Source organism: Serratia sp. FGI94 (assembly GCF_000330865.1).
GTDB lineage: Bacteria > Pseudomonadota > Gammaproteobacteria > Enterobacterales > Enterobacteriaceae > Serratia_B > Serratia_B rubidaea.
Genome location: NC_020064.1, coordinates 1 through 115343, shown reverse-complemented (window position 1 = coordinate 115343; position 115343 = coordinate 1). Strand labels below are relative to the sequence as shown.

General features: G+C 59.3%; 99 protein-coding genes, 2 tRNA genes and 5 pseudogenes (1 of these 106 running past the window's edge). 30 read left to right on the top strand and 76 right to left on the bottom strand.

What is annotated here, in order from left to right; all coding sequences use genetic code 11:
- The 16 genes from dppC to D781_RS00450 all read right to left on the bottom strand — a co-directional run.
- A protein-coding gene (gene dppC / locus D781_RS00505) for a dipeptide ABC transporter permease DppC (protein ID WP_015344100.1) crosses the window boundary here: on the bottom strand, nucleotides 1-409 show its 5' end (the start). Its footprint begins 494 nt before the window's first position; 409 of the gene's 903 nt are visible here — the first part of the coding sequence; the start codon lies at nucleotides 407-409; its stop codon lies off the left edge, out of view.
- Between the two features lie 11 nt (nucleotides 410-420).
- Nucleotides 421-1440 (bottom strand): dipeptide ABC transporter permease DppB, encoded by a 1020-nt coding sequence (gene dppB, locus D781_RS00500; protein ID WP_015344099.1) that lies wholly within the window; start codon nucleotides 1438-1440, stop codon nucleotides 421-423.
- A 173-nt stretch (nucleotides 1441-1613) separates the two neighbouring features.
- Nucleotides 1614-3221, bottom strand: a complete 1608-nt coding sequence (gene dppA, locus D781_RS00495; protein ID WP_015344098.1) for a dipeptide ABC transporter periplasmic-binding protein DppA — start codon at nucleotides 3219-3221, stop codon at nucleotides 1614-1616.
- A 722-nt stretch (nucleotides 3222-3943) separates the two neighbouring features.
- Nucleotides 3944-4420 carry a hypothetical protein gene (locus tag D781_RS00490; RefSeq protein WP_015344097.1) on the bottom strand — a complete coding sequence of 159 codons (477 nt, stop codon included), beginning with the start codon at nucleotides 4418-4420 and terminating at the stop codon, nucleotides 3944-3946.
- Nucleotide 4421: 1 nt separating this feature from the next.
- Nucleotides 4422-5120, bottom strand: a complete 699-nt coding sequence (locus D781_RS00485) for a hypothetical protein (protein ID WP_015344096.1) — start codon at nucleotides 5118-5120, stop codon at nucleotides 4422-4424.
- A 79-nt stretch (nucleotides 5121-5199) separates the two neighbouring features.
- The gene (locus tag D781_RS24260; RefSeq protein WP_255346671.1) at nucleotides 5200-5325 is read right to left on the bottom strand and encodes a hypothetical protein; all 126 of its coding nucleotides are present in this window, start codon (nucleotides 5323-5325) and stop codon (nucleotides 5200-5202) included.
- Nucleotides 5326-5832: a hypothetical protein gene (locus D781_RS22380; RefSeq protein WP_102024994.1), complete on the bottom strand. Its 507-nt coding sequence runs from the start codon at nucleotides 5830-5832 to the stop codon at nucleotides 5326-5328.
- A gap of 24 nt (nucleotides 5833-5856) precedes the next feature.
- The gene (locus D781_RS22375; protein ID WP_015344094.1) at nucleotides 5857-6810 is read right to left on the bottom strand and encodes a caspase family protein; all 954 of its coding nucleotides are present in this window, start codon (nucleotides 6808-6810) and stop codon (nucleotides 5857-5859) included.
- The gene (locus D781_RS22370) at nucleotides 6810-7211 is read right to left on the bottom strand and encodes a TIR domain-containing protein (protein WP_015344093.1); all 402 of its coding nucleotides are present in this window, start codon (nucleotides 7209-7211) and stop codon (nucleotides 6810-6812) included. The genes D781_RS22375 and D781_RS22370 overlap by 1 nt, the downstream gene beginning before the upstream one ends.
- 415 nt (nucleotides 7212-7626) lie before the next feature.
- Nucleotides 7627-7703, bottom strand: a tRNA-Pro gene (locus D781_RS00480).
- Between the two features lie 116 nt (nucleotides 7704-7819).
- Nucleotides 7820-9151, bottom strand: coding sequence for an MFS transporter (locus D781_RS00475; RefSeq protein WP_015344092.1), 1332 nt, complete (start codon nucleotides 9149-9151; stop codon nucleotides 7820-7822).
- A 154-nt stretch (nucleotides 9152-9305) separates the two neighbouring features.
- The gene (gene uhpB / locus D781_RS00470) at nucleotides 9306-10838 is read right to left on the bottom strand and encodes a signal transduction histidine-protein kinase/phosphatase UhpB (protein WP_015344091.1); all 1533 of its coding nucleotides are present in this window, start codon (nucleotides 10836-10838) and stop codon (nucleotides 9306-9308) included.
- Complete coding sequence (gene uhpA, locus D781_RS00465) at nucleotides 10835-11425, bottom strand: transcriptional regulator UhpA (protein ID WP_015344090.1); 591 nt, start codon at nucleotides 11423-11425, stop codon at nucleotides 10835-10837. Before uhpA ends, uhpB begins: the two co-directional genes overlap by 4 nt.
- Before the next feature lie 120 nt (nucleotides 11426-11545).
- Nucleotides 11546-13285 carry a kdo(2)-lipid A phosphoethanolamine 7''-transferase gene (gene eptB / locus D781_RS00460; protein ID WP_015344089.1) on the bottom strand — a complete coding sequence of 580 codons (1740 nt, stop codon included), beginning with the start codon at nucleotides 13283-13285 and terminating at the stop codon, nucleotides 11546-11548.
- Nucleotides 13286-13506: 221 nt separating this feature from the next.
- The gene (locus D781_RS00455; protein ID WP_015344087.1) at nucleotides 13507-13932 is read right to left on the bottom strand and encodes an organic hydroperoxide resistance protein; all 426 of its coding nucleotides are present in this window, start codon (nucleotides 13930-13932) and stop codon (nucleotides 13507-13509) included.
- Between the two features lie 159 nt (nucleotides 13933-14091).
- Entirely contained in the window at nucleotides 14092-14550 is a 459-nt protein-coding gene (locus tag D781_RS00450) for a MarR family transcriptional regulator (protein ID WP_015344086.1), read from the bottom strand.
- A 98-nt stretch (nucleotides 14551-14648) separates the two neighbouring features.
- On the opposite strand from D781_RS00450, the gene D781_RS00445 reads away from it, so the two are divergent.
- Together D781_RS00445 and D781_RS00440 are read left to right on the top strand one after the other, a co-directional pair.
- Nucleotides 14649-15254 (top strand): HD domain-containing protein, encoded by a 606-nt coding sequence (locus tag D781_RS00445; RefSeq protein WP_015344085.1) that lies wholly within the window; start codon nucleotides 14649-14651, stop codon nucleotides 15252-15254.
- Nucleotides 15255-15545: 291 nt separating this feature from the next.
- Nucleotides 15546-16295 (top strand): NAD(P)-dependent oxidoreductase, encoded by a 750-nt coding sequence (locus D781_RS00440; protein WP_015344084.1) that lies wholly within the window; start codon nucleotides 15546-15548, stop codon nucleotides 16293-16295.
- Nucleotides 16296-16302: 7 nt separating this feature from the next.
- Here D781_RS00440 and D781_RS00435 read toward each other — a convergent pair whose 3' ends face one another.
- Both D781_RS00435 and D781_RS00430 read right to left on the bottom strand, forming a co-directional pair.
- Complete coding sequence (locus D781_RS00435; protein WP_015344083.1) at nucleotides 16303-16926, bottom strand: histidine phosphatase family protein; 624 nt, start codon at nucleotides 16924-16926, stop codon at nucleotides 16303-16305.
- 134 nt (nucleotides 16927-17060) lie between these two features.
- Complete coding sequence (locus D781_RS00430) at nucleotides 17061-17669, bottom strand: XRE family transcriptional regulator (protein WP_015344082.1); 609 nt, start codon at nucleotides 17667-17669, stop codon at nucleotides 17061-17063.
- 43 nt (nucleotides 17670-17712) lie between these two features.
- Here D781_RS00430 and D781_RS00425 point away from each other — a divergent pair, with 43 nt between their 5' ends.
- The gene (locus D781_RS00425) at nucleotides 17713-18408 is read left to right on the top strand and encodes a B3/4 domain-containing protein (RefSeq protein ID WP_015344081.1); all 696 of its coding nucleotides are present in this window, start codon (nucleotides 17713-17715) and stop codon (nucleotides 18406-18408) included.
- 11 nt (nucleotides 18409-18419) lie between these two features.
- On the opposite strand, the gene D781_RS22365 is transcribed toward D781_RS00425, so the two are convergent.
- The 3 genes and pseudogenes from D781_RS22365 to D781_RS00405 all read right to left on the bottom strand — a co-directional run bounded on the left by D781_RS22365 (nucleotide 18420) and on the right by D781_RS00405 (nucleotide 21511).
- Nucleotides 18420-19531 (bottom strand): IS3 family transposase gene (locus D781_RS22365; RefSeq protein WP_102024942.1). Its coding sequence is split into 2 segments (ribosomal slippage): nucleotides 18420-19270 and nucleotides 19270-19531, totalling 1113 coding nucleotides; the frame shifts between segments, so codons are not numbered across the junction.
- Nucleotides 19532-19634: 103 nt separating this feature from the next.
- Nucleotides 19635-20120, bottom strand: a pseudogene (locus D781_RS00410) (glycosyltransferase family 9 protein); the annotation flags it as partial.
- A 485-nt stretch (nucleotides 20121-20605) separates the two neighbouring features.
- The gene (locus D781_RS00405) at nucleotides 20606-21511 is read right to left on the bottom strand and encodes a LysR family transcriptional regulator (protein ID WP_015344078.1); all 906 of its coding nucleotides are present in this window, start codon (nucleotides 21509-21511) and stop codon (nucleotides 20606-20608) included.
- Nucleotides 21512-21662: 151 nt separating this feature from the next.
- Between D781_RS00405 and D781_RS00400 the strand changes: the two genes are divergently transcribed.
- Nucleotides 21663-22664, top strand: coding sequence for a zinc-binding alcohol dehydrogenase family protein (locus tag D781_RS00400; protein ID WP_015344077.1), 1002 nt, complete (start codon nucleotides 21663-21665; stop codon nucleotides 22662-22664).
- Nucleotides 22665-22913: 249 nt separating this feature from the next.
- On the opposite strand, the gene D781_RS00395 is transcribed toward D781_RS00400, so the two are convergent.
- From D781_RS00395 to D781_RS00385, 3 genes are read right to left on the bottom strand one after another with little or no spacing between them, the layout of a single operon-like run.
- Nucleotides 22914-24233 carry an MFS transporter gene (locus D781_RS00395; protein WP_015344076.1) on the bottom strand — a complete coding sequence of 440 codons (1320 nt, stop codon included), beginning with the start codon at nucleotides 24231-24233 and terminating at the stop codon, nucleotides 22914-22916.
- 40 nt (nucleotides 24234-24273) lie between these two features.
- Nucleotides 24274-25152 (bottom strand): sugar phosphate isomerase/epimerase family protein, encoded by an 879-nt coding sequence (locus tag D781_RS00390; RefSeq protein ID WP_015344075.1) that lies wholly within the window; start codon nucleotides 25150-25152, stop codon nucleotides 24274-24276.
- A gap of 9 nt (nucleotides 25153-25161) precedes the next feature.
- Complete coding sequence (locus D781_RS00385; RefSeq protein WP_233494107.1) at nucleotides 25162-26244, bottom strand: Gfo/Idh/MocA family oxidoreductase; 1083 nt, start codon at nucleotides 26242-26244, stop codon at nucleotides 25162-25164.
- Nucleotides 26245-26815: 571 nt separating this feature from the next.
- Here D781_RS00385 and D781_RS24065 point away from each other — a divergent pair.
- Nucleotides 26816-26960: pseudogene (locus D781_RS24065) on the top strand (IS3 family transposase); the annotation flags it as partial.
- 104 nt (nucleotides 26961-27064) lie between these two features.
- Here D781_RS24065 and D781_RS24060 read toward each other — a convergent pair.
- The 12 genes and pseudogenes from D781_RS24060 to D781_RS00335 form a co-directional block, all read right to left on the bottom strand.
- Nucleotides 27065-27236, bottom strand: a pseudogene (locus D781_RS24060) (MFS transporter); the annotation flags it as partial.
- 172 nt (nucleotides 27237-27408) lie between these two features.
- Nucleotides 27409-27543, bottom strand: a pseudogene (locus tag D781_RS24055) (DUF6500 family protein); the annotation flags it as partial.
- A gap of 175 nt (nucleotides 27544-27718) precedes the next feature.
- A complete protein-coding gene (locus D781_RS00380; protein WP_015344073.1) occupies nucleotides 27719-29209 on the bottom strand; it encodes an alanine/glycine:cation symporter family protein in 1491 nt (496 codons plus the stop codon).
- Between the two features lie 636 nt (nucleotides 29210-29845).
- Nucleotides 29846-30139, bottom strand: a complete 294-nt coding sequence (locus D781_RS00375; RefSeq protein ID WP_015344072.1) for a contact-dependent growth inhibition system immunity protein — start codon at nucleotides 30137-30139, stop codon at nucleotides 29846-29848.
- Nucleotides 30140-30318: 179 nt separating this feature from the next.
- Nucleotides 30319-30413: transfer RNA gene (locus D781_RS00370), tRNA-Sec, on the bottom strand.
- A gap of 76 nt (nucleotides 30414-30489) precedes the next feature.
- Nucleotides 30490-31116: a helix-turn-helix transcriptional regulator gene (locus tag D781_RS00365; RefSeq protein WP_015344071.1), complete on the bottom strand. Its 627-nt coding sequence runs from the start codon at nucleotides 31114-31116 to the stop codon at nucleotides 30490-30492.
- A gap of 166 nt (nucleotides 31117-31282) precedes the next feature.
- On the bottom strand, nucleotides 31283-31834 hold the full coding sequence (locus D781_RS00360; RefSeq protein WP_015344070.1) for a fimbrial protein: 552 nt from the start codon (nucleotides 31832-31834) through the stop codon (nucleotides 31283-31285).
- A 52-nt stretch (nucleotides 31835-31886) separates the two neighbouring features.
- Nucleotides 31887-32537 (bottom strand): fimbrial protein, encoded by a 651-nt coding sequence (locus D781_RS00355; protein WP_015344069.1) that lies wholly within the window; start codon nucleotides 32535-32537, stop codon nucleotides 31887-31889.
- A gap of 23 nt (nucleotides 32538-32560) precedes the next feature.
- A complete protein-coding gene (locus tag D781_RS00350; protein ID WP_041411952.1) occupies nucleotides 32561-33322 on the bottom strand; it encodes a fimbria/pilus periplasmic chaperone in 762 nt (253 codons plus the stop codon).
- 56 nt (nucleotides 33323-33378) lie between these two features.
- A complete protein-coding gene (locus tag D781_RS00345; RefSeq protein ID WP_015344067.1) occupies nucleotides 33379-35922 on the bottom strand; it encodes an outer membrane usher protein in 2544 nt (847 codons plus the stop codon).
- Between the two features lie 42 nt (nucleotides 35923-35964).
- The gene (locus D781_RS00340) at nucleotides 35965-36510 is read right to left on the bottom strand and encodes a fimbrial protein (RefSeq protein ID WP_015344066.1); all 546 of its coding nucleotides are present in this window, start codon (nucleotides 36508-36510) and stop codon (nucleotides 35965-35967) included.
- A 70-nt stretch (nucleotides 36511-36580) separates the two neighbouring features.
- Complete coding sequence (locus D781_RS00335; RefSeq protein WP_015344065.1) at nucleotides 36581-37102, bottom strand: fimbrial protein; 522 nt, start codon at nucleotides 37100-37102, stop codon at nucleotides 36581-36583.
- Nucleotides 37103-37761: 659 nt separating this feature from the next.
- Between D781_RS00335 and D781_RS00330 the strand changes: the two genes are divergently transcribed.
- From D781_RS00330 to D781_RS00320, 3 genes are all read left to right on the top strand, one after another.
- Complete coding sequence (locus D781_RS00330; protein ID WP_015344064.1) at nucleotides 37762-38082, top strand: hypothetical protein; 321 nt, start codon at nucleotides 37762-37764, stop codon at nucleotides 38080-38082.
- Between the two features lie 178 nt (nucleotides 38083-38260).
- Nucleotides 38261-39067 (top strand): fimbrial protein, encoded by an 807-nt coding sequence (locus D781_RS00325; RefSeq protein ID WP_041411948.1) that lies wholly within the window; start codon nucleotides 38261-38263, stop codon nucleotides 39065-39067.
- A 13-nt stretch (nucleotides 39068-39080) separates the two neighbouring features.
- Nucleotides 39081-39575, top strand: a complete 495-nt coding sequence (locus D781_RS00320) for a fimbrial protein (protein ID WP_015344062.1) — start codon at nucleotides 39081-39083, stop codon at nucleotides 39573-39575.
- A 47-nt stretch (nucleotides 39576-39622) separates the two neighbouring features.
- Here the strand turns inward: D781_RS00320 and D781_RS00315 are convergent, their stop codons facing one another.
- Together D781_RS00315 and D781_RS00310 are read right to left on the bottom strand one after the other, a co-directional pair.
- Nucleotides 39623-40924: an esterase-like activity of phytase family protein gene (locus D781_RS00315; RefSeq protein WP_102024941.1), complete on the bottom strand. Its 1302-nt coding sequence runs from the start codon at nucleotides 40922-40924 to the stop codon at nucleotides 39623-39625.
- A gap of 130 nt (nucleotides 40925-41054) precedes the next feature.
- Complete coding sequence (locus tag D781_RS00310) at nucleotides 41055-42260, bottom strand: cyanate transporter (RefSeq protein WP_015344060.1); 1206 nt, start codon at nucleotides 42258-42260, stop codon at nucleotides 41055-41057.
- A 122-nt stretch (nucleotides 42261-42382) separates the two neighbouring features.
- Here D781_RS00310 and D781_RS00305 point away from each other — a divergent pair, with 122 nt between their 5' ends.
- Nucleotides 42383-43237 carry a LysR family transcriptional regulator gene (locus tag D781_RS00305; protein WP_041411682.1) on the top strand — a complete coding sequence of 285 codons (855 nt, stop codon included), beginning with the start codon at nucleotides 42383-42385 and terminating at the stop codon, nucleotides 43235-43237.
- A 6-nt stretch (nucleotides 43238-43243) separates the two neighbouring features.
- On the opposite strand, the gene xylR is transcribed toward D781_RS00305, so the two are convergent.
- The gene (gene xylR / locus D781_RS00300) at nucleotides 43244-44422 is read right to left on the bottom strand and encodes a D-xylose utilization transcriptional activator XylR (RefSeq protein ID WP_015344058.1); all 1179 of its coding nucleotides are present in this window, start codon (nucleotides 44420-44422) and stop codon (nucleotides 43244-43246) included.
- Nucleotides 44423-44628: 206 nt separating this feature from the next.
- On the opposite strand from xylR, the gene D781_RS00295 reads away from it, so the two are divergent.
- Together D781_RS00295 and nhaC are read left to right on the top strand one after the other, a co-directional pair.
- Nucleotides 44629-45795: a MalY/PatB family protein gene (locus D781_RS00295; protein ID WP_015344057.1), complete on the top strand. Its 1167-nt coding sequence runs from the start codon at nucleotides 44629-44631 to the stop codon at nucleotides 45793-45795.
- 18 nt (nucleotides 45796-45813) lie between these two features.
- Complete coding sequence (gene nhaC / locus D781_RS00290) at nucleotides 45814-47286, top strand: Na+/H+ antiporter NhaC (protein ID WP_015344056.1); 1473 nt, start codon at nucleotides 45814-45816, stop codon at nucleotides 47284-47286.
- Nucleotides 47287-47340: 54 nt separating this feature from the next.
- Here nhaC and xylH read toward each other — a convergent pair whose 3' ends face one another.
- Genes xylH through xylF form a run of 3 tightly spaced genes read right to left on the bottom strand, consistent with a single transcriptional unit; the run spans nucleotide 47341 to nucleotide 51065 of the window.
- On the bottom strand, nucleotides 47341-48525 hold the full coding sequence (gene xylH / locus D781_RS00285; protein ID WP_015344055.1) for a xylose ABC transporter permease XylH: 1185 nt from the start codon (nucleotides 48523-48525) through the stop codon (nucleotides 47341-47343).
- Nucleotides 48503-50044: a xylose ABC transporter ATP-binding protein gene (locus tag D781_RS00280; protein WP_015344054.1), complete on the bottom strand. Its 1542-nt coding sequence runs from the start codon at nucleotides 50042-50044 to the stop codon at nucleotides 48503-48505. Before D781_RS00280 ends, xylH begins: the two co-directional genes overlap by 23 nt.
- Before the next feature lie 22 nt (nucleotides 50045-50066).
- On the bottom strand, nucleotides 50067-51065 hold the full coding sequence (xylF, locus tag D781_RS00275) for a D-xylose ABC transporter substrate-binding protein (RefSeq protein ID WP_015344053.1): 999 nt from the start codon (nucleotides 51063-51065) through the stop codon (nucleotides 50067-50069).
- Between the two features lie 353 nt (nucleotides 51066-51418).
- Here xylF and xylA point away from each other — a divergent pair, with 353 nt between their 5' ends.
- Together xylA and xylB are read left to right on the top strand one after the other, a co-directional pair.
- Nucleotides 51419-52738 (top strand): xylose isomerase, encoded by a 1320-nt coding sequence (gene xylA, locus D781_RS00270; protein ID WP_015344052.1) that lies wholly within the window; start codon nucleotides 51419-51421, stop codon nucleotides 52736-52738.
- Nucleotides 52739-52812: 74 nt separating this feature from the next.
- The gene (gene xylB / locus D781_RS00265) at nucleotides 52813-54264 is read left to right on the top strand and encodes a xylulokinase (RefSeq protein ID WP_015344051.1); all 1452 of its coding nucleotides are present in this window, start codon (nucleotides 52813-52815) and stop codon (nucleotides 54262-54264) included.
- Between the two features lie 64 nt (nucleotides 54265-54328).
- On the opposite strand, the gene D781_RS00260 is transcribed toward xylB, so the two are convergent.
- From D781_RS00260 to D781_RS00240, 5 genes and pseudogenes are all read right to left on the bottom strand, one after another.
- Nucleotides 54329-54634 carry a hypothetical protein gene (locus D781_RS00260; RefSeq protein ID WP_015344050.1) on the bottom strand — a complete coding sequence of 102 codons (306 nt, stop codon included), beginning with the start codon at nucleotides 54632-54634 and terminating at the stop codon, nucleotides 54329-54331.
- A gap of 39 nt (nucleotides 54635-54673) precedes the next feature.
- Nucleotides 54674-54988: a hypothetical protein gene (locus D781_RS00255; protein ID WP_015344049.1), complete on the bottom strand. Its 315-nt coding sequence runs from the start codon at nucleotides 54986-54988 to the stop codon at nucleotides 54674-54676.
- 51 nt (nucleotides 54989-55039) lie between these two features.
- A pseudogene (locus D781_RS23930) lies at nucleotides 55040-55348 on the bottom strand (RHS repeat-associated core domain-containing protein); the annotation flags it as partial.
- 89 nt (nucleotides 55349-55437) lie between these two features.
- Nucleotides 55438-55716, bottom strand: a complete 279-nt coding sequence (locus D781_RS00245) for a hypothetical protein (RefSeq protein WP_041411680.1) — start codon at nucleotides 55714-55716, stop codon at nucleotides 55438-55440.
- A gap of 2 nt (nucleotides 55717-55718) precedes the next feature.
- Nucleotides 55719-59927 carry an RHS repeat-associated core domain-containing protein gene (locus D781_RS00240; protein WP_015344048.1) on the bottom strand — a complete coding sequence of 1403 codons (4209 nt, stop codon included), beginning with the start codon at nucleotides 59925-59927 and terminating at the stop codon, nucleotides 55719-55721.
- Nucleotides 59928-60268: 341 nt separating this feature from the next.
- On the opposite strand from D781_RS00240, the gene D781_RS00235 reads away from it, so the two are divergent.
- On the top strand, nucleotides 60269-61663 hold the full coding sequence (locus tag D781_RS00235; RefSeq protein WP_015344047.1) for an amidohydrolase family protein: 1395 nt from the start codon (nucleotides 60269-60271) through the stop codon (nucleotides 61661-61663).
- Nucleotides 61664-61692: 29 nt separating this feature from the next.
- Here the strand turns inward: D781_RS00235 and D781_RS00230 are convergent, their stop codons facing one another.
- From D781_RS00230 to fdnG, 13 genes are all read right to left on the bottom strand, one after another.
- The gene (locus tag D781_RS00230) at nucleotides 61693-62685 is read right to left on the bottom strand and encodes an acyltransferase (RefSeq protein ID WP_015344046.1); all 993 of its coding nucleotides are present in this window, start codon (nucleotides 62683-62685) and stop codon (nucleotides 61693-61695) included.
- Between the two features lie 99 nt (nucleotides 62686-62784).
- Nucleotides 62785-63114: a hypothetical protein gene (locus D781_RS00225; protein ID WP_015344045.1), complete on the bottom strand. Its 330-nt coding sequence runs from the start codon at nucleotides 63112-63114 to the stop codon at nucleotides 62785-62787.
- An 11-nt stretch (nucleotides 63115-63125) separates the two neighbouring features.
- A complete protein-coding gene (gene tssI, locus D781_RS00220) occupies nucleotides 63126-65435 on the bottom strand; it encodes a type VI secretion system tip protein TssI/VgrG (RefSeq protein ID WP_015344044.1) in 2310 nt (769 codons plus the stop codon).
- Between the two features lie 44 nt (nucleotides 65436-65479).
- Nucleotides 65480-65872 carry a DUF4150 domain-containing protein gene (locus D781_RS00215; protein ID WP_015344043.1) on the bottom strand — a complete coding sequence of 131 codons (393 nt, stop codon included), beginning with the start codon at nucleotides 65870-65872 and terminating at the stop codon, nucleotides 65480-65482.
- 10 nt (nucleotides 65873-65882) lie between these two features.
- Nucleotides 65883-66488, bottom strand: coding sequence for a DUF3540 domain-containing protein (locus D781_RS00210; RefSeq protein ID WP_015344042.1), 606 nt, complete (start codon nucleotides 66486-66488; stop codon nucleotides 65883-65885).
- Nucleotides 66489-66831: 343 nt separating this feature from the next.
- Nucleotides 66832-68673 (bottom strand): selenocysteine-specific translation elongation factor, encoded by a 1842-nt coding sequence (gene selB / locus D781_RS00205; protein ID WP_015344041.1) that lies wholly within the window; start codon nucleotides 68671-68673, stop codon nucleotides 66832-66834.
- Nucleotides 68670-70061 carry an L-seryl-tRNA(Sec) selenium transferase gene (selA, locus tag D781_RS00200; RefSeq protein ID WP_015344040.1) on the bottom strand — a complete coding sequence of 464 codons (1392 nt, stop codon included), beginning with the start codon at nucleotides 70059-70061 and terminating at the stop codon, nucleotides 68670-68672. The genes selB and selA overlap by 4 nt, the downstream gene beginning before the upstream one ends.
- 74 nt (nucleotides 70062-70135) lie before the next feature.
- Nucleotides 70136-70741, bottom strand: coding sequence for a glutathione S-transferase (locus D781_RS00195; protein WP_015344039.1), 606 nt, complete (start codon nucleotides 70739-70741; stop codon nucleotides 70136-70138).
- A gap of 35 nt (nucleotides 70742-70776) precedes the next feature.
- Nucleotides 70777-71409 (bottom strand): DcrB-related protein, encoded by a 633-nt coding sequence (locus D781_RS00190; RefSeq protein WP_041411944.1) that lies wholly within the window; start codon nucleotides 71407-71409, stop codon nucleotides 70777-70779.
- Nucleotides 71410-71535: 126 nt separating this feature from the next.
- The gene (gene fdhE, locus D781_RS00185; protein ID WP_015344037.1) at nucleotides 71536-72465 is read right to left on the bottom strand and encodes a formate dehydrogenase accessory protein FdhE; all 930 of its coding nucleotides are present in this window, start codon (nucleotides 72463-72465) and stop codon (nucleotides 71536-71538) included.
- Entirely contained in the window at nucleotides 72465-73100 is a 636-nt protein-coding gene (gene fdoI, locus D781_RS00180; protein WP_015344036.1) for a formate dehydrogenase cytochrome b556 subunit, read from the bottom strand. The genes fdhE and fdoI overlap by 1 nt, the downstream gene beginning before the upstream one ends.
- The gene (fdxH, locus tag D781_RS00175; RefSeq protein WP_015344035.1) at nucleotides 73097-74002 is read right to left on the bottom strand and encodes a formate dehydrogenase subunit beta; all 906 of its coding nucleotides are present in this window, start codon (nucleotides 74000-74002) and stop codon (nucleotides 73097-73099) included. The genes fdoI and fdxH overlap by 4 nt, the downstream gene beginning before the upstream one ends.
- Before the next feature lie 12 nt (nucleotides 74003-74014).
- Nucleotides 74015-77062 (bottom strand): formate dehydrogenase-N subunit alpha, encoded by a 3048-nt coding sequence (fdnG, locus tag D781_RS00170; RefSeq protein ID WP_148285450.1) that lies wholly within the window; start codon nucleotides 77060-77062, stop codon nucleotides 74015-74017.
- Between the two features lie 345 nt (nucleotides 77063-77407).
- Here fdnG and sodA point away from each other — a divergent pair, with 345 nt between their 5' ends.
- The 3 genes from sodA to yiiM all read left to right on the top strand — a co-directional run bounded on the left by sodA (nucleotide 77408) and on the right by yiiM (nucleotide 80846).
- Nucleotides 77408-78031 carry a superoxide dismutase [Mn] gene (sodA, locus tag D781_RS00160; RefSeq protein ID WP_015344032.1) on the top strand — a complete coding sequence of 208 codons (624 nt, stop codon included), beginning with the start codon at nucleotides 77408-77410 and terminating at the stop codon, nucleotides 78029-78031.
- Between the two features lie 122 nt (nucleotides 78032-78153).
- Entirely contained in the window at nucleotides 78154-80082 is a 1929-nt protein-coding gene (locus D781_RS00155; protein ID WP_015344031.1) for a methyl-accepting chemotaxis protein, read from the top strand.
- Between the two features lie 92 nt (nucleotides 80083-80174).
- Complete coding sequence (gene yiiM, locus D781_RS00150) at nucleotides 80175-80846, top strand: 6-hydroxyaminopurine reductase (RefSeq protein ID WP_015344030.1); 672 nt, start codon at nucleotides 80175-80177, stop codon at nucleotides 80844-80846.
- 67 nt (nucleotides 80847-80913) lie between these two features.
- Here yiiM and D781_RS00145 read toward each other — a convergent pair whose 3' ends face one another.
- The 7 genes from D781_RS00145 to glyQ all read right to left on the bottom strand — a co-directional run bounded on the left by D781_RS00145 (nucleotide 80914) and on the right by glyQ (nucleotide 89679).
- Complete coding sequence (locus D781_RS00145) at nucleotides 80914-81276, bottom strand: YibL family ribosome-associated protein (protein WP_015344029.1); 363 nt, start codon at nucleotides 81274-81276, stop codon at nucleotides 80914-80916.
- A gap of 98 nt (nucleotides 81277-81374) precedes the next feature.
- Nucleotides 81375-81926, bottom strand: a complete 552-nt coding sequence (locus tag D781_RS00140; RefSeq protein WP_041411679.1) for an MltR family transcriptional regulator — start codon at nucleotides 81924-81926, stop codon at nucleotides 81375-81377.
- A 93-nt stretch (nucleotides 81927-82019) separates the two neighbouring features.
- Nucleotides 82020-83171 (bottom strand): mannitol-1-phosphate 5-dehydrogenase, encoded by a 1152-nt coding sequence (locus D781_RS00135; protein WP_015344027.1) that lies wholly within the window; start codon nucleotides 83169-83171, stop codon nucleotides 82020-82022.
- Nucleotides 83172-83229: 58 nt separating this feature from the next.
- Nucleotides 83230-85149: a PTS mannitol transporter subunit IICBA gene (locus tag D781_RS00130; RefSeq protein WP_015344026.1), complete on the bottom strand. Its 1920-nt coding sequence runs from the start codon at nucleotides 85147-85149 to the stop codon at nucleotides 83230-83232.
- Between the two features lie 512 nt (nucleotides 85150-85661).
- Nucleotides 85662-86381 (bottom strand): DUF3053 domain-containing protein, encoded by a 720-nt coding sequence (locus D781_RS00125; RefSeq protein ID WP_015344025.1) that lies wholly within the window; start codon nucleotides 86379-86381, stop codon nucleotides 85662-85664.
- A gap of 304 nt (nucleotides 86382-86685) precedes the next feature.
- Complete coding sequence (gene glyS, locus D781_RS00120) at nucleotides 86686-88755, bottom strand: glycine--tRNA ligase subunit beta (protein ID WP_015344024.1); 2070 nt, start codon at nucleotides 88753-88755, stop codon at nucleotides 86686-86688.
- Between the two features lie 9 nt (nucleotides 88756-88764).
- Nucleotides 88765-89679 carry a glycine--tRNA ligase subunit alpha gene (glyQ, locus tag D781_RS00115; RefSeq protein WP_015344023.1) on the bottom strand — a complete coding sequence of 305 codons (915 nt, stop codon included), beginning with the start codon at nucleotides 89677-89679 and terminating at the stop codon, nucleotides 88765-88767.
- A 277-nt stretch (nucleotides 89680-89956) separates the two neighbouring features.
- Between glyQ and D781_RS00110 the strand changes: the two genes are divergently transcribed.
- Nucleotides 89957-91294 carry an MFS transporter gene (locus tag D781_RS00110; protein ID WP_015344022.1) on the top strand — a complete coding sequence of 446 codons (1338 nt, stop codon included), beginning with the start codon at nucleotides 89957-89959 and terminating at the stop codon, nucleotides 91292-91294.
- Here the strand turns inward: D781_RS00110 and D781_RS00105 are convergent.
- Complete coding sequence (locus tag D781_RS00105; protein ID WP_015344021.1) at nucleotides 91291-93279, bottom strand: autotransporter domain-containing protein; 1989 nt, start codon at nucleotides 93277-93279, stop codon at nucleotides 91291-91293. The two genes, D781_RS00110 and D781_RS00105, sit on opposite strands and share 4 nt — an antisense overlap.
- Nucleotides 93280-93602: 323 nt before the next feature.
- Here D781_RS00105 and D781_RS00100 point away from each other — a divergent pair, with 323 nt between their 5' ends.
- The 8 genes from D781_RS00100 (at nucleotide 93603) to D781_RS00065 (ending at nucleotide 102056) form a co-directional block, all read left to right on the top strand.
- Nucleotides 93603-94169, top strand: a complete 567-nt coding sequence (locus D781_RS00100) for a DNA-3-methyladenine glycosylase I (RefSeq protein ID WP_015344020.1) — start codon at nucleotides 93603-93605, stop codon at nucleotides 94167-94169.
- A 247-nt stretch (nucleotides 94170-94416) separates the two neighbouring features.
- The gene (locus D781_RS00095; RefSeq protein ID WP_015344019.1) at nucleotides 94417-95079 is read left to right on the top strand and encodes an OmpA family lipoprotein; all 663 of its coding nucleotides are present in this window, start codon (nucleotides 94417-94419) and stop codon (nucleotides 95077-95079) included.
- Between the two features lie 129 nt (nucleotides 95080-95208).
- Nucleotides 95209-96246: a LacI family DNA-binding transcriptional regulator gene (locus tag D781_RS00090; RefSeq protein ID WP_015344018.1), complete on the top strand. Its 1038-nt coding sequence runs from the start codon at nucleotides 95209-95211 to the stop codon at nucleotides 96244-96246.
- A 153-nt stretch (nucleotides 96247-96399) separates the two neighbouring features.
- A complete protein-coding gene (locus D781_RS00085; protein WP_015344017.1) occupies nucleotides 96400-97152 on the top strand; it encodes a hypothetical protein in 753 nt (250 codons plus the stop codon).
- Between the two features lie 5 nt (nucleotides 97153-97157).
- Nucleotides 97158-98117, top strand: a complete 960-nt coding sequence (locus D781_RS00080; RefSeq protein ID WP_015344016.1) for a sugar kinase — start codon at nucleotides 97158-97160, stop codon at nucleotides 98115-98117.
- 187 nt (nucleotides 98118-98304) lie between these two features.
- Nucleotides 98305-99573 (top strand): MFS transporter, encoded by a 1269-nt coding sequence (locus D781_RS00075; RefSeq protein WP_015344015.1) that lies wholly within the window; start codon nucleotides 98305-98307, stop codon nucleotides 99571-99573.
- Nucleotides 99574-99657: 84 nt separating this feature from the next.
- The gene (gene ghrB / locus D781_RS00070) at nucleotides 99658-100632 is read left to right on the top strand and encodes a glyoxylate/hydroxypyruvate reductase GhrB (protein WP_015344014.1); all 975 of its coding nucleotides are present in this window, start codon (nucleotides 99658-99660) and stop codon (nucleotides 100630-100632) included.
- Between the two features lie 170 nt (nucleotides 100633-100802).
- Entirely contained in the window at nucleotides 100803-102056 is a 1254-nt protein-coding gene (locus D781_RS00065) for a valine--pyruvate transaminase (protein WP_015344013.1), read from the top strand.
- Between the two features lie 72 nt (nucleotides 102057-102128).
- Here D781_RS00065 and ibpB read toward each other — a convergent pair whose 3' ends face one another.
- Both ibpB and ibpA read right to left on the bottom strand, forming a co-directional pair.
- Nucleotides 102129-102557, bottom strand: coding sequence for a small heat shock chaperone IbpB (gene ibpB / locus D781_RS00060; protein WP_015344012.1), 429 nt, complete (start codon nucleotides 102555-102557; stop codon nucleotides 102129-102131).
- A 103-nt stretch (nucleotides 102558-102660) separates the two neighbouring features.
- Nucleotides 102661-103071, bottom strand: a complete 411-nt coding sequence (gene ibpA, locus D781_RS00055) for a small heat shock chaperone IbpA (RefSeq protein WP_015344011.1) — start codon at nucleotides 103069-103071, stop codon at nucleotides 102661-102663.
- 309 nt (nucleotides 103072-103380) lie between these two features.
- Here ibpA and D781_RS00050 point away from each other — a divergent pair, with 309 nt between their 5' ends.
- On the top strand, nucleotides 103381-103713 hold the full coding sequence (locus D781_RS00050; protein ID WP_283093045.1) for a YceK/YidQ family lipoprotein: 333 nt from the start codon (nucleotides 103381-103383) through the stop codon (nucleotides 103711-103713).
- Between the two features lie 35 nt (nucleotides 103714-103748).
- Here D781_RS00050 and D781_RS00045 read toward each other — a convergent pair whose 3' ends face one another.
- Nucleotides 103749-105029 (bottom strand): DUF3748 domain-containing protein, encoded by a 1281-nt coding sequence (locus D781_RS00045; RefSeq protein ID WP_015344009.1) that lies wholly within the window; start codon nucleotides 105027-105029, stop codon nucleotides 103749-103751.
- Between the two features lie 157 nt (nucleotides 105030-105186).
- Here D781_RS00045 and D781_RS00040 point away from each other — a divergent pair, with 157 nt between their 5' ends.
- Genes D781_RS00040 through D781_RS00030 form a run of 3 tightly spaced genes read left to right on the top strand, consistent with a single transcriptional unit; the run spans nucleotide 105187 to nucleotide 107685 of the window.
- Nucleotides 105187-105792, top strand: a complete 606-nt coding sequence (locus D781_RS00040) for a PAS domain-containing protein (RefSeq protein ID WP_015344008.1) — start codon at nucleotides 105187-105189, stop codon at nucleotides 105790-105792.
- Nucleotides 105789-106757, top strand: coding sequence for a threonine/serine dehydratase (locus D781_RS00035; RefSeq protein WP_015344007.1), 969 nt, complete (start codon nucleotides 105789-105791; stop codon nucleotides 106755-106757). The genes D781_RS00040 and D781_RS00035 overlap by 4 nt, the downstream gene beginning before the upstream one ends.
- Nucleotides 106744-107685, top strand: a complete 942-nt coding sequence (locus D781_RS00030; RefSeq protein WP_015344006.1) for an ornithine cyclodeaminase family protein — start codon at nucleotides 106744-106746, stop codon at nucleotides 107683-107685. Before D781_RS00035 ends, D781_RS00030 begins: the two co-directional genes overlap by 14 nt.
- 25 nt (nucleotides 107686-107710) lie before the next feature.
- On the opposite strand, the gene yidA is transcribed toward D781_RS00030, so the two are convergent.
- From yidA to dnaA, 5 genes are all read right to left on the bottom strand, one after another.
- On the bottom strand, nucleotides 107711-108526 hold the full coding sequence (yidA, locus tag D781_RS00025; protein ID WP_015344005.1) for a sugar-phosphatase: 816 nt from the start codon (nucleotides 108524-108526) through the stop codon (nucleotides 107711-107713).
- Nucleotides 108527-108648: 122 nt separating this feature from the next.
- Nucleotides 108649-111063, bottom strand: a complete 2415-nt coding sequence (gene gyrB / locus D781_RS00020) for a DNA topoisomerase (ATP-hydrolyzing) subunit B (RefSeq protein ID WP_015344004.1) — start codon at nucleotides 111061-111063, stop codon at nucleotides 108649-108651.
- Between the two features lie 18 nt (nucleotides 111064-111081).
- The gene (gene recF, locus D781_RS00015; RefSeq protein WP_015344003.1) at nucleotides 111082-112170 is read right to left on the bottom strand and encodes a DNA replication/repair protein RecF; all 1089 of its coding nucleotides are present in this window, start codon (nucleotides 112168-112170) and stop codon (nucleotides 111082-111084) included.
- Nucleotides 112171-112331: 161 nt separating this feature from the next.
- Nucleotides 112332-113432 carry a DNA polymerase III subunit beta gene (dnaN, locus tag D781_RS00010; RefSeq protein ID WP_015344002.1) on the bottom strand — a complete coding sequence of 367 codons (1101 nt, stop codon included), beginning with the start codon at nucleotides 113430-113432 and terminating at the stop codon, nucleotides 112332-112334.
- A 4-nt stretch (nucleotides 113433-113436) separates the two neighbouring features.
- On the bottom strand, nucleotides 113437-114828 hold the full coding sequence (gene dnaA / locus D781_RS00005) for a chromosomal replication initiator protein DnaA (RefSeq protein ID WP_015344001.1): 1392 nt from the start codon (nucleotides 114826-114828) through the stop codon (nucleotides 113437-113439).
- Between the last annotated feature and the right edge of the window lie 515 nt (nucleotides 114829-115343).

Here is a 115343-nt window from a genome sequence, read left to right as displayed (position 1 = left end):
TGCGCATGATGACGGCATCCACCACGCCGCCGAAGTAGCCGGCCAGCAGGCCGAACACCACGCCCATGATTAACGACATCACCACCACCAGACAGCCGACCAGCAGCGACAGGCGCGCGCCGTACATCAGGCGCGACAGCACGTCGCGGCCCACGTCGTCGGTGCCGAGAATAAACTGCCAGCTGCCGCCGTCCTGCCAGACCGGCGGCCGGAGCAGCGCGTCGCGGAACTGTTCCGCCGGCGTATGCGGCGCCAGGAAACCGGCGCCCAACGCCACCACCAGCATAATGATGATATAGACCAGGCCGACTACGGCCCCTTTATTGCGCTTGAAGTAGTGCCAAAACTCCTGGAAAGGCGTCATGGGCTTCGGCGCGCCGGTTGCTACCGGCTCAGTCACTTGAGTCATTACGGCGCCCCTTATTTCTTGTGTCGGATACGTGGGTTAACCACGCCGTAGAGCACGTCTACCAGCAGGTTAACCAGGATGATCATACAGGCGACCAGCAGCACCCCGCCCTGCACCACCGGGTAGTCGCGCCGCTGCAGCGCTTCAATCAGCCAGCGGCCGAGTCCCGGCCAGGAGAAGATGGTTTCGGTCAGAATGGCGCCCGCCAGCATCGTGCCGACCTGCAGGCCGATCACCGTCACCACCGGCAGCAGCGCGTTGCGCAGCGCGTGCACCACAATCACCCGCATGCGGCTGACGCCCTTGGCGCGCGCGGTGCGGATATAGTCTTCCCCCAGCACTTCCAGCATCGACGAACGGGTCATACGCACGATCACCGCCAGCGGGATGGTGCCCAGCACCACCGCCGGCAGGATCATATGCATCACCGCATCGACAAAGTCGCCGGGCTCGCCCCAGAACAGGGTGTCGATCAGCATAAAGCCGGTCAGCGGCAGAGTATCGTCAAGGAACACCGTATCGCTGATCCTGCCGGAGACCGGCGTCAGGTTCAGCTGCACCGATACCAGCATGATCAGCATCATGCCCCACCAGAAAATCGGCATCGAATAGCCAGTCAGCGAGATGCCCACCGCGGTATGGTCAAAGATCGATCCCCGTCTCACCGCCGCCAGCACGCCGACCGGAATGCCCACCAGCACGGCGAAAATCATCGCGCAGATGCCCAGCTCCAGCGTCGCCTTAAAGCGCGGCACGAACTCGTCCCAGACGGAAATACGGCTCTTGAGGGAAGTACCCAAATCGCCCTGCAGCACATTGGATACGTAAGTGAAATATTGCTGATAAAGCGGCTTGTCCAGCCCCATTTCCGCCATGATCTGCGCATGGCGCTCTGCGGAGATCCCGCGCTCCCCGGCCATGATCGTCACCGGATCGCCGGGGATCATGTGCACAAAAACAAACGTCAGCAAGGTAATGCCGATAAACGTTGGGATAACTAACCCCAAACGTCGGAGTATGAACTGCAACATATCCCGAACTCTCTGTATAGGCGCCCGACGGCTCATGGTCCGCCGGGCTTATTAAGCTCACAGCTTCTGAAAAGATCCTGGCGGGGACGGGCAGCCGGAACGCAACGCACTGCGCCCCGGCTGATACGCCATCCCCGGCTTAACGGGCCGGATACATCCGGCCCGCTGCGGCATTAATCCAGGGATACGTTCTCGAAGTGATGTTTACCCAGCGGATCCACCACGTAGCCTTTAACTTCTTTACGCACAGGCTCAAACACGGTGGAGTGGGCGATAATCAGCGCCGGCGCCTGGTCGTGCATCACCACCTGCGCCTGCTTGTAGAGTTCGATACGCTTGTTATGGTCAGAGGCGGCGCGCGCCGGCTGAATCAGCGCTTCAAACGACTTATCGCACCAGCGCGAGTAGTTGGAGCCGTCTTTCGCCGCGGCGCAGCTGAACAGGGTGGCGAAGAAGTTATCCGGATCCCCGTTGTCGCCGGTCCAGCCCATCATCACCGTCTGGTGCTCGCCGTCTTTGGCGCGCTTGAGGTATTCACCCCACTCGTAGGAAACGATTTTCGCCTTCACGCCGATCTTCGCCCAGTCGGACTGAATCATCTCCGCCATGCGGCGGGCGTTCGGGTTGTACGGACGCTGTACCGGCATCGCCCACAGGTCGATGGTGAAGCCGTCGGCCATACCGGCCTCTTTCAGCAGCGCCTTGGCCTTTTCCGGGTCGTAGGCGTAATCCTTCACCGCGTCGTTATAGCCCCACATGGTCGGCGGGATCAGGTTCTTCGCCGCCTGACCGGCGCCCTGATAGACCGCATCGATAATCGCCTGCTTGTTGACCGCCATGGTCAACGCCTGACGCACCTTCACGTTATCCAGCGGCTTTTTCTCAACGTTGAACGACACGTAACCGACGTTCAGCCCCGGCTGTTCCATCAGGTTGATCGATTTGTCCTGCTTCATGCGCGCCAGGTCAGCCGGGTTCGGGTACGGCATCACCTGACATTCGTTTTTCTGCAGCTTGGCGTAACGCACCGAGGCGTCCGGAGTGATGGAGAACACCAGGCGGTCGATCTTCGGCTTGGTGCCCCAGTAGCCGTCGAACGCCTTATACAGGATGCGCGAGTCTTTCTGGTACTGCATCATCTGGAACGGGCCGGTGCCGACCGGGTTGAGGTCGACCTTTTCCGGCGTGCCGGCTTTCATCATGTTGTCCGCATATTCCGCCGACAGAATGGAGGCGAAGTCCATCCCCAGGTCGGCCAGGAACGGCGCTTCCGGACGGGTCAGCACAAAGCGCACGGTGTGATCGTCCACTTTTTCCACCTTGGCGATCAGATCCTGCATGCCCATGCCCTGGAAGTACTCATAGCTGCCGCCGGAAACTTTATGGTACGGATGTTTTGCATCCAGCTGGCGTTCGAAGGAGTAAACCACGTCGTCGGCGTTAAACTCGCGCGTCGGCTTGAAGAGCTTGCTGCTTTGCCACTTCACGCCTTTGCGCAGATGGAAGGTGTAGGTTTTACCGTCTTCGCTGACGTCCCATTTTTCGGCCAGGCCCGGCTCGATTTCGGTGGTGCCGAGCTTGAACTCCACCAGGCGGTTATAGATCGGCACCGAGCTGGCGTCATAGGTGGTGCCGGAGGTGAACAGCTGCGGGTTAAAGCCTTCCGGCGAACCTTCAGAACAGTAAACCAGCGTTTTTGCCTGTACGCTGGCGGCGACGGTCAGCGCCACCAGTCCTATACCGAATTTCAGCATCCCCGATTTGGTCAAGGAACTCGTCATCGTTAGTGCTCCATTTGTGATGTGATGTGTGTATACCCGTCACGTTTTCGCTGGCCGGTACGGCGGCGGCTCTTACCCGGCCCACTGCCTGGGCAGTGCGCCGTTCTGAGGTGCCGCGATCCTGCAGCATGAAAGCGTGGGGGGTTAATGTCCGCCAGACCTGTATTTTTTTATTGCGCGGTCTGTGCGGCGGTCAGGGTCAGAGATGAGCCGGATGGAACGCATCCGGACATAGGCGTCTAAGCGGGTGGTCGCCACTCAAACAGCTCTCGCTCTAACCCCTAAGGCTATCAAATTGCCAACTGTTGAGGGTGGCGTCAATATAACCAGTGGGGTTTTACGCAGACTGTGAGAAACAGCAAACAAACATAAAAAAAACCATTTCTTAACAAATACAGCATGAAACCTGTGCTACCCGTCAATTTACAGTGTGATTCCCTAGGTAACAAAATTTAACCAGCGTTAAACTCCGGGAAAAAACTAGAAAAGTTTGTGGCTAAATGCTGAAAATATGAACGGTTATTTTTACGATTGTCTGCAAAAGCAGAATGAAATGCTGGAAATTACCTCAAAAGGGTGAGTCCGATACGCGCTTTTTTCGCGCCGCGCGGCAACCTCCAGGGTGGGGAAAGGCGGGCAGCTCAGCGATTAGGTGTATCCAGCAGCGCGAAGTTCATACGGGGAACCACATAGTGACGAATCCCGTTATGGCGTCAGCCGTGTTACCGACCGCCATCCGCTCTCGCGGGGGCCGGATCGGCAAAAATACGCAGGTAATGTGATAATGCTATCGGGCGTGAAACGCCACGCGGGTCACCGATCAAGGGAAATTTGAAAAAGGGCTTCTCAGCAACGCCAACTTTCCACGTCGTATCGCCAATAAAACGGAACGACACGGCATCGGATAAAATCCGCAGTTCACTGAACGTCCCGTTAAGATAAGCACCGCCAAGCGACAACGTTTCCAGGATGCCATGACGCCGGTCCAACAACGAGATATTGAGTATTTCTTCGTAAGGCACATCATCCGTGAGAAACAGTAATAAGCGCCATTCATCAATGCTGACGGCGGCTTCCAACATCTGGAAGGGAACAAAAATACCGCTTCCCTGCCCTGACAGCAGAACCTCATAACCGCCATCGATACCGGCGACGTGATTCCTCTTTCCAAGAGAAACAAATGTTGCTTCGCTGAACATACTACCTCCAGATGCCGCTCATTTCCCATGCGGCTAATGCACCGCCAGCAAAAGCACCAACAACAGCACAGACCGGCGCTCCTGGTCCACATATCAAACCAGCAATTGCGCCACCGGCCCAGCCACCGGCAATACCTGCACCACCAATCGCCACCTGGCGTTTCGTTTCTTTTACTTTGTCATCAGCATCATAAATCTCGTACACCGCAATCGCCAACGTCAGAAAAGCCAATCCTTTACCCGCAGCAGAAAGACGCTGCATTCTGCTATTAACCTGATGGTTGGACTTACCAGCCGACTCAACTACCGCCGCATAAACCCGATTTTTCTGCGTTTCTGAGAGGTTTCGAAAATTAGCCTGGCGGCCATACAACGCCCTGGTTTTATACGCAATGAGTTCATTAAATGTTTTTCCCTGTACCTTAAGCCTTTGGGCTAAAGATTGACCTATCGGCGTGCTTCGACCACGGATTAACTCCATAATGGTATTTCGCGTCAGGTTTGCTTCTGCCGCAGCCTGCTCCCAGGTAATCACTCCGCGTGATGCCTTGCCATACAAATCATCCGACATCATTTTGATTCTACGGGAGTACTCGAGGCGAAGTTTAGGGTCAACGTACATCACTGTCGCCGCCACGCTGATGTCGCCCTGCAATGCAGCAATTGCTTTCTTGAATTTGTCCTGACCGTCCTTATCCAACGCTGAAATAAATATAGTATAATTATACGTAAATCATAAAAATTCACGTCAAGTAAAATCTTAAAAATTCACTTTGTAATTAGTCTTCTTTAGGTGGTTTTACCTTAGGCATTGGAGGAGGATTTTTAGCTGGTTGTAACCCTCTCTCTTCTTTAGTATATCTAGAATCATCATTTTCTGTTTTTTTATTCTCATATTTATTCATTTAACTCCTCTCCTCTTGCTGAAAGTAAAAGTTATAAAAATATTCCCCAGCAAACTTTTCTGCTTTATCTTGCAATTTAGATGCCGATGGAATAGTAGTCTGAATATATTTATCTATAGATTTTTGCTTTGCTTTCCTTATATCAAATCTCGCTTTATTTATTTCATAAAAACTTATTCTTCCTTCTGAAATTGAATACCACTTAATTTCTGATTGAGTCATTAGTTCCTCTAACTCTCTCAGTAATGAAGAATATGATTTTATGCGAGAACTATATGGCAAGAATGGGTTAATAGCTGAAATTATTTGTGAAAGTGCAATAATTGCCCCCCACATATAAGAAAATTCACTCCATATGGCCCAAGAACCAATACTAACACTTGAAGATACCGCTAGAGTAATTTTCATCATCCTGTCTATATATTCAGCTCGTTCAAGTAACAACTCTATAAACCCAATATGTACTTTTAATTGATACAACTCTTTCCAATATTGCTCTTGAATCATCCAGTTAATGCCCAAGCAAGTTAATTAAATACGCTCTCTTTTTACTAAATTCCAGTAGTGAACACCTAAAGCCGTTAACTTACAAGACTTACTATTCATTGCAGCATAATACATATGCTCTTCTCCCACAGGAATAACAAGATTAACTCTATTGTATTTTTGTAAGATAGAAAACTTATTCATATTATCTTCATTTGGTGATTCAGAGTCTGGTTCAAAACTAGGATCAAGGCAAAACTCTTGTCCTGGCTCATCAAACAGTTCTATGATTTTCCTTAAATCATCTAATCCAATGGTTGGCTGAACTTTCCGGAGGCTTGTAAAGCTTTTAACATTAGTTTTAAATATAGGTCTTTGTTCCCATGGGCCTAGTGATTGATCTATATGGGCATAAACGCTTCCAGGAGTAATATCTCCAAGTAGGTTTGCAGCACCTCCATTTAAAGCATCAACAAAAAGGCTAGTAAATACTCCATTATCATTGCTAGATAAAGCATACTGTGTAGAGCTAGATGCAGTTAAAATTGACACGCCATCAGATAGCAATGATATATTTCCCTCTAAAGGTAACACACCCATTATTCCCGCATGGCAACAATCTAAAACTATAATTTTATTCTTAGCTGGCGAGCTATTGACTATAGACAATAATTCATTTAAAGAAAAACCTTCATCCCCATGTTCGCATTCAGAAGTAACTAAATACCCACCAGTACTTTCAATATACCCATGACCGGCGAAATAGAATAAAGCTACAGAATTATCATCTCTAAATAAATCTTCTATTTGTTGTTTTAAATCCCTTTTATATATCCTTGTTTCGACACTGGCCCCTACCATAATATTTACACCAAAATTTATGGTTCCATCGCTATTCCTTTCTAATACATTCCTGACTGAATAAGCATCATTTATACAACCATTCAGTTTTGCAACATTTTCATAATAATCGATTCCAACAATAAGAGCTTTCCTCATTAGCCTAGCTCCCTGATAGCTCTAGCTATAGATGCACCATTCCATTTTACGATTTTATGGGCAGCATCTTTTACAACAGCAGATGTTCGTTCCGCTCCCCAAGGCTCAATTGCGATAATTGATTTATTATAGGATTGAGCAATTTCAATTTCCTTATTAATCCATTTACTATATGTTGCATAAACACCAGCTAATATAATAATGCAACTAGTACCTCTCATCTTGGCTTCTATTGCATCGAATAATTGCTTATCGGTTCCATTTGTATGGATAGGGTCATCTTTAGGAACGGAATGATCATGAAAATCTATACCTTGCTTACGAATTAAATCAACAATTTTTTCATAATTTTCACTATAGTTCCAAGAGTGACTGATAAATAATTTATATACCTTAGTCATAATTATAAATATCCTTATTTAAATAATAGAAATGGTTTACTTATAAGGTATCAAATAAAAATCACATAAAAAGATCATATAAATAATTCTATGCGAGAGATCACATATAAACATTGATCTGATTTGTTTTTAACCAAAAAAGAACGATATAGTATATCAACTAATGTGCGGATACATTCAATTATATAATTTAAACGCAAAATACATATAATTTACTTTATGGGTATAGGTAACATCTAATTCTTAATAACCGGTTTTAATTTCTATAAATCTCATTAGCCATAAATATGATTTGTTGATACACAACAAACAATCGCTGACGCGTTGTTCAAAACTGTTCCCGACAGTTTTGTCTCATCCTCTTCAAGCGACAGACGAAAAAAAACCTGCTTTAAAAAGCAGGTTTTTCGAATGGTGGTCGGCGAGAGAGGATTCGAACCTCCGACCCACTGGTCCCAAACCAGTTGCGCTACCAAGCTGCGCTACTCGCCGATGCGGGGCGCATCTTACTGCTGGCACACAGGGGCGTCAATCACTTTTTTACCCCGCCGGTGCGAACGGCGATAAAAGCGCCGAATCAGCCAAAAAAGCGCCGAAAGCCGCCGCCGTCAGGCCTGTGCGTCCTGCAGCCGCGGCGACTGCGCGCGCAGGAACGGCAGCAGGAACAGCGCCGACAGGCAGGCCGCCACCGAAATCACCACGAAGAAGCCGTTCCAGTGCCACACTTCCATCACCCGGGCGATCGGGTAGCCGGACAGCGCCGCGCCCAGATAGGCGAACAGGCCGACAAAACCGGTGGCGGCGCCGGCGGCGTCCTTGTGCGAGCACTCCGCCGCCGCCATGCCGATCAGCATCTGCGGGCCGAAGATAAAGAAGCCGATAGCGAAGAAACAGGCGGCCTGCAGCAGGTAGGTCACCCCCGGCATCAGCCACAGCGCGGCGACGGACAGGAAAATGCCGATGGCGAAAATCAGGTTCATCGGGCCGCGGTTGCCGCGGAACAGCTTATCCGAGCCCCAGCCGGCCACCAGCGAACCGATAAAGCCCCCCACCTCAAACAGTGCGATCGCCGAGTTGGCGGTCATCAGCGAGTAGCCCTTTTCCTGGGTCAGATACAGGTTGCCCCAGTCATTGATCGCCGTACGCACGATATACACCAGCACATAGGAAGCCGCCAGCAGCCAGATATATTTATTGGTCAGCACATAGCGCTTGATGATTTCCCGGCCGCTCAACCCCTGCCCTTCGGATTCCTGCACCAGCTCCATCGCGTCGTTGCGCCATTTACCGACGCTCGGCAGCCCCATGCTGCTCGGCTTATCGCGCAGCCGCCAGCACATCAGCAGGCCCAGCGCCACGCCGATAATGCCGGGAATGATCATGCCGTAACGCCAGCTGAAGTGCAGCGAGATAAAACCCACCAGCAGCGGGATCAGCGCGCCGCCGAAGTTATGCGAGGTGTTCCACACCGCCCACCAGCCGCCGCGTTCGGAGCGGGAGTACCAGCTGGTAAGAATTTTCGAGCACGGCGGCCAGCCCCAGCCCTGGAAGAAGGCGTTGAGGATCCACAGCGTCCCCAGCATCAGCAGGGAAGAGCTGAGGCCGAAGAAGATATTCAGCACGCCGGTCATAATCAGCCCCAGTCCCATAAAATAGCGCGGGTTGGAGCGGTCGCTGAGCATGCCGGAGATAAATTTGGAGCAGCCGTAGGTGATATAGAACAGCGTGCCCAGAATGCCGACGTCCGACATGGTCAGGCCCAGGTCGCTGAGCATCGCCGGCATGATAAAGTTGAAGCTTTTGCGCGTGAAGTAAAAGGCCGCGTAGCCAATGTACATCGTCCACATCAGCTGGATACGCCAGTATTTATAGGTGGCGTCGACCTGTTGCCGATCGCTGACCTGCGGCGCGTCCGGGCTACTTTTTAAAAAAGACCACATGTAAAACCTCAGAGAGTCTGAAAAGGGAGAGCAATCCCCGCGGGATCCCAGCCCGGCGGCGCCTCTGGCCGCAGCCGGAAAGATACCGCCACAGAATGCGCCGCGCGCGCGCAAATCCCTTACGTCAAATTCCCGGTTAAACCACGACTATTTCCTAGTTTTGCCGCTTCTCCGGCGAAACTGTGGGTAAGATCACATGCAGGCAGAGGCCCTGCTCCACCGTCAGCCGCAGCGTGCCGCCCAGCGCGCTGACGCGCTCCCGCATGCCGCGCAGGCCATAGCCCGGCTCATGACGCGCCAGATCGATACCGACGCCGTTGTCGCGCAGCGTCAGTTCAACCTGCGCCTGTCCGTCCGCCGGCGTATGCAGCCGCGCCGTCAGCTCGATGCGGCTGGCGTCGGCGTGGCGGCGCACGTTGGTCACCCCCTCCTGGCAGATGCGGTACAGGGTGATTTTCAGCGTGTCGTCCAGCGCCGGTTCCGGCACCTGCCACAGCAGTACGCCGGTCACCGAGTCGTCCTGCGGCAGCTGATCGCGCAGCATCGCCGCCACCGCCGCCGACAGCGGCAGGTTGTTCAGCGCCGCCGGCCACAGCTGGGCCAGCACGTCGTGAACGCCGTCGTACACCCGCAGCGCCAACGCATCGATAGTGTCTGCGCAGGTCTGCACCTGCGGCTGCGGCGCCAGCCGCTTCACAATGCTGGCCTGGGTGCGGATCACGGTAACGTTTTGCCCCACTTCGTCATGCAGCTCGCGCGCCACCTCGCGCCTGGTCCGTTCTTCGGCGGTCACCAGCGCCCGCGCCAGCTGCCGGTTTTCCGCCAGCCGCCGCCGCAGCTGCTGATTCAGCTCCCGCTGACGCTGAATGCCGGCCCCCAGCAGCAGGCCGGTCAGGCTCTGCGCCAGCAGCGACAGCAGTAAATCGCGGTGGGCGTCCGGGCGCGGCGGTTCGCCGGCCATCAGCACCACGCCGTTCAGCAGCGTTGCCAGCAATGCGCCCTGCCAGCCGTAGCGGTAGGCCATAAACACGATGGGGATCGCCAGACAGAACGGCGCAAACCGCCGCAGCTCGGCGACGTTCACCTGCTGCTGCAGCCAGATGCTCAGGGCAAACAGCAGCAGATACATCGCCAGATGGCGCAGCCGCAGCCGCACCGGCTTATGGATCAGCCCCGGCTCCAGCGGCACCCAGATCTGACGCGCCAGATAGTGCCACAGCAGTAGACAGGTCGGCGCGATGGTGAAGCCGCCCGTCAGTCCCAGTAGCAGCGCCCGCGCGCCGTCGCCGCTAAACAGCTGCCACACCGCCGCCTGCAGCACGGCGGCCAACGCCAGCACCGCGCCCTGCTGCAGCGGCCAGCGCCACTCGCTGTCGCTCTGCTGATGGCGCAATAGCCAGGGAGAGGCCGCACAGCTCAGCAGCACCGTCAGCGCCAGCACCGTCAGCGACGCCCACAGCGCCCGCGTCGCGCCGAACTGATCCGCCAGCAGCAGTATCAGCAGCACGTCGGCCAGCAGGATGCCCGGCCAGTAGCGGCGCGGGCTTTGCAGCAGAATGCCCATCCGCAGGCCGAACGGAAACAGCAGCAGCGCCTGCCACGGCGGGTCAATCAGCGCGGCGCCGATGCCCCACAGGCAAAAGACGCTGGCGGCGTAAATAAAAAACAGCGCGGCGCCGGCGATCACCGGTTCAGCATCCGTTGCGCCAGCTCTACGTTGTTGCTGACGCCGAGCTTGGCGAACAGGTTGGCGCGGTGCGCATGCACGGTTTTCGGCGACAGCCCCAGCGCGGCGGCAATCTCGCGCACCGCCTGTCCCTGCGCCAGCAGCAGCGCGATTTCACGCTCGCGCCGCGTCAGCGGATCGACGCTTTGCCGCGCCAGCTGGCGGGCGATGTCCGGCGTCAGGTAGACGCCGCCGTCGGCCACAGTGCGCACGGCGGTGATCAAATCTTCCGGCTTGCAGCGTTTGGATAAAAAGCCGCTGGCGCCGCGCGACAGCGCCAGCTCCACCAGCGCCGGGTTGTCATGCATCGACAGCATCACCACCCGGATGCCGGAAGGGATGTCCGCCAGCAGATCCAGCCCGCTGCCGTCCGGCATTGAGATATCGCAGATACAGACGTCCGCCTCCAGCCCCGGCAGGCCGCCGCGCGCCTGCGCCGCGCTGCTGAACTCGCCGACCACCTGGATATCCGCCTCCAGCGACAGCAGCTGAACAAAGCCCGAGCGCACGATGTCATGATCGTCGATAAACGCCACGCGTAGGGTCATGGGGAAGCTCCGGTCCAAAAGGGAAAGGGCGCAGTATAACGTAAGTGCGGGCCGGATTAATTGATGGAGGAAAGGTATTCACGCCAACCAAACCGGGCGCGGCGCGCCCGGTCAGGCAGGTTACGGCTTGGCGACCGCGCCGGCGGCCGGCGCCGATGGTGCAGGCGCTGCCTTGGCCGCCAGCGGCGGCGCGTCAGGGTTGTTGCACCAGTTATTTTTGGCGACGATACCGCCGTCCGGTGATGTATAGCCCAGACAGCCGAGAATGGTGTCAAACAGCTCGACGTGGCGGTGAGACTTACCGACCCGCTGCTGCGCCTGTAAACGCTCAAACGCGCTGCGGTTGTGGTCGTCCGCCAGATATTTATCCGACGCCCAGACCATCATCGGCACGCGGAACTGCTCCGGCGGCGCCATTTCGCGCGGCGTGCCGTGCAGGTGTGAGTTCTCGCCGATCGACTCGCCGTGGTCGGCGGCATAGAACACGATGGCTTTCTTATCGCGCACCTGGTCGATCACCTTATCGATAAAGCTGTCGGTATACAGCACGGTGTTGTCATAGGCGTTGATCAGCTGCTGCTTGGAACAGAAATCATCCACCCCCATGCACTCCGGCTGATAGCGCGCGTAGCTGCGCGGATAGCGCTGCGAGTACAGGTAGTGCGAGCCTTTGGTGTGCAGCACCACCAGGTGCTTGCCTTTCGGATAGCGCGCCAGCGACTCTTTCATCTCATCCACCAGCAGCATATCGTCGACCGACTTACCGTCGTTGCGCTTCTCGGAGGCGATCATCTCGCGGAAGGAGTAGTTATTCACGTCGGTGTTGTTGTAGAACCACACTTCGCTCTGCATGGCGAACAGCTCGGAGGTAAAGCCCAGCTCTTTCAGCACCGCAAAGATATTCTGCTCTTTCAGCGTGCGCTGCGGGTTATCCGACGTGCCGCCTTCGCGCACAAACATGCAGCGCAGCGACAGCTTGGTCGAGGTATCGCAGGACTCGCCGCGGAACGCCACCAGGTTTTTCTCCTTCGACAGCTTCGGCGTGGTGTCGCGCTCATAGCCCAGCATGCCCATATGGTCCCAGCGGGTGGTTTCGCCGATGATAAACACCACATAGGTGTCGTCGATGCCGTCCGGCGCGACGTAGGTAAAGTGCTGCGCCGGGTCGAACAGATTGGCGGCGTCCTGGCTCTCATCGTAGCGGGTATAGGCAAACAGCCCCAGCGCCGACAGCCAGTTGGACGGCAGGTAAGAGTGTGCGACTACGCCGCCGTAGCTCGGCAGGTCGACGTTGGTGATTTTCTCCTGCGCGGTCTGCTCTTTATCCAGCGTGCGCAGCGGCAGCCACACCAGCGCCACCACCGCCAGCAGCACCAGCAGCGGCTTCAGCCGCCGGCCCGGCGTTTTCAGCTGTTCAATCAGCGTATCGCGCAGATCGTTGCGCCAGATCAGCAACAGCGGCAGCGCGCTGACCACCAGCATCCACACCACAAAGTGCATGCCGACCACTTCTTTCGACAGGTCGATATCCGTGGTCATCACCGACACGATAATGCCGTAGCCGATCACCACATTGAAGAAGGTCATGTAATAGCTGGCCGCCACCGAAATCAGCACCAGCAGCGAGGCGACGATGCGGTAAAACAACCGACCGCCCAGCGATATCAGACGCATGATAAAGAAGGTGAACAGAACGATAGCAACAACTTCCGTTATTGCGGAAACAACCTTAATCCCCTGAATGCCGTGCGCAAATGAATCGAAACGACGATAAAAAACGGAAAGGTTTAAAAAGATGCCGATATAGATCGCTAACAATAACGATAAATTCTGCTGTGATAGCGATTTAACTTTGTTCATGCAACGCGGTAACTCCGGGGGACTTTTAAACTGTTCTGAAACCATTCAGACACTCAATGCGTCGGCAGGTTCAGCCGATCGGCAATAAGCCCTATTTTTTGCTCGATAATCAGGACGATTCTCAAACAACGGGCGTGTTGCCGCTTCAGACGCAGGGCGAGGCGGGAGAAACAAACAAAAAAATGGAGGGGTTTCCCCTCCATTGTCAGCGCTCGAACGCGTTATTTCACGTTCAATATAACATCAATGTTGCCGCGGGTGGCATTGGAATATGGGCAAACGACGTGCGCTTTCTGCACCAGCGCTTCCGCCACGCTGCGCTCAACGCCCGGCAGGCTGATATCCAGCTGCACTTCAATGCCGAAACCGTTCGGAATTTCCCCGATGCCCACCGTGCCCTCAATGGCGGCGTCGGCAGGAATTTTGACCTTTTCCTTCGCGGCGACAAACTTCAGCGCGCCAAGGAAGCAGGCGGAATAGCCCGCGGCAAACAGCTGTTCCGGGTTGGTGACGTCACCGCCGGCGCCGCCCATCTCCTTCGGCACGCCCAGTTTTACGTCCAACACGCCGTCGGATGAGGTGGCGCGGCCGTCACGGCCGCCGGTGGCTTTCGCATGAGCACGGTACACAACTTTTTCAATAGACATCTTGGTTTCCTTCTTTCGGGTTGACCAACGGGCGTCGCCCGCCAAACAGCTGGCGCGACGCTGTTAAGTTCACTATTAAATCGTGCGCTATATAAATACCGGACTACTTTTCAGTGTAGCGCACGATCGGCGATCGTGCGTGTTGCCTATCGCCCGGCGTTATACCTGGCCGAGCAGCTTGCCGCGCAGTTTTTCCAACTGCTGCTTCAGGCTCTGTACTTCTTCCAGACTGCAGTCCGACGCGCACATCACCGCTTCCGGCACCGACTGCGCCTTGGCGCGCAGCGCGCGACCGGCCTCGGTCAGCGCGATGATCACCTGCCGTTCGTCGGCGGCGGCGCGATAGCGCACCAGCAGCCCGGCGGCCTCCAGACGCTTCAGCAGCGGCGTCAGCGTGGCGGAATCCAGAAACAGCCGCTCGCCGATATCGGATACGGTGATCTCATCCCGCTCCCACAGCACCAGCATCACCAGATATTGCGGATAGGTCAGCTCCAGCTGGCTGAGCAGCTTGCGATACACCTTATGCAGCGCCAGGTTTGCCGAATACAGCGCGAAACACATCTGTTGATCGAGCTGCAGCGCGTTCTTTTCGTTAAATGCGTGATTATCTTTCATGGTTTAAACATATATAGCACACGATAAAATAGCAAGCTATCGCGCGACAATTGTGCTATTTTTTTCTGTATGGGAACGCCGTCCGGGGAGAACAGGCCATGACAGCCACGCTGGTAGAACGCGCGCGTCGCTATGCGACCAAAGCGCATGCGGCCATCGATCAACGCCGTAAATACACCAATGACCCCTATATTGTGCACCCGCAGGCGGTGATGGAGCTGGTCCGCAGCGTCCCCCATACCGACGAGATGCTGGCGGCGGCCTGGCTGCACGACACGGTGGAGGACACCCCGACCACGCTGGCCGATCTTGAAAGCCATTTCGGCCCGCAGGTGGCGCAGCTGGTCGGTATGCTGACCAACGTCAGCACCCCCGGCAGCGGCAACCGCTATCAGCGTAAGAATGACGACCGCCGCCACAGCGCGCAAGCCTCGCCGCAGGCCAAAACCATCAAGCTGGCGGACCTGATCGACAACACCCGCTCGCTGCTGACCTACGACAGCCACTTCGCCCGCACCTACCTGATAGAGAAACAGCGCCTGCTGGAAGTGCTCACCGAAGGGGACAGCCGGCTCTGGCGGCAGGCGCACCATATTGTCGAACAGGGGCTGGCCGCCCTGCTGCTGCCGCCGCACAGCGTGCCCGCCAGCTGGTTTGAGCATGCGCGCCAACGCTACCGCGACAGCGAGCGATCATCCGCCTGAATGCGTCTAACATATAAGATAAAATTATCAAACCATCCCCTGCCGAACGTTTGACCATAGGCGTCTTCCGCGGCGAAATCGGGTAAAATGCGCTATTTGTCGCCATTTACTGACAATAAATAGCGTTATCTCCAACCATAAGTATGTGAAATATTTTACACCCGCGCATCATCTGTCCCCGCTGGCGATCTTATCGATAACATACATCAGTATTGTTAATATTATTCTGGACAAAAATACTTCATGGGATTATTACTGGGCCAACGTAATTTGCTTTAGGGATAAAAAGCCATGACGTTGCGTAATGAGATGGGACGCATCCTGATAACCGGCGCCGGAGGCCGGGTAGCCACTGTTTATCGTCTGGCCGTAGCCGGACGCCACGCGCTGCGGCTGGCGGAGCGCGATACCGCCCGCCTGACCGATATCGGCGCACATGATGAAATCGTCGCCTGCGATATCCGGGATCTGCAGGCCTGCCGCCGCGCCTGCGACGGCATCGACACCGTGCTGCACCTGGCCGCCGACCCCTCGCCCAACGCCGATTTCTGCGGCTCGCTCAAAGACAACAATATCCTCGGCACCTTTAATATTTTCCGCGCCGCCAAAGACGCCGGCTGCCGGCGCGTAGTGTTCGCCAGCAGCGCGCAGGCAGTGGAGGGTTATCCGCTGGATTATCAGGTGCGCCCGGACGACGCGCCACGGCCGAAAAACCTGTACGGCGCCAGTAAGGCGTTCGGTGAAGGCATCGCCGCCTATTTTGCTCATCAGGAAGGGTTGTCTGCGCTGTCGGTGCGCCTGGCCAACTTCTGTGCGCTGGAAGCGGGCCGCCAGATCAGCGCCCGCGCCATGAGCGCCTTTCTCAGCCACCGCGATGCCGCTGACCTGCTGGACCGTTGCATTCGCGTGACCAACGTGCACCATGCGGTGGTGCACGGCATCTCCGACAACCGCTACAAACGGCTGTCGTTGGAGGAGACCTCTCGCCTGCTGGGCTATCACCCGCAGGATGACGCATTTCGTTTATCGGGTTTTGTCTGAACGCCGCTCAGATCGGCGAGCGCCGCAGCGCGCGTAAATGGCTGGCGATGCCCCAGTGCTGCAGCGTCAGCCCCTGGTTGCCGGCGTCAATAATCGAATAGCTGCCGCTCAGATGGCCGTACTTACTGGTTTCTTCCCCCGGGTTCGCGCCCTGCAGCTGCCAGATCAAAGCCTGAATGGCATGGCCGTGCGTCACCACGCCGGCGGTGCCGCAGGAGCCGGCGGGAAAACTGCGGAAAAAGGACATCAGTCGCTGCACCACCTGCAGCGCCGACTCGCCCTGCGGCGCCGTCGCCGTCGGTTCGCCGGCGAAGATACGGGCAAAGCCGCTCGGGTTGCTGGAGATGGCCTGATGGTAGGACTGGCCCTGATAACAGCCGAAATGCTGTTCATAGAGACGTTCATCGCTGCGCACCACGCACTTACAGTGCGCCGCCAGCGCCTGCGCGGTGGTCATCGCCCGGCCGGAAGGAGAACTAAAAATCTGCGTCAGCGTGGTGTCTTTCAGCGCCGCCATCAGCGCCGCAATCTGGCGATAGCCGTCGGCCGTCACCGGGCTGTCATGCTGTCCCTGAATGATCCCTTCGCGATTTCCCTGTGATTCTGCATGCCTGATGACGATAAAGCGCATAGCTCCCCCTCCGTGATGAAGGTTAACTATAGTTCATCGTGATGAAAGTGCTGGTTCACATATCGCCAAATGTTTTACAAGAGGTAAACAGCGGGGACGACAGCGGCCATAGCGCTCGCTGTCGTACTATCAGACTACTGATAAATATGGCGTTCCATCACCGTCATGGTGAACACCAGCGCATCTTCGCCCTGGTTGCGGTATGCGTGCGGCACATCGGTTTTGGCGACGGCGGAGCTGCCTGCCGACACCAGCAGCGACACATCGCCGACCTGTACGGTCAGGCTGCCGCTTTCCACATGCAGCAGTTCCGTGGTGCCTGCCGGGTGGCCCTCTGAAGAGAAGTGCTCGCCGGGCTGCATCTCCCAACGCCAAAGCTCCAGCATATCCGGGCCGCTGGTGCCGGCCAACAGCCGGGCGCTGCCGCCCTGCGGCCCGCGCCACAGCGTGGGAATATCCTGCTGTGGGATCAGGTGCGCCTGCGGTTTACTGGCGACGTCGACAATATCGGCGACGGACAGCCCCATCGCGGCGGCGATTTTGCACAGAATGGCGATGCTGGGGTTAGCCTGCGCTTTCTCCACCTCCACCAGCATGCCTTTGCTGACGCCGGCGCGGCGCGACAGTTCATCGAGCGACAGCTTCTGCTGGCGACGAAATTCCCGGATGCGCCCGGCGACGGCGGCGCTTACCGAAACGACATCGGCGCCCGCCTCGGTCGTTTTATTGACTTTTCTGGTCATTGGTCGCTAGTATGCAATAAATTGGTCATTACAGGATTATTCTATGCCTACCGTCACCCCGTCAATCGATCCCCGGATTACCCGCCTGGCGCCGGGCTTCCGGGCGCTGAGCATTCTGGTGGAACCCGCGCCGGTGCGCCATCCCGAGATCGGAGAAGCCGCGCTGCAACAGGCCTGCCAGGCGGTGACGGCCGGCGGCCCGGCGTGGGCTGACGCGCATCTGGCGGCCTGGGATAACGTGTTCAAGGCATTCGGCGCCAAGCCCAAACGCACCCCTTGCTCGGCGCAGGCGCTGCGCAAACGCGTGCTGCGCGACGGCGCAATGCCCGCGATTGACCCGGTGGTGGATCTCTACAACGCGGTCAGCCTGCGCTACGCGGTGCCGGTTGGCGGCGAGAATCTGGCTGCCTACGCCGGTCAGCCGCGGTTGACCCTTGCCGACGGCACGGAGCTGTTCGACACCATAAAAGAGGGGCTGCCGGCCCACGAAGCGCCGGAGGCGGGCGAAGTGGTATGGCGCGACGATACCGGCGTCACCTGCCGGCGCTGGAACTGGCGCCAGGGCGTCAGAACCCGCCTGAGCGTGGAAAGCCCGCTGATGTGGTTTATCCTCGAAAGCCTGCCGGAAATGCCGCCCGAAGCGCTGCAGCAGGCCGGCGACGCGCTGATCCAGGGATTGGCGGCGATGATGCCCGGCGCGACGATCCAGCAGCAGTTGATCGGCGCGGAGGTATTGTAAATAGACCCGCTTTAGTTCCACACACTTTTTGAGATCCCGGCCAAGTAACACTGTTGGCGGTATTCCTCCGGCGTCAGGTTGTTCAGTGATTCATGCGGGCGTTCACAGTTATATTCTGACAACCATCGCTCCGTGATTTCACGCACTTCATTCAGTGTTCTAAACAGATAAAAATCGAGTATTTCTGTGCGATATGTCCGGTTAAAGCGTTCAATGAATGCGTTCTGCGTCGGTTTACCCGGTTGGATAAATTCCAGTTTTACCGTGTGTTTCTCTGCCCATTCAGCCAGTGCCAGCGAGATGAATTCCGGACCATTATCCATGCGAAGCATTACGGGATATCCCCGGTTTGCTGCGATCCTGTCGAGGACACGAACCACTCGTTGAGCTGGTAAATTAAGGTCTATTTCGATCGACAACGCCTCGCGATTAAAGTCATCAACGACGTTGAACGTACGAAAACGACGACCGCAAATCAGGGCATCATGCATGAAGTCAACAGACCAGCTCTGGTTTAACGCTTCAGGCGTAGCAAGCGGCGATGGATTACGTACCGGTAGACGCTGCTTGCCTTTGCGACGAAAATTTAGCTTCAGCAGACAGTAAATACGGTGGATCCTTTTATGATTCCACGGGTATCCTTGCCTCCGCAGCACCTGAAACAATTTTGGAAAACCATATCGTGGATACCGTTCAGCGGCAGCCTGCAATGCGGAAATAACAGGTTCGTCACGCGTAGTATTCGGACGATAATGATAAACCGTTCTGCTCAGGTTCAGGCTCCGACAGGCCTGACGGATACTGAGTCCGAACGCCGTTATCAGATGAGTGACCAGCTCACGCTTAAAGGCTGGTTTCAAAGCTTTTTTTCGATAACGTCTTTCAATGCCCGGTTCTCAAGGCTGATGTCAGCAAACATTTGCTTGAGACGCCTGTTTTCGTCTTCAAGATCCTTTATCTTTTTAATATCAGAGGCTTCCATACCACCGTATTTAGATTTCCAATTGTAGTAGGTCGCTTCAGAGATACCGACCTCGCGGCAGACATCCTTAACAGTTCGTCCGGCTTCAACCGACTTAATCACAGCGATGATCTGATGCTCAGTAAAACGGGCTTTACGCATAACGATCTCCTTCGTTGGCAGAATGAGTATGCCGGAAGATCTCTAAATGTGAATGGTTCGATTATGCGGGATACTTACACTGCCGCTCATGCCCCTCGGTAGACACCAGCAGCGAATGGCAACGCCGCCACAGCCGGTTATTGCGCTTCGGATAGCAGAATCCCAGGCTGAAGGTGGGTTTGAGCAAGCGGCAGTACAGCGCCGCACGCCACTGGTCGGAGAGATTGATCGCCAGATCATAATGACCGGTGCGCAGGCTGTTCCACAGGGCGTACTCACCGCGGTATTGCGCCTTCAGCCCCTGATGCTTGAGGTTGCGGTCCACGGTATAGGCCAGGTAAACATCGCGGTTGCCCGCCAGCATGACCTCCGTACCGTCATACACCAGTACGTCGATCAGCGCGTTGGGATAATTCGCCCGCAGCGTACTAATCAGCGGCGTCGTCAGTAATACGTCGCCAAAGTGCCGCAGTTTAATCACCAAGATGCGCTGCACCCGCTCACGGTGTAATAACACGTTAGGGAGACGACTGTCGGGCAATAATCCCCGGTGGAAGGCGTTAAATACGGCGTGTAGATGACTGCTCATAATTCATCGTCTCAGGAAAATGCCACGGCTTTGCTTTCGCACCCAGGTCGAAGAGCGAATACATAAAGAAAACTTGCACCGAATAAAACGCGGTACCGGCCGCCGGAAAGGATCGTCAGCAGCATAAAATAATGGCAGCCCGCTTAAAACGGCGAGCTGATACGATCTTAACGGTGTAAAACACGCAAAGATAATTGGTTGTGCAGATCAATAAGATCGTATCGATCGCTGAAAACGATCAAACCATGACAAAAAGAAAGGTTATTACGCGTGATGACTATTTCGTTTGCATATAGTTGGCGTCAAGGGGCATATTCAGCGATGCGCACCACCTATGGCGTATCACAATGGATAACGTGACCGCGGGCGGGCGTGATTAAATGGCTATCGGATATTACGGCTTTATTATTCACAGTATGAATAGGATAAAGACTATAAAATAGCGCCGTCAGGAATCCAGGCGCCATAAATAGGATATTGAGCGGCTACTGTCGTCCGGCGATAGCGCTCAGCGCCTGCTGCAGCTGGCGGTACAGTTCGCGAATCGCCGGTGAGAACTGCCGCCGGTGCGGGCAGATAAAGTTCAGCGGCGCCGCCTGCCCCGGGATCTGCGGCAGCAGCACTTCCAGCCTGCCGGCGGCAATGTCCGGATAGAGATCGATCCACGACTTATAGACAATGCCCATGCCGTCCACTGCCCAGCGCCGGGCAACGTCGGCGTCATCGCTGATCAGCCGCCCGTGAATCTTCAGCTCCCGGCGTCCCTCCTCGGGATAAAACGGCCAGCGGTCCCAGGCGTGACCGTTGATGGTAAATAAAATGCAGTGGTGATCCGCCAGCGCATCCAGCGTCTCGGGCCGGCCGTGGCGCGCCAGATAGTCCGGCGAGGCGGCCAGCACCCGGCGGTTAGTGTCCGCCAGCGGCAGCGCCACGTAGCTGCTGTCGTTCAGCACGCCGTAGCGAATCGCCACGTCCACCGGATCGCGGAAGACATCGCTCACCTGGTCGGAGAGCGACAGGCGCAGCGTCAGCTTCGGGTGCTGCCGGCAGAATACGTTGAGCAGCGGCAGCAGCAGATTGCGGCCGGTGTCGGAGGGCAGCGCAATTTTCAGCTCGCCGCTGAACTCATTATCCGCGTTGTGCAGGCTGTCCGCCCCCGCCTGCACGATCGCCAGCATCTCCAGCGCGTAGGGCAGATATTTTTCTCCCTCCGCCGTCAGGCGCAGGCTGCGGGTGGAGCGGGCGAACAGCCGCTTATCCAGATCCCGTTCCAGGCGCTGCACCGCCGCGCTGACCTGGCCGGGCAGCAGGCCCGCCTCTCTGGCGGCGTTGGAAAAACTGCCGAGCGCGGCGGAGCGGACAAACAGCGTCACGTCTTCCAGACGAATCATCACCTTACCCCTGATTTAAAGTCTACTGTTATCACTGTAAATGATTTTCACTGCGGGAGTGAAAGTCCTACTCTCTATTCGGCATTTTTCGCCCGCCGGACGGCGTTTAACATGCGTTTTATTATTCGCCGTCTTAATAAGGAACCGCATAATGAAAGCCATTGTTTACCGCCAGAACGGTTTACCCATCGCCGATCCGCAGTCGCTGTACGAAACCGATCTGCCCAAGCCGCAGCCCGGACCGCGCGACCTGCTGGTAAAAATCCGCGCCATCTCCGTCAACCCGGTAGATACCAAGGTGCGCAACGGCGCGCCGACCGATGAGCCGCGTATTCTGGGCTGGGACGCCGTCGGCGAAGTAGAAGCCGTCGGCGCAGAGGTCAGCCTGTTCCAACCGGGCGACGAGGTGTTTTACGCCGGCTCCATCGTGCGCCCCGGCTCTTATGCCGAATACAGCCTGGTGGATGAGCGCATCGCCGGCCGCAAGCCGCAGTCGCTGAGCGACGCCGACGCGGCGGCGCTGCCGTTAACCTCGCTGACCGCTTGGGAGCTGCTGTTTGACCGCCTGGAAGTGAAACCGGACGAAGACGCGGCGCTGCTGATCGTCGGCGCCGGCGGCGGCGTCGGCTCCATCATGACCCAGCTGGCGCGCAAGCTGACCGGGTTGACGGTGATCGGCACCGCCTCACGGCCGGAAACCGCCGAATGGGTAAAATCCCTCGGCGCGCACCACGTGATCGACCACAGCCGCCCGCTGGCGGACGAGCTGAAAAAAATCGGCATCGAACAGGTGCGCTACGTCGCCAGCCTGACCCACACCGAGCAACACTTTGACCAGATTGTCGAGATGCTGGCACCGCAGGGGCGCATGGGGGTGATTGACGATCCGCAGGTCCTCGACGTGATGCCGCTCAAACGCAAGGCCATCTCGCTGCACTGGGAGCTGATGTTTACCCGCGCCATCTTCCAGACCGCCGATATGCAGCGCCAGCACGACATTCTGCAGCACGTCAGCCGCCTGATTGACGATGGCACCCTGCGCTCGACGCTGGGCGATCACTACGGACCGATCACCGCGGACAACCTGCGCAAGGCGCATGCCCTGATCGAAAGCGGCAAGGCACGCGGCAAAATCGTGCTGGCCGGGTTTTAACGACCTTGCCGCGGCATCAGCGATGTACGCACATTACGAATCAACCTTATACGTCCGGCTCATCGCCGCTTGTTGGCATACTTCTTTGGCAGACCGACGATCTCTCTTCTCCGGGGAGATCGTTATACGTAAAGAATGGTTGACCAGCCACCTGGCATCAATACCTGAAAAACTGTGGATATCGATGCCAGGCCCATGACAGCGTGAAAAGATCGGCAGGTTGCTGCAATCAATATATATCGCAACCTCTTAACTCATGCTGGGAAGCTTTATCGTGTCGAGCTTTTTAATAATGAAAATATGTGATAGCGCGCCCAATATGGAGACGAACGAGATATAGTACATCGCGTACGCAAAACTGTTTGTCGTTTGCAGAATAATCCCCATAATAATCGGCGTAGCAATACCGGCAAGATTACCCGACACATTAAAGAACCCACCAATGGTGCCAATAACTTTGGCAGGCACAATATCGCTTAGAATAACCCATCCGATGTTAGAGAACGCGTTGGCAAAGAAAGCGAATGATAAAATGGAAATAGCAATGACAGGCTTGTCTTCGAAAAAGTTTACAAAGCACATCGAGCCAGCCAGCCCCAAACCTAAAATAGCAGGTAACTTACGGGAATTGGTACGAGAAATACCTTTTTTCATTAATGCATCGCTAACAAACCCGCTGCACAACAAGCCTAACATCGCCATCATATAAGGGAAGGATGCACCGATACCCGCCTTGGAAATGGACAGGTTCAGGCCTTTTTCCAGATAAACGATAAACCAGGTCAGGAAGAAGTAAAGCGTCGAGTTCATGGCAAACTGAGCGATAAACAGTCCCCAAATATTTCTTTGCTTCAGTACGTGAGAAACGTCAGACCATTCCACTTTCTCTTTTACTTCGGTTTTACCCGTCGCTATTTGTCCTAACCCTCCACCTTGACGAATATGCTCAATTTCAGCAGCATTAGTCGCTTTATTTTGCAGTGGATCACGGTATTTGAACAACCAATAGATCCCGAAGATAACGCCCACGCCGCCAGAAGCATAAAAAGACATTTCCCAGCCGTAATTGGCAACAATTAAGGCCAATACCGGCGTAAGCAGCGCCAGGCCAATATACTGTGCGCAGGCGTAAACGGCTGTCGCACTAGCACGCTCCTGAGTAGGAAACCAGGTAGAGATGATTTTGGCGTTCGCCGGGAAAGAAGGCGCCTCTGCGATGCCGATAAGCGCACGACACAGTAGAATAAAGGCAAACGAAGCCACCGCCGTCGTGAAGAGATGGTGAGAAGCCAATCCCATCAGGCAAGTAAAAATGCTCCAAATAATGATGGCGCCGCCGTATAACTTACGCACCCCGATACGGTCTAAAATGTAACCAACCGGTATTTGGCTCAGTACATACGTCCAGGTAAACATTGAGAAGAGTAAACCCAGGTTTGCAGGTGAAAGTCCGAACTCCCCTTGGATGCTTGTTCCCGCAACCGACAGGTTTGCCCGATCCATATAGTTAATGGCTGTAACGACAAATAATAAAAAAAGGACAAAAAAGCGAGATCTTGTAGCTTTCATATTATTACCCTTAAGAAAATGGAGTCGGCGTTAGTGATATTTATTCGTGAGAATAAACGCCGTTCTCTTCCATGATGTTTCTTGTTGTTTGATATGCGTTAGCTATGACCCATTCTGGCGTCCGCTGCCAATACTCCGGACGGAATGTTTCTATCGAAACCATGCCGTCATATCCTATTTCTTTTAAATTTTTTAGAAAATCGTTGACGTCAACGACCCCATAATCACAGAACCGTCGGTTCTCCTGAGAGGCTTTACTTACATCAATAAAATCTCCGTTATTAATGTGGACGCAAAATATCTTATTAACATCGACGCTCTTAATCTCGTTAAAGTTTTTTAATCCTTGGTAAAGGTAGAGGTTGTAGACATCAAATACCAAACCCACATTACTATCATTAATCTCATTAATAATGTTTCTGGCCTGCTCAACCGTCCGCACTGCGCTTCTGTTAAATCCGACCAGCTCGAAGCAGAGTTTAACATCATAGTTTCTGGCGATATCAGACAGATTTCTTAAGATTCTGACGCAGTTTTCATGCGTCTTTTCAGCAGTGCCGACGTAAGGACCGCCGTTCGGATCGCGCTGCAGCGGTGGAACAATAATAAAATATCCCGCCTGAATCTCTTTCGCGATACGACAACCCCAGACGAATTCTTCAATAATCTCTGCATCTTTCTCACTGTTCTGATGTCTGAACATATCATCATAGATATATAGGGCATTTAAGGCGTGGGGTTTGATCTTCTTGCCCGCTAACAGTGCTTTCAGACTTTCTATCGAATGTATTCGTAGATACTCCCTGAGTTTGTCGAGCCGAAACTCAATAAAATCAAAGCCGTTTTCTTCACAAAGCAAAACATCTTGCTCCAACGTTGAGCAATGCATTGACGTCGCTTGATTAAAACCAATTTTCATGGCGCCCTCCTATTCCAGCGGAAATGTAACGGGCAACCCGCTTTTCGTGCTGCGATAGATGGCTTCAATAAGCTCAACCGTCTTTCTTCCCGCAAAGCCATCGATAAGGGAAGGACGATTTTCGATAATTGAAGTCAGAAAATCGTTAATTTGTATCTGGTGGTAGTAATGCATAGAGTCCTGGGCGTTGAAGAAATCGCGGTCTTCCTGTTGCCAGCCGCTCAGCTGCGACTCTTCCCCTTGTACAGTCCATAGGTCGTTATAAGGCGGCTCTGTAATGGAGGATACGCCAGCAATAAACATGGCACCGCCGTCCGTTTGAACGCCGACGGAGGCACCATTTTCACCGTGAACATGAACTTTACCGTAAAGCGCTGGGTTTTGAGCATTACTCACAAGAACTTGACCAATCCCGCCGTTTTTAAACTTGATCACAGCAACGGCCGTATCTTCAACTTCAATGTACGGGTGGTTCAGATTACGCCAGAAGCCATAGACTTCTTCGATATCCCCCATGTACCAAAGCAGAAGGTCTAACTGATGGGGAGCCTGATTGACTAACACACCGCCGCCTTCACCCTCCCAGGTTCCGCGCCATGGATCGCTGTCATAGTAGGCTTTGTCCCGCCAACCCAACATGGTGACAACGCCCAGAACAGGCCGGCCAAGCTTACCGTCGTCAATGGCCTGTTTAATTCTCAAACAGGGGCTGTAGAAACGCCGCTGGCAAACGGTCCCCACCCTGACGTTACTTCTGGCTGCAGCGCGAAGCATAGCATCGCAATCCTCCAGATTGCTGGCCAGAGGCTTTTCTACCAAGATGTGGCAACCCGCATTAGCCGCCGCAATCGCGACTTCAGCATGTACGGGATGGGGAGTACAAATACTAACAACGTTAACCCCCTCAGTCTTTATCATTTCAGAAATATTGTCGTACGCGTTGACGCCATATTGTTTGGCAAAAGCCATGGCGCGGGAGAGATCCCTGTCGAATACGGCGCAAAATAAAGAGTTTTCTAATTTCTCATAGGCTGCCGCGTGAAAATGCCCGACCTTTCCACATCCAATCACTGCTGTTTTCAATATCATCATATCGCCTCAAGTTACCGGTAACATATTTATTAAAAAAAATATTTACCTTTTGGGTTAACCACGTTCAACTGTTATCGGTAACAATTAATCACACTGACGGAACAATAACCAGATAAAAAACCAATTATTTAATGAATCGTGATAAAAGTCACAAGTTAAATATATCCATTCTGATTACTTAATTAATTAAAGAGTTAAGTTATAATTATTTGTAATACATAAAAGAAGGATACTTTAATTCACAGAGATAAAAACATAAGCATATCTTCACGATATATAGCAAAAAACTCTATTTTATATGATAAAAATCAAGTTTTTATGGCTGAGAGGTGTTTTACCACATGTACCAGTCATCTGGTAAAATAGGCGGAAAATCGGCACACTCTTCCATTAGTATGGCCCATCGCACGATGTACGAATTTCAACACCTTTAAGCGTTTCCGGTCGATGAAAGTGAATACTCCACCATTAATAATATTATCAATATAATGACACAATCACCAAGCGAGTCAGAAGAATAATGTAATTAGACAAGAAATAATATATAAAATGTGGTTAGGTTAGAATAGTGCTGGCCATTACAGCGTTCATACTTAATAAGCCACACAAGCGATATGCGCCTGAATCCCACGCTGAAATCCTGAAACTAACTGAACGCATTGGTGTAGCGGCCGCCGCCCGCGCACTCCAACCTTTACAAGTCGCAAATTTACACTTGACGCAGTAAGTGTCAGCAACAAAAAACGTCCTTCCGCACGTGAGCGCCACCCCGCCCCCAGCACCAGCATCATCAGCGCGCATTGAAGAGATGAAACAGCAGCAGCGTCGCTACCAGCCCCGCAATACCGCCCCCGATCATGACGTAGCCAATATCTTCGGCGATCCAGCGGTCGTTAATCAAAAAAAACGCAAAAAAAGGGTCCTAATCCATCACGAACATCTGACATAAAGAAACTGAGCAAACACAACGCCTGTACTGAGCTTAATGGCATGCTACCTATCTCTTATCACTGGGGGGCTGAATCTACAGCGCAGGTAGGCCGTTCTTATGAACAGTGGCATAGCCCGCGGCGAGGCGCTGGTTTTGACCGGGTTTCAGTTAGGGACCGCCGCGACAACGCCACCAGAGGTGCCCGTACTTTAGTAAAATGCGACACGGTGGCGCTAAGATTTCACCGCAGCATATAACTCCCTCGCCGGCATCGCTAATACGAGCGATTTTATCTTTTCCGCCTTGTCAAAATGGCCCAGCTTCATATCCATAATCCACCAGTGCGCAACCTCCATCAGCAACGTTGGTTTTGGCCACAATGCAGCGATCGAAGGCGCAATGGTGTATTCAAGGACAAGTCAGGCGATAGGGGACGTTTAAACCAAGAGTGGATGCGTTGAGTCAATCGCATAGACAAAAAACCGGCTTACGCCGGTTTTTGGGAAACCATCAGAAATATCGTGCCATTACGATGCGCTATCTCTAGGCCGGCCCTGCATTTTCATCAATATTTCCTGTCGCCTCTCGCAGCTGGTTTACCTCGGCGCGGTTGTTCACCCAGTAATCCGCCCGTTCGATACCAAGCTTCTCGGGATGGAAGACGGGATCGACGCCTTCCGCCAATTGCTTTTCATAGTCCTTCAGGCAGGTGAACGCCGTCTTGCGCAGTAGCAAAATGGCGATGATGTTCAGCCAGGCCATCAGCCCCACGCCAATATCACCCATCCCCCACGCCAGGTCCGCCGTCTTCACCGTGCCGTAGACGGCCGAGGCCATCAGCCCGATTTTCAGCACCAAGGTAAGCCATGGGCGGTGTATTTTACGGTTGAGATACGCAACGTTGGTTTCAGCGATGTAGTAGTAAGCCACGATGGTGGTGAAGGCAAAGAAGAACAGCGCGATGGCGACGAAGTAGCTGCCAAAACCGGGCATCATGCTTTCCATCGCGGTTTGCACATAGCCGGGACCGGCGGCAACGCCGGCAATCCCGGTATAGAGTGCGGCCCCGTCCGGCCCCTGGACATTGTACAGCCCGGTAATCAGCAGCATAAATCCGGTGGCGGAGCACACGAACAGGGTATCGATATACACTGAAAACGCCTGCACCAGCCCCTGCTTGGCCGGGTGGCTGACGGCGGCGGCGGAGGACGCGTGCGGGCCGGTTCCCTGCGCGGCTTCGTTGGAATATACGCCACGCTTCACGCCCCACATGATGGCCAGCCCTAAAATCGCGCCGAACCCGGCGTCAAGACCGAACGCACTCTTCCAGACCAACAAAATGATGCCTGGCAGCTGGTCAATATTGAGCGCTACGATCACGCAGGCCACGATGATGTAACCCAGCGCCATAAACGGCACCACGGTACTGGCGAAGTTCGCAATACGCTTCACGCCGCCGAAGATGATAAAACCCAGCAGCATGGCGATAAGCGCCGCCGTCACATTCGGGCTGATGCCGAACGCAATATCCAGGCTGGCGCCGATGGAGTTAGCCTGCACGCCCGGCAATAACACGCCGCAGGAGAAGATGGTGGCGATGGCAAAAATCCAGGCGTACCACTTCATGCCCAGCCCTTTCTCGATATAGAAGGCCGGGCCGCCGCGGTACTCGCCGTCCAGCTTCTCTTTATAAACCTGCCCTAACGTCGACTCCACAAAGGCCGAGCTGGAGCCGAGAAATGCCACCGTCCACATCCAGAACAGAGCCCCAGGGCCACCGAAGGTGATGGCGGTCGCCACCCCGGCAATGTTGCCGGTGCCGACCCGCCCGGCCAACGTCATGGATAATGCCTGGAAGGAAGAGACCCCGGCGGCATTCGCCTTACCCTGGAAGATCAGGCGCACCATCCCCTTCAGGTGACGCAATTGCAAAAATCGGCTACGCAAAGAAAAGTACAGGCCGGTGCCAAGACAGAGATAAATGAGCGCCTCGCTCCAGATCACGCCATTGACGGCATTGACAAGTTCATTCATGCAATTCAACCCCTTCGTTGATACTCTGGTAACGTTTGCAGTTGCCTGCTCAACACCAGACTGTGCCGTCGAGCGTGAGATGTCTGTTTTGCGCAGTGAGATAGTTACACCGCGCAACTAATTAACACATATGTAACCTGTCGTAAAAAGCGGCTTTTGGCAAGCATCCCTATGTGGGGTACTTCCCATATTTAAATAATTTTTTTAAGCGGCAAAGCTGGCGGCAACGTAAGAAAAACCGACTATAAATTGCGAAATCCAGTGGTTAATCAGTATTTAACGTGCAGAACATGTGACGCCAATCGTATTGAACCTGCAGATCTGACTTTCTGATCAAGCGTCGCAGCACACCGGTTATCACGCTGATTGATAAAATATCGCATAATCCTTGGCGCAAGCGTCATACGGTTTCCGAATGGAACGGGGAGCCACAGCACATCCGGCAGCTCCGAAGGCTCAATAACGGCAGGACGAGACGTGGCCTGGTTTTTACGGCTAACGCGAGTGCAAACACCCTCCGCGACGGGTCAGTATTGATAAGAAAGAGCAGGTTTGGTTCGTCATGGATGGGGGAAAGGGGTTTCCTGCGGTTTACGGCGTTCAACTCATCTCTCAGAGAGAGGTATTGCCAGATTTTTATTTATCCTGCTCGGCTTTTTCAATGCCCTCAAGCACGCGCAGCAGTAATCCCTTGCCATCCTCTGGCGAAAAATAATTAACATAACGCGATTTGAATTCAAACTTGATAATATCGTCATCATTCGACAGAAAGGCTAATACCTCTTTTTTCAACGCTTGACGGTCCTGCGTTGTTAGCTCTTTTGTATAGATGTCGATGGCATCATCAATCGTCTCCGCCCCGGTAATATAATCAAAATCCTGATTAAGCGTACCTTCAAGCATAATGTCAATATTAGTAGTCAACAACATAACCCAGACCTATATAAGGGAAATTGGGATATAAAAATGCTGCCCATTACATATTTATTATTTAAATAAAAAATTTATTTTTAGGGTATTTTTACCCTGAGTCAAGGAGGAAGCAATTGGCAGCAACAATGTGTCGCATAAGGATTTATTGAGTTTAATGAGGTTCAGGATGGGAGAGTTGGCGGAAGATCACAGGAGTCGAACCTGCCCGGGACCGCTGGCGGCCCCAACCGGATTTGAAGTCCGGCCGCCCCACCGGGGACGATGATCTTCCGTAGACATCGCAGCAAGGGGGCGGATTATAGCGCGAATTGCGGCCGCGCGCTAAGCGGCAATTGGCGATCGTTGTATCAGCTCAGGCGCTCCTCAAACGGCCACTCGCCGGTAAACCCTTGACGCAGCCAGTCATACAGCTCCGCGTTACGCCGAAAGCCCATTTTATGCATCACGTTGATTTTATGCTGGCTGGCGGTTTTAACGCTGATCGCCAGCCGCCGGGCGATCTCCGTGATCCGCATCTCTTGGCGCAGGCAGAGCATGATTTCCCGCTCGCGCTCGGTCAGCGCATAGCGCTGGCAGGGGCAATGTTCGAGCGCAAACGGCCGCACCGGCGCCGAAATACGCCGCTGCAGCAGCGCGTTTTCCACCTGCCACAGCGCAGCGGCGACCGGCATGTTCTGCACGATCACCCCAGTCTGCAGGCAGCAGTCGGCCCGCGTAGCGTCATGGTCCTGCGCCTGACGCACGGCAAAATAGAGCGGTATGGCACCCGGCCGCTTTTCCGCATAGCGACAGAAACAGCTCGGGCTGACGGGCGAAAAATAGTGGAACAGCAGGTCGGCCAGATACGCCTGCGGCCCCTCCAGCACGCGGGTCTCTATGCCGGCGGCGTAAAAGCGCGCGGTCAGCGCTTTTTGCAGCCCGGCGGCAAAATAGCGGTTGTCGTCCAGTACGGCCAGTGTCGTTACGGCATTCATCTCTGCTCTCCTGCTGTTGGCTTTCCATTTTTTTCTAAGGCCTTAGGATCAGCCGCCGGACGGGGTTGACCTTATGCGTTGGCGCGGCGGGCGGCTTTTTACGTCCCGTAACCGGCGGCTTGGGGGTTGGCCTGCCGGCAGGCCGAGGATGCACGCCGCCAGCGCGTTATTCGTATTCCAGACTGAACGTGGCCGTCGCGCTGAATTCCCCGCGTCCGATGGTTTTGTCAGCAATCGCCTGTGGTTCGCCGCGCACATAGGCCTGCAGCGCAATCAGGTTGCTGCCCGCCGCCAGGCGATATTTTTTACTGGCGTTATTCAGCGGCAGCGCCGTGCCGTCGAGGTTTTCCAGCCCGATGGCGATGCCGGAGGCGCTGCTGCCGCCGTCCAGCGCCAGCAGCCCCGGCAGCCTGGCGTTCTCGGCGCCGCTGAAGGTCACCGCCACCGTATTGCCCAGGCTAAGGTCGCACTCCGCCAGGTGCAGAGAGAAGGTCTGGCTGAGCGTACGGCCGTTCAGATACAGGTACTTGTCGGCAATGGTGCCGAAGTCGAGCCAGATCAGCGCCTCCCCCGGCGGGATGACGCAAGGCTCCGCCACCAGCGCGCCCTCAAACCGCATGTTCTCATCCGCCGCCGCCGGCGGAGCCGTCAGCCCGCCCAGCATCAGCACGCCGGCCGCCAGCAGCGCGCCGCGCCGTTTGCCCACGCTTGTACTCATAAACGCCTCCCTAAATTGGCATAGCGCCGCACCGCCTTACGCATGATGTGCATCAGTCGTAATGCAGGCGAAAATCGATGGTGGCGCGATAGGCGCCAACGCCCAGCGTCGCCGGGGTACGCACCGGCGTGATGGTATAGGTCAGCGTGTTCTGCCCCGGCGTCAGCAGCCTTGGCGCGTTGCGCGCTCCCAGCCTGACCGGCGCGCCGGCGCTATCCGCCAGCCGCAGCGCCAACCCGCTGACGCCGCTCACCCGAATCAGCGACGGCGCGTCCGCATCGGCGGGCGCGGTAAAACTGACCGACACCGCCGGCTGGCTGCCGCTCCAGGCCAGCGCGCCGCCCCACGGGTCACGGTTGCTGGCCGGCGCGCGCAGGCAGTCCTTCAGCCGCAGTTGAAAAGCGACCGGCGTTCCCCGGTCGCCCGGCTGCTGGAAACCGGCGCTGCCCAGCTCACCCAGCCACACCTCCTGCCGCGCCGTCGCCATCTCCAGGCTGCAGGCGCTTTCACTTAGCGCGCCGCGCACGTGCAGCACGCCGTTTGCCCCCTCGACGTCCCAGTTATCCACCGCCTGCGCCGAGGGCATCACCACCACGCCTGCCGTCAGCGGCAGCATTATCGCCGCCGCCACCGTCAGGCCAATCAGCCGCCGCGGGTAACGGATAAAAGCCCGGCCGGACAACTTCTGGCTCTTGCGTCGCATCGTTATTGTCTCCGCTGTGTTGATTACCGCTTGTCCGCCACCGTCTGGCACAGATTGCCCGTACAGCGAAAGACCAGTTGCGGACGGCCGCCATAGTCATTGATATAGGTCAGCACCGGGCCGGTACCGATCGCCGCGGCGGACACGCCGAGGGGCGCGCTGCCCTTCGGCGCCACCATCACCGGCTCAAAATCGGCGATGCTCTTGCCGCCCTTGCGCGCCGCGCCGTCCACCAGCGTCACGTAGTAAGGGGTCGGGTTGTTCACCACATACTTATCGCCCTGACGGGTCAGCGTCAGCGCCTGCTGGCTGGGTTCCGCATTCTTCTGCGGCGCGACGGCCGCCGGGCGGTAGAACATTTTGATCCGCGTCTGCAGCGCAATCTGCAGGGTGTTCGGCTTGTTGCTGCGCGGCGGTATCTCCCGCAGGTTGAAGTAGTAGAGCGTCTCGCGGTCCTGCGGCAGCAGTTTGGCCGCCGGCAGCGCCTGAATCTTCACCTGGCTGGGTTTGCCCGGCTCCACCCGCTGCACCGGCGGCAGCACCGTAAACGGTGACTGGATCTTGTTGCCCTGCTCATCTTCGATCCAGCCCTGGGCCAGATAAGGCAGCTGTTTGTTCTGGTTGCTGATATTCAGGCTGACCGTTTTCTGGTCACCGTCAAAAATCACCCGCGTGCGATCCAGCGCGATCGCGCCCTGCGCCGGTGCGGCCGTCAGCAACGCGGCAAAGGCCAGCGGCGCGCCCAATACGGCAATGTTCAGTCTGGTTTGAGTCTGGTTAAGCATCGTTTTCACAGTTATCAGTCCGTTATCGGTGACCGTGCGCCGCAGCGCCGGTCTGGTCATCGGGTCGGGGGGATCTCCTGGCCGCCTGCGCCGACGGGGCGACAAGGCAGCAGCAGGTTATTCATCAACATATCGGCCGGCAGCGGTGCCGGCAGATGCACCTCGCACTGCGCCGCGCCGTTCCAGTGCACCGTCATCGCCTCGCCCGGGTTAATGCCAGACAGGTAAACGCTGCCGCCGTCGTTGACGATGCCGGTTTCCTGCTTGCGCGCATTCGTCACCGTGGCGCCGAACGGCGGCTCGCTGCCGTCCGCCAGTTTGATAATCGCCATCGCCTTTTCACCGGCGATCACCGCAAAACGCCGGTAGCCGATGGCACCTTCGGTCAGGGTGGCCTGTACCACCGAACGCGTCGCCTCTACCTTGTCTCCCAGCGCGTTCAGATCGATGCTGGCCTTGTTGCGGTAATAGCTGTTGACGTCCGTCACCACGGCCTGGCCAAAGCGGTTGGTCGCCACCGTGCTGCCGTAGCCGCGCACCGGCACGTCGGCCACGCCGTCGGTATCCAGCAGCAGCCGGGTGCCGCCCGGCGTCGTGATGCGGTGCAGCGCCCCGCCTTCCGCCGTGAGCGTCATTCCGCCCTGCGCGGCCAGGCCGACGGCGCTGTAGCGGCCGGCCTGATAGCTGGCGTTGGCGTTCACCTGGGCCATATCGCCTTCATGGCTGTAGTAGCCGCTGAGCGTCGCCCCGCTGCGTCCGGTGCCGGCGCTCAGCTGATAGTTGTCGTGTTCACTCACCCGGTCGTAGTAACCGACGCGGTGCGTATTGTCGTTGCGGTCAATGGTGGTGTTGTAGCTGAGCGTACCGCTGCTGCCCCACGGCACCGACAGCGACAGGTACATGCCATCGTCATTGCGCGCGTTGTAGCGGTTGCGGTAGGCCGACAGCGACAGGCTGAGGTTTTTAAACTTGCCGAGGTCGAAATAGCGCGACAGCATCAGGTTGTAACGGTCATTCGCCGCCCGGTCCCAATAGGTCTGATGGCTGTAGTTGAGGTAGGTGCTCAGCCCCAGATCGCGGAACTGTTTATTGAAGGAGAGGGTGTACATCTCCTTGCTCTTGCCGTTGCGATTCCCCTGATAGCGGGCGTTCAGGTACTCGCCCATGCTCATAAAGTCTTCCTGGGAGAAGCGGTAGCCGGCGAAGGTGACCTGGCTGTCGTACTCATCAAAGTTTTTCGAATAGCTCAGTCGGTACGAACCGCCGCTCTTGACCCCTTCCTGCGGCAGTCTGGCCCGCGACTGGGTGACGTCGAAGGAGAGCGCCCCCAGCAGCATCAGATCGCGCCCCAGCCCTAACGACAGCGCGTTGTAATCCCCGCCGCCGATGGCGCCGCCGTACAGCGACCAGCCGTTGCTGATCCCCCAGGAAAACTCACCGGTGCCGAACAGCGGCCCGCGCAGGTGGTGCCCCCACTCCGTCGGCTTGCCGGCGGCCAGCTTGTAGCGCACCCGGCCCGGCCGCGTCAAATACGGGATGCTGGCGGTGTTCATCTTGAACTGCTGCACGCTGCCGTCCTGCTCTTCCACCCGCACGTCCAGCTCGCCGGAAACCGCGTCGTTAATATCCTGAATAAGGAACGGGCCGGCGGCCACCTGGGTCTCATACAGCACGCGCCCCTGCTGGCTGACCACCACCTTGGCATTGGTTTTCGCCACGCCGCTGATTTCCGGCGCGTAGCCGCGCAGGTTCGGCGGCAACATATTGTCGTCCGACCGCAGGCTGGCGCCGGTAAAGCGCAGGCTGTCGAACAGATCGGAATTGAGGTAATCCTCCCCCAGCGTCAGACGGGAGCGCAGCGCCGGTATCGCCCGGTAGGCGTAATAGCGGCTCCAGTCGAACTGTCGGTCGGTGCCCTGGCCCGAACCGGTCTGGTGGTTAATGCTGGCCTGCCAGTCGGCGCGCAGCCGCCAGGCGCCCAGGTTGCCGCCGGCGGTGCCGTTGCCGCTCAGGCTGTAGCCGCTGCCGCCCACCTTCAGGTTCTTTTGCGTTTGTGCATTGAGGTTGTAATCCAGCAGCAGCCCCGAAATACCGTTATCCCAGCGTGACGGCGGGTCCCAGTTTTCCGAGCTGTATTCCAGATAGGCCTGAGGGATAGTGAGATACAGCGAGGAGGAGCTTAAATCGCCGCGCGCCTCCATGCCGGCCAGGCTGCGTAAATCCAGGCACTGCCCGCCGTGTGTCCAGCGCAGCGTTTTTTCTAGCCCTTCCTTTACCCCTAGCTGTTGAACCAATGCCGGCGGCAGACACGCTTCGCTGCCTTTATCATCGTTTTCCGGCGCGACAAACGCGATCGGCTGTTCAGGCAGATCGTTTTTATTCACGTGAATCGCCATGGTGTAATTACCCGGCATAATATAGCCGCTGCGGGTAAACTGGCTCAGATCGATATTCTGACGATCGTTAATATCTAATACATCGGTATTAAACTGAATTTCTTCAGCGGCAAAAACCCAGGTTACGGGGCTGCCAAACGCCAGGGCAATACACAGCCCCAGCGTTTTCAGGCGAAATAACTTCCCTGCCGGTGAAAGCATCATCAACATCCCTTCAAAACGAATTAACCGTCAGCACGATAAAAATCAGAAATAATCCAGCTTAAAACGCACCGTGGAAAAATATGCTCCCGCCTTCAGCGGCTGGTGATTGGGCATTAACGTCATGGAATAGTGCAGCACGCGGTTGCCCGGCATAACGCTTTCCTGCGCCAGAGGTTCTCCGGGGATGACCCTTTTGCCGTTGCCGTCATCAATTTTTAATGCGACGCCGCGGGCCTCGCCCTGTACGCCGAATAGCGCGCCGTCCGCATGGCCATCGAACGTCACCTGAAAAAACTTCCAGTCGGGTTTATTGCCCGGCCGCTCTACGACGCAATTAACCAATTCGATACTGAACGTTTTCGTCATTCCCCGGCCATCGCGCACGATCTGTCCTAGCGGGACCGTTTCCATATCGATGGTCTGATCGCGGCTACCGGCGGCAATTGCACAGGCGGTATCGATAATAGCGCCGTGCATACTGACCTGGCCCCACCCTTGCGCGGCAGGCGCGGCGCGGCCCGTGGCGGAAAACAGCGCGCAACCGGCCAGCAGAGCAAGCGCGCCGGTCTGGTTCCAGAGTGACAACATCGCGGCATTCCTTTGACGGGGAAACGGCCGGGCACGGCGCAACCGCGCACACGCCCGGCGATGCTATGACTTACTGGTAAGCCAGGGTGAAATCGGCTACGGCGGAGAAGTCACCCGGCACTACGGCGGCGGAAGCGCCTTCGCCCTGCAGGTAGGCGGCAAAGTGCAGGGTGTTGTTGCCTTCGTTCAGGTCCTGCGCAGCGGTGGCTTCACCCAGTTTAACGGTTTTGCCGCCGTAGGTGATGGCAACGCCAGCGCCGCTAGCCGTGCCCACGATGCCCAGCAGATCCTGATTGGTCGGTGAAGCCGCGCCGGTAAAGGTGGTGGTAACGTTCTTTATCGTGGTGATATCGCACTGCTCCAGCTTGATATCGAATGAGCGCGGGTTAGAAGTACCACCGTCTTTCAGTGCGATGCTGGACACCTGGCCCAGGTCAATGGTCTGGTCGATAGACTCAGGGGCGATGGAGCAAGGCGCATCGATAATAGAACCCGTAAAGCTAACTTTACCGTGTCCCTGATCGGCAGCCTGAGCGAAAGAGGTTGCGCCAAATGCCATCACCGCGGCCAGCATGATTTTGTTAAGTTTCATAGAACCTATATTCCTTATAAGAAGAGAATGCGTATATCCAATAAATAAAGAACGGCGCGAAGCAGATATTTACCCGCAGATAAATAACGCGCTCTGATTCTTTAATTTTTTTGCACTTTGCGATTAGTTAAACGTACCTAACCAAAGGGATAATGGGAACATTTACCGCTGCGAAAAAGTAAAAAATTAACGGCAACCTGCCGTGATTTCATAAAAACCACATGAGATTACAATTTAATTTTACCCGACAGATCCTTATGGTTGGCAACGGTTATTCTGGCAAATAGCCTACATTAAAAAAAGTGCTTTCTGGTTAAAGCGCAATATTCGCAATATATTTCCTTTATCCGGTAGAATTATCGTTTTTTTTAGCTCCATAGATCGTAAATTATATAAAACCAGAATAATATCCCATATTTTATTATTTATCGAACAATGAGATCTAAAATGTGGCCATTTTGAATATAATAAACCAAAAATCAGCTTTATCTGATGCTCTGCACGGGCCTTTGCCCGTCGCAACGCGTTCGCTAACGCCATAAAAAATCGCCATTAAGTACCGTTAGTCTTTTGCTTTAACTGGGTTTTATCTTATACACAGCATATTGATAAACACCGCCATACCCGGGTAAAGCTATAAAGGAATCCGAGGAGACACCATGGAAGTGTTATCGCCCAAAAAGAAGGAAATACGGCAGCTAAAACAGCGGCTGCTGTACGCATTATTGACTTTATCTCCCCCGCTCACTCAGGAGAATGAACTCCCCCCCCAGCACGAATGGCTATCTACTCGTCAACTGGCGGAATATATAAACGAAGGGGTATATAGAGCCAGGAATTTATTACTGGAAATGGTCGCTAATGGCGACGCCATTGTCAGCCACGGCTCGGTAAAAAACTCGCTGAGATGGTATCCCGTCGCCACAGAGCAGCAAAGGATGGTTGCCGCACGCCGCAAAAACGGTGCGCGCACTTTTTAATGACCAAACATTTTGGGATACAACAGTGAAAAAATTTGTTTTTTTATTATGCTGCCTGGCGCCGTTGCTGCCGCTCGGCAAAGCACAGGCATTTACCTGCCAGACTTCCGACGGCGATCACATTCCCCCGGGCGGCTCGATAGCGCCCGTTGACGTACGGGTGCGCATCGGGCCACAGCTGTCGTACGGTAAGAACGAGATCGTCAACGTCAGCCAGGTCACCTGTAAAAACGACACGGCCAGCTGGATCGACTATCTAAACACCGACATCTCGGCGTTAACCATGAACAACGCAATTTTTGGCGGCATCGGCAGCGGCACCACCATTAATGGCACCGACTATAACTCACCGGTGCCGGCGGGCATCAGCGTGATGACACTAACCAACCTGAACCAGCAGACGGTGAATATCCGGGTTTATATCGTGCTGAGCCACTTCCCCACCCCGGATATTAAAATCAACAAAGGGGATGTTATCGGCCAAATCAATTTCAGGCAGACCAACGACCGGCCGGCCTGCCCCAAATGCGGCCCCTACCACTGGCGCCTGATTGCCGATAACGACGCCTACTTCGTCACCACCAGCTGCACCATCAACAACGGCCAGCAGATTGACGTCGACTTTAACCAGATCCGCCAGGACTTCCTGACGCAAACCGTCACGGATGCGCAAATCAAGCAGGATAAGGCGCTCAGTTATCATTGTGACGACAGCAGCGCCACTCAGGATGTACTGATCCGGCTGGTCAGCGACGCCGCCGGCTTTTCCCCGGACTATATCAAGACCAGCAACGCCAACGTGGGCGTCGCCATGATGTACAACAACGCGGTGGTCAAACCTAACAACGCGTTCCGCACCCGGATCGTCAACGGTATGGGCAGCGACACCCTGACCTTTGTGCCGGTAAAAAACAACGTGCCCTATACCAGCATCGCCACCGGCCCGCTCTCCGGCTCGGCAACGCTGATTTTCAGCGCGCCTTAAGGAAGCCTCCGCCATGATACGCATTGGAAAAAAATGGCTTGCCGGCCTGCTGCTCGCGCTGTCAGGCTGCGGCGCTTTCGCCGCCGAACAGGGGACACGGGTCAGCATCACCGCCACGATAGTGGCGCCGCCGCCCTGCGAGATTAACAACGGCCGCACCATCGACGTGGATTTCGGTCAGGTCGGTATCAAACGCATTGACGGCAGCCGCTATATGCAGCGGCTGAGCTACAGCGTGCGCTGTGAGTCTCTCGACCCCGCCAGACAGCTGCAGATGAAAATCGTCGGCACCGGCGCGGCGTTTGACGCCAACGTGCTGCATACCAGCGTCAACGGCCTGGGGATTAAACTGCTGGCGGACGGCAAGCCGTTTAACCTCAACAGCGTGCTCAATATCGATTACACCATGCTGCCACAGTTGGACGCCGTACCGGTCAAATCCCCTGCCGCCACGCTGACGGAGGGGAAATTCACCAGCGGCGCCACCATGCAGATCGACTATTTCTAATCCTTCCCCTGCGCGCACCAGGCCGGACGGCGCACGCTTTTTTCGCCCTACGGCGTTAACAGCTGCGGCGTTTCCAGCAGGATAAATTCATTATCGTCCGCCTGATTCGGCTGACGGCTGGTGGAGAACGGGAAGTTGTTATCGTTGCCGACGATGATATGGCGCTTATCCACCACGTCGACGTTTTCAATGGTGAAGAACGGGAAGGTCAGCACGCCGTTATTCAACGGCTTGCGCGCCAGCCGGTTCGGATCCTGAATCTTTAGCAGGTCGATGTAAGCCTGCTTCTCCACCGGCCTGCCGACGTTGGCGTCGGAAAACGCGATGCGGTACACCCGTTTGAATTGCGCCGGCTGGCTGAAGCAGTTCTCGGTCGGCGCGCCGGCGGCGCAGGCGCGATCCGCCGTACCTTCGCCGTTATCGCGCTCAATCACCAGCCCGTGCGTGGCGTCGATCAGATTAAAATCGCCGATCGCGTGGGCGTTATCCTCCAGCACGTACTGCCAGCTGCGCCCGCTCCACTGCTGGCGCTTAACGTCAAACTCCAGTACCCGCAAATAGCGCTTACCGTCCACCTGCTCAAAATCTTCGCCGTCCCACAGCGCCCCTTCCAGCAGCGGATACAGTTTGCTGCCGTCCGGCGACAGCGCCATGCCCTCAAAGCCCTTGGAGCGCGCCACCTGGAAGTTCTGTTTGCCGTCCGGCGCGCCCGGCAGCGTCAGGGTCGGGTTGTCCGGCGATTTCACCACCTTGCCGTTCACCTGGGTGTCGAACACCGCCAGAATCTTGCCGTCCAGCGTGGCCTTAATAAGATAAGGGCCGAATTCGTCGCCGATCCACAGGGCATTATCGGCGAACTGGAAGCTTTCCGGGTCGAAGTCGCTGCCGGTCAGGTAGCGCTGGTCGGTGCTCTCATTGACAATATGAAACGGCACTTTCTTGTCCGGATCGTGCAGAAATACCGTTTTCAGCGGCTCCACTGCGCCGGTCTTAAAATCGATGCGGTAGTGGCTGAGATACAGCATCGCGTCCGGCGAGTTGGCCTTGCTGCCGAAGCCGTTATCGGTCAGCACCCAGTAGCTGCCGTCCGGCATATGTTTAATGCCGGAGTGCCCCTGCCGCGGCTGGCCGTCGATCGGCAGGCCGATGCCGGTGGGCCGGTCGGCCGACAGGCCGGCGATGCTGCCAAGTACGCTGACCCGCTGGCCGCTGGTGTATTTGCCGCTCTGGCGCAGATCCGCCGGGGCGTCGTCCGGCGGCGTCAGCGTGCTGTTAACCGGCAGCAGCGCATGGCCGGCCAGCCGCGCGTCAACCTCCTGCTGCGCCCACAGCGGCGCGCTGCACAGCATGCCGCCAAGCAGCAGCGCCAGAGGCAGGGATGTTATCGTTGTTTTCATTGTCATTTTTAAGCGTCCTGATGAGGTGTTTGACCAAGAGGTAAAGGCACCGTCACTATAGGCAGCCGCAATGACAGAAATATTACCCGCCGCCCTGCCGGTAGCTGCGCGGATGAAAGCGCGCCGTCAGCGCCATCAGCAGCAGCACCAACAGCGTATGCAGCTGCCAGTCGAGCAGGAAGCCGCCGCTGTAGTCGCGCAGCAGGCCGGAGACATACGGCGCGGCGCCCGCCAGTAAAAAACCGATGCCCTGCATAAAGGCCACCAGCCGCCCGGCCGCCGCCGGCTGCGGCAGGTGATCCAGCGCCAGCACCAGACACAGCGGAAACGCCCCGCCGAGGCCGAAGCCGGCCAGCAGCGCCCACAGCCACGGCGTCTGTAGCGGCCAGCCGATCAGGCCGATAAACCCGATCAGCTGCAGCGTCAGCGCCGCCCACAGCAGCTGACGGCGATCGTGACCGCGCGCCAGCGCCGGCAACGCCAGCGCGCCTATCACCTGCCCCAGCGTCATCAGCGCCAGCAGCGCGCCGCTGGCCTGCGGCTGCCAGCCCAGCTGTATATAGTACGGCGGCAACCAGGCGATCAGGCTGGCGTAGCCGCCGTTAATCAGGCCAAAGTAAATCCCCAGCAGCCAGGCGCGCGGGCTGCGCAGCGGGCTGCCCGCCTGTCCGGCGGCCGCCGGTGTCAGCCGCGCCAGCCTGCGGCTCACCCACAGCCAGACCGCCAACGCCGCCAGCGCCGGCAGCGCCCACCAGGCCAGCGCGCTGTGCCAGTCATGGTCGCGGTTCAGCCACGGGGTGATCGCCGCCCCCAGCCCGCCGCCGCCCATCAGCGCCGCCGACCACAGGCCGGCCACCAGCGCCATGCGCTTGAGAAAATGGTGTTTGATAATGCCCGGCATCACCGCCTGAATAACGCCGATGCCCAGCCCGCCCAGCACCGCGCTGAGCAGCAGCTGCGTGCTGTCCGGCGCCAGTTCACGCCACAGCGCCCCCAGCGCAATCGCCAGCAGGCTCAGCAATACGCTGGCGCGTTCGCTCAGCAGACGGTTGATCGCACCGCCGGCCAGGGCCATCAGCCCCATCATCAGCACCGGCAGCGCGGTCAGCAGCGCCGCGCCGCCGAAGCTCAGGCCGGTGGCCTGGCGCAGCGTGGGCAGCAGCGGGCCGACGGAGGTTAACAGCGGGCGCATATTCAGGCCGATCAGCACCAGCGCCCATAACAAAGGATGAAACCAGCGGCGCGCGCCTGACGCCTGCCCCGCCGGTTGAGAGTGATTAACCACCATGAATTCCAGTCAGTAAATGCGGAAGGAGAGCCGTCACAACGCGGTGACGGCAACGTTGCCTCACTGTAGAAAATGCCGTTAGTATTTGGAAATTAAATAATGGAATGGTCAGCAGTGACAAAATGAATCGTTATCCGATGTTCAACCCTCAGCTGTTGCTCAGCTTTGTTGCCGTATGCGACAGCAGCAGCTTTACCCGCGCCGCCGAGCGGGTGTGCCTGTCGCAGTCGACCGTCAGCCAGCAGGTGCGCCGGCTGGAAGAGATGCTCGGCAAACCGCTGTTTGAACGCTCCTCCCATCAGGTGCTGTTGACCGAAGAGGGGGTGAAGCTGCTGAGCTACGCCCGGCGCATTATCGCGCTGAACGAAGAAGCGCACGACGCGCTGACCGGCGTCTGGCGCGACGGCGTGCTGCGCCTCGGGGTGCCGGAAGACTTCGCCGCCTCCACCACCGAACTGCTGGCCGAATTCAGCCGCGAACATCCGCACCTGCGGCTGGACGTCACCAGCGGCCTGAGCGCCGATCTGCACCACGCCTACGGCCGTGAAGAGCTGGATCTGATTCTGGTTAAACAGCGCCGCAGCCAGCCGCCGCGCGCGGCGCGGCCGGAGCCGCTGCTGTGGCTGGACAGCCTGGCCTTTCCCGCCATTGAGCAGTCGCCGGTGCCGCTGGCGGTGTTCCCACTCAACGGGCTGTACCGCGACGAGCTATGCCAGGCGCTGGACAACCTCGGCAAACGCTGGCGCATCGGCTACAGCAGCGCCAGCCTGGCGGCGCTGACCGCCGCCTCCGCCGCCGGGCTGGGAGTCACCCTGCTGCCCGCCGGCTGCCGGCTGCCGAGCCACCGCGTATTGGGCGAGGCGGAGGGCCTGCCGCCGGTGAATGATTTCGAACTGGCGCTGTATTACCGTGACAGCGCCCCTGCCGCCGCCGGCGCGCTGGCGCAGCGGCTGACGACGTTTTGCCGGTTGGCGTAAGCGGCGTCAGCAGGCCGTTTCCGCATATTTGTCCCGGTACTCTTTCGGCGTCATGGCGTCGCCCTTGCGGAACACCGAATAAAAATATTGCAGCGACGGATAGCCGCACATCTGTGAAATCTCGTTGATCGATAACGCGGTGGTCGCCAGCAGATTACGCGCCCGCTCCAGTTTTTCGGCGTGAATCGCATGGTGAATCGTCTGACCGGTTTCCTCTTTAAAGCGCTTCTCCAGGTTGGAGCGCGACAGCCCCACCGCATCCAGCACCTGTTCCACCTTGATGCCGCGGCAGGCGTGATGGCGGATGTAGTGCATCGCCTGAATCACCGCCGGATCGCGCAGCGAGCGGTAATCCGTCGAGCGCCGTTCGATCACCTTCAGCGGCGGCACCAGGATACGCTGCAAAGGCAGATCGCGCTGTTTTAACAGGCGGTGCAACAGTTTGGCGGCGTGGTAACCCATCTGCCGCGACCCCTGCGCCACCGACGAGAGCGCCACGCGCGACAGATAGCGCGTCAACTCCTCATTATCGATGCCAATCACGCTCAGTTTCTCCGGCACCGGAATCGCCAGATGTTCGCATACCTGCAGCAGGTGGCGGGCGCGCGCATCGGTCACCGCGATAATGCCGGTCTGCTGCGGCAGGGTCTGCACCCAGTCCGCCAGCCGGTTCTGCGCGTACTGCCAGTTTTCCGGCGCGGTCGACAGGCCCTGATACACCACACCCTGATACTGCTCCTGCGCCACCAGCTGCCGGAAGGCATATTCGCGCTCCTGCGCCCAGCGTTTGCCACCTTCAGCCGGCAGGCCGTAAAACGCGAAGCGGTTCAGCCCCTTTTCCTTCAGGTGCATAAACGCCGCTTCCACCAGCGCATGATTGTCGGTGGCGATGTAGTGCACCGGCGGGTAGTCGTCGTCGCGGTGGTAGGAGCCGCCCACCCCGACAATCGGCACCTGGACGTTATGCAGCAGCCGCTCAATCTCACGGTCGTCAAAGTCGGCGATCACGCCGTCCCCCAGCCACTCTTTGATGTTGTCGATACGGCAGCGGAAGTCTTCTTCGATAAAAATATCCCAGTCGCACTGCGACGCCTGCAGGTATTCCCCCACCCCTTCCACCACCTGACGGTCATACACCTTATTCGCGTTAAATAACAACGTAATACGATAGCGTTTTTCACACATAGCTGCCTCGCTGCCCCATGCCTGCATATATTTGTTGTCATATACATCACGAATGGAGAGTTCATAATTTATTTTATTGCCCGTTTGTGACCACAATCACGTTAGGCATTTTTCATAAACTGAAAAACAAAATGCGGAATAAAAAAACCTCGACGCCAGCGCTATGGTGAGCCCACCATAAAAACAGCGGAAGAGCGTAAATAGCAATGAGCGCCTATGATTTTGATAAAAACATCTCCCGCCAAGGCACCTTCAGCGCGAAATGGAATAGTGAAAGCCTGAACGACGGCCAGGAGATTATTTCCCTCTCGGTCGCCGATATGGATATTGCCCTGCCCGACACGATGATTAATCCATTAGTTGAGCACAGTAAAAAAGGCATTTATGGCTATACCCTGCTGAGCGACAACTGGCATCAGGTGGTTTCACAATGGATGCAGCGCCACTATCAGTGGCAGGTGCCGCCGGAGCACGTCGTCTTCTGTCCGCGGGTCATCCAGGCCGTCTCGCTGTATATCCAGAACTTTACCGCCCCCGGCGACGCCATCGTCAGTCTGACACCGTCCTACCACCCCATCGTGCAGGCGGTGACTCTGAACCAACGTCAGCTGCTGGAAAGCACCTTGCGCTATCAGGATGGCCGTTACAGCATCAACTTTGACGATCTGGAAAATAAATTCAAACGGGCGACCTGTTTTATTTTACTGTCGCCGCATAACCCGACCGGCACCGTCTGGTCGCCGGAAACCTTAATAAGAATTGCTGAATTGGCCGAACGGCATCAGGTATTTATTATTTCCGATGACGTGCACGCCGACTTTATTTTCAGCGCCCAGCGGCATCAGATTATCTCTACCTTCAGTCACTATGTGGCGCAACATTCCTTTATTTGCACCTCGCCGGCCAAAACCTTCAATATGGCCGGGCTGGAAGTGGCAAATATTATTATCGCTAATGATAAACACCGGGAGAAATTTACCCGCTGCCTGGAGGCCGCCGGTATTCATAACCCTGGCTATTATGCCGTCCCCGCCTTTCTGGCCGCCTATCAGCACGGCGATGCATGGCTGGCGCAGCTCAAACGCTATCTGGCCGACAACCGTACGCTGCTGATTGACACGTTCAGCCGCCATTTCCCCGCCTGGCAGGTAACCCGCAGCGACGGCACCTACATGCTGTGGGTCGATTATCGCGCCAGCGGCCTGGACGAGCAGCAGCTCAAAACCTGGTTCCGCACCCGCGCTGGCGTAGAGGCCAGCTGGGGCTCCGACTTCGGCGCGGCCGGCCGGGGTTTCTTCAGGATCAATATCGCCACGCCGCGCCGTCTCCTCAGCGCGGCGCTGCAGCGCATCGTCAGGACTTCCCCGTTATAACACCAGGAGTCGTACCCTATGGATACTATGAAACCAAGAATTCCGACGCTGACGGAATCCCTGTTGCCGATTATCGCCATGGTGCTGCTGCTCGGCGTCGGCTATGCCGCGTTCGACCTGCCGCCGGAGCCGTTGATGGTGCTGTCGACGGTGATCGCCGCCCTGCTGGTCAGGCGCCTCGGCCATGACTACGGCGCCATTCTCAACGCCATCTCCCAGAAGATCGCCAAGACCATGCCGGCGCTGCTGATTCTGATCAGCGTCGGCCTGCTGATCGGCACCTGGATGGCCGGCGGCACCATTCCGCTGATGATTTATTACGGCCTCAAACTGATTAACCCCGCCATGCTGTACGTCACCGCGCTGCTGGTCACCGCCGTCGTCTCCGTCTGTACCGGCACCTCCTGGGGCTCCGCCGGTACCATCGGCGTGGCCTTTATGGGCGTGGCGATCGGCATGGAAGCCAACCTGGCCGCCACCGCCGGCGCGGTGGTTGCCGGCGCCTACTTCGGCGATAAACTCTCCCCGCTGTCCGGCGACACCAACCTGGCGGCGATGGCGGCGCAGGTCGATCTGTATGAGCATATCGCCCACCTGCTCTACACCACCCTGCCGTCGCTGATCCTCTCCGCCGTGGTGATGCTGTGCTATGGCCTGTCCGTCGATCTCGCCGGCGCGGCCATCACGGATAAAGTCACGCTGATCACCGACGGGCTGCAGGGCATCTACCACTTCAACTGGCTGCTGCTGTTGCCGATCGCCATCGTGCTGTACGGCTCCGCCAGCAAAAAGCCCACCATCCCGGTGATGCTGGTCTCCGCCCTGTGCGCCATGCTCAACGCCGCCTTCATTCAGGGCTTTGCGCTACACGACATCGTCAAAAGCGCGGTCGACGGCTTTAACGTGTCGATGCTGGGAGATACGCCGGTCAACCCGCTGCTGAGTAACCTGCTTAACCGCGGCGGCATGAACTCGATGATGGGCACGCTGCTGATCTGCTTCTGCGCGCTCTCTTTCGCCGGCACCCTGGCGCTGAGCGGCGCGCTGGAAGTGATTGTCCATAACCTGCTCAAGCTAGTGCACTCCACCGGTACGCTGATTGTGGCCACGCTGACCTGCGGCCTGACCATGATCGGCGTGACCTGTAACGGGCAGATTTCCATCCTGATCCCGATTGAGATGCTGCGCAGCGCCTATATCGAACGCGGGCTGCATCCGAAGAACCTCAGCCGCACGGTCGAAGATTCCGCCACCATTTTCGAACCCATCCTGCCCTGGACCGCCGCCGGCGCCTATATGGCCGGCACGCTGGGCGTCGCCACGCTCGCCTATCTGCCCTGGGCGGTGCTGTGCTGGAGCGGCATCTTTTTCGCCATGCTGTGGGGGTTCACCGGCTTTGGCATCGCCCGCCTGACCCCGGAACAGCAGCGACAGCTGGCGGAGCAGGCCGCCGATAACGCCTCCCCCCTCAACGAAAAGGCGGCGCAATAACGCCGCCGCCCTCCGGCCGCTGAAGCAGCAACGCCTCAGCGGCCGCCCTATGCGCTATGCCCGCCGCTTGGTGGCGGAATCCATCCAAACCGCCAGCAGCAGGATCGCCCCTTTAACGATGTACTGCCAGAAGGTGGGAACGTCCAGCATGCTCATGCCGTTATCCAGCGACGCCATGATAAACGCCCCCAGCACCGCGCCGGCGACGCTGCCGACCCCGCCCGCCAGGCTGGTGCCGCCAATCACGCAGGCGGCGATGGCGTCCAGTTCGGCAATGTTGCCCGCCGACGGCGAGCCGGCCCCCAGCCGGGAACTGAGGATCAGCCCGGCAATCGCCACCATCAGGCCGTTAATAGCGAACACCGCCAGCTTGGTGCGCTCGACATTCACCCCCGACAGCCGCGCCGCGTCGATATTGCCGCCGATGGCGTAGATGCGCCGGCCAAAGGCAGTGCGCGAGGCCATAAATATCCCCGCCAGCATCAGCGCCGTCAGGATCAGCACCGGTGTCGGCACGCCGCGATAGTCATTCAGCAAATAGATGGCGCCGAGCACCACCACCGCCATCACGCTCTGCCGGGCGACGTCGCCGCCGGCGGCGGGCAACGGCAGCCCGAGCTGCGCGCGTCTGCTGCGCCGCCGCCACTGCCAGATAACGAACAACGCCAGCCCTAGCGCGCCGATGCCGAAACCGAGGCCGCCGGGCAGATAGCTCTGACCAATCTGCGACATCGCGCTGCTGGTCGGCGCCACGGTGGTGCCGTTGGTGATGCCGATCAGAATCCCGCGGAACGCCAGCATGCCGGCCAGCGTGACGATAAAGGAAGGCACCTTGCGATAGGCCACCCACCAGCCGTTCCACGCGCCGAGCAGCAGGCCAGCCAGCAGCGTCACCGCGACGGTCAGCGGCAGCGGCCAGCCGAGCCAGACGTCAAAAATCGCCGCCGCCCCGCCCAGCAGCCCCATCATCGAGCCGACCGACAGATCGATTTCTGCCGAGATAATCACAAACACCATGCCGACCGCCAGAATGCCGGTGATCGCCGTCTGGCGCAGCAGGTTGGAAATATTGCGCGCGCTGAGGTACGCGCCTTCGGTGGTAAAGGTAAAGAACAGCAGGATCACGGCGATGGCCGCCAGCATCACCAGCACCTGCAGATTCAGCGATTTCAGCGGCAGGCGCGGCTTTTTGGCGGGCGCAGCCGGCAGGCTTGCCTCAGACAGCGTGTTTTTCGACATGATTTTCACTCCTCAACGCGGCTTCCATCACCTGTTCCTGGGTCAGATTACGGTTTTCCAGCGAGGCCTTGATTTTCCCCTGGTGCATCACCAGCACGCGATCGCTCAGGCCCAGCACCTCCGGCAGTTCGGACGAGACGACGATCACCGCAATGCCCTGCTGCACCAGCTGATTGATTAGCTTGTAGATTTCATATTTCGCGCCGATATCGATACCGCGCGTCGGCTCATCCAGAATCAGGATTTTCGGGTTCAGCAGCAGGCACTTGGCGAGGATCGCCTTCTGCTGGTTGCCGCCGCTCAGGCGGCCGATCGCCAGCTCCGCCGACGCGGTTTTCACCTTCAGCCGCGCCAGCGACTGCTGAATCACCGCCTGCTCGCGCGCCTCGTCCAATACCGACAGCGGGCCGCTGAACTCCCCCAGCGCCGCCAGCGTCATATTGGCGCCGACCCCCATTACCGGCACGATGCCGTCGCGTTTACGGTCTTCCGGCACCATGGCGATGCCGTAGCGCATCGCCTGCCGGCAGTTGCCGATCGACACCGCCTGTCCGTCGATGGTGATGCGCCCCTGCCAGCGCCCGGGATAGGCGCCGAACAGGCACTGCATGGTTTCGCTGCGGCCGGAACCCACCAGCCCGGCGACGCCGAGAATTTCACCGCGCCGCAGCGTAAACGATACGTCGTCAACCCGGCGGATATGCCGGTTAACCGGGTGCCAGGCGGTCAGATTATCGACCTGCAGCACCACCTCGCCAACGGCGTGCTGCGTCTGCGGATACAGCTCGGTCAACTCGCGGCCGACCATCATGGCGATAATCTCCTCCTCGCTCATGCCGGCCACCGGGCGGGTGCCGATATGTTTGCCGTCGCGGATCACGCAGATCAGATCCGAGATCGCCTTCACCTCGTTCAATTTGTGGGAAATATAGATGCAGGCGATGCCGCGATCGCGCAGATCGCGCACGATCGTCAGCAGCGTGGCGGTTTCGCTTTCGGTCAGCGAGGCGGTCGGCTCATCCAGCACCAGCAGCCGCACCTGCTTGTTCAGCGCCTTGGCGATCTCCACCAGCTGCTGCTGCCCCAGCCCCAGCTCGCCGACGCGGGTATCGGGATCTACCGCCAGCTTGACCTGCGCCAGCATGCGCCGGCAGCGCTGATACATGGCGTCATCGTCCAGCAGGCCATGGCGACTCCACTCGCTGCCAAGGAACATGTTCTCCAGCACCGTCATCTGTTTAACCAGCGCCAGCTCCTGATGAATGATGGCGATACCCTTTTGCTCGGTGTCGCGAATCGTTTTCGCCGTGATTAAATGGCCGGAAAAATAAATATCTCCCTGATAACTGCCGTGCGGATATATTCCGCACAGCACTTTCATTAATGTGGATTTTCCTGAACCATTTTCACCGCATAATGATAATACCTGGCCGGCTTCCAGCTGCAGACTGACATTATCCACCGCTTTCACCGCGCCAAATTGCTTCGTGATATGCTTCATGTGCAATAAACAGGACATAACGTCCTCCGTACGGCGCAGTTTATTTACCCAGCTCGGCTTTTTTATGGAAGCCATCGGCGACTATCGTGCTGTCGATATTGGATTTATCGACGGAGACCGGCGTTAATAACCAGGCGGGTACCGCTTTACTGCCGTTATTTAAGCTGGCGTTGGATTTCGGCTGTTCGCCGCGCCCCAGCTGCACCGCAATATTGGCGGCTTCATCGGCCAGTTTGCTGATCGGCTTGTACACCGTCATGGTCTGGCTGCCGGCGATAATGCGTTTGACCGCCGCCAGGTCTGCGTCCTGCCCGGAGATCGCCACCTTGCCCGCCAGCCCCTGCGCGGCCAGCGCCTGAATCGCGCCGCCGGCGGTGGCGTCGTTGGAGGCCACCACCGCATCGATGTGGTTGTTATTGGCCGTCAGGGCGTTTTCCATGATTTTCAACGCATTTTCCGGCAGCCAGGCGTCCACCCACTGGTCGCCGACCACCTTGATTTTGCCGGCGTCAATCAGCGGTTTCAGCACGTTCATCTGCCCCTGGCGGAACAGTTTGGCGTTGTTGTCCACCGGCGAGCCGCCCATCAGGAAGTAATTGCCCTGCGGCACGCGCTGCACCAGGCTCTGCGCCTGCAGTTCGCCCACTTTTTCATTATCAAACGAGATATAAAAATCGATATCCGCATTATTAATCATGCGGTCGTAGGCCAGCACTTTAATGCCTTCGCGCTTCGCCTCGCCGATGACGTTGCTCAGCACCTGCCCGTTATAAGGAATGATCACCAGCACATCGACGCCGCGGTTAATCATGTTCTCAATCTGCGCCATCTGGGTTTCTTCATTGCCGTTGGCGGACTGCACAAACACTTTCGCGCCCTGCGCTTCGGCCTGTTTGACAAAAATATCGCGGTCTTTCTGCCAGCGCTCCAGACGCAGGTCGTCAATCGCCATCCCAATCTTGACGTCTTTACTGAACCCCGGCTGGCTGGCCAGCGCCAGCATGGCGCAGGCAGAGAGGAATAAGTGCTTAAATTTCATCTTATATACCTTCTTTATTGAAATTGTAGGGTAATAATTGAAACGACTTTTTATGGCACAACGTCCCGGAAAGTGTTGTCGCTTAGCGCTAACTCAGCAATTACTGATTTTTACCGGCGAATTACGTTTTTTGGTTTAATGTTATTTTTATGATGGCGATCATGTTTTAACCTGGTAAAAATTTATCGCTGCCGGCGGATCAAGCTGGCTAAATAAACGCGCAATATGAGATCCATCGCACATTTAATAATTATCTGAATTTGAGTGTGAAATAACATAATTGAGACCGCCGTCATCAACTCCGAAGATTAAGGCATCCCGTTAAGCCGGGTTCTGTTACCAAGGAGTCGAGAATGCAATCTTATTTTGATCAGCTTGAACAAGTCCGTTACGAAGGAACCGGCAGCAACAATCCGCTGGCATTCCGCCACTACAACCCAGATGAAATCGTATTAGGCAAACGCATGGCCGACCATCTGCGTTTTGCCGCCTGTTACTGGCACACTTTCTGCTGGAACGGCGCGGACATGTTCGGCAGCGGCGCGTTCGAGCGCCCCTGGCAGCAGGCGGGTGATGCGCTGGAGCTGGCGCGGCGCAAGGCGGACGTCGCCTTTGAATTCTTCCGCAAGCTCAACGTGCCGTACTATTGCTTCCACGACGTTGACGTCGCGCCGGAAGGCGGATCGCTGAAGGAGTATCTGCACAACTTCGCCGTGATGACCGACGTTCTGGCGGAAAAACAGCAAAGCAGCGGCGTCAAACTGCTGTGGGGCACCGCCAACTGCTTCACCCACCCGCGCTATGGCGCCGGCGCGGCTACCAACCCGGATCCGGAAATCTTCAGCTGGGCGGCGGCGCAGGTATACAGCGCGATGAACGCCACCCAGCAGCTCGGCGGCGAAAACTATGTGCTGTGGGGCGGCCGCGAAGGCTATGAAACGCTGCTGAACACCGACCTGCGCCAGGAGCGCGAACAGATTGGCCGCTTTATGCAGATGGTGGTGGAGCACAAACACAAAATCGGCTTCCAGGGCACGCTGCTGATCGAGCCGAAACCGCAGGAGCCGACCAAGCATCAGTACGATTACGACGTCGCCACGGTGTACGGCTTCCTGAAGCAGTTCGGGCTGGAAAAGGAGATCAAGGTGAACATCGAGGCCAACCACGCCACGCTGGCCGGCCACTCGTTCCACCATGAAATCGCCAGCGCCATCGCGCTCGGCATCTTCGGCTCGGTGGACGCCAACCGCGGCGATCCGCAGCTTGGCTGGGATACCGACCAGTTCCCGAACAGCGTCGAAGAGAACGCGCTGGTGATGTTTGAAATCCTCAAGGCCGGCGGCTTTACCACCGGCGGCCTGAACTTCGACGCCAAAGTGCGCCGCCAGAGCACCGACAAATATGACCTGTTCTACGGCCATATCGGCGCGATGGACACCATGGCGCTGGCGCTGAAGGTGGCGGCCAGAATGATTGAGGACGGGCAGCTGGATCGGCAGGTCGCCAAACGCTATGCCGGCTGGAACGGCGAGCTGGGCCAACAAATTCTGCAGGGAAAACTGTCGCTGGACGCGCTGGCCAAGTACGCTGAACAGCATAATCTGGCGCCGCAGCATCACAGCGGCCACCAGGAGAAATATGAGAATCTGGTAAACCGTTATCTGTTCGGCTAATCCTGCCGGGGCGGCAGCGCCCGCCCCGCAGGCCGCGTGACCGCGGATACGCCCACCGAAGGAAGGGAACCTCTATGTATATCGGCATCGATCTTGGCACCTCCGGCGTGAAAGCCATTTTGCTGGATGAGCGCGGGCAACTGCTGGCCAGCCACACCGAGGCGCTGACCCTCTCCCGCCCGCAACCGCTGTGGTCCGAACAGGATCCGCACGACTGGTGGCAGGCGACCGACCGCGCCATGCTGGCGCTCGGCCGGCAGCATACGCTGCAGCAGGTTAAGGGCGTCGGCCTGACCGGCCAGATGCACGGCGCGGTGCTGCTGGACAGCCGGCAGAACGTGCTGCGCCCCGCCATGCTATGGAACGACGGCCGCAGTTTCGCGCAGTGCCGCCAGTTGGAACAGGCGGTGCCGCGCTCGCGTGCCATTACCGGCAACCTGATGATGCCCGGCTTTACCGCGCCGAAGGTGCAGTGGGTGCGGCAGCATGAGCCGCACATCTTCAGTCAGATAGACAAGGTGCTGCTGCCGAAAGATTACCTGCGCTGGCGGCTGAGCGGCGTCTTCGCCAGCGATATGTCGGATGCCGCCGGCACCCTGTGGCTGGACGTCGCCCGGCGCGACTGGAGCGATGAGATGCTGGCCGCCTGCGGCCTGACGCGCGACCAGATGCCGGCGCTGTTTGAAGGCAGCCGGCTCACCGGCCAGCTGCACACCGAACTGGCGCAGCGCTGGGGCATGCCGCAGGCGCCGGTGGCGGCGGGCGGCGGCGACAACGCGGCGGGGGCGATCGGCGTCGGGCTGTATCAGCCCGGCCAGGCGATGCTGTCGCTCGGCACCTCCGGCGTCTATTTCGCCGTCAGCGACGGCTTCCTCAGCAACCCGGCCAGCGCGGTGCACAGCTTCTGCCATGCGCTGCCCGACACCTGGCACCTGATGTCGGTGATGCTCAGCGCCGCCTCCTGTCTGGACTGGGTCTGCCGGCTGACCAACGTCGCCGACGTCGCCACGCTGTTGCGCAACGTCGAGCAGGCCGCCCCGGCGGAGACGCCGCTGTGGTTTCTGCCTTATCTGTCCGGCGAACGCACCCCGCACAATAACCCGAACGCCAAGGGCGTATTCTGGGGGCTGACCCACCAGCACGGGCCAAACGACCTGGCGCGCGCGGTGCTGGAAGGCGTGGGCTTTGCGCTGGCCGACGGCATGGACGCGCTGCACGCCAGCGGCCTGCAGCCCGACAGCATTACGCTGATCGGCGGCGGCGCGCGCAGCCCGTACTGGCGACAGATGCTGGCGGATATCAGTGGCCAGCAGCTGGCATACCGCACCGGCGGCGACGTCGGCCCGGCGCTGGGCGCGGCGCGGCTGGCGCAGATCGCGCTCAACCCGCAGCGCCCGCTGGCCGAGCTGCTGCCCCCGCTGCCGCTGGAGCAGATGCATACGCCGGATGCCGAACGCCATCAGGCCTACGCCGCCCGCCGCACCACCTTCCGCGAGCTGTACCGCTGCCTGCTGCCGTTGATGTGAGCGTAAAGGGCCAACCAAGATGGTTGGCCCCGATGACTCCCTGAAAATGCAAGGCTAAAAGTTTTCAGTCCTGAAAATCATCGTTTTCGAGGTAATAGCGGACTGCTTCAAGAAGTTCTACACTCCCAGAAGCAGGACTGTGCTCTAACTTATTGTCAATGATCGCCTTAAAGATTGGCGCTTCAAGGAACGTGCCGTAGTTATCTTCAAAATCCATTTCTTCGTCTTCGTTTTCAGCAATATAATAACTACCGTTGACGATATCCTCTTCAGAAGAAAGGCTAAACGATGGCGAGACATACAGCCAACCGACATCAGGCAGGCCACCCTTCATTTTTAGTAATTCGCTAAAACCATTAATAACAATCATTTAAACTGGACTGACCCCACAACCATAGCCATATTAATTTTAAGTAAACATACTTATGTCATCCATCGCATCTTCAACTCGCCCTGTGAAACGCTTATCTTTTGCTTTATTTTTAAGACAAGGGATTACTTTTTCCTTATCAATCTTTGAGTATATTCTCGCAATATGTCCCAAACAGGTGATAGCTAAAGAACAAACTTCTTCATTGGGGTGATCTAGCATTTTCAAATCAACATCTTGTACCCAATTGAAATCATCAATGTTAAATGTCAGATACAGCAAGGCATCAGTCACATCAGACAAATCATCTGAGTCAAGTTTTCTTTCTATCTCAGTTTTAGTATAGTCTTTCATATTAACACCCACCTTTTACATTTCCCTTCCTATCGACCATTCTTGCCTTCTTTAGTGCATTTTGTTGATCAGGATGTAAAGCATCCCATTCTCTAGTACCGAATGATCTAAAGCTACCTGCCCATTGGTAGGCGCTCTACTTTTAACAGCATTATCGATTTTTCCATGATAGGGGGCATCTTCATATACCTTGCTTGTCAACCCCAACGGATCCACCCATCCATATGGGTTCGGCACATATTGATACAGGTTCAGCCCACCGCGCAACCCTATCAGATCCTGCGTGGTAAAGCGTCCCACTTCCGGCTCATAGTAGCGGAACAGATTATAATGCAGCCCGCTTTCGTTATCCTGGTACTGGCCGGCGTAGCGCTGCCCTGGCCTGTCAAACTAATAACCTTCACGGATACTGCAAAACCGGGAAGGATTTACTCCCACCCGGTAATATATTAATCTCCGTCAGCGATTATAACTTCATTGTCATTCCTAGCTTCAATGAGATAATTTACCAAAGAAACTACATCCTCATCTTTAAAATCACTTAGATCATCAATTAGTATCTTCTGATGTTCTGGATAAACCCTAGTTTTCCCATATGGGTCAATATAAACTCCTGTCTTATTTTTTAATTTCAAAAATGAAGCTTCAATCTTCCTCAGAACCTTATCAGTTAATATCAAAGATGGCTTAGTTCCATCACTGTCAGAAAGATAATATAAATCAAGCATAATTAATCCTCTAAATGAGCTGGGTAAGATGTGATAATCTTGTCCTTTACTGGATCATAAACGGTCACATGCCCTTGCTCACCTCTTGTACCAATGACACGATCATAATCTCTCTCATACCTAATCCTTCCATCCCCTTGATGTATTACTCGGCTTGGATTACTCATTGTTCTATCTTCTAACTTTCTATATTGATTAGGTTTTTTATATTTACTCTTACCTTGAAGTTTTATTCTCTCTCTCAAGGAGAACTTGCTATTACCAATATTATTATGACGCCGGATATGACGGTTAGGTACATGTCTAGTGCGCGTTGGGCCACATGATTTCAACCCTAACGGATCCACCCATCCATACGGGTTTGGCGCATATTGATACAGGTTCAGCCCGCCGCGCAATCCTATCGGATCCTGCGTGGTAAAACGCCCTACCTCCGGCTCATAGTAACGGAACAGATTATAATGCAGCCCGCTTTCGTTATCCTGGTACTGGCCGGCATAACGCAGCGGCTGCTCAATGAGCGCGCCCTTGCGCCGTTCGGCGCCGGCGACCGTCTGCCCCTGCAGTTTGCCGAAGGTATCGTAGTTGCCGGACCAGCGCAGGTTACCCTCGCTATCCGTAACCTCCAGCGGCGCGCTGTTAAGGTCGGTGTGCAGCCAGTAGATATCCGCCTGCTGGCCATCGCCCGCCTGTTCGAGGGCTGCCAGTGGCGTCCACCGGCTTGCCGGGTCATAGCTCCAGGTGCGGCGCGTGCCGTTGTCCCGCTGCGCCTGCAGCAGCCGGTAGCCCTCCCACACGAAGCGCGTGGTTTCCGGCGCTTTCCCCTTGAGAGTCACCGTCTTGCGCGTGCGGCGTCCCAGTGCGTCATAGTGATACTGCGCCTCAAAATCACCCTGCGGGCCGCGGCCGTGCGCCTTTATCAGCCGGTTGTCGGCATCATAGACGTAATGCTGTTGGTAAACCCCGTTACGCCGGCGGGTCAGGTTGCCCCAGCCGTCATAGCGGTAAAACATCCGCTGCCAGTATTCGAGCCGGTTATTGACCACCGGCGCCGGCGGCAGGTCGGTATCCGGGTCCCGGCTGACGCGCTGCTCACCGGTCAGATTATCCGCCAGGTCGTAGCGCAGCCGGTGGCCCGGCCTGCCCTGCTGCGCCTCACGGTGCTGCAGCAGGCGTCCTTCCGCGTCGTAGCCATAATGAATCTCACCGCGCAGCGCGTCACCGACACCTTCCAGTTCGCCGCGCCCGGTATAGCGGAACGTGCGCCACAGCACGCCCTCTTCCGGTTTGGTTATCTGTCCGTGGCTGAAAGCACTACTTTGCCAACTGCGCCGCCCCAGCGCATCGTATTGGCGCCGCTGCTGCAGCGCACCCTGCGTACGGCCGGTTTCCCGGTGCAGCCGGTCGCGGCTGAATTCACTCACCAGTTGCTGGTTAAACCTGATGGCGCTGGCGTGGCCGGAGCCGTAATGGAGCCACTGAAACCGGTCGCCCTGCGGCAGCGTCAGCGTCTGCAGGTTGGACAAGGCATCCCACTGGTACTGCAGCTCACCGTTGACGCCCTGCTCGCTCAGCAGGTTGCCGGCCTGGTCGTAGCGCAGCTGCACGCTGTCCGGCTCGATACCCAGTTCGCTGCCGGCAGCGGTCGGCGTGCGCGTCAGGCGGTTCATGCGCCCGGCCGCATCATAGTGGTAATGCCACTCGGCGCTGTCGTTGGCTCGCCAGACCAGCTGGCCGGCCTCGTCATAACGGAATTGGTGCAGCCGCGGGGACGGCTGCGGCTCTACGTCCGGTGACGCGACTTCCCGGTATTCGCTCAGCTGGCCATCGGGGCCATAACGATATAAACGCTCGATGCTGTCCGGCCGCCGTTCAATCATCAGCCGACCAACCGCATCGTGGCTGAACTGGTAATCGGCACCGTTGCCATTTTCCAGTCTCGTCAGCCAGCCGCGGCAGTTATAGTGGTAACGGCGCGTACGCTGGATGCGGTCGGTGACGCTGACCGGCTGCCCCAGCAGGTTGTACTGCCAGCGCGTCTCGCTGCCGAGCGGGTCCTGGTGTCGGGCCAGCTGGCCCTGCGCATTCCAGTCGAATAGTTCTTCGTTGCCGTCCGGATGCAGTAGCGTCTGCAGTCGGCCGGCACGGTCCCAGCGGTAACGGGTCAGGTGACCTTCCGCATCGGTGCGGTGCGTCAGCTGGCCCAGCGCATCATAGGCGTAGGCGGTGACGCTGCCGGAACAGTCGGTATAGCGCGTCAGCAGTCCCTGTGCGTTCCAGACCAGTTTCACCTCGCCGCCCAGCGCATCGATGACGCATTCCGGCAGGCTCTCTTCCTCGTCGGGATAGTGATAGCGGGTGACGTTGCCCAGCGCATCAATCTGCTGCGTCGGGCGCCCCTGAGTGTCCCAGTGCTGAAATGCCTGACTGCCGTCCGGATAAGTGACCGAGAACAGGCGGCCGCTGTTGCGGGAGTATTGATAGGTGGTGGTGCGCCCCAGCGGGTCGGTCTCGCTCAGCAGGCGGCCGTAACGGTCCCACTCGCTCTGACGCTGCGCACCGCCCGGCAGCACCACGCCGCACAGCTCGCCCCGTTCATAGATAAACACCGATTTTCTGCTGTCAAAGTCGGTGAACTGCGCCACGTTGTCGTCGTCATCCAACTGCCACAATGCCTGCCGGCCATCATCGCGCACCACCCGCCGCATGCCGCCGGCAAAATCATAATAGAGTTCCAACTGCTCGCCGGCGCTGTTGCGGTAGGCCACTACCCGCGGCAGGCCGTCAAGCTCCTGCCAGCGGTACTCGTTCAGCAGGCCGTTGTGGTCCTGATGACTGACCATCAGTCCGTCCTGCCAGCCAAAGCGTCGGGTGACCTCGCCGGCGCGGTTGCTGACGGTCACCAGTTGCCCTTCCTCATCGTAGGCGTAGTGCACCAGCGGCAGCTCGCCATCCGGGGTATGCAGCAGCACCGTGCTCAGACGGGACAGCCCGTTGGCGATGGTCAGGTAGCGACACGCCAGCCGCTGACCGGCGCTGTCGACCAGCTCGGTCAGCCGGCCATGGTCATCGTGGAACAGGGAAACCGCGTTGCCGGCGAGGTCAGTCACCATCTGCAGACGGCTCGGTTGTTCATCGGATAAGGCCGGATAGTGCCAGGCCTGCTCGCTGACGTCGAACACCTGCCAGCTGTCGTCGCTGTTGTGCATCAGCCAGCACTTTTCCGCTTCGCAGTAGGTTTTATGCCCTTTGGGCACCATCGGGAAGGAGACATAGTCGCCGGACGGCGCACGCCACACCAGGCCATCCTGGTAGGTCTGCAGGCTGCTTTCCCAGAACAGGCTCCAGCCACGGCCCAGTACGCTCTCTGCCGGGTTGCCGCTGCGCCAGTAGCGCTGCCACTCAACCGGCAGGCGCGATGGCAGCACAAAGTCCAGCTCGTCGTCACCGGACAGGAGTTTCTGGCCGCTGATGATATCAACCGGCCGGGCGATAATGCCGGCGGCGGTCGTGGCGGTCATCAGCGTGCCGAACCGGCAGGCGGTTCGCCCCAGTTTGTTGATGCCGGGCGCCTTGCTCAGCATTCTGCCCAGCGCGCCCAGCTTGCTGGCCGCGCCGCCGACGCCACCTACCAGGCCGGCAAACAGCAGCGTCAGGTCGGAAATCTTATACACCCAGTCCGGTACTTCCGGTTTTATCGGCAGGGTGGTAACAGTGCCGCCGCCGATGCGCACGTTGGGTGAGCCTTCCATCACCTTGGCGTCACAGTTAGTTTTATCCCCCACGCGCGCCGCCGGCCGGCCGTTGATATACACCTTGTCCGAACCCTGCGCCATCTGCATGCTGGGACCATCCTGCTCGCAGACAACCCGGCTGACGGTGGCGATGGCCGCCGGCTTGCCATTGATGCGCACATCCGGCGAGCCGGTCACTATCTTGCCGGCCGGCGTCAGGCTCCCTGCGCCGGCCTCCGCAATGCCATCTCGCGCCTTGGCCGCCAGCTCTCCGGTGAGATAACCCACCGCCAGGCTGGCGCCCACCAGTAATACACCGACGCCCACGCAGGACGCCGCCAGGCCGGCAACGAACAGCGCCCCCGCTGCCACCGCGCCGGCGGCAGCAATCAGGCCGCCGACAATCGTGCCGCCAATCATCCCGGCCAGCGCATGGGAATGTCCAATCGCATCGCCGACGCGTGCCGCTTCGCTCATGACTCGCCCCTTGGAGGGCTGGATACTCGGGAGATATTGAAGAAAACAGCAGTATTACCTGTTAGCAACACGTTGACGGTGCGTCTGACATGATCAGACGGTGGAATCATGCCGTGCTTAGGAAAAACACTGAGGGAAAAGCCAGGCATTACGCAAAATCCTTTTGCTTCAAGAAGGTATAAAGAATCGCACAAAAAACATGCAAGTCAACCCATCCCGCTAACCCATCCGCCATCATTACCAAATCGAATAATCACCAGTGGCAAATGTCGCTGCCAACCCCGGCGCGACTTTTTTAGATTAATGGCTGCAACGCAACACCTCTGGATAAGGAACCGATTGTGGAAAACAGCCAACAACAAAGCCGCAGAACCTTTCTCAGCCAAACCGGCAAGCTGACCACCGCCTGCGCGGTGCTCGGCATGAGCGGCGGCATGGCGCAGGCGGCCGCGCCCGCCGCTGCCGCCTCCTGCACCGCGCCGGAGCCGATGAACCTCACCGACCGCCACTACCTGCTGAGCGACGTGCTGTTGGAAGAAGGCTTCGAGTACGACGGCGATACGGTGATCGGCACCCGCACCGCGCGTTACACGCTGGAAATCAAAGACGGCAAAATCGCGGCGCTGCACCCGGCCGGCGCAACGCCGCCCGCCGCTCTGCCACGCTATTCGGCGGGCGGCCAGTTGCTGCTGCCCGGCACGCGCGATATGCATATCCACCTGGACAAAACCTTCTACGGCGGCCCGTGGCAGGCGCCGCGTCCACGCCAGGGCAAAACCATCATGGATATGATTGCGCTGGAGCAGACGCTGATCCCCAAGCTGCTGCCGACCTCGCAGCAGCGCGCCGAGGGGCTAATCGCCCTGCTGCAGTCGAAGGGCAGCACGGTGGCGCGCAGCCACTGTAATATCGACCCGGTCAGCGGGCTGAAAAGCCTGGAGCACCTGCAGCGCGCGCTGGAAAATCAGCGCGCCGGCTTCAGCTGCGAGATCGTCGCCTTCCCGCAGCACGGCCTGCTGCACTCCAAGGTGGACGCGCTGATGCGCGAAGCGATGCAGATGGGGGTACAGTACGTCGGCGGGCTGGACCCGACCAACGTCGACGGCGCGATGGAGAAATCGCTCGACGCCATGTTCCAGATCGCGCTCGACAGCGGCAAGGGCGTCGATATTCACCTGCATGAAACCAGCCCGGCGGGCGTGGCAGCCATCGACTATATGATCGCCACCGTCGAGAAAAACCCGGCGCTGCGCGGCAAAGTCACCATCAGCCACGCCTTCGCGCTCAGTACGCTGGATGAGGGACGCCTGGCGGACACCGCCGAGCGGCTGGCGGCGCAGCAGATCGACATCGCCTCGACGGTGCCGATCGGCAGCCTGATGATGCCGCTGCCGCAGCTGAGTGAAAAAGGGGTCTTTGTGATGACCGGCACCGACAGCGTGATCGACCACTGGTCGCCGTTCGGCAGTGGCGATATGCTGGAAAAAGCCAACCTGTACGCCCAGCTGTACCGGGGCTCCGACGAGTTCCACCTGTCGCGCTCTCTGGCCATCGCCACCGGCAACCTGCTGCCGCTGAACGACCAGGGCCGGCGCGTCTGGCCGCAGGTTGGCGACGACGCCGGCTTTATGCTGGTCGACGCCAGCTGTTCGGCCGAGGCGGTGGCGCGCATTTCACCGCGTCGCGCCACCTTCCATCAGGGGCGTCTGGTGTACGGCAGCGTCGCCAAAGCCTGAGGTAAATACGGGCGGCGGCCGCCGCCCGTTCAGGACACCAGCCGCCGGCGGTCGATCTTCTGCAGCCCGACGGACAGCAGCAGGCTCAGCCCCAGCGCCAGACCGAACACCCAGAAAATATCCAGCAGCGGATAGCCGTCAAGATCCCAGCCCTGATGCCGCAGCAGATTCACAATCAGAGCGTGCAGGCCGTAGATCGCCAGCGAATGGCGGGAAAATACCGCCAGCCAGCCCACCGGCTGCGCCAGACAGTTTTTAAACCACACCAGCAGCGATACCGCCGCAATAAACACCAGCGGGGTGGCGTACAGGTAGTAGGTGGCGGCAAGGTTGCCGTTAATCAGCGACTGATGGCGGGTGCCGAGGATAATCAGCGCCACGCTGCCCACCAACCCCAGCGCCGCCAGCAGGCTGACGCCGCGCCGCCCGGTATCCATCATGCCGATCGCCCGCCCGGCCAGCGCATACAGCAGGTAGTAGAAGGTATCGCCGGCGATATACAGGTTGGCCGGCAGCAGGTGTACGCCGTCGACGGCGAACTTATCGCCGTTCGGGTTGGCCAGCACCGCCAGAATCAGCAGCGCCGCCGCCAGATAGCGGCCGGACACCGGCTTGACGTTGATCAGCGGCGACAGCAGATACACCACCACGATGGCGTAGAAGAACCACAGGTGATAGAACACCGGCTTTTGCAGCAGCGTACGCAGCGAAGGCCAGAAACCGATATGAGTGAAGCAGGCGATATACGCCAGCGCCACGGCGCTGTAGAACAGGATACAGCCGCCGATGCGCACGAAGTGTTTGCGGTTGGCGCTGCGCTCGCCGAAGAACAGATAGCCGGAGATCATAAAGAACAGCGGCACCGCCGCGCGGGACAGGGCGTTGAGCAGGTTGGCGACGTCCCAGGCCAGGCTGCCCACCTTATCCGGCGTGGTCAGCACCGCGGTGGTGGCGTGGATCATCACCACCATCAGGCACGCCACGGCGCGTAAGTTATCTATCCAGCCAATTTTATTGCTCATCCGCACCCTTGCATGTCGTTTTATCGTTAACCAGGTTACCGCGCAGGGTATAGCGTGCGGATGGGGGCGACAAGCCCCGGGCGTACTATCGGATTAGACCTAACGGTCTTTATCAAACACAAACGCAATATGGTCGTCGTCCAGGTAGCGGATCGTCACGTCGCTGCCTTGCTGCACCTTCGACGAATAGAAGGCCGGGATGGTCTCTTTGCCTTCCACCTCTTTGGTGGCGGCGCCTTCCTGCCACGACAGCCGGTAGCGGATATTGATGCTGCCGTTATCGTTGGAGCTGCGGTAATGCACCTCTTCCACGTGCGCCAGCAGCTCCCGTCCCTGGGCGTCTATCTTGTGATCGCGGTAAAACAGGTGGGCGATATAGGCAAAAAAACCCGCAAAAATAATCACGGAAATAATGATCGCGAACTTCATAAATATATCCCTCAGCCTATGATTGTCAGGCCGTTAAACTGCGACATGATCTGCCCAACCTGCACCATTGCCTGACCAAACTCCACCCGTCCCTCTTTGGTCGAGAGATCAAAACCGGTCTTGTCGAATTTCATCGTTGCCAGACCGAGTTTACCGCCGACGGTCACGGTCGTGGAATAACCCTCCGTCACCACCTTCGCCGCCGTGAAATCGAACGAGAACATCGACACGGTCTCTTTATGGTCTTTATACTCAAGCGCCGCCGGCGTTTTGATGCTGACCTTCACCTTACTGTCGATGGTAATCATCTGTGGTGAACTGATGGTAATGCCTTGCTTCGCCTTCTGTGTCCAGGAACCCTGAATATCCGTATCAACCGCGCCGGTAATCTTCTCCGTCAGCAGGCCGCCAAACTCATTGAGGATATCCCCGGTCACCACGTTGTGGCGCTCTCCCGTCACCTTATCAAACCGTTTTCCTTTCAAGAAAGAGTCCATGCCGGCCTTATAGCGACGCGTCACCTTTTCCGACACGATCTGCTCTTCCGTACCCACCGTTTCCACCTTGCGTACGCCGGTAATCTTCAGCTCTTCGCCGCCGCTGGTGATCTCTGAATGACGGCCGTTGGTGATGGTGACCTTCTCGCCGTCTTCAAACGTTTTGGTCTCTTTCTTGGTCACCGTGGTGGTGCGCGTGCCGTGGTAGGTGAACCTGGCGTCACCGAACACCTCGTCCTGCTGCTTTTTCTGAATGGTGGTGGTGCGGTTGCCGTCAACGGTCACCGTTTTATCGTTCTCCACCGAAATATTCATATCCTTTTCGGCGTGCAGCTGCACCATCTCCGAGCCGGCCTTGTCCTCAAAGAACAGATGGCTGGAGTTGTCGCTGTGGCCGTCCTTGGAGCGGGTCATAAAGCCCATCATGGTGGCACCGGCGGGCAGCGCCCACGGCGGCATGCTGGCCTCGTTATACACCCGGCCGGTGACTATCGGCCGGTCCGGATCGCCGTTGATAAAGTCGATCACCACCTCGTCGCCGACGCGCGGGATCTGCACGCCGCCGAAGCCCTGGCCGGCCCAGGCGCTGGAGACGCGCACCCAGCCGGAGCTGGTGTCGTCGCCCTTGGCCTGCCGGTCCCAGTGGAACTTCACCTTGATGCGGCCATATTTGTCGGTCCAGATCGATTCGCCCTGCGGCCCCACCACCCGCGCGGTCTGCGGGCCGTGGGTACGCGGCCACGGCGTGCGCTGCGGCGAGCGGTACGGCGTATCGGCGGGGATCACCGTCATATCGATGCGGTGCACCGCCTCGTCGCCGCCGCTGGCGTAGCTGTTCTCCTCCAGATCGTAGCTGGCGCTCAGCACCAGATACTCGCCGCTGTCACTGACGAACGGCGGGTTCAGCAGCGTAAAGGTGCAGCCCGGCACGATGCCCAACGCGGTGGCGGTGGCGCTGATGCGCTGGTGCTCCGCCTGCCACTCCTCCTGCCGCACGCGGGCATAGAACTCGCCGTCGCCGTGCTCGACAAAGTGTCCCGGCCAGTCATAGTAGTCAATCTGCCCCGGCTGCGGCGAGCTGGGGTTCTGCCGCGCCTGAAACAGCCAGGCGTTGGGCTTGCGGAAATCGTAGTCGTCGATGCTGTAGATCCCCGGCGTCACCCGCTCGGAGATCGCCCACTGGCCGATCCCCTCCTCGCCGGTGCTGCCGCCGGACGGCGTGGCGTGGTAGGGGATCGCCTCATAACCGCTGAACGGCTGATGCTGCTGCGGCGCATCGTGCAGCACCAGCGTGTGTTTATCCGCCTCGTGGCGGAAGAAGAAGTAAATCCCCTCCAGCTCCATCAGCCGGGAGATAAAGTCGTAGCTGCTTTCCTGATACTGCACGCAGTACTCCCAGCTGCGGTAGCTGCCGGAGAGCTGCTCCTCCACCTGCACGCCGTACTCCCCGAGCACCGTTTTGACGATATCCGGCACGCGCTGGTTCTGGAAGATGCGCTGGTTGCGGTCCCGCTTCAGCGGCCACAGGTCGGATTCCATCGTCAGGGTGTAGACGGCGTAGCGCGCACCGTTAATGTCGGCGCTGTGTACGTTGACCGAGGTGACCTTACCGTTGAGATAGCGCGGCGCGGACAGCAGCCCCTGCGTCGGGATGGTCAGGGTGATCGGCTGACCCAGCATCGCCCGGCGGTCCAGCCGGGCGTCGGTGCTGAGCAGCATCACCTGCAGCTCGAACGAGTGTGATACCTGCTCCACCCCGTTGAGCTTCCAGAACTTCAGCCCACCGGCGCCCGCCGGCGTTGTCACAGTAATACGGTCAAACATAAACGGCTTCTCCCCAAAACTAACACGATCATGGCCGGCGGCGCTCAGGGCGCCAGCATCAGCACCTTGAACTGGCTGGGCACCACGCGCATCCCGACGGCGTTGGTCGAGTTCTGCAGGCTGACGCTGGTCAGCCGGGTGGCCGGCGTGCCTTTAAGCAATACGGTAAAGGCGCCGGTGAGGTGGCGCGACGGCCCCATCACCGTGCCCGACGCCACGCCGGTGGCGACGCCCGCGTTATCGCCGTTGGTCAGCGGCGTCACCGTCGCCATATTGTGCGCCGGCATGCCCATAAACAGGATGTTCAGCGCATTGGGGATTGCCGTCGGCCCCATAGCGATATCCGGGTAGGGGATCGGCGTGGGCGTCGGGGTCGGCGTCAGACAGACGTCGGGAAACGCCAGATCGACGCCCATCAGTTGGCAGTTGGCAAACATCGCGGCCTCCTCAGCCCATATGAATCTGTTCTGAATCGATTTTGGTGATCGCCTTGGAGGTAATCACCGTGTTGTGCGCATGCAGACGCGCGTAATCATCGGCGCGAATATCTAGCTGCCCGGCGCGCACCTGCTCGGTATTACGGGTCTGGCGGAACAGGTTCTGGCTGACCTGCGTCACCGTCTGCCATACCGATTCGGCGCGCTTGCCCACCGTACGGGTCAGGCTGACCCAGGCGGACAGCTTGTCGCCGCTGTAATTCATTTCGCTGATATGGCAATCGCCCTGCCCGGCGCTGACGCGCAGGGCCTCGCTGCTGAGGCTGAGTTCACCGCTGCTGCGGATATGCAGGTCGCCCGGCACGCTCAGCTCCGCCGCCGCCGGGTTGGCGCGCTCCAGCACCGCCAGCAGCCACACCTGGTTGTCCACCCCGGCAATCAGCACCCGGTCGCCCGCCTGCGGAGCGATCACGCAGCTGGCGGCGCGCTGACAGTGCCAGCCGCGCCCTTCGCTCTCCACGCTCAGGCTGCCGTCGGCAAAGCAGTGGGTGACGGTGCCCGCGCTCTGCAGCGGCGGCGCCGCGCTGTGCGCCAATTGATGGTTGATATTGCTCATCTGCTCACTCCTTAACGGCGGCGGTAGGCTGAATGCCCCGGCGATCGGCTCGTTCACCAGACGACAACGCGCAGCAAGAGGGTCAATCAGGGATGCCGTTCACTAACGGCAAGTGCGCGAATGCTCACTTTATCCACAAGCCTCCGCCGACAACAACTGCCAATGTCACAGCATCGTTACCTTATTGTTATCACATTGCTTATAAAACAATGTGACAGAAGCCGATCGCCGGACAAAAATTCAGCATATTCTTAGAGAGAAAGCGCACATAACGATGAGAAAAGGCAAAACGCCCAGCCTGCGTAAGCAGACTGAGCGCGGATAAGGCGGGGAAATGCGGAGATCAGGCGTCGAACAGCCCGCTGTCGCGCAGCAGGTGCTGATTGCCTTTACGGCGGGTAAAGCCGCTGCGGTCGAAGAACTCCAGCACCTGAATCGCCAGCTTGCGCCCGACGCCCAGCCGATCGCGAAAATCGGCGGCGCTGGCGCCGCCCTGGCTGGCGTGCAGCTCGCGGATCAGCGCGGCGAACTGCGCCATCCGCTGGCTGAGGTAGTAGCGGTCGACCACCACCGCGGTCACATGGCCCAGCTGCGCCGCCTTGCGCAGCGTGGCGCGCACCTCGGCCTCATCGGCCGCCAGCTCCGTCGCCAGGTCGCGCACCCACCACGGCGCATCGCCGAACAGCGGCGCCATGCGCTGCCACAGCGCCAGTTCCTGCTCGCCAAAGGCCAGACCGTGCTCCGGCAGATGCAGCCAGCCGCGGCTGTTGTGCAGCGCGCCGGCCGCCTGCAGCCGTTCGATCAGTAAAAACGCCAGTGCCTCGTCCAGCGCCGGCAGCGCCATGCGCCGCAGACGCGCGCGCCCGAGGCCCAGCTGATCGCCATGCTGCTGATGATACTCCGCCAGCACCTGCAGCAGGCGTTGCTCCGCCTGACGGGCGTTGTCCAGCGACAGCGCCCTGCCGCCGGCCGTCAGCACCTGATGCTCATCCAGCAGCTGCGTCAGCCGCTCGTCGCTCAGCTGGCGCCCCCAGCCGAAGGCCGCCACGTCCAGCGGACCCTGCTGCAGCTGCAGCACCAGCCGCTGCGCGTCATCCTGCGCCTGCGCCGTCTGCGCCAGCCAGTGCAGATACGCCGGCTGACGTTTACCGCGCTTCGGCGCCGTCAGCGCCAGTACGCGGGCGGCGCCCAGCGTTTCGCGCGCCGCGATATCGCGCAGCACCAGCCGATCGTCTTCCGCCAGCCACAGCGGACGATCGAGGATCAGCTCCGCCAGTGAGTCCTGCAGAAGCGACACCCGGCCGGTGATATGGCTGGCCGCGTGGTGAATATGCAGCGGCTGCCAGTGCTTCAGCCGCTGATCCTGCTCCAGCGTCACCAGTACACGCTCCGCCCGCAGCGCCGGCCGCTGCGCCAGCAGCCAGTCGCCGCGCGTCACGTCGCTTTTACTGACGTCGCCGCTGATGTTCAGCGCGATGCGCTGCCCGGCCTGCGCCTGCTGCGCCGGCTGGTTCTGCGCATGCAGCCCGCGCACCCGCACCGGCACCTCCTGGCCGCTCAGCCACAGGGTGTCGCCCACCGCGACGCGGCCACCGAGCGCGGTGCCGGTCACCACCAGCCCGCTGCCCTTCACGCTGAACGCGCGGTCAACCGCCAGGCGGAAACGACGCGTCAGCGCATGTTGCGCCGGCGTCAGCGCCAGCAAATGGGCGCGCAGCGCCGCAATCCCCAGATCCTGCGCCGCGGCGGTAACAAACAGCGGCGCATCAGGCCAGCCCTGCTGCGCCAGCTCGGCCTGCACCTGCGCGGTGACTTCCGCCAGCCGCTCGGCATCGACGCGGTCGGCTTTGGTCAGCGCCACCGTCAGCGCCGGGCGGCCACTCAGGCGCAGAATCGCCAGATGTTCACGGGTTTGCGGCATCACGCCGTCATCGCAGGCCACCACCAGCAGCGCATGGTCGATGCCGCCGATGCCCGCCAGCATATTGGCGAGGAATTTTTCGTGCCCCGGCACGTCAATAAAGCCCAGCACCCGCCCGTCCGGCTGCGGCCAGTAGGCGTAGCCGAGATCGATGGTCATGCCGCGGCGTTTTTCTTCCGGCAGGCGATCGGCGTTGATCCCGCTGATCGCCTGCAGCAGCGTGGTTTTGCCATGGTCGACATGGCCGGCGGTGGCGATAATCATGCTTGCAGCGCCTCCGTCAGCGCCGCTTCCTGCGTCAGGCAGCGCAGGTCGAGCCACAGTTTGCCGTCGTTGATGCGGCCGATCACCGGCTGCGGCAGCGCGCGCCACGCCTGCGCCAGACGCTCCAGAGTCGCGCCGCGGCCGTCTTGCGGCGTGAAGGTCAGCGCATAGCTCGGCAGACGATCCACCGGCAGCGAACCGCTGCCGATCTGCGACCAGCAGGGTTCGGCCTGCAGCGTAAAGCGGCCGGCATAGTGCGGCGACAGCTGCGCCAGCAGACGCTCGGCGGCGGCCTGCATCTCCTGCTGCGGCCGGGTCAGCATGCGCAGCGTCGGTAGCTGCTGCGCCAACAGCTCCGGCTGCTGATACAGGCGCAGCGTGGCTTCCAGCGCCGCCAGCGTCATTTTGCCGACGCGCAGCGCACGCTTCAGCGGATGCTGCTGCAGCTGCGCGATCAGCGCTTTCTTGCCGACGATAATCCCGGCCTGCGGCCCGCCCAGCAGTTTATCGCCGGAGAAGGTCACCAGATCGACGCCGTCGGCCAGCAGCCGCTGCGGCATCGGTTCCGCCGGCAGGCCGTACTGCGTCATATCAATCAGCGAACCGCTGCCCAGATCGGTAGCGGTCACCAGGCCGTGCTGCCGCCCCAGCTGCGCCAGTTGCGCTTCATCAACCGCGGCGGTAAAGCCCTGCACGCAGTAGTTGCTGGTGTGCACCTTCATCAGCAGCCCGGTCTGTTCGGTGATCGCCTGCTGGTAGTCTTTCAGATGCGTGCGGTTGGTGGTGCCCACTTCCACCAGCTGGCAGCCCGCCTGGCGCATTACGTCGGGGATGCGGAACGCTCCGCCGATCTCCACCAGCTCGCCGCGCGACACCACCACCTGCTTGCCCGGCGCCACCGCCGCCAGCATCAGCAGCACCGCCGCGGCGTTGTTGTTGACGATGCAGGCGTCTTCCGCGCCGGTCAGCTGACACAGCAGATCGGCCACCGCGCGATCGCGATGGCCGCGGCCGGCACCGTCCAGATCGTACTCCAGCGTCACCGCCGCGCCCATCACCCGGCCGATGGCCTCGATCGCCGGCTGCGCCAGCTGGGCGCGCCCCAGGTTAGTGTGCAGCACGGTGCCGCTGAGGTTGAATACCGTCTTCAGCCGCGGCTGCTGCTGTTGCGCCAGCCGCGCCTGCAGCGCCTGCGGCCAGTCGTCGCACCACGCCGGCAACCGTCCCTGCCGTTTAATCGCGTCGCGGGCCTGCGCCTGCATCTGCCGCAGCAGCTCGCCAATCAGCGTCTGGCCGTGGCTGGCCAACAAAGGTGCTATCGCCGGGTCGCGCAGCAGGCGGTCAATCGCCGGCAGCCGGCTGTAAAGAGATTGGGCTTCAGTGCTCATGGTTGCTCGGTGTCAGGTGTGTTCAGGGTTGTCTTCAGCAATAACGGGGCGCGTCCGGCGCGCCCGTCGGTCGATCAGGGAGGCGAGGTGCGGGCAAAGCTTTCGCGGGCGAACAGACGTTCGGCCAGCTTGACCAGCGCCGGGCGTCCGACGCACCAGTTGGGCAGGATACGGCGGAAGTTGAGATAACCCAGCGCGCAGCCGGCGGCGATATCCGCCAGCGTCAGCTGCTCGCCGTTCAGCAGCGCTTTTTCCTGCGCCAGCGCTTCCAGCGCATCCAGTCCCTGTTGCAGCTTGTCGCGCTGCCGCAGCATCCAGGCTTCATCCTGTTTGCCCGCGGCGCGCAGGCTCTCGCGATACAGCAGCGACGCCGCCTCGGTCACGCCGTCCGCCAGCGCTTCGCCGCGCCGCACCCGCAGCGCCAGCGCGCGGTCGTCCGGCACAAAGCGCGGCCCGGCGGGCAGCAGCTCCAGATAGTCGGCGATCACCCGCGAGTCATAGAACGCCTCGCCGTGCTCATCGAGCAGCACCGGCACCTTGGCCAGCGGGTTGTGCTCGCCCACCCGCGTCTGCGCCTCGTAGGGCGGATCGTTGACGAACTCAAACGCCAGCCCCTTTTCCAGCAGCAGCACGGAAATCTTGCGGACAAAAGGGCTGGTATAACTGCCGATCAGTTTCATCTTCCCTCCCGTGGGCGGCGGGCAGACAGCGCCGGTTACTTCACCGCCAGCGTATCAACAATGCGTTGCACCAGCGCCTGGTGCACCGCCGGCTCTTTCGCCGGCGACAGCATCTGCAGCGTAATCACGCGTTTATTGAACACCGTCAGGACAATGGTGGAAACCACTTTTTGCCCGTTAACGCTCTGTTCGGTATCCAGCCGGCGGAACTTTTGCTTACCGACGGTAAAGTTCTCTTCCTTGGTCTTCTCAATCTGCTTATAGCGGCCGGACAGCTCGGTCATCATGCTCTGCATTAGCTCATTGAGCATTTTGTCGCTGTCGTTCAGCTTCATCCCCGTCGGCGGAATCACCTCGGAGGAGACGGCGCTCTGGCGCGACTTGCCATTCAGGAAACGCTGGATGGTCGACGTATGGTCGTTAATGATGCCGCTGTTTTCCGTTTGATCGCTAAAACCGGACGGCAGCTCAAAGGTCAGTTTCCCCTGCTGCAGCGAGACGCTCAGCCCCGGCAGCGGTGCAGGCTTCGGCTTTGGCGCCGGCTGGGTCGCCGTCGGTTTCGGCGCGGGCTTCGGCACCGTCGGCTGTTTGGTATCCGAATCATCACAGGCGCTCAGGCCGGCAATCAGGGCCGCCGCGGCGGCAAACTTCACGATCTTTTTGAACATCATCCCTTTCCTTTCGCTTTACGCGCTATGGCGTAAACGTAGCAAGACGCCAAGGCGAATGCCAGATAAGACACGGGAAATAACCGAGATGCCAGCAAAATCATGCGTCTGCCGCCGGCTCCCGCTTTACTCGCCCGGAAACAGGAACGGGTTGATGCTGCTGCGGGCAAAGCCCTCGTCTTCCATTTTGGCATCGAGGATCAGGCTCGCCAGATCGTCGGCCACCGCTTCCACCTGCGGATCCTTCTCCTGATAGAGAATTTTCATATAGGTGCCGCAGTCGCCGCAGCTTTCCGCCTTCACCGCCGCCTGCTCGCTGTCCAGCGACCAGTAGTTCAGATCGCGCGTCTGCTCGCAGTTGCTGCACTTCACCCGCACCACGTGCCACTCGCTCTCGCACAGGTTGCAGTGCAGGTAGCGCAGGCCGTTGACGGTGCCGATATGCACCATGCTGGAGACCGGAATGCTGCCGCACACCGGGCAGAACTGGCGGTGTTCGCCGTATTCGGCGCGCGCCTTGCCGGGGATCTGGCTGGCCATCTGCGCCCAGTACAGCGACAGCGCCGCCCAGATAAAGGGCGCGTTCTCACTGCCCACCTGCGCGAATTCGCGGTTGAGCAAGGCGGTCGCCATCTGCTCCAGCTCCTGCTCGGCGGCCTTTTCCAGGTTATCCAGCACCGCCAGCACGTGCTGCGGCGCCTGCGGGCGCAGCTCAGCGATCAGCGCCGTCAGCAGCGTGCGCCAGTGCGCGCTGCGCGGATAGACGCTGAGATCGAGCGGCGGTTTGCCGCGTTCGGCGCCCTGACGCAGCGCGTCGGACAGGTCCAGCTGCAGCGGGTGGTCATGCAGCGCATGCTGCTGCGCCTCGGCGATGGCGGCGGCGAAGTGGAGGTAATCCCCCAGCGGGTGATCGGCCGCCAGCTGACGCAGGCGTTCAGCGCGGCGGGTGTACAGGCTTTTCAGATTCGCGAAAAGTAACGGCGGAATTGCTTCCGCCGTGTGTGGCTTTTCACGCTGTGCCCCTAACTGCTCTTTAGGAACAATGCGGATACTCATCAGGGTTTATTTTCCTGTCGTTTTTCGCGGACCTCACGGTACCAGCGCGGGTGGTGTTTCTTGGCCCAGGCGGCCGGCACCCAGCCTTCGACCATCGCGGTGATGGTGCCTTTCACCCACAGAGCGGCGTAGACGTGCACCATAATCACGATAATCAGCCCCACCGCCGCCAGCGAATGCACCAGCAGCGCGATGCGGATCAGCGGGATGGAGAAGGCCGGCGCAAAGTAAGGACGCCAGATAACGATGCCGCTGGCCAGCAGCAGCAGCAGGCTGATAATCGCCGCCCAGAAGACGCACTTCTGGCCGAAATTATAGCGCCCGGTGTCGCCGACTTCCTCGTTCATCGCAATCTTGTGGATGTTCTTGGCCCAGAGGATATCTTCACGGTTGATCAGATTATGCTTCCAGTAACGCAGGAACATCAGCATAAACGCGGCAAACATGATCACCCCGGCGAAGGGGTGCAGAATGCGCGCCAGCTGCGGCGTGCCGAAGATATTCATCAGCCAGTTAAAGGACGGGAAAAAGAACCCGAGCCCGCTGATGGCCGCCAGAATAAAGCAGAACGCCACGATCCAGTGGTTAATCCGCTCCGGCGCGCTGTAGCGCTGAATTGGCTTTTCCTTCCTCATTTGCGCGTCTCCTCATCGTGCAGCTCGTCGTTCTCGTCCTCTTCGACGCGGTTCGGGCCGACGCCGACATAGTGGAAGATACTCGCTGCGAAGGTGGCGGCAAAGCCGATGGCCGCCAGCGGTTTCCACACGCCTTTCCAGAACGTCACCGCCGGACTGATCGACGGGTTGTCCGGCAGGCCGTGATACAGCTGCGGCTTGTCGGCGTGGTGCAGCACGTACATCACGTGCGTGCCGCCGACGCCGGCCGGATCGTACAGCCCGGCGTTCTGGTAGCCGCGCGTCTGCAGTTCGCCCACCCGCTCGGCGGCGACGTTTTTCATCGCCTCTTTAGTGCCGAAGTGGATGGCGCCGGTCGGGCAGGTTTTCACGCAGGCCGGCTCCTGGCCGACATCAACGCGGTCGACGCACAGGGTGCATTTGTACACCCGGTTGTCGTCCTTGTTCATGCGCGGCACGTCGAACGGGCAGCCGGCGATGCAGTAGCCGCAGCCGATGCAGTGCTCCGACTGGAAGTCGACGATGCCGTTGGCGTACTGGATGATCGCCCCTTCCGACGGGCAGGCCTTCAGGCAGCCCGGGTCGGCGCAGTGCATGCAGCCGTCCTTGCGGATCAGCCACTCCAGTTTGCCGCTGTCGTCCATCTCCACTTCGGAGAAACGCATCACCGTCCAGGACTTGGCGGTCAGATCGGCGGGGTTGTCGTACACCCCGACGTTGTGGCCGACCTCATCGCGGATGTCGTTCCACTCGGAACAGGCCACCTGACAAGCTTTGCAGCCGATACAGGTGGTGACGTCAATCAGCTTCGCCACTTCCGCTTTGTCGTCGCGGGCGCGCGGCGCCGGCGTCAGGCCGTTGGTGGCGGATTTACGAATGATGTCTTGAGATTGCATTGCCATAACTCGTCTCCGTTACACCTTTTCCACGTTGACCAGGAACGCCTTGAACTCCGGCGTCTGCGTATTGGCGTCGCCGACAAACGGCGTCAGGGTATTGGCCAGGAAGCCTTTTTTCGCCACCCCGGTGTAGCCCCAGTGGATCGGGATGCCGATGGTATCGACCTCCTGACCGTTCACCTGCAACGTGCGGATACGCTTGGTCACCACCGCCTTGGCCTTGATATAGCCGCGGTTGGAGCTGACTTTGACCGTATCGCCCTGTTTGATGCCTTTCTTCTGCGCCAGTTTTTCGCCGATCTCCACAAACTGCTCCGGCTGCGCAATGGCGTTGAGCCGCGCGTGCTTGGTCCAATAGTGGAAGTGCTCGGTCAGACGGTAGGTGGTGCCGACGTACGGGAACTTGTCGGATTTGCCCATCGTCGCCAGATCGTCTTTAAACACGCGCGCCGCCGGGTTGGACACCACCTTCGGATGCAGCGGGTTGGTGCCGAGCGGCGTTTCAAACGGCTCGTAGTGTTCCGGGAATGGCCCTTCCGCCATTTTATCGATGGCGAACAGACGTCCCATGCCTTCCGGCTGCATGATAAACGGCCCGACGTCGCTGTCCGGCGCGGCGGTGCTGTAGTCCGGCACATCCATCCCGGTCCACTTGGCGCCGTCCCACTCCAGCATCTGACGCTTCGGATCCCACGGCTTGCCGGACGGATCGGCCGAGGCGCGGTTATACAGAATGCGGCGGTTAAGCGGCCACGCCCAGGCCCAGTCCAGCGTATTGCCGAGGCCGGACGGGTCGGCGTTGTCGCGGCGCGCCATCTGGTTGCCTTCCGGCGTCCAGCTGCCGGCGAAGATCCAACAGCCGCTGGCGGTGGTGCCGTCGTCGCGCAGATGGGCGAAGGTGCTCAGCTGCTGGCCTTTTTTCACCAGAACCTTGCCGTCGGCGTCGAGAATATCCGCCAGCGCCTTGCCGTTGCTCTCCTGCGCCACCTCTTCCGGCGACGGATTTTCCGGCGTCAGGTAGTCCCAGGTCATGTTCAGCACCGGCTCCGGCGTCGCGCCGCCGTCGCGCGCGTACATCTCGCGCAGCCGGCTGAAGATGCCCGACAGAATTTCACCGTCGTTCATCGCTTCGCCCGGGCCGTCGGCGCCCTTCCAGTGCCACTGCAGCCAGCGCGCGGAGTTGACTATCGAGCCGTTCTCCTCGGCAAAGCAGGTGGACGGCAGGCGGAAGACCTCGGTCTGAATCTGCGACGGATCCACGTCGTTAAACTCGCCGTGGTTCTGCCAGAAGTTGGCGGTTTCGGTATTCAGCGGGTCGATGGTCACCAGGAACTTCAGCTTGGACAGCGAGGCAACGACCTTGTTTTTGTTCGGGAACGACGCCACCGGGTTAAAGCCCTGGCAGAAGTAGCCGTTGACCTTGCCCTGCGCCATCATTTCGAAGTACTGCAGGACGTCGTAGCCTTTGTCCCACTTCGGCAGCCAGTCAAAGCCCCAGTCGTTCTCTTTCTGCGCCTTGTCGCCGTAGAAGCTCTTCATCAGGCTGACGAAGAATTTCGGGTAGTTGCTCCAGTAGTTGACCTGCCCCGGCAGCAGCGCCTTCGGCGTGTTGGCGTTCAGGTAGCCGTTCAGATCGGTCTGCTGTTCGGACGGCAGGGTCAGGTAGCCCGGCAGGCTCTGCGACAGCAGGCCCAGGTCGGTCAGCCCCTGAATGTTGGAGTGGCCGCGCAGCGCGTTGACGCCGCCGCCCGCCATGCCCATATTGCCCAGCAGCAGCTGGATCATCGCCATGGTGCGGATGTTCTGCGCACCGACCGAGTGCTGCGTCCAGCCCAGCGCATACAGGAACGATGCGGTGCGGTCGTGGGCGCTGGTTTCGGCGATGTATTCGCACACCTGCAGGAAGTCGGCCTTCGGCGTGCCGCAGATATTCTCCACCACGTCCGGCGTATAGCGGCTGACGTGCTCTTTCAGCATGTTCCACACGCAGCGCGGATCCTGCAGCGTGACGTCGCGCTTGGCGTAGCCGTTTTCGTCCAGCTGGTAGTTCCAGGTGGTTTTATCGTACTTGTGGTTGTCGGCGTCGTAACCGCTGAACAGGCCGTCTTCAAAGGCAAAATCTTCCCGCACCAGCAGGCTGGCGTTGGTGTAGGCCTCGACGTACTCGCGGTTAATTTTGTTATTGGTGATCAGGTACAGCAGTACGCCCGACAGGAAAGCAATGTCGGTGCCGGAACGGATTGGCGTATAGAAATCCGCCACCGATGCCGTACGGGTAAAGCGCGGATCGATCACAATCAGCTTGGCTTTATTGTGAATTTTGGCTTCCATCGCCCAGCGGAACCCCACCGGATGCGCTTCTGCCGCATTGCCGCCCATCACGACGATCAAATTCGCGTTCTTAATATCCACCCAGTGGTTGGTCATCGCACCGCGACCAAATGTTGGAGCAAGACTTGCTACCGTTGGTCCGTGTCAGACGCGCGCCTGGTTGTCTACGGCCAGCATGCCGAGAGCGCGGGTGAATTTTTGCGTTAAATAGCCGGTTTCGTTACTGGCGCCTGACGCGCACAGCATGCCGGTGGACAGCCAGCGGTTAACGGTGGCGCCCTGTTCGTTGGTGGCGACGAAGTTGGCGTCGCGGTCCTCTTTCATCAGCTTGGCGATGCGGGTAAAGGCGTCGTCCCAGCTGAGGCGCTGCCATTTATCAGAGCCTGGCGCGCGGTATTCAGGGTACTGCAGACGGCCTTCGCTGTGGATGAAATCCACCAGGCCTGCGCCTTTCGGGCAAAGCGCGCCGCGGCTGACCGGATGATCCGGATCCCCTTCGATATGGAAAATGCTTTCTTTTGCGTTCTTGGCGCCGTCGCCAAGGCTGTACATCAACAACCCACAGCCGACGGAACAGTACGTACAGTTATTACGGGTTTCACGGGCGCGCAGCAGTTTGTACTGCCGGGTTTCCGCTAACGCCGCTTCCGGGGTGAACCCCAGCGCGGCCACCGTCGTCCCTGCCATACCGCCAGCGCAGATCTTAAAGAACTGCCTTCTGCTGACCTGCATGGGGGGTCTCCTTCATCGCGTAGTCACATTGTTTCGAGTGCGCCTGCTTCACGCCGGGCGTGGAAGCGCTAATAATGATCGTTGTTATATTAATAACGTTATAACCCCCGTATATTACCATAGCGATACCGGGGTTGTTATAAAGCCGTGCTCTGTCAGTGAACAATATAGACACAATATGACACAAAAGTGAGACATTGATCACACTCATGAGTTGCGCAAAAACCGCACAAAACAAGGGGCATTGATAATCATTTTCAATATCATTTAATTAACTATAATGATCCGACTGCTTACGCGGTGCTTACATTCTTGCGCCGCCCTATCACACTGGAGACGATGATCATGAGTTATTCACTGCCATCACTGCCGTACGCCTATGACGCGCTGGAACCGCACTTTGACAAGCAGACGATGGAGATCCATCACACCAAACACCATCAGACCTACGTCAACAACGCCAACACCGTGCTGGAAGCCTACCCGGAACTGGCGTCGCTGAGCGTTGAAGAGCTGATCAAAGACCTGGATAAAGTTCCGGCCGACAAGCGCACCTTTATGCGCAACAACGCCGGCGGCCACGCCAACCACAGCTTCTTCTGGAAAAACCTGAAAACCGGCACCACCCTGTCCGGCGATCTGAAAGCCGCTATCGAGCGCGACTTCGGCAGCGTGGAGAAATTCCAGGAAGAGTTCGAGAAAGCCGCCGCTACCCGCTTCGGTTCCGGCTGGGCATGGCTGGTGCTGAAAGATGACGGCAAGCTGGCCGTGGTCTCCACCGCCAACCAGGACAGCCCGCTGATGGGCGAAGCCGTTGCCGGCGCCTCCGGGTTCCCGCTGATCGGCCTGGACGTGTGGGAGCACGCTTACTACCTGAAATATCAGAACAAACGCCCGGACTACATCAAAGCATTCTGGAACGTGGTGAACTGGGACGAAGCCGCAGCGCGTTTCGCCGCCAAGAAGTAATCCTTTCATCTCGTCATCATGCCCGCGTCCCGCGGGCATTTTTTTGCTTAAAAAACCGCTAAAGTTTATCCCTGCCATGCCGATGGTTTTTCCCATGGCATCGCTTAAAAAAGGGACAAAAAATGGCGGTATTGCAAACACTGACGAGCCGGTACGTTCATCTCGGCGTCGGAAAAAAACTCACCCTCGGCTTCTTCCTGATGCTGCTGCTGGCAATCATCATCGCCGCCACCGGCATCCACTACCTCACACAGATCGACTCCCGCGCGGAACGCATCAGCTTCAGCAATCAGTTAAACGATCAGATCAACCGGGCCCGCTACAACCGGCTGATGTATCTGCAGGAATACCAGTCGGAGTTCCTGGATAAAAGTACGGCCAATATCAACCAGGTGGATAAACTGCTCGACCGCGGCAACAGCCTGAACTGGGATCCGCAGAGCCGCAAGGACCTGAAGCGGCTGGATACGCTGATCGATGAATACCGCGAGCAGGAACAGAAATTCGTCGACGCGGTGGCCGCCAAAGATGCGGTGCGCCAGAGCTGGAATATGTCGGAGATCCAGCAGCAGCTGGCGCAGACAGAGCGGCAGCTCGGCAGCGGCGCGCTGCAGTTGCCGTTCCTGCGGCTTAACAACCGTCTGATGCAGGTGCGCTACGGCGCACGCGGCCTGCTGCTGAACCGCAACCGCGCAGCCGAAGCGCCGCTATTGGCAGCCATTGAAGAGGTACGCCGCAACGCACAGGCGCTCAATCAGCAGCTGTCGGACAGCCAAAAGCCGCTGCTGCAGCCACTGCTGGCCGAGCTGGACGATTATCAGAACCGTGTCAAAGCCTTCATGCCCGCTTACGAAGCTGAACGGGCTGCGGGCGCAACGCTGGAGAAAACCACCACCGACATCGGCACGCTGTCCCGCGCCTTTCTGCTGGATGAACTGACGCAGACCAATAACGATATCAACAGCGCGCAGTTCAGCATGGGGCTGACGACGCTGATCGCCATTATCGCCGGGCTGCTGGTGTCATGGCGGATGACGCTGCAAATCACCCGACCGCTGCACAACACGCTGGCCATCGCCCAGCGCATCGCCACCGGCGATCTGCGCCGGGTGGAAGTCCCTGAACGCCGCGACGAACTGGGCAAACTGCTGCAGGCGATGGCGACCATGAACCAGAACCTGCGCGATATGATTGAAAAAATCCAGCAGGGCGTCGGCCAGGTTTATACCGCCGCCGGTGAAATCTCCGCCGGCAATACCGATCTTTCCTCGCGCACCGAGCAACAGGCGGCGGCGGTGGAAGAAACCGCCGCCAGCATGGAGCAGCTGACCGCCACGGTGAAACAGAACGCGGACAACGCCCATCACGCCAACCAGCTGGCGTCGGACGCCTCCGATACCGCTCAGCAGGGCGGCAAGCTGGTGGGCAGCGTGATCGCCACCATGCGCGATATCTCCAGCAGTTCGCAACGTATTGCCGAAATCACCACCCTGATCAACGGCATTGCTTTCCAGACCAATATTCTGGCGCTGAATGCCGCCGTTGAGGCGGCGCGCGCCGGCGAGCAGGGCCGCGGCTTCTCGGTGGTGGCCAGCGAAGTGCGCAGCCTGGCGCAGCGCTGCGCGCAGGCGGCCAAGGAGATCGAAGGGCTGATCGGCGAGTCGGTCAACCGCGTGCAGAACGGCACCCGACTGGTGGAAGAGACCGGCAGCACTATGGAGCAGATCGTACAGGCCGTCAGCCACGTGCGCGATATCATGGCGGAGATCGCCTCCGCCTCCGACGAGCAGACGCGCGGCATCGACCAGATCGGCCACGCGATCGCCGAAATGGATCAGACCACGCAGCAAAACGCCGCCCTGGTGGAACAGTCCGCCGCCGCCGCCGATTCGCTGGAAGAGCAGGCGGAAATCCTGCAGCAAAGCGTGGCGGTGTTCCAGCTGGCGGACGCGTCGTCTCCCGGCGTTACGGCGACCGACGCGCCAACGCCGCGCCCGGCCAAGCCGGCGGCCCCCGTCCAGAACGAGCAGGATAACTGGACCACCTTCTGACCGTATCGCCGCCCCATTTTCGGGGCGGCGTCTCTGTTCCTTCCGGCTCACTCAGGCTATGCTAAGCCGTGTTCTGAGCCAGGAGGCCCCCTATGCCCAACCCCGACGTCTATATCGGCCACATTCAGGCCTATCCGGGCGGACGCCCGAGCGCGATCGCCAAACGGCAGGTCGACGGCGCCCTGCCGCTGACCCCGCTCGGCCTGGAGGGCGATCAGCAGGCGGAAAAAAGCTACCACGGCGGCCCCGATCGCGCGCTGTGCCACTACCCGATTGAACATTATGACCACTGGCGGCAGCAGTTTCCGGCGCAGGCCGGGCTGTTCAGCCCGCCGGCATTCGGCGAAAACCTCTCAACCCGCGGCCTGACCGAGCACAACGTGTTTATCGGCGATATTTTCCGCTGGGGCGAGGCGCTGATTCAGGTGACGCAGCCGCGCTCGCCGTGCTTCAAACTCAACGATCATTTCGACATCGACGATCTGTCGCTGCTGATGCAGCAAAGCGGCCGCTGCGGCTGGCTGTACCGGGTGATTTCGCCCGGCCAGGTAAGCGGCGACCTGCCGCTGGAGCTGGCGGCGCGCTGCAGCGAGGTCACGGTGGCCGAGGCGGTAAGCATCGCCTGGCATATGCCGTTTGACGAGGAGCAGTATCGCCGCCTGCTGTCGGCGGCCGGGCTATCCGCCAGCTGGAGCAAAACCCTGCTGCTGCGCATCCGCAGCGGCAAAATCGAAGATTTTAACCGTCGTTTGCTGGGCCGCTGACGAACGGCGGCGAGGAAGAGGCTCCGCGGGGAGGAGTGACGGGGCGCACGCGTCGCCCCGCCGGGGATCAGAAGGCTTTTTTCGCGTAGCCGGTGACCGCTTTCAGGCCCATTTCACGGCCCAGCGCGGTCATCGGGTGCACCACCACCAGCCCACGCACGCTTTTCTTCAGCGCGCCCATATCGGCCTGCTCTTTTTTGGTGATTTCACGGCTGAACGGCAGTTTTTGCAGCTTCTGCGCTTCGCCGCTCAGCTTTTCCGTACGCACGTTTTTCAGGCGCTCGATCTCCGTTGCCAGCTTCTCTTTTTCCTTGCTGTGCTGCGCGATCAGCTCCGGGTTGCCCTGCTGGATCACCTGCACGTCTTTGTGGTTCAGCGCGTCCAGCTGGTCGCTCAGGCGCTTAATCTCTGCCTTTTCTTTCTCTTTCATTTCTCTGACCTGAAGTGCCGAACCGGCACGTTTAAGGAGGGTTTGCTGCATTGTAGCAAAATGCGCGGCCGGTTACCCGGCGGGATGCGCGGACGCCGTTACGGGCGCCCGAGCGGGGAGAGGCGCGACGGCTGTTTGGCGCCGATGCCGGCAATCAGCGCGGTCACCGACAGCACCATGGTGGAGCGCACCATCTGCTGGTAGCGCTGCTGCTGCATCGCCAGCAGCGCTTCATCCGCCTCGCCGGGCGGCAACAGCGCCGGCTGCGGCGGCAGCGCGCTGACGCAGTGCAGCTCGCCGAACGGCCCGAGGATTTCATCATCGACAAAGCGGTACTCGGCGCCGTCGTGGTTCAGCTCTTCACGCAGCGCCATCAGCAGTTCGGCATCCTCATACTCATGGCGCGCGATCACCCCCAGGCCATACATCAGTTTCAGCCGCACCGACAGCTCCCCCAAGGGACCGGCGCCGGACAATAGCGGCTCGACGGCGTACTTCACCGCATAGTCGTCCTTGCGGAACACCTGCACCACCAGTACGTTCAACGCTTCCGCCAGCAGCTCTACCGCCGCGATCAGGAAGCTGCGTACCGTTTTGCCGGCGTTCAGCTTTTCCAGAACCTGGTTTTCAAATGCCTGTGCTTCTTCCATTGTCGCTGTTCGAAAGGCGTGGGGGAGGGCGTCAATGGCGAACTCGGTCTGCTGGAGCGCAGCACGCTGCGCCCGTGTGTTCATCATCACGCGCTACTTTTGCATGGCGTTATACACAGCTACGGCCTGTTCCACAACCTCGCCGTCCTCCGGCAGACCGGAAATTTGCGCCAGCGCGGCTTTCGGCCCGCGTTCACTCAGCAGTTGCGCCAGTTCCTGCGCCTGCGGATCCTGGGCGCTGCGGTAGTGCATGGCGGCGGCGATGCCCTGAATCAGGTTGGCGTGCGGCAGGCCATACTCCAGCGTGCCCAGCAGCGGCTTGATCAGGCGGTCGCCGGCGCTCAGTTTACGCAGCGGCTGGCGGCCCACACGCTCGACGTCGTCGTGCAGGTAAGGGTTTTCAAACCGGCTGAGGATTTTTTCGATATAGGCCGCGTGTTTTTCCGGCGCAAAGCCGTAACGCTTGATCAGCACCGCGCCGCTCTCCACCATCGCGCCCTTCACCACCTGGCGCACCGCCGGGTCGAGAATCGCGTCGCGGATGGTCTGCAGCCCGGCCTGCTGGCCCAGATAGGCGGTAATCGCATGGCCGGTATTAAGCGTAAACAGTTTACGTTCAACAAACGCCATCAGGTTATCGGTCAGCTCCATGCCGGCAATCGCCGGCGGCGCGCCCTTGAACTGGGTCTGGTCGACAATCCACTCGCTGAAGGTTTCCACCGTCACCGCCAGCGGATCGTCGCTGCCCGCTTCCGCCGGCGGCACGATGCGGTCCACCGCGGAATCGACAAAGCCGACATGCTGCTCCGCCCACGCCTGGTCGTCCGCCGACAGCACGGCAAAGACCTGCTGTTTCAGCTGGCTGGTGCCGCGCACCATGTTTTCGCAGGCGATAATATTCAGCGGCCGCGCATTGCCCTGCCGGCGGCGTTCGCTCAGCCCTTTGGCGATCGTGCCGGCAATTTTGGCCAGGATCTGCGGGCCGACGGCGGTAGTGACGATATCGGCGTCGGCGATCAGCGCCACCGCGTCATCGCTGCCGCTGTTGACCGCGCTGACGTTGTTCACCGTTTCCGTGCGCTCCTGCTCGCCGACGATGCGCACCGGGTAGCTATGGCGTTGATTGAGCGCGTCCAGCACCGTCTGGTTAACGTCGGCGAAAGTCAGTTCGGCATGCGCATCGGCCAACAGTTTGCCGATAAAGCCGCGGCCGATATTACCGGCGCCAAAATGTAATGCTTTCATAATGATAACCTTCTTAAATATGACAAGGGCGCAGCCTGACGCTGCGCCCCTATGGGATTTAGTCTTTCTTGCCGCCGAGCAGCTCCAGCACTTCCTGCCGGCTTGTGGTATTTGCCAGCCGCTCAATCACCGTGTCGTCGTCCAGCGCATTGGTCAGGCTGGTAATCACCTGGATGTGCTCGTTATTGCGCGCAGCAATGCCGATCACCAGGCGCGCCACCTCGTCCTCTTCGTCGCCGAAGCGCACGCCCTGCGGGTACTGACAGAACACCACCCCGGTGCGCAGCACGCGGTCTTTGGCCTCAATGGTGCCGTGCGGCACGGCGATGGATTCGCCCAGATAGGTAGAGGTGAGTTTTTCACGCTCCAGCATCGCCGGCACGTATTCCGCCTCGACGTAGCCACCTTTCACCAACTGCTCGCCGGCAAAGCGGATCGCCTGCTCTTTATCGCTGGCTTCCAGGCCGAGGAACACGTTGCCCTCCCCCAGTTTGAACAGCGCCGGTTCGTCGTCGACGACGCTCTCATCAGGCGCGGCCGTCACCGGCTGCGGCTGGGACGCGCCGCCGTCGTTGGCGGCCAGCAGGCGCGCGGTCAGGTCGCTGTACAGATTGCTGTCGAGGAAGTTGGTCAGCGAGATATGCTGCGCCTGCGGCGCATGACGCATTGCGCGCTCCGTCAGGTCGCGGTGGGTAATCACCAGATCCACGTCGTCCGGCAGGTTGTTGATGGCGCTGTTGGTGACCGAAATGCGGGTCAGCCCGGCATCGGCCACTTTCTTACGCAGCACCCCGGCGCCCATGGCGCTGGAGCCCATGCCCGCGTCGCAGGCCACGATGATTTTGCGTACCGTGCTCAGGTCGCCGTCCAGCGCGGCGCCGGCCGCCTGGCCGCCTTTCGCCTGTGATTTCATATCGCGCATCCGGCGGGTCGCTTCTTCCAGATCGTCCTCTTCTTTCACTTTAGAGGTTTTCAGCAGGAAGCCGGCGACCACAAAGGAGACCACGAAGGCCGCCAGGATTGCCGCCAGGTTAGCGAAATAGGCGCCCTTCGGCGTCATCGCCAGCACCGCCAGAATCGAGCCGGGTGAGGCCGGAGACACCAGACCGCCGTTCAGCATCGTCAGCGTGAATACGCCGGTCATGCCGCCGAGGATCACCGCCAGAATCAGGCGCGGGTTCATCAGCACATACGGGAAATAGATTTCGTGAATGCCGCCGAAGAAATGGATGATCGCCGCGCCGCCGGCGGACTGTTTGGCATTGCCGCGGCCGAAGAACATATAGGCCATCAGCACGCCCAGCCCCGGGCCGGGGTTGGCTTCAATCAGGAAGAAGACGGATTTGCCGGCCTCGGTCGCCTGCTGAATGCCCAGCGGCGAGAAGATGCCGTGGTTGATGGCGTTGTTCAGGAACAGGATTTTCGCCGGTTCGACGAAGATCGAGGTCAATGGCAGCAGGTTGTGCACCACCATAACGTGTACGCCCGCCGCCAGCAGTTTGGACAGCGTTTCCACCAGCGGCCCGATGCCGAGGAAGGCCAGGATCGCCAGCAGCATGCCGATAATGCCGGCGGAGAAGTTGTTCACCAACATCTCGAAACCGCTCTTAATCTTGCCGTCCACCCAGCGGTCAAAATGCTTGATGGCCCAGCCGCCCAGCGGGCCGGCGATCATAGCGCCAAGGAACATCGGCATATCGGCGCCGACGATCACCCCCATGGTGGTGATTGCGCCGACCACGCCGCCGCGATCGCCGCCCACCAGCTTACCGCCGGTATAACCGATCAACAGCGGCAGCAGGTAGGTGATCATCGGGCCGACCAGCTTGCCCAACGTTTCGTTCGGCAGCCAGCCGGTAGGAATAAACAGTGCGGTGATGATACCCCAGGCGATAAACGCGCCGATGTTCGGCATCACCATATTGCTGAGGAAACGACCAAAGTTCTGCACTTTGACCTTAATGTCTGGTGAAAGCATAAAACACACCCCTATTGTGAAGCGGTAATAGCATTACGCGCCGGCGAATAAGAGCGCGCATTATTGTTGTTACGTTCCAGCCGCTTGGTGCTGTCTGTGAGGCGGACTCTAGCACGCTCGATTGACAACGCGTACCCGATGAAAATTTTGTGATACAGATCACCCAAAGAGGCTATAAACACCACCATTAATAGTGATCACGATCACAATTACCGCGTGTAAAAAAGCAACGCTGCCGCCATAACGAGCCAAAAACGCTATTTTTTGTGATTAAAATCACATTTTAATTTTGCATCTTTGTTTTTATATTGTGATGTTTATCACATTTTATTTTCGGCACGATGCGGCCTGAGCAACCTCCCCACGTCGGCAGGCGCCAGCGCGAGGAAACGGGCCGTTTAGCCGTAATAAAGTTACAACGCGGGATTATCGTGAAGTGTAGTACAGAAATGGTGGGGAAAACCGCGCGGCATGGTTGCCGGGACGATAAGCCGCCCCGGCGGATGGGTCGATTAGCGCACGATATTCTGTAGGGTCTTCTGCGCGTTTTGCAGGTCCTGCTGCTTGGCCGCCAGATTAGTCATCATGGCGTTGTACTGCGCGACCTGCTGCTGATTGCGGAACTGCACGCCGCCGTTGTTAAAGCTGACCTGATTCCCCTGCGCCTGCAGGAAGTCGCCCACCTGCACCAGCTCCTGGATAAAGCCGGCGGCGGCCGGGATGGTCGGCATCAGCGCATTGGCCGGCGCGGTGACGATTTTGTCGTAGGCCTGGTTATACACCGCCTTCAGATCGTCCGGCTGCTTCAGCGCCGCTCTGGCGCTGTCCGCCTGCGACTTGGCGGTCTGTATCTGCTGCCCCAGCAGGTTGAGCGCGCCAATCGACTGCTGCAGCCCGTCGCGCTTGCCGATATAGTCCTGCGCGGTGCGGATCTGGCTCACCTGATCGATAGCCGGCGTCAGGCTGGCGTCGACGGATTTATTTAACTGCTGTGAAAATGCGACTAAAACCGCGTAATCGCCGGCATAGTTGCCGAACTTCTGCTTCTGGTCTTCGCTCAGCGTCGGTATTTTCGCGCCGCTGCGCATTACGGTGTTTTGCAGATAGTCGATAAATGCCTTACGCTGCTCCGGCTCTTTATCGCCGCAGCCAGCCAGCTGCATCACCACCAACAACGCTACGATCGGCGCCAACCAGCGCATCACGCCCTTGCTCTGAGTCCCTACCGCCATGTGAAATAACTCCCGTGATAAACGTGTCTTTTCATCAGCTTCCTGCCTGTTGCCGCTCCCTGCGACTTTAAGAATAGATCAACTGCCCGCGCTTTGCCGATTCCCGCGGCAAGCGGCGTAAAAAAGGCGCCCGCAGGCGCCTTTAAGGTTAATGACAAAACCGCCTGATAGATCGAGATACCCGGGCCTAGCGTAACGAGGGGCGCTTCGGCGGCTTACGCCGCTACGACCCCATCGCCACGCTCTCCCTAATAACCGGCTTGGTCAGCAGTCTGCAGGCACCTTGATTTCTCACCACACGGGCTTATTGCAGGACGGAAATATCCGCCACCTGCAGGAACAGCTCACGCAGTTTGCTCAGCAGCGTCAGACGGTTAACGCGCACCTCTTCATCTTCCGCCATCACCATCACGCTTTCGAAGAACTCGTCGACGGTTTCACGCAGCGCCGCCAGCTCCACCAGCGCGTCCTGGTAGCGGCCTTCGGCGAAGTACGGCTGCAGTTTGTCGCGCAGCACCACCAGGTGCGTCGCCAGCTTCAGCTCCGCCGGCTCTTTCAACACCGACGCGCGCACCTGATCCAGCAGGGTGTCGGTCGATTTGGCCAGGATGTTGGAGACACGCTTGTTCGCCGCCGCCAGCGCCGCCGCTTCGTCCAGCGTACGGAAGTGGCTCACCGCCTTCACGCGGGCGTCAAAGTCCGCCGGTTTGGTCGGACGACGCGCCAGCACCGCCTGGATGGTGTCGACCGCGTGGCCTTCTTCCTGATACCAGGCACGGAAGCGGCCCAGCATAAAGTCCACCACCTCATCCACCACCTTGGCGTTGGTCAGCTTGTTGCCGTACAGACGCACCGCCTCTTCGGTCAGGGTCTGCAGATCCAGCGGCAGGTTCTTCTCAACGATGATGCGCAGCACGCCCAGCGCCGCGCGACGCAGCGCAAACGGGTCTTTGTCGCCTTTCGGATGCTGGCCGATGCCGAAGATGCCCGCCAGGGTGTCCATCTTGTCGGCAATCGCCAGCGAACAGGCCACCAGCGACTGCGGCAGCGCATCGCCGGCAAAGCGCGGCTGATACTGCTCGTTCAGCGCCACCGCCACGTCTTCCGCCTCGCCGTCGTGACGCGCATAGTGCATGCCCATCACGCCCTGGGTGTCGGTAAACTCAAACACCATATTGGTCATCAGGTCGCACTTCGACAGCAGGCCGGCGCGGGTAGCGTGGTTGACGTCGGCGCCGATCTGGCCGGCAATCCAGCCCGCCAGCGCCTGAATGCGGTCGGTCTTGTCGCGCAGGGTGCCCAGTTGCTTCTGGAACAGCACGCTGTCCAGCCGCGGCAGGTTGTCTTCCAGACGCTGTTTACGGTCGGTGTTAAAGAAGAACTCGGCGTCCGCCAGGCGCGGGCGCACCACCTTCTCGTTACCGGCGATGATTTGCTGTGGATCTTTCGATTCGATATTGGCGACGAAGATAAAGTTCGGCAGCAGTTTGCCCGCGGCGTCATACACCGGGAAGTACTTCTGGTCGCCCTTCATGGTGTACACCAGCGCTTCCGCCGGCACCGCCAGGAATTTCTCCTCGAACTTCGCCGTCAGCACCACCGGCCACTCCACCAGCGACGCCACTTCTTCCAGCAGGCTGTCGCTCAGATCGGCCTTACCGCCAATCTTTTGCGCCGCCAGCTCGGCGTCGCGCTTGATGATCGCCTTGCGTTCTTCGTAGTCCGCCACCACTTTGCCACGTTCCTGCAGCACCTGCGGGTACTGGTCGGCGTTATCGAGGGTGAACGCCGGCTCGCCCATAAAGCGGTGGCCGCGTACGGTGCGCGCCGAGTCGATGCCCAGCACGGTGCCCGGGATCAGCTCATCGCCCAGCAGCATGGTCACGGTGTGCACCGGACGCACGAACTGGGTCTCCTGGTCGCCCCAGCGCATCAGCTTCGGCACCGGCAGCTTGGCCAGCGCGTTGCTGACCATTTCCGCCAGCAGCTGCTGTGCGGACTGGCCTTTCACCAGCGCGCGGTACAGCAACCATTCGCCTTTATCGGTCTTCAGACGCTCGGCCTGATCGACGCTGATGCCGCAGCCGCGCGCCCAGCCTTCGGCCGCTTTGCTCGGCTTGCCTTCGGCGTCGAACGCCTGCGCAATCGCCGGGCCGCGTTTTTCCACTTCACGATCGGCCTGCGCCGCGCTCAGGTTGGCCACTTTCAGCGCCAGACGGCGCGGTGCGGCAAACCAGCTGACTTCACCGTGCTCAAGGTTGGCGTTGTCCAGTTCGGCGCTGAAGTTGGCGGCAAAGGATTCCGCCAGTGAACGAAGAGCCTTCGGCGGCAGCTCTTCCGTGCCGATTTCCACCAGGAAAGTCTGTTGAGTCATGGCTGCCTCTTAGTTCTCGTTCTTTTTACACATCGGGAAGCCCAGCGCCTCGCGGGAGGCGTAGTAGGCTTCCGCCACGGCTTTGGTCAGCGTGCGGATGCGCAGAATATAGCGCTGGCGCTCGGTGACGGAGATCGCCTTGCGCGCGTCCAGCAGGTTGAAGGTGTGCCCGGCCTTCAGAATGCGCTCATAGGCCGGCAGCGGCAGCGGTTTTTCCAGCGCCAGCAGCTGCTGAGCTTCTTTCTCATACTGCTCAAAGCAGCTGAACAGGAAATCCACGTCAGCGTATTCAAAGTTGTAGGTCGACTGCTCCACTTCGTTCTGATGGAACACGTCGCCGTAGGTGGTCACGCCCAGCGGGCCGTTGCTCCACACCAGATCGTACACGCTGTCCACGCCCTGGATATACATCGCCAGACGCTCCAGACCGTAGGTGATCTCGCCGGTGACCGGCTTGCACTCCAGGCCGCCGACCTGCTGGAAGTAGGTGAACTGGGTCACTTCCATGCCGTTCAGCCACACTTCCCAGCCCAGGCCCCAGGCGCCGAGCGTCGGGTTTTCCCAGTTGTCTTCCACGAAGCGGATATCGTGAATGGTCGGATCCAGACCCAGCTCTTTCAGCGAGCCCAGGTACAGTTCCTGAATATTGTCCGGTGACGGCTTAATCACCACCTGGAATTGGTAGTAGTGTTGCAGGCGGTTCGGGTTTTCCCCGTAGCGGCCGTCGGTCGGACGGCGGGACGGCTGCACATAGGCGGAGGCCATCGGCTCTGGACCCAGCGCACGCAGGCAGGTCATAGGGTGAGAGGTACCCGCGCCGACTTCCATGTCCAATGGTTGAACAATGGTGCAGCCCTGGCGCGCCCAATAGTCCTGCAGTGTCAGGATCAGGCCCTGAAAGGTCTTGGTATCAAACTTTTGCATGTTAGATTCGCACGCGATACAAGTGGATTTAGATGGAATGGGCCAGTATACCCGTTGACCGTAAGATATACAGCCAGAATCCGGCCTCCGGTGTAAATCAGCGTGCAAAAAACGCGTTTTGCGCACCAACACGGCGCATCGGCGCGCTGAAAGCGCATTTTCTGCTGCGGCATTCGCCCGCCCGCGCCGCAGCCGGCGCGCGCTGCGCCGTTTGTCGCCACGGCTGGCACCAATCTTGCTCGCTGCCTGAGGTTTCCCACGCTCAGGAGGTTGTGCCATGCAGGCAGACAGTCGCTATCGCTACCGCATTTTCGCCATGATGTTTTTTATCGCGCTGATTAACTACGTCGATCGCGGCGCGCTGTCGTTCGCCGCCAACGACATCGCCCGCGAGTTCGGCTTCAACAAGACCCAACTGGGGGCGGTGCTGGGCTATTTCGGCTTCGGCTATCTGCTCGGCTCGCTGTGCGGCGGCGTTCTGGCCGACCGCGTCGGCAGCAAAAAAGTCTGGCTGCTGGCCGGCGCGCTGTGGTCGCTGCTGGAGATCGCCACCGCCTGGGCGGGTGAGCTGGGCGTCGCGCTGTTCGGCGGCTCCGCGCTGATGGGCTTCGCCGCCCTACGCATCCTCTTCGGCTTTGCCGAAGGCCCGGCCTACGCGCTGATGAATAAAACCATCGGCCACTGGTCGCCGCGCAAAGAGCGCGGCTTCGCGCTGGGCATCGGGCTGCTGAGCACGCAGATCGGCTCGCTGCTGACCGCGCCGCTGGCGGTCGGGCTGCTGCTGCTGACCGACGACTGGCGCAGCATGTTTATGCTGCTCGGGCTGTTCTCGCTGCTGGCGATTTTGCTGTTCGCCGCCTGTTTTACCGATACGCCGGAACAGCACCCGAAGGTTAACGCCGCCGAACTGGCGGTGATTGGCGGCGATCGTCAGGAAGATGACGACCATCAGACGCCGCTGCCGTGGCGGGCGTTTTTCACCAACCGCACCCTGGTGTTCAACGCGCTGGGCTACTTTTCCTTTCTGTATGTCACCTTCGTGCTGGTCACCTGGGGGCCGAAATACCTGCAGGACAGCTTCCATTACGACCTGCACGCCCTGTGGTACGTGGCGATGATCCCGTGGAGCGGCGCCTGCTTCACCGTGCTGCTCGGCGGACGCATCTCCGATGCGCTGCTGGCGCGCAGCGGTAATCTGCGGCTGGCGCGCAACCGGTTTGCCGCCGTCACGCTGCTGCTGACCGCCGGCTGCTTCCTGCTGATCCCGTTTATGCAGTCGCCCACGGCGATTATTGCGCTGATGACGCTGGGTAATGCGCTGAACGCGCTGGTGAACAATGTCTACTGGTCGGTGGTGCTGGACGTGACGCCGAAAGCGTCGGTCGGGGCCTACAGCGGCATCACGCTGGCCATCGCCAATCTGGCGTCAATCAGCGCGCCGATGCTCAGCGGCTGGCTGGCGCAGCAGCACGGCTACGGCGCGATGTTCTTCGCCACCGCGCTGGTCTCTTTCTGCAGCATGCTGTGCATGACCCGGCTGCAGCCGGAGAAGAAAATCGCCGGCCGCACCCCGCTGCCCGCAACGCGCGGCGAAGCGCCGCGCCAGGCGCATTAAAAGCGGGCGCTGACGCCGACGTTGTACATCACCTGTTCGCCGCTGCTCAGGCCGCCGGTCTGCGAGACGGTGGCGAACGCCGCCACCCGGTCGTTCAGCGGCAGATTGGCCCCCAGCGTGACGTCGACCCAGTTTTTATCCTGGCCGGCGGCATCACGGGTAAACGAGGTTGAGGTCGACTTCAGGCCGCCGCCGGCGCGGTACACCTCGTCGCCGAACTGATGCTGATAGCTGATCTCGGCATACGGGTTAATCACGCCGAGGTTGCTGTCCAGCCGCCAGCCCAGCGCGCCGATCTGCGAATGGTAGGTCTGGTCGTTAAAGCGCATGGCGGTGCTGTCGTTGCCGTCTTCGCTATAGCCGGAAACGTTGCTGTAGTCCCAGGCAAACTGCGCCATCGGCCCGGTGCTCAGACTTGAGGTCAGCGGGAAGTCATAGCCGGCGGTGACGCGCGCGCCCCACTGTTTGCCGGAGGTCGAGCCAGTTTCGCTGCGCGTCAGCGGGCCAAGCTGCACGCTGCGGCGAATATCGTCGTAATCCAGCCTGGCGTAGTGCAGATCGGCGTTCACCCAGCCGTGCTCAAACACGTCCAGCGAGGTAAAGGCGGAAAACAGCACGCCGCGCGCCTGGTAGTCATAGCGGCTGGAGGGCTGCTGATCGTCATTAGCGCCGGAGATCAGCGCGCCGATCAGCCAGCGATCCGTCAGTTGGTAATCCACCCCCAGCGTCAGGTTGTGGGTGGTGGCATTGCCGTCGCCGGCCGCTTTATTGTCGGCATAGTCATAATGCTGCCCGGCATAGCCGCCGAATATTCCCAGCGCTCCCTGCGGGTTGCCGCCGCTGCGCAGCTGCTGAAAACGGCTGTCGAGGGTGGCGCGGCTGTCACGCGCCATCGCCGCCGTCGCCTGCGTCAGCGCCGCCGCCTGCGCCGGGCCGTCCAGCACCGCCTGAATGTAATCGGCGATCAGCAGATGCGCCTGCGGGCTGGGGTGGAAATGGTCGGCGAACAGGAAGGCCTGGCCGTCGTTAAAGCCGGGCGTCGCGGAGCGGCATACCGCCGACGATACGCCGGCCGGACACGCCATGCCGGCGGTATTGCTGAAGCCGAACTGCTGCGGATTGGCGATCACCTCGCCAAACAGCCGGTTGACGTCGGCGCGCACGATGTTGCCGCCGCCCTGCGCCAGCAGCTGGTCCTCGCTGCGGTTGTAGAAGTCGGTCAGCTGGCCCGCCTGCACGCTCAGGCTGTCATAGGCGGCGATCAGCTGCGCGGCGATCGCCTGCTGCATCTGTGGGTCGCTGCTGCCCTGCTGCGCCGCCGCGCTCAGCGCCCGGTGAATCGCCTGCTGCCGCGAAGCGGCGTCCGGCGTCGCCACCGCATTCAGCGCCGCATAGGCCGCCTGCAGCGCCGCGTTCTGCACCGGCGCCAGCGCCTGCTGCACAATCACTTCCATCAGCTGCGGGGTAAAGCCGATGTTCGGCACCGTCGGCACGATCACCGTGCCGGCGCCGGCATCCAGCAGCGACCGCACCTGCAGCGCCGCCGCGGCGGCGCTGTTATAGCTGACCTGCGGCGCGCTGGCCGGGTTTAACGCCGCCGCCGCCAGATCGTTGCCGCCGATCCAGTGGATATACAGGCCGTTGGCGTCGGCGCGGCCGTGGGTCTGGCTCAGATAGCGCTGCACCTGATCCTGAGTATTGTCCGCCGGATTCAGCGCCGGCACCGCCACCGCGCCGCCGGCCGCATAGTTGTCGCCGCCGAGATCGGACGCCAGCAGCGCCGCGCCGATGCGCTGCGCCAGCGCTTCGTCATACAGTTGATGCTGGCTGCCGTCGTAGGTGTAGCGCCCGTTGTTGCCGCTGTCGCTCAGGCTGTCGCCGAACACGTACACCCGCTCGGCGGCCGCGGCGGACGCCGTCAGCCCGAGAACTAAAGCCACCGCCAGCGCTGCCCTGCCGGGAGCGCCCATTATTTTTAGAGGCATGAATTGACTCCTGAGAGTCTGTAACGATAAAGAAAAAACCCGCGTATTTTTTAACCACTTTTATCACGGCACTGTTATAAATATTGCCGGCTTTTCCCCTACGTCAAGGCCGCAGATAATAAAACAATCAGAGACTTGCCAGATGTACGGTTTAGGGCAATGATAACTGTAAATATATACACTACATCATTCGCGCTGCAGCAAGGCGGCAAAGGAGAGAATCCCGATGCGCTGACTCCGGTCAGTGATTCGGGTGACCGAGCGCAGCCAACGCACCTGCAGCTTAAGGTATGACGGGTATACACAGTAAAAAGGAGCCTTACATGACTGACCAACGCTGCGGCTGGGTGACCGCCGATCCGCTGTATCTGGCCTATCACGACCATGAGTGGGGCGCGCCGACCACCGACGCGCGCGAGCTGTTTGAAATGCTGTGTCTGGAGGGCCAGCAGGCCGGGCTTTCCTGGATCACCGTGCTGAAAAAACGCGAGAATTACCGCCGCGCCTTCCATAACTTCGACCCGCAGCGGGTTGCCGCCATGACCGAGCAGGACGTGGATCGGCTGCTGCAGGACGCCGGCATCATCCGCCACCGCGGCAAAATCGAGGCGATCATCACCAACGCCCGCGCCTACCTGGCGATGCAGGCCGCCGGCGAGGAGTTCGTCACCTTTATCTGGAGCTTTGTCAACGGCCGGCCGCAGCTGAATCAGTGGAGTGAGCTGGGGCAGGTGCCGGCCAAGACGCCGCAGTCGGACGCCATGTCGAAGGCGCTGAAAAAACGCGGCTTCAAGTTTATCGGCTCCACCATCTGCTACGCCTTTATGCAGGCCAGCGGGCTGGTGAACGATCATCTCACCAGCTGTCTCTGCTACCCCAAAACGCGGTGAATAATGCGAAAGGATGCGCTTTCAGAATTCTGGACATAGCCAGCGTGGACGTTTTGCCGGATAACAAAGGCGCCTAAAAAGGAACAAAAAAAGCGTTTGTCGCGCCTGGTCGGAACTGCCGGCCGGAAAAGACGTCATACTAGCGCGCCGCACGGCGTTTTCACGCCAGCGACGGCCCAACGGCTAGGTTTAAGCGCTTCCCGATTGGAAATATGCGCACAGATTTTGATGCACAAAAGGAAATAACATGAAAAAACGCGTTGCGATTATCGCCGCCGCCGTGGCGATGACCATGGCTCTGTCGGCCTGTACCACCAACCCTTACACCGGCGAGTCTCAGGCTGGTAAATCCGGCGTCGGCGCCGGCCTGGGCGCGGCGTTGGGCGCCGGCATCGGCGCGCTGTCATCCTCGAAGAAAGACCGCGGCAAAGGCGCGCTGATCGGCGCGGCGGCCGGTGCGGCCCTCGGCGGCGGCGCAGGCTATTACATGGACGTGCAGGAAGCGAAACTGCGCGACAAAATGCGCGGCACCGGCGTCAGCGTAACCCGTCAGGGCGACAACATCGTGCTGAACATGCCGAACAACGTCACCTTCGATACCGACAGCAGCACGCTGAAACCGGCAGGCGCCAATACCCTGACCGGCGTGGCGATGGTGCTGAAAGAGTACCCGAAAACCGCGGTTAACGTTGTCGGCTACACCGACAGCACCGGCGCGCGCGCCCACAATATGAAACTGTCGCAGCAGCGCGCCGACGGCGTCAGCAGCGCGTTGATCACCCAGGGCGTCGCGGCCAACCGCATCCGCAGCGTCGGTGCCGGCCCGGACAACCCGATTGCCTCCAACAGCACCGCCGACGGCAAAGCGCAGAACCGCCGCGTGGAAATCACCCTCAGCCCGCTGCAGTAACCGGCGGCTGTTCGCAGCCAACGCACCTGCATTGCTGTATGACGAGCCGGGCAACAAGCCCGGCTCTGGTGCGCGACCGCCGCGCACTGTGTTAGTCTCCTTGGCAATAAATCTACTGGGGGATTGATTGTGAGCAGTGTGAAAGCTTCGCGCGCGACCGGGCGCGCCACCATCAGCGACGTGGCGCAGCTGGCCAAAACCGGCAAAACCAGCGTGTCGCGCTACCTCAACGGTGAACAGCACCTGCTTTCCGACCCGCTCAAACAGCGTATCGAACAGGCGATTTTGCAGCTCGACTATCGCCCCAGCCAGATGGCCCGCAGCCTGAAAGGCGGACAAACGCGCCTGATCGGCCTGATTATCGCCGATATCACCAACCCCTATTCCGTCGACGTGATGCGCGGCATCGAAGCCGCCTGCCGGCAGCACGGCTTTACCCTGCTGGTGTGTAACACCAATAACGAAGTCAATCAGGAACAGCACTACCTGCAGCTGCTGAGCAGCTACCGGGTGGAGGGCATTGTGGTGAACGCCGTCGGCATGCGCGAAGAGGCGCTGTCGCAGCTGCAGCAGTCGCAGCTGCCGATGGTGCTGATCGACCGCAAGATCCCCGACTTTGCCTGTGACGTGGTCGGCCTGAATAACCACGAAGCCACCGCCATCGCCACCGAACACCTGGTGCAGCAAGGGTTTGAGGCGATTTTGTTCCTCAGCGAGCCGGTCGGCACGGTCAATACCCGACTCGAACGTCTGCACGCCTTCCGCCAAATTATGACGCAGCAGCATGCCGATCTGATCGCCGAGCAGGCGGAAACCCCGCTGAACGACGCCGCGCAACTGGAGCAGACGCTGCGCGATTTCCACACCCGCCGCCGCGGCATGCGCAAGGCGGTGCTGTCGGCCAACGGCGCTCTGACGCTGCAGGTGGCGCGCGCCATGCGCCGGCTGGGCATCCACTGGGGCAGCGATATCGGCCTGCTGGGCTTTGATGAACTGGAATGGGCCGAGCTGGCCGGCGTCGGCATCACCACGCTGAAGCAGCCCACCTACCAAATCGGCCATGCCGCGCTGGAACAGCTGGTACAGCGCATCCAGGGGCGCGATGCGCCGCCTGACGAGCGCGTGTTCTCCGGCGAACTGATCGTACGCGGCTCCACTACCCGTTAATTCCGGTGTTTACCGTGCCGCACCCCGCGTCTTGGCTGCATTGTCGTGATTGCGATCATATTTTTACACTCTGAGGCTTTTATATGGAACCGGTTCCATTTAACGTGCCATTAACAGCAGCGGTGGAGATTTCGCCACCTCAGGAGTAAAAATATGAAAAGAGAAGTTATCGTGGTGACCGGCGCTTACGGCACGGATACCGTTCAGCAGCGAGGCGGACAGGCCGCCATGCTGCCGATCATTGCCGACGCCGGCGCGGATGGCGTGGAGATCCGCCGGGAACTGTTCAGCCCCGGCGAGCTGGATAACCTGCCGCAGCTGGCGCAGGAGATCGCACGTCAGCAGCTGTTCGCGGTGTATTCCGCTCCGGAACCGCTTTTCACCCCCGAGCATCACGTTAACCCCAAGCTGCCCGCACTGCTGGCGGAAGCCCAGGCGCTGAAAGCGCGCCGGCTGAAACTCTCTTTGGGCCATTACCAGCCCGGCTTTGACTTCACCGAACTGAAAGTGGATCTGATGCAGCACCCGGTCCAGCTGGTGGTGGAAAACGACCAGACCGCCGACTGCGGGATTTTGTCGCCGATGAACGCGTTTCTGCACGCGGCGGAAGACAACCAGCTGCCGATCAGCATGACCTTCGATATGGCCAACTGGCTCTGGGTGGGGCAAGACCCGCGCGCCGCGGCCGAACGCCTGGCGCGTCACGTCGGCTATATCCACGTTAAAGCCGCGGTCCAGGGACCGCGCGGCTGGCGCGCCATCGCGCTGGACGACGCCGGCGACGACTGGCGCCGGCTGCTGGCCCAACTGCCGGCGGACGTACCGCGCGGCATCGAATTCCCCCTGCAGGGCGACGACCTTGAAGCCGTTACCCGCCATTACGTCAACCTGTTACGCGCGGAGTAATCACCATGAGCACACTGACAGCACAGCGCAATACCTCTCTGGACGTCGTCACGCTGGGTGAAGCCATGGCGATGTTCGTCGCGGCGGAAACCGGCGATCTGGCGGAGGTGGAGCACTTCACCAAACGCATCGCCGGGGCAGAGCTGAACGTCGCTATCGGCCTGGCGCGCCTTGGCCTGCAGGTTGGCTGGGTCAGCCGGGTGGGCAACGACACCTTCGGCCGCTTTACCCTGCAGCAGTTGAAAAAAGAAGGCATCAACTATCAGCAGGTGACGGTCGACGGCCAGTATCCGACCGGGTTCCAGATTAAATCCAAGAACACCGATGGAACCGATCCCACCGTGGAATACTTCCGCAAAGGCTCCGCCGCCAGCCATCTGTCCACCGCCGACTTCAACCGCGACTACTTCGGTGCGGCGCGCCACCTGCACCTGAGCGGCGTCGCCGCCGCGCTCTCCGGCCAGTCGCTGGCGCTGAGCCACTTCGCCGCCCATGAAATGCGCGCGATGGGCAAAACCATTTCTTTCGATCCCAACCTGCGCCCGGTGCTGTGGTCCAGCCAGCAGGTGATGATCGAACAGCTGAACAAACTGGCGTTCGCCGCCGATTGGGTGCTGCCGGGGCTGAAAGAGGGGCAAATCCTCACCGGCCAGTCAACGCCGGAAGGCATTGCCGACTTCTATCTGGAGCGCGGCGTGCAGGCGGTGATCATCAAAACCGGCCCGGACGGCGCCTGGTTTAAAACCGCCGCCGGCGACTGTGCGGCGGTGCCGGCCATCAAAGTCAGCAACGTGGTGGATACCGTTGGTGCGGGAGACGGCTTCGCCGTCGGGACCCTCAGCGCCCTGCTGGAAGGCAAAACGCTGAAACAGGCGGTGCAACGCGGCAACAAGATCGGCTCGCTGGCCATTCAGGCCATCGGCGACAGCGAAGGATTGCCAACCCGCGCGGCGCTGGCGGAGTAATCCCGCCGTGGTCAGACGCGGCCGCGCGTCGCGCCTGACCGCCACGGGCAAATAAAAAAACATAAATCGGCTAACCGCCGGCTCCCAGGACGCCCCTCTGGCCCTACAACCAGAAAACGTCGGGAGAACCGCTTCCGCAGGCTGACTGCCCACGCCTGCGGAAACGACACCACTGAGGAACCTGAACATGAATAAAGCAACCGTTGCGGCTAAACGCTGGTGGTACATCATGCCCATCGTGTTTATCACCTACAGTCTGGCTTATCTCGACCGCGCCAACTTCAGCTTCGCCTCGGCCGCCGGCATCAACGACGACCTCGGCATCACCAAAGGCATGTCATCGCTGCTGGGCGCGCTGTTTTTCCTGGGTTACTTCTTTTTCCAAATTCCCGGCGCCATCTACGCCGAGCGGCGCAGCGTTAAAAAGCTGATCTTCTGGTGTCTGATCCTGTGGGGCGGCTGCGCCTCCCTGACCGGCGTGGTCAGCAATATTCCGATGCTGGCGGCCATCCGCTTTGTGCTCGGCGTGGTGGAAGCGGCGGTGATGCCAGCGATGCTGATCTATATCAGCAACTGGTTTACCAAGTCCGAACGTTCGCGCGCCAACACTTTCTTGATTCTCGGCAACCCGGTGACCGTGCTGTGGATGTCGGTGGTGTCCGGCTACCTGATCCACGCCTTCGGCTGGCGTGAGATGTTTATCATCGAAGGCATTCCGGCGGTGATCTGGGCCTTCTGCTGGTGGGTGCTGGTCAAAGATAAACCGTCTCAGGTCGGCTGGTTGAGCGAGCAGGAAAAACAGGCGCTGCAGGCGCAGCTGGAAGCCGAGCAGCAGGGCATCAAGGCGGTGCGCAACTACGGCGAGGCCTTCCGCTCGCGCAACGTGATTCTGCTGTGCGTCCAGTACTTCGCCTGGAGCATCGGCGTGTACGGCTTCGTGCTGTGGCTGCCGTCCATTCTGCGCAGCGGTATGAATATGGGCATGGTCGAAGCCGGCTGGCTGTCCGCGGTGCCTTACCTGGCGGCCACCATCGCCATGATTGTGGTTTCCTGGGCCTCTGACAAAATGCAGAACCGCAAGCTGTTCGTCTGGCCGCTGCTGCTGATCGGTGCGCTGGCGTTCTTCGGCTCTTATGCGGTGGGCGCCGATCACTTCTGGGTGTCCTACGGCCTGCTGGTGGTGGCCGGTGCGGCGATGTACGCGCCTTACGGGCCGTTCTTCGCCATCATTCCGGAAATGCTGCCGAAGAACGTGGCCGGCGGCGCCATGGCACTGATCAACAGCATGGGCGCCCTGGGCTCGTTCTTTGGTTCCTGGTTCGTCGGCTACCTTAACGGCGCGACCGGCACCCCGGCGGCTTCCTATATGTTTATGGCCGTCGCGCTGGTGGTGGCGGTGGTAATTACGCTGGTGGTAAAGCCCGCCCGTAACGACGCCCAGCCGCAGCCGGCGTGATTGGCTACACTTTCCGTTTTTAAACCGAGTCCTTTGGGGTCAAAGCGCAGCGCTTTGGCCCCGCGCAACAAATTGGAGTTCATGATGAAGCCTTCGATCGTACTGTACAAAAAACTCCCCGCCGCCCTGCGTGAACGACTGGAACAACACTTCACCGTACATGCCTTCAACGGCCTGAATCCTGACAATGCCGATGAGTTCAAACAGGCGCTGCAACAGGCCGAGGGGATCATCGGCTCCGGCGGCAAGGTGGACGAGGCCTTTTTACAGCAGGCGCCGAAGCTGCGCGCGGCGTCCACCGTCTCCGTCGGTTATGACAACTTTGACGTCGACGCGCTCAACGCCCGTAATATCGTGCTGATGCATACGCCGACGGTGCTGACGGAAACCGTGGCCGATACCATTATGAGCCTGGTGCTGGCGACGGCGCGCCGCGTGGTGGAAGTGGCCGAGCGGGTGAAGGCCGGCGAGTGGCAGGGCAGCATCGGCCCGGACTGGTTCGGCGTTGACGTGCACCATAAAACGCTGGGCGTGCTCGGCATGGGGCGCATCGGCCTGGCGCTGGCCCAGCGCGCCCACTTCGGCTTCGGCATGCCGATTCTGTACAACGCGCGCCGCCCGCACCAGGAAGCGGAACAGCGCTTTGGCGCGCGCCACTGCGATCTGGATACCCTGCTGGCCGAATCGGACTTCGTCTGCATTACGCTGCCGCTGACCGAGCAGACCTTCCACCTGATCGGCCGCGATCAGCTGGCGAAGATGAAGCAGAGCGGCATTCTGATCAACGCCGGCCGCGGGCCGGTGGTCGACGAGCAGGCGCTGATTGAGGCGCTGCAAAACGGCACCATTCACGCCGCCGGGCTGGACGTGTTTGAAAAAGAGCCGCTGCCGGTCTCCTCGCCGCTGCTGAAAATGCCGAACGTGGTCGCTCTGCCGCATATCGGCTCCGCCACCCATGAAACCCGCTACGGCATGGCCGAGTGCGCGGTCGATAACCTGATCGCCGCGCTGACCGGCACGGTGACGGAAAACTGCGTCAACCCGCAGGTGCTGAAATAAATCGCGTTAACCGGGCGGGATCTTCCCGCCCCTTCACCTCAGAATAAAACACCACATTCAAGCCAACGGTTAACATTTAACGCTGATACGGGTTTTCTCCTGCACATTGCACCCGCAATTATCTGGGGGTATGGTGGGCGACTCCCTGCAAAAAACAACATGCTGCACCTATGACTTTTTCACTTTTCGGCGACAAATTTACCCGTTACTCGGGCATCACCCGCTTAATGGACGACCTGAACCAAGGCCTGCGCACCCCGGGCGCCATCATGCTCGGCGGCGGTAACCCGGCGCAAATCCCCGAGATGGAGCGCTACTTCAAACAGCTGTGTCAGGAGATGCTCGACCAGGGCAAACTGACCGAAGCGCTGTGCAACTACGACGGCCCGCAAGGGAAGAATACGCTGCTCAAAGCGCTGGCTGCCCTGCTGAGTGAAGAGCTGGGCTGGCAGATCGAACCACAGAATATTGCACTAACAAACGGCAGTCAGAGCGCGTTTTTCTACTTGTTTAACCTGTTCGCCGGCCGCTACGCCGACGGCAGCCGTCGTCGCGTGCTGTTCCCGCTAGCGCCGGAGTACATCGGCTACGCCGACGCCGGCCTGGACGAAGGGCTGTTTGTTTCCGCCAAGCCGAACATCGAGCTGCTGCCGGAAGGCCAGTTTAAATATCACGTCGACTTCGACAACCTGACCATCGGCAACGATATCGGCATGATCTGCGTGTCGCGCCCCACCAACCCGACCGGCAACGTGATTACCGATGACGAGTTGATCCAGCTCGACGCGCTGGCGCAGCAGCACGATATTCCGCTGGTGATCGATAACGCCTATGGCGTGCCATTCCCGGGCATCATCTTCAGCGATGCCACGCCGCTGTGGAACCCGAATATCATCCTGTGCATGAGCCTGTCGAAGCTGGGCCTGCCGGGGTCGCGCTGCGGCATCGTGATCGCCGATGAGAAAACCATCACCGCGCTGACCAATATGAACGGCATTATCAGCCTGTCGCCGGGCAGCATCGGCCCGGCGGTCGCGGCGGAGATGATTGAGCGCGGCGATCTGCTGCGCCTGTCCAACGAGGTGATCAAGCCGTTTTACCAGCAGCGGGTCACGCAGACCATCGCCACCATCCGCCGCTATCTGCCTGAAGAGCGCTGCCTGATCCACAAACCGGAAGGGGCGATTTTCCTCTGGCTGTGGTTTAAAGATCTGCCAATCAGCACCGAGCTGCTGTACCAGCGCCTGAAGCAGCGCGGCGTGCTGATGGTGCCGGGGCACTATTTCTTCCCGGGGCTGGAGCAGGAGTGGCCGCATACCCATCAGTGCATGCGTATGAACTACGTGCCGGAGCCGGATAAGATCGAGCGCGGCGTCGCCATTCTGGCGGAAGAGGTGGAGCGGGCGCACCGCGAAGCGCAGTAACGCCGCCCATCAACGCAACGGGGGGACGTCCTGACGGACGTCCCCCCGTTTTTTTACCGCGTCAGCGGCCGGTTATTTTTCTTCCAGCCCCGGCGTGCTGCCGATGGCGATGCGCTGCGGCTGCAGGGCTTCCGGCACCTGACGCACCAGATCGATATGCAGCAGGCCGTTCTCAAACTGAGCCTCAGATACCTGCAGGTGTTCCGCCAGCGTAAAGCTCAGGCTGAACTCTTTGCAGACCAGCCCCTGATGCAGGTATTCCACCGGTTTTTCCGCCGGCGTCGGTTTGCCGCGCACCGTCAGGCGCGGGCCTTCCACCTCGATGTCCAGCTCGCTTTGCTTGAAGCCGGCCAGCGCCAGGGAAATGCGATAGTGGTTATCATCGCTTTTTTCAATATTGTAGGGAGGGAATCCCTGAGGTTCCTGTCCGCCCATTGAACTGGCTAATTTGTCAAAACCAATCCACTGGCGAAGCAGCGGGGATAAGTCGTAATTACGCATAATATATACTCCTTCTATGAAGCGAGAGACACTTATAACGCCCCCTATCGGCGGGCATCAGATATTTCTACTGAAAATAATTAATCAGCGAAAATAATAACGATTATTTAATCTCGATACGGCGCGGCTTTAATGTTTCCGGCACGATGCGTTGCATATCGATATACAACAACCCGTGTTCCAGCTTGGCGCCTTTAATATGGATGTGTTCGGCCAGCTGAAATTTCCGCTCAAAGTTTCTTTCTGCAATACCCTGATACAGATAGGTTTTTTCTGCAGCCTCGCCGCTGTGCGCGCCGCGCACCGTCAGCAGGTTATCGTGTGAGGTAATTTCCAGCTCTTGCTCGGTAAAGCCGGCAACCGCAATGGCGATGCGATAATGGTTTTCGTCAACCAGCTCAACATTGTAGGGAGGGTAACCATTTCCCTGGCTCTGTCCAGCCTCCAGCGCGTTAAATAGACGGTCAAAACCAATTGCGGAACGGTAGAGCGGGGACAGATCGAAATTACGCATAACATAGCCTCCTAAGGCGCTTTAGCGAGGTTTGAAAAACAGGTCTTCCTTCATGGACAGACGCAATGGCCGGAATTCCCTGACGGCGAATTCTTAATTTGGGCCTGTAGATAAAATGGGGTTTGCTTTTTACCTTTCAAGCGCCCAAGATAAAAAAATTGCCAATGAAGGCAGCGAAAGTTTTTTTATCACATACAATAAAGAGTGAGATAACCGCCACAGAGCGGCGTTTTGCTCCTTTAAACGCATCTGCCGGATGTGATAAATCAGCAATTCAGGGGAACAGCACCCTTCAGGATGGAAATGATGATGAAAAGATTGATGGCGACCAGTTGCCTGCTGTTGGCGACCAGCGGTTGTTCCAGCGTGATGAGCCACAGCGGCCCCGATATGGGCTACTATCCCGGCACTCGCGCCAGTATGAACCTGTTGAAAGACAAAGAGACCGGCTGGGCGATGAAGCCCCTGGTGGCGCTGGATCTGCCCTTCTCTGCGGTGATGGATACCGTATTGCTGCCTTATGACTATCTGCGCGCCGACAGCGACAAAACCGCCGACTCGCCGCGCGAGCGTATTCTGCGCAGCGAACAACAGAATCTGGCCTCGACCGGCAACCCGGGCCAAGGCCCTGTTGCACACTAATGCTGAGACGGGCCGCACGCCGGCCCGTCTTTCCGCTATACCTCAACGACAAATATCTGGCTAACGCCCTCGACGTCCCGCATAAACGCCACCCGACCGCCGTCGGGAGAAAACACCACCGCGTCGCCGCTGGGCGGCTGCTCGCTACGCTGCGTCAGACGGCGCAGCGCGCCGCTGGCCATATCGCACAACATCACGCTGTTATCACAGACCAGCGCAATATGACCGCCCTGCGGATGCCAGCTGAACGCCGACTGCACCGCGTGTGGGCTCCGCGTCACCTGCCGCGGCGCGCCGCCGTTGGGGGACACCGTCCACAGCTGCGCCACGCCGTTATCATCTTTCATCAAAAACGCGATCTGGCTGCCGTCCGGCGAGCTGCGCAGCCAGTGGCGCGGCGCCGTCGCCACGCCGGGATAGCGGCGCGCGCCGCTAAAGGTCAAGCGCCGTTGCCGTACGCCGCGCGGCGGCGCCGGCAGGCGGCTTTCGCTGCCCTGCAGCGGCTCATCGCCGGCCTTCGCGTAGTCGGCGTCGTTTTCCGGCAGGTCGACGATAAACACCTCCGGCAGTTTTTCGCCGTTTTCCGCCAGCGTATCGCCGATAAACGCCAGCGCCCAGCGCTGGCGGCTGCCGTCCGCCTTCAGGTAACCGTGCCGGCCGACCCAGCCCTCCTCATACGCCCGGTTAATCTCATCGCTCCCCGGACGCGGCTGCGGCGTGGTGCGGCTGACCAGCACGCAGAAGTGGCTGCCGTCATATTCGCGCGGATGCTGTTTCGGCGGATTGACGCCGCGCAGCGGCAGCGCAACGCCGACGTTGCGCAGGTCCAGCGCCGGATCGCGTTCGTGCATCACGTGATCGTTATAGGTGAAGCTGAGCCGGCTGCCGTCTGGGCTGAACACATGTACGTGGCTACCGCCGCGCAGCGCGCCCGGCGTGTAGGGGGCGGTGATATCCAATGCGTCGAGCGTCACCGCCAGCTCGCGGTCCGGCTCGCTGACAATCACGCCGCGGCGGTGGTGAAAATCATAATGCCAGTGGCTGTCCGGGTGCTCCGGCCCGTGGATAAACGCATAGCGCGCCGGCGCATCCGGGCTGACCGTCACCACGCCGACGTGCGCGCCGTGCTGAGCGCGGTACACCACCTGCACCTCGCCGCTGGTCACGTTGACCCGCTCGATGGTCAGCCCGGTGAACGAAGCGCCGCTGGGGCGCACGTCATACGCCAGCCACTGACCGCACGGCGTCCAGACGTTGATATTGGTTAACTGATGGCCCCGTTGATCAAACGTAAGCTGTGTTTCCCGCGGATTCATGGCGGCTCCCCTGCGCATGCTGGCATTGAGCCGCCAGTTTAGCGGATCGCCCCCAAACTGTCCTACAAGAGTAGCACCGCGGAATAGCGCCAAAATAATGCTTTACACAATAGACTAAAAAGTACAAATTGTATTTTTTAGTCTAATAGAGGCCGCCATGCTCACCCGCTACCACGCCATCGCCGATGCCATTGCGCTGCTGTTTACCCCCTATGCCGAAGTGGCGATCCACGATCTGGCCAGCCAAAAGCTGGTGTATATCGCCAATAACCGCTCGCAGCGCGAACTGGGCGAAGACTCCAACCTGGACGATCTGCGGGACAATCTGGATCTGCAGGTGATCGGCCCCTATCAGAAACGCAACTGGGACGGCGGCCAGCTGCGCTCCATCAGCGCGGTATTGCGTGACGACAATCAGCATCCCATCGGCCTGATGTGCATCAACCTGGATATCACGGTGCTCAGCAGCGCCAAAGCGGCCCTGGAGACCTTTCTCTCCGGCAGCGCGCTGCAGCCGCAGCCCGCCGTGTTGTTCCAGGACGACTGGCAGGAACGCATCAATACCTTTATTTATCAGTGGCTGCAGCAGCATCAGCAAACGCTGTCGACGCTGAACGCCCCCGCCAGACGGGAGCTGGTCGAAGCGCTGTATCACCAGGGCGCCTTCCGGGGGAAAAACGCCGCCGGCTATGTCGCCAAAATCCTCGGTATTGGCCGCGCCACGGTTTACAACTATCTGAAAAATTGTAAGGAGTCGGTATGACGGATTTATTCGCCGCCATTGAAGAGGCGCACCGGCAGCTGCGGCCGCAGGTACGCGTGACGCCATTGGAGCGCAGCATCCTGCTGTCGCAGCAATTAGGCTGCGAACTATGGCTAAAGTGCGACCATCTGCAGCAAACCGGCTCCTTTAAGTTTCGCGGCGCCAGCAACAAGCTGCGCCTGCTGAGCGACGCCCAGCGCCGCAACGGCGTGATCGCCGCCTCCAGCGGCAACCACGGCCTGGCCATCGCGCAGGCGGGCAAACTGATGGGCGTCAGCGTAACGGTGTATGCGCCGGAAAACGCCGCTGCGGTGAAACTGGACGCCATCCGCGCGCTCGGCGCCGAGGTGACGCTGGTGCCCGGCGACGCGCTGCAGGCGGAGCTTGCCGGAGAACGCGCCGCCGCCGAACGCGGCAAGGCGTATGTCTCCCCGTACAACGACCCGCAGGTGATCGCCGGTCAGGGCACCTGCGGCATGGAGCTGGTTGAGCAGCACGGCGATCTGGATGCGGTCTTCGTGGCGGTGGGCGGCGGCGGGTATATTTCAGGTATCGGCAGCGTTCTGCAGCAACTGTCGCCGAAAACCCAGCTGATTGGCTGCTGGCCGGCAAACGCCACCAGCATGTATAGCGCGCTGGAAGCCGGCCATATTCATACGGTTGAGGAGCAGGACACCCTGTCTGACGGCACCGCCGGCGGCGTCGAACCCGGCGCCATCACCTTCCCGCTGTGTCAGCGCCTGATCGATCGGCGCATGCTGGTCAGCGAAGCGGAAATCCGCCGGGCGATGCGCGCGCTGGCCGCCAGCGAACGCTGGATTGTTGAAGGCGCGGCCGGGGTGGCGCTGGCCGCCGCCGTTAAGCTGGCGCCGGAGCTGCAGGGGAAAAAGGTTGCCGTGGTGCTGTGCGGCAAGAATATCGTGCTGGAGAAATACCTGAAGGCCATCGACAATGCGCACCCTTGACCGGCAGCAAATCCTGGCCGCCTTCGATGCGGATGCCGTCACGGCGCTGCTGAAACAGGGCTTTATCGCCTATTCACAACACCGGGTGCAGCAACCGCCGGTACAGCATTTCCTGTTCGAACAGGCGGCCGGCGATGGCTGTATCAAATCGGCCTGGCTGGAGGGGGATGAACTCTTCGTCGTCAAAGTGTCCACCGGCTTCTACCGCAACGCCGAGCGCGGGCTGCCCAGCAACCAGGGGCTGATGATGGCGTTTTCCGCCCTGACCGGCGAACCGCAGGCGCTGCTGCTGGATGAGGGATGGCTGACGGCGCTGCGCACCGCGCTGGCCGGGCGCATCGCCGCCGAGCTGTGCGCGCCGTCGGACATCCCGGCGATCGGCATTCTCGGCACCGGTCTGCAGGCTCTGCTGCAGCTACGGCATCTGAAACCCGTCACCGCCTGCCGTGACCTGTGGGTGTGGGGCCGCAGCCGGCAGGCGCTGGAGGCGTATCGCCGCGCTGCCGAAGCCGAAGGGTTCCGGGTGCGCACCACGCAGGATGCGGCGGAGTTAGCGGCGCACTGCCGGCTGATCGTCACCACCACTCCCAGCCGCGAGCCGATTTTACAGGCGGTGGATATCCGGCCCGGCACCCATATCACCGCGGTCGGCGCCGATGCGGACGGCAAGCAGGAGCTGGCGACCGCGCTGACGGCCAAGGCGGATATTCTGTTGGTGGATGCGCTGGCGCAGTGTACAGAATATGGCGAGATCGCGGCGGCTTATCGGCAAAACTTGCTGACATCGACGCCGATCGTCGAATTTGGCGCCGCATTGGCGCAGGGCGGAAAAGTCCGCAGCGGGCAGCAGCAGATCACCATTGCCGACCTCACCGGGCTGGCGATTCAGGACCTGCAGATTGCGAAAGGGGTGTTAAGAACCGCGTAAGGGGCGCCGCCGCGCCCCGGAGACCTCAGGCATTCAGCACAAACTTCTCGATCGCCCGCGCCACGCCGTCCTCGGCGTTGCTGCTGGTGACAAACTGCGCCACCGCCTTCAGCTCTTCAATCGCATTGCCCATCGCCACGCCGACGCCGGCGTACTCGATCATCGCGGTATCATTGGCTTGATCGCCCAGCGTCATCACGTTTTCCCGCGCAATGCCCAGGTGATCGGCCAGCATTTTCACCCCGGCGCCTTTATCCACCCGCTTATGCAGAATTTCCAGATAGTACGGCGAGCTTTTCAACAGCGTATAGCGCGCCTGCGCTTCGCTGGGAATGCGCGCAATCGCCGCATCCAGCAGCGCCGGTTCGTCGATCATCATCACTTTCGGGAAGCGCATCTGGCGATCCATCTCCTCCACGCTGCGGTATTTCAGCGGAATCCCGGTCAGGGCGGATTCATGCACGGTATATTTGCCGATGTCTTTGTTCGGGGTGTACAGCGTATCGAAATCGAACGCATGGAAGTGCACGCCCAGCTCGCGCGCCAGCTGTTCGAAGTATAAATAGTCCTCAAAGCCCAGCGTTTCCTGCAGGACGCAGGCGCCGTCGGCCGCCTGTAACACCAGCGCACCGTTATAGGTGATGCAGTAATCGTTAGCGCCCTGAATATCCAGCTGACGCAGGTAGTCCTGCACGCCAACGTAAGGCCGGCCGGTCGCCAGCACCACGTGCACGCCCCGGCGGCGCGCGGCCTCGATCGCCTGCTTTACCGCCGGCGTAATCTGGTGCTGCGGATTGAGCAGCGTGCCGTCCATATCAATTGCAATCAGTTCAATAGCCATGCGCCGTCTCCCACTGTTTTTTTGTCATGCTAACGCGTTTCAGCCCGGCTTGTCAGCGTGAAAAAAGCCGAAAAAAAATCCGCGCGGGTCGCCCGGCGCGGATTTTATCGTGCTGCTGACGGTTAGATATCGATGTTCGCCGCTTTCAGGGCGTTTTCTTCGATAAAGGCGCGACGAGGTTCAACCGCATCGCCCATCAGGGTGGTGAACAGCTGGTCCGCCGCAATCGCATCCTTGACGCTGACGCGCAGCATGCGGCGGTTTTCCGGATCCATGGTGGTTTCCCACAGCTGCTCGGCGTTCATCTCGCCAAGACCTTTATAACGCTGGACCGCCAGGCCGCGACGCGACTCTTTCACCAGCCACTCCAGCGCTTTTTCGAAGCTGTCGACCGGCTGACGACGTTCGCCGCGTTCGATAAACGCGCCTTCTTCAATCAGGCCGCGCAGCTTCTCGCCCAGTTGGCAAATCTTGCGGTATTCGCCGCCGTGAATAAAGTCAAAGTCCAGCAGGTAGTCGGTATCCACGCCGTGGGTGCGGATACGCAGCGCCGGTTCGAACAGCTGGCGTTCACGGTTTTCATAGATTTCAAAGCTGTAGCTGCTGCCGTGCTGCTCATTGTCGTTCAGCAGGCTGGCCAGCGATTCGATCCAGCTCTGCACTTTCGCGCGGTCGCCGAGATCCTCTTCCGCCAGCGTCGGCTGATAGATCAGGTTGTTCAGCAGCGCGCGCGGGTAGCGGCGCTCCATACGGGCAATCAGCTTCTGCACGCTGTTGTGCTCAGACACCAGTTTTTCCAGCGCTTCACCCGACAGCGCCGGCGCATCTGGGTTGGTGTGCAGGGTGGCGCCGTCCAGCGCGATGGCGATCTGGTACTGGTCCATCGCGTCATCGTCTTTAATGTACTGTTCCTGCTTGCCTTTCTTCACCTTGTACAGCGGCGGCTGGGCAATGAACACGTGACCGCGCTCAATGATTTCCGGCATCTGACGGTAGAAGAAGGTCAACAGCAGCGTACGGATGTGCGAGCCGTCGACGTCAGCATCGGTCATGATGATGATGCTGTGGTAACGCAGCTTGTCCGGGTTGTACTCATCGCGGCCGATGCCGCAACCCAGCGCGGTGATCAGGGTGGCAACTTCCTGCGAAGAGAGCATCTTGTCGAAGCGCGCTTTCTCCACGTTGAGGATTTTACCCTTCAGCGGCAGAATCGCCTGGTTTCTGCGGTTGCGCCCCTGCTTGGCAGAGCCGCCCGCGGAGTCCCCTTCCACCAGGTACAGTTCGGACAGCGCCGGGTCGCGTTCCTGGCAGTCCGCCAGCTTGCCCGGCAGGCCGGCCAGATCCAGCGCCCCTTTACGGCGTGTCATCTCACGCGCTTTACGCGCCGCTTCACGCGCGCGCGCCGCGTCGATGATTTTACCCACGACGATTTTCGCATCGCCCGGGTTTTCCAGCAGGTATTCGCTCAGCAGTTCGTTCATCTGCTGTTCCACCGCCGATTTCACCTCGGAGGAGACCAGCTTGTCTTTGGTCTGCGAGGAGAACTTCGGATCCGGCACTTTCACCGACACCACGGCGATCAGGCCTTCACGCGCATCGTCGCCGGTAGCGCTGACCTTCGCCTTCTTGCTGTAGCCTTCTTTGTCCATATAGGCGTTCAGCGTACGGGTCATCGCCGCGCGGAAGCCCGCCAGGTGGGTGCCGCCGTCGCGCTGCGGAATGTTGTTGGTGAAGCAGTAGATATTTTCCTGGAAACCGTCGTTCCACTGCAGCGCCACTTCCACCCCGATGTCGTCCTTCATGGTGGAGAAATAGAACACGTTCGGGTGGATCGGGGTTTTGTTCTTGTTCAGATATTCGACAAACGCCTTGATGCCGCCTTCGTAGTGGAAGTGGTCCTCTTTGTCGCTGCGCTTGTCTTTCAGACGGATGGACACGCCGGAGTTGAGGAACGACAGTTCGCGCAGGCGTTTCGCCAGGATGTCGTATTCGAACTCCACCACGTTGGTGAAGGTCTGATGGCTCGGCCAGAAACGCACCGTGGTGCCGGTCTGTTCGGTCTCGCCGACCACGGTCAGCGGCGCCTGCGGCTCGCCGTGGCTGTAGGTTTGCTCGTGCACCTGGCCGTCGCGGCGGATCACCAGTTCCAGCTTCTCGGACAGTGCGTTAACCACCGAGACGCCCACGCCGTGCAGGCCGCCGGAAACCTTGTAAGAGTTATCGTCGAACTTACCGCCGGCGTGCAGTACGGTCATGATGACCTGCGCGGCGGAAACGCCTTCCTCCGGGTGGATCCCGGTTGGAATGCCACGGCCGTCATCCTGCACCGACACGGAGTTGTCGGCATGGATGGTGACCTGAATATCACTACAGTGGCCAGCGAGTGCTTCGTCGATAGCGTTGTCCACAACCTCGAATACCATGTGGTGCAGACCGGTGCCGTCATCGGTATCGCCGATATACATGCCCGGGCGCTTACGCACCGCATCCAGCCCTTTTAATACCTTGATACTTGAGGAGTCATAAGAATTCGACATCAACGTTTCTCGCTCATTTTAGTCCTGTGGTTGAACCTCTATTTTACCTTGTTCCACGCGGAACATCTTGCCCTTTTCACCGGCCATGTCGATTACTTGTTCAGCGCTCACCGCGCTGACAAAAACCTGGGCCTGGGTGGCTTTCAGGCGCTCGGCCAGCAACCGGCGACGGCCGGCGTCCAGCTCGGAGGCAAAATCGTCAAGCAGATACAGGCAACGCCGCCCGCTCTGCCGGGTGAGAAACTCACCCTGCGCCAAGCGCAACGCGCACATCAGCAGTTTCAGCTGACCGCGCGATAGTAAATCCTCTACCGGCGTGCCGTCGGCACGTATGCGGAAATCCGCCTTATGCGGCCCCGACGCGGTATAGGTCAGTGCTCTGTCGCGTTCAAACTGACGCTCCAGCAGTTCGCCGTAGCTGCTCTCTTTGTCCCAACCGCGTTGAAACGAAAAGCTGAGGGCGAACTCGGGCAGAAACTGCGCGCAGGTCGCGGTGATATCCGCGGCGATTGCGTCGCTGTAAGCCGCCCGCCATTCGCTGATGCGCTCGGCCAGCGGGATCAGTTCCTGATCCCAGGCGCGGATCTGCGCATAGCGGCTCACCTGGCGCAGCGCGGCATTGCGCTGCTTGAGCAACCGCTTCAGGTTGCTCCAGGCGGTGAAAAAACCGGGTTCGTTATGGAAACAGCCCCAGTCAAGGAAAGCGCGCCGGTACTTCGGCCCGCCGTTCAGCAGGGTGAAGCCTTCCGGCGTGATCAGCTGCATCGGCAACAGCTGGGCAAGTTCCGCCACTTTGTGGCCGTCGCTGCCGTCGATGCGCACCTTGCTGTCGCCCTGACGGCTTTTGCTCAGCCCGACCGACAGCTCACGCTCCGCGCCGCGGTCGATGCGGCCGTGCAGCACAAACTCCGCCTGTTCGTGGCGGATCACCCGTCCGGCCTGCAGGCTGCGGAATGCGCGCCCGTGGCCAAGGGTGTACACCGCCTCCAGCACGCTAGTCTTGCCGCTGCCGTTGGCGCCCACCAGGAAGTTAAACCCCGGCGCCGGCTCCAGATCCGCCGCTTCAATATTGCGGAAATCTTTAATCAGTAAACGCGTTAATGCCATGCCTATTCTATCACCGGGAAAGTACGCTCAATGTGAGGGCGTTATCGGCGCAGGCAGTTTACGTGCGGACAGCGCGCAGCCACCGGAGCGTACACAGAGTACGTGAGGATGGCGAGCACTGCCCAAGCGTAAAATGGCAAGCAAGATAGCCCGGATATCGATCACAACCGCATTGGCATGACAACATAGGCCGCCGCCTGGCTCGCCGCGTCTTCAATCTGCACGCTGGAGACCGAGTCGGTCAGCAGCAGGCGCACCTCTTCGCACTTCAGCGCGTTCAGCACGTCCAGCACGTAGCTGACGTTGAAGCCGATCTCCATCTCGGTGCCTTCATAGGCCACGTCGAGGATCTCTTCCGCTTCTTCCTGTTCCGGGTTATTGGCGGTGATCTTCAGTTGATTGTGGCTGACGTACAGCCGCACGCCGCGGAACTTCTCGTTCGACAGGATGGCCGCGCGGGCAAACGCCTGCTTCAGCAGATCGCAGCCGGCTTCCAGCGTTTTATCCGGGTTCTTCGGCAATACGCGGCGATAATCCGGGAAACGGCCGTCAACCAGCTTGGAAGTGAAGATAAAGTCGCCGACGTGGGCGCGAATATTGTTGCTGCCGATCTGCAGCTGCAGCGGCGTATCGCCGCCGTCCAGCAGGCGCACCAGCTCCATCACCCCTTTACGCGGCACGATCACCGAATGCAGCGGCAGCTGCTGCTCAATCGGCATCGCGCAGACCGCCAGCCGGTGGCCGTCGGTGGCAACGGTGCGCAGCTCCGCGCCTTCGGTTTCAAACAGCATGCCGTTCAGGTAATAGCGCACGTCCTGGTGAGCCATGGAGAACTGGGTCGCTTCAATCAGGCGCTTCAGCGTCGCCTGCGGCAGGGTGAACTCCACCTCGCTTTGCCAGTCGTCCAGGTTCGGGAAATCCGCCGCCGGCAGGGTGGACAGCGAGAAGCGGCTGCGCCCGGAGCGCACCAGCATCCGTTCCCCTTCCAGGGTCACGGCGATCTCGGCGCCTTCCGGCAGACCGCGGCAGATATCAAAGAATTTACGCGCGGGGACGGTAGTCGCGCCCGCCTCATGGGGTTGGGACAAGGCGACGCGCGCCACCATCTCCATCTCCAGATCGGTACCGGTCAGCAACAGGGAACCTTCCGTCACCTGCAGCAGCAGGTTACCCAGGATCGGCAGCGTTGGGCGGCCGCCCAGCGGGCTGCTCACCTGTTGCAACGGTTTTAGCAGATGCTCACGTTCGACGATAAATTTCATAGCGCTACGAAGATAATGTTCTGATTAAGTTGGAGAAATCTTCTTTGATGTCGTGACTTTCCTCACGCAGCTGCTCAATCTTCCGGCAGGCGTGCAACACCGTGGTATGGTCGCGGCCACCAAACGCATCGCCGATTTCTGGCAGGCTGTGGTTGGTGAGCTCTTTCGCCAGCGCCATCGCCATCTGGCGCGGGCGGGCGACGGAGCGCGAACGCCGTTTTGACAGCAGATCCGCGACTTTAATCTTATAGTATTCCGCCACCGTCTTTTGAATATTGTCGATGGTGACCAGTTTTTCCTGCAGCGCCAGCAGATCGCGCAGCGCTTCACGCACGAAATCGATGGTGATGGCGCGGCCGGTAAAGTTGGCGTTGGCGATCACGCGGTTCAGCGCCCCTTCCAGCTCACGCACGTTGGAACGCAGACGCTTGGCGATGAAAAACGCCACCTCGCCCGGCAGGCGGATGTCGTTCTCGTCGGCCTTTTTCATCAGGATCGCGACGCGCGTTTCCAGCTCCGGCGGTTCGATCGCCACCGTCAGACCCCAGCCGAAGCGGGACTTCAGGCGATCTTCCACGCCGTTGATCTCTTTCGGATAGCGGTCCGAGGTCAGGATGATCTGTTGATTGCCTTCCAGCAGCGCATTAAAGGTATGGAAGAACTCTTCCTGCGAGCGCTCTTTGTTGGCAAAAAACTGGATATCATCGATCAGCAGCGCGTCGACCGAACGGTAGTAACGTTTAAATTCTTCGATCGCGTTGTTCTGCAGGGCCTTGACCATGTCCTGCACAAAGCGCTCCGAGTGCATATAGACCACTTTGGCATTGGCCTTGCGCGCCATAATGCCGTTGCCGACCGCGTGCAACAGGTGGGTTTTACCCAGACCGGTGCCGCCGTACAAAAACAGCGGGTTATAGGCGCCGCCCGGGTTGTCCGCCACCTGACGCGCCGCCGCGCGCGCCAGCTGGTTCGACTTACCTTCGACGAAGTTATCAAACGTGTGCTTGGGATTAACGTTGGAGCGATAGGACAGCTCCGGCTGCGGGGCCGCGTTGTCCCAGCTTGGCCGTGAAGGCGCGGCCGTGCGTGCCACCGGCGCCGCGGGGGCGCTGCGGCTTTCGGCCACCGTTTCGCTGACGGTTTGGCCGATCGGCTTGCTGCCGACTTCAAAGCGCAGCAACGGGGCGTCCGTACCGCAGAAATCGTTCAGCAGTCCGTTGATATTGTTTAAGTATTTATCTCGTACCCAGTCCAGCACGAAACGATTGGGCGCATACAGCGCCAGGGTGTTGTCACTCAGTTCCGCCTGCAAGGGGCGTATCCACATACTAAATTCTGTGGCAGGTAACTCATCCTGCAATCGGGCAAGACACTGCTGCCAAAGCGAAAGTGACACGGCGGACTCCACTCGAACAAGATCAATAATAAAGAAAAGAATCGGGCTACTTTTTTATAACTCATGGTTTTTGACACAGGCCCGGTATCGGCTGACCGCCTGGGGGCATGCGAACCGCCTTTCACGGTTTATCCCTTCTATGCTGCCGTCGCGGCCGGAGGCGGCGCGGCAGATTTCAGGGTCGCCCGGCCACGATCCCGGCATGGGAGATCGCGATCGGAACAACGGATCATAGCGCAAATGAAGCCAGAGATCCTCCCCTTCCTCACAGATTAGATCCATTTTATCCACAGACCCCGGCATGCGGCGATCTTTTCCACAAAATCCGCTCAGTCGCCGCGTTATGTTGCCTGTCAGGGCGCGCTTTTTACACCGGTAACAGGTTATACCCGGTTATCCACCCGCGGATCTGGCGCTTTATCGCCAGGATCGCGCGCGGATCCTTGCGATTTAACCCTGAGTCCGTATAATCTTCGCCCTACGTGTGATGCCTGGTTCCTTCATGGTGCGTTATT

What these genes read in the sequence shown, in the direction of transcription:
- dppB (WP_015344099.1), bottom strand. Translation starts at nt 1,440, where the DNA reads ATGTTGCAGTTCATACTCCGACGTTTGGGGTTAGTTATCCCAACGTTT.
- dppA (WP_015344098.1), bottom strand. Translation starts at nt 3,221, where the DNA reads ATGACGAGTTCCTTGACCAAATCGGGGATGCTGAAATTCGGTATAGGA.
- D781_RS00490 (WP_015344097.1), bottom strand. Translation starts at nt 4,420, where the DNA reads ATGTTCAGCGAAGCAACATTTGTTTCTCTTGGAAAGAGGAATCACGTC.
- D781_RS24260 (WP_255346671.1), bottom strand. Translation starts at nt 5,325, where the DNA reads ATGAATAAATATGAGAATAAAAAAACAGAAAATGATGATTCTAGATAT.
- D781_RS22380 (WP_102024994.1), bottom strand. Translation starts at nt 5,832, where the DNA reads ATGATTCAAGAGCAATATTGGAAAGAGTTGTATCAATTAAAAGTACAT.
- D781_RS22375 (WP_015344094.1), bottom strand. Translation starts at nt 6,810, where the DNA reads ATGAGGAAAGCTCTTATTGTTGGAATCGATTATTATGAAAATGTTGCA.
- D781_RS22370 (WP_015344093.1), bottom strand. Translation starts at nt 7,211, where the DNA reads ATGACTAAGGTATATAAATTATTTATCAGTCACTCTTGGAACTATAGT.
- D781_RS00475 (WP_015344092.1), bottom strand. Translation starts at nt 9,151, where the DNA reads ATGTGGTCTTTTTTAAAAAGTAGCCCGGACGCGCCGCAGGTCAGCGAT.
- uhpA (WP_015344090.1), bottom strand. Translation starts at nt 11,425, where the DNA reads ATGACCCTACGCGTGGCGTTTATCGACGATCATGACATCGTGCGCTCG.
- eptB (WP_015344089.1), bottom strand. Translation starts at nt 13,285, where the DNA reads ATGAACAAAGTTAAATCGCTATCACAGCAGAATTTATCGTTATTGTTA.
- D781_RS00455 (WP_015344087.1), bottom strand. Translation starts at nt 13,932, where the DNA reads ATGTCTATTGAAAAAGTTGTGTACCGTGCTCATGCGAAAGCCACCGGC.
- D781_RS00450 (WP_015344086.1), bottom strand. Translation starts at nt 14,550, where the DNA reads ATGAAAGATAATCACGCATTTAACGAAAAGAACGCGCTGCAGCTCGAT.
- D781_RS00445 (WP_015344085.1), top strand. Translation starts at nt 14,649, where the DNA reads ATGACAGCCACGCTGGTAGAACGCGCGCGTCGCTATGCGACCAAAGCG.
- D781_RS00440 (WP_015344084.1), top strand. Translation starts at nt 15,546, where the DNA reads ATGACGTTGCGTAATGAGATGGGACGCATCCTGATAACCGGCGCCGGA.
- D781_RS00435 (WP_015344083.1), bottom strand. Translation starts at nt 16,926, where the DNA reads ATGCGCTTTATCGTCATCAGGCATGCAGAATCACAGGGAAATCGCGAA.
- D781_RS00430 (WP_015344082.1), bottom strand. Translation starts at nt 17,669, where the DNA reads ATGACCAGAAAAGTCAATAAAACGACCGAGGCGGGCGCCGATGTCGTT.
- D781_RS00425 (WP_015344081.1), top strand. Translation starts at nt 17,713, where the DNA reads ATGCCTACCGTCACCCCGTCAATCGATCCCCGGATTACCCGCCTGGCG.
- D781_RS00405 (WP_015344078.1), bottom strand. Translation starts at nt 21,511, where the DNA reads ATGATTCGTCTGGAAGACGTGACGCTGTTTGTCCGCTCCGCCGCGCTC.
- D781_RS00400 (WP_015344077.1), top strand. Translation starts at nt 21,663, where the DNA reads ATGAAAGCCATTGTTTACCGCCAGAACGGTTTACCCATCGCCGATCCG.
- D781_RS00395 (WP_015344076.1), bottom strand. Translation starts at nt 24,233, where the DNA reads ATGAAAGCTACAAGATCTCGCTTTTTTGTCCTTTTTTTATTATTTGTC.
- D781_RS00390 (WP_015344075.1), bottom strand. Translation starts at nt 25,152, where the DNA reads ATGAAAATTGGTTTTAATCAAGCGACGTCAATGCATTGCTCAACGTTG.
- D781_RS00385 (WP_233494107.1), bottom strand. Translation starts at nt 26,244, where the DNA reads ATGATGATATTGAAAACAGCAGTGATTGGATGTGGAAAGGTCGGGCAT.
- D781_RS00380 (WP_015344073.1), bottom strand. Translation starts at nt 29,209, where the DNA reads ATGAATGAACTTGTCAATGCCGTCAATGGCGTGATCTGGAGCGAGGCG.
- D781_RS00375 (WP_015344072.1), bottom strand. Translation starts at nt 30,139, where the DNA reads ATGTTGTTGACTACTAATATTGACATTATGCTTGAAGGTACGCTTAAT.
- D781_RS00365 (WP_015344071.1), bottom strand. Translation starts at nt 31,116, where the DNA reads ATGAATGCCGTAACGACACTGGCCGTACTGGACGACAACCGCTATTTT.
- D781_RS00360 (WP_015344070.1), bottom strand. Translation starts at nt 31,834, where the DNA reads ATGAGTACAAGCGTGGGCAAACGGCGCGGCGCGCTGCTGGCGGCCGGC.
- D781_RS00355 (WP_015344069.1), bottom strand. Translation starts at nt 32,537, where the DNA reads ATGCGACGCAAGAGCCAGAAGTTGTCCGGCCGGGCTTTTATCCGTTAC.
- D781_RS00350 (WP_041411952.1), bottom strand. Translation starts at nt 33,322, where the DNA reads ATGCTTAACCAGACTCAAACCAGACTGAACATTGCCGTATTGGGCGCG.
- D781_RS00345 (WP_015344067.1), bottom strand. Translation starts at nt 35,922, where the DNA reads ATGATGCTTTCACCGGCAGGGAAGTTATTTCGCCTGAAAACGCTGGGG.
- D781_RS00340 (WP_015344066.1), bottom strand. Translation starts at nt 36,510, where the DNA reads ATGTTGTCACTCTGGAACCAGACCGGCGCGCTTGCTCTGCTGGCCGGT.
- D781_RS00335 (WP_015344065.1), bottom strand. Translation starts at nt 37,102, where the DNA reads ATGAAACTTAACAAAATCATGCTGGCCGCGGTGATGGCATTTGGCGCA.
- D781_RS00330 (WP_015344064.1), top strand. Translation starts at nt 37,762, where the DNA reads ATGGAAGTGTTATCGCCCAAAAAGAAGGAAATACGGCAGCTAAAACAG.
- D781_RS00320 (WP_015344062.1), top strand. Translation starts at nt 39,081, where the DNA reads ATGATACGCATTGGAAAAAAATGGCTTGCCGGCCTGCTGCTCGCGCTG.
- D781_RS00315 (WP_102024941.1), bottom strand. Translation starts at nt 40,924, where the DNA reads ATGCTGTGCAGCGCGCCGCTGTGGGCGCAGCAGGAGGTTGACGCGCGG.
- D781_RS00310 (WP_015344060.1), bottom strand. Translation starts at nt 42,260, where the DNA reads ATGGTGGTTAATCACTCTCAACCGGCGGGGCAGGCGTCAGGCGCGCGC.
- D781_RS00305 (WP_041411682.1), top strand. Translation starts at nt 42,383, where the DNA reads ATGAATCGTTATCCGATGTTCAACCCTCAGCTGTTGCTCAGCTTTGTT.
- xylR (WP_015344058.1), bottom strand. Translation starts at nt 44,422, where the DNA reads ATGTGTGAAAAACGCTATCGTATTACGTTGTTATTTAACGCGAATAAG.
- D781_RS00295 (WP_015344057.1), top strand. Translation starts at nt 44,629, where the DNA reads ATGAGCGCCTATGATTTTGATAAAAACATCTCCCGCCAAGGCACCTTC.
- nhaC (WP_015344056.1), top strand. Translation starts at nt 45,814, where the DNA reads ATGGATACTATGAAACCAAGAATTCCGACGCTGACGGAATCCCTGTTG.
- xylH (WP_015344055.1), bottom strand. Translation starts at nt 48,525, where the DNA reads ATGTCGAAAAACACGCTGTCTGAGGCAAGCCTGCCGGCTGCGCCCGCC.
- D781_RS00280 (WP_015344054.1), bottom strand. Translation starts at nt 50,044, where the DNA reads ATGTCCTGTTTATTGCACATGAAGCATATCACGAAGCAATTTGGCGCG.
- xylF (WP_015344053.1), bottom strand. Translation starts at nt 51,065, where the DNA reads ATGAAATTTAAGCACTTATTCCTCTCTGCCTGCGCCATGCTGGCGCTG.
- xylA (WP_015344052.1), top strand. Translation starts at nt 51,419, where the DNA reads ATGCAATCTTATTTTGATCAGCTTGAACAAGTCCGTTACGAAGGAACC.
- xylB (WP_015344051.1), top strand. Translation starts at nt 52,813, where the DNA reads ATGTATATCGGCATCGATCTTGGCACCTCCGGCGTGAAAGCCATTTTG.
- D781_RS00260 (WP_015344050.1), bottom strand. Translation starts at nt 54,634, where the DNA reads ATGATTGTTATTAATGGTTTTAGCGAATTACTAAAAATGAAGGGTGGC.
- D781_RS00255 (WP_015344049.1), bottom strand. Translation starts at nt 54,988, where the DNA reads ATGAAAGACTATACTAAAACTGAGATAGAAAGAAAACTTGACTCAGAT.
- D781_RS00245 (WP_041411680.1), bottom strand. Translation starts at nt 55,716, where the DNA reads ATGCTTGATTTATATTATCTTTCTGACAGTGATGGAACTAAGCCATCT.
- D781_RS00240 (WP_015344048.1), bottom strand. Translation starts at nt 59,927, where the DNA reads ATGAGCGAAGCGGCACGCGTCGGCGATGCGATTGGACATTCCCATGCG.
- D781_RS00230 (WP_015344046.1), bottom strand. Translation starts at nt 62,685, where the DNA reads ATGAGCAATAAAATTGGCTGGATAGATAACTTACGCGCCGTGGCGTGC.
- D781_RS00225 (WP_015344045.1), bottom strand. Translation starts at nt 63,114, where the DNA reads ATGAAGTTCGCGATCATTATTTCCGTGATTATTTTTGCGGGTTTTTTT.
- tssI (WP_015344044.1), bottom strand. Translation starts at nt 65,435, where the DNA reads ATGTTTGACCGTATTACTGTGACAACGCCGGCGGGCGCCGGTGGGCTG.
- D781_RS00215 (WP_015344043.1), bottom strand. Translation starts at nt 65,872, where the DNA reads ATGTTTGCCAACTGCCAACTGATGGGCGTCGATCTGGCGTTTCCCGAC.
- D781_RS00210 (WP_015344042.1), bottom strand. Translation starts at nt 66,488, where the DNA reads ATGAGCAATATCAACCATCAATTGGCGCACAGCGCGGCGCCGCCGCTG.
- selB (WP_015344041.1), bottom strand. Translation starts at nt 68,673, where the DNA reads ATGATTATCGCCACCGCCGGCCATGTCGACCATGGCAAAACCACGCTG.
- selA (WP_015344040.1), bottom strand. Translation starts at nt 70,061, where the DNA reads ATGAGCACTGAAGCCCAATCTCTTTACAGCCGGCTGCCGGCGATTGAC.
- D781_RS00195 (WP_015344039.1), bottom strand. Translation starts at nt 70,741, where the DNA reads ATGAAACTGATCGGCAGTTATACCAGCCCTTTTGTCCGCAAGATTTCC.
- D781_RS00190 (WP_041411944.1), bottom strand. Translation starts at nt 71,409, where the DNA reads ATGTTCAAAAAGATCGTGAAGTTTGCCGCCGCGGCGGCCCTGATTGCC.
- fdhE (WP_015344037.1), bottom strand. Translation starts at nt 72,465, where the DNA reads ATGAGTATCCGCATTGTTCCTAAAGAGCAGTTAGGGGCACAGCGTGAA.
- fdoI (WP_015344036.1), bottom strand. Translation starts at nt 73,100, where the DNA reads ATGAGGAAGGAAAAGCCAATTCAGCGCTACAGCGCGCCGGAGCGGATT.
- fdxH (WP_015344035.1), bottom strand. Translation starts at nt 74,002, where the DNA reads ATGGCAATGCAATCTCAAGACATCATTCGTAAATCCGCCACCAACGGC.
- sodA (WP_015344032.1), top strand. Translation starts at nt 77,408, where the DNA reads ATGAGTTATTCACTGCCATCACTGCCGTACGCCTATGACGCGCTGGAA.
- D781_RS00155 (WP_015344031.1), top strand. Translation starts at nt 78,154, where the DNA reads ATGGCGGTATTGCAAACACTGACGAGCCGGTACGTTCATCTCGGCGTC.
- yiiM (WP_015344030.1), top strand. Translation starts at nt 80,175, where the DNA reads ATGCCCAACCCCGACGTCTATATCGGCCACATTCAGGCCTATCCGGGC.
- D781_RS00145 (WP_015344029.1), bottom strand. Translation starts at nt 81,276, where the DNA reads ATGAAAGAGAAAGAAAAGGCAGAGATTAAGCGCCTGAGCGACCAGCTG.
- D781_RS00140 (WP_041411679.1), bottom strand. Translation starts at nt 81,926, where the DNA reads ATGGAAGAAGCACAGGCATTTGAAAACCAGGTTCTGGAAAAGCTGAAC.
- D781_RS00135 (WP_015344027.1), bottom strand. Translation starts at nt 83,171, where the DNA reads ATGAAAGCATTACATTTTGGCGCCGGTAATATCGGCCGCGGCTTTATC.
- D781_RS00130 (WP_015344026.1), bottom strand. Translation starts at nt 85,149, where the DNA reads ATGCTTTCACCAGACATTAAGGTCAAAGTGCAGAACTTTGGTCGTTTC.
- D781_RS00125 (WP_015344025.1), bottom strand. Translation starts at nt 86,381, where the DNA reads ATGGCGGTAGGGACTCAGAGCAAGGGCGTGATGCGCTGGTTGGCGCCG.
- glyS (WP_015344024.1), bottom strand. Translation starts at nt 88,755, where the DNA reads ATGACTCAACAGACTTTCCTGGTGGAAATCGGCACGGAAGAGCTGCCG.
- glyQ (WP_015344023.1), bottom strand. Translation starts at nt 89,679, where the DNA reads ATGCAAAAGTTTGATACCAAGACCTTTCAGGGCCTGATCCTGACACTG.
- D781_RS00110 (WP_015344022.1), top strand. Translation starts at nt 89,957, where the DNA reads ATGCAGGCAGACAGTCGCTATCGCTACCGCATTTTCGCCATGATGTTT.
- D781_RS00105 (WP_015344021.1), bottom strand. Translation starts at nt 93,279, where the DNA reads ATGCCTCTAAAAATAATGGGCGCTCCCGGCAGGGCAGCGCTGGCGGTG.
- D781_RS00100 (WP_015344020.1), top strand. Translation starts at nt 93,603, where the DNA reads ATGACTGACCAACGCTGCGGCTGGGTGACCGCCGATCCGCTGTATCTG.
- D781_RS00095 (WP_015344019.1), top strand. Translation starts at nt 94,417, where the DNA reads ATGAAAAAACGCGTTGCGATTATCGCCGCCGCCGTGGCGATGACCATG.
- D781_RS00085 (WP_015344017.1), top strand. Translation starts at nt 96,400, where the DNA reads ATGAAAAGAGAAGTTATCGTGGTGACCGGCGCTTACGGCACGGATACC.
- D781_RS00080 (WP_015344016.1), top strand. Translation starts at nt 97,158, where the DNA reads ATGAGCACACTGACAGCACAGCGCAATACCTCTCTGGACGTCGTCACG.
- D781_RS00075 (WP_015344015.1), top strand. Translation starts at nt 98,305, where the DNA reads ATGAATAAAGCAACCGTTGCGGCTAAACGCTGGTGGTACATCATGCCC.
- ghrB (WP_015344014.1), top strand. Translation starts at nt 99,658, where the DNA reads ATGAAGCCTTCGATCGTACTGTACAAAAAACTCCCCGCCGCCCTGCGT.
- D781_RS00065 (WP_015344013.1), top strand. Translation starts at nt 100,803, where the DNA reads ATGACTTTTTCACTTTTCGGCGACAAATTTACCCGTTACTCGGGCATC.
- ibpB (WP_015344012.1), bottom strand. Translation starts at nt 102,557, where the DNA reads ATGCGTAATTACGACTTATCCCCGCTGCTTCGCCAGTGGATTGGTTTT.
- ibpA (WP_015344011.1), bottom strand. Translation starts at nt 103,071, where the DNA reads ATGCGTAATTTCGATCTGTCCCCGCTCTACCGTTCCGCAATTGGTTTT.
- D781_RS00050 (WP_283093045.1), top strand. Translation starts at nt 103,381, where the DNA reads ATGAAAAGATTGATGGCGACCAGTTGCCTGCTGTTGGCGACCAGCGGT.
- D781_RS00045 (WP_015344009.1), bottom strand. Translation starts at nt 105,029, where the DNA reads ATGAATCCGCGGGAAACACAGCTTACGTTTGATCAACGGGGCCATCAG.
- D781_RS00040 (WP_015344008.1), top strand. Translation starts at nt 105,187, where the DNA reads ATGCTCACCCGCTACCACGCCATCGCCGATGCCATTGCGCTGCTGTTT.
- D781_RS00035 (WP_015344007.1), top strand. Translation starts at nt 105,789, where the DNA reads ATGACGGATTTATTCGCCGCCATTGAAGAGGCGCACCGGCAGCTGCGG.
- D781_RS00030 (WP_015344006.1), top strand. Translation starts at nt 106,744, where the DNA reads ATGCGCACCCTTGACCGGCAGCAAATCCTGGCCGCCTTCGATGCGGAT.
- yidA (WP_015344005.1), bottom strand. Translation starts at nt 108,526, where the DNA reads ATGGCTATTGAACTGATTGCAATTGATATGGACGGCACGCTGCTCAAT.
- gyrB (WP_015344004.1), bottom strand. Translation starts at nt 111,063, where the DNA reads ATGTCGAATTCTTATGACTCCTCAAGTATCAAGGTATTAAAAGGGCTG.
- recF (WP_015344003.1), bottom strand. Translation starts at nt 112,170, where the DNA reads ATGGCATTAACGCGTTTACTGATTAAAGATTTCCGCAATATTGAAGCG.
- dnaN (WP_015344002.1), bottom strand. Translation starts at nt 113,432, where the DNA reads ATGAAATTTATCGTCGAACGTGAGCATCTGCTAAAACCGTTGCAACAG.